The sequence below is a fragment of the Profundibacter sp. genome (genome assembly GCF_965277155.1).
GTDB lineage: Bacteria > Pseudomonadota > Alphaproteobacteria > Rhodobacterales > Rhodobacteraceae > Profundibacter.
Genome location: NZ_CBDIBV010000011.1, coordinates 279595 through 393085 on the forward strand (window position 1 = coordinate 279595; position 113491 = coordinate 393085).

Annotated in this window: 111 protein-coding genes, 1 tRNA gene and 4 pseudogenes (2 of these 116 running past the window's edge); 48 read left to right on the forward strand and 68 right to left on the reverse strand. The window is 57.5% G+C overall.

Going from position 1 to position 113491, the window contains the following annotated elements; all coding sequences use genetic code 11:
* Positions 1-949, forward strand: the 3' portion of a protein-coding gene (locus tag ACQY4M_RS13950; protein ID WP_428539227.1) for an IS5 family transposase. 95 nt of this gene lie to the left of the window's left edge; the window shows 949 of its 1044 coding nt (coding positions 96-1044); its start codon lies beyond the left edge, outside the window; the stop codon is at positions 947-949.
* Positions 950-1147: 198 nt separating this feature from the next.
* Here ACQY4M_RS13950 and ACQY4M_RS13955 read toward each other — a convergent pair whose 3' ends face one another.
* From ACQY4M_RS13955 to ACQY4M_RS14000, 10 genes are all read right to left on the reverse strand, one after another.
* Positions 1148-1474: a DUF3775 domain-containing protein gene (locus tag ACQY4M_RS13955; protein ID WP_428545215.1), complete on the reverse strand. Its 327-nt coding sequence runs from the start codon at positions 1472-1474 to the stop codon at positions 1148-1150.
* Between the two features lie 150 nt (positions 1475-1624).
* Positions 1625-2779 (reverse strand): DNA recombination protein RmuC, encoded by a 1155-nt coding sequence (locus ACQY4M_RS13960; RefSeq protein WP_428545631.1) that lies wholly within the window; start codon positions 2777-2779, stop codon positions 1625-1627.
* Positions 2780-2805: 26 nt separating this feature from the next.
* Complete coding sequence (gene mutL, locus ACQY4M_RS13965; RefSeq protein ID WP_428545218.1) at positions 2806-4641, reverse strand: DNA mismatch repair endonuclease MutL; 1836 nt, start codon at positions 4639-4641, stop codon at positions 2806-2808.
* A gap of 127 nt (positions 4642-4768) precedes the next feature.
* On the reverse strand, positions 4769-6082 hold the full coding sequence (locus ACQY4M_RS13970; protein ID WP_428545221.1) for a M16 family metallopeptidase: 1314 nt from the start codon (positions 6080-6082) through the stop codon (positions 4769-4771).
* Positions 6079-7434 (reverse strand): M16 family metallopeptidase, encoded by a 1356-nt coding sequence (locus tag ACQY4M_RS13975; protein WP_428545224.1) that lies wholly within the window; start codon positions 7432-7434, stop codon positions 6079-6081. The genes ACQY4M_RS13970 and ACQY4M_RS13975 overlap by 4 nt, the downstream gene beginning before the upstream one ends.
* 87 nt (positions 7435-7521) lie before the next feature.
* A complete protein-coding gene (locus tag ACQY4M_RS13980; RefSeq protein WP_428545227.1) occupies positions 7522-8073 on the reverse strand; it encodes a DUF3035 domain-containing protein in 552 nt (183 codons plus the stop codon).
* Positions 8074-8125: 52 nt separating this feature from the next.
* Complete coding sequence (gene lspA, locus ACQY4M_RS13985; RefSeq protein WP_428545634.1) at positions 8126-8584, reverse strand: signal peptidase II; 459 nt, start codon at positions 8582-8584, stop codon at positions 8126-8128.
* A gap of 13 nt (positions 8585-8597) precedes the next feature.
* A complete protein-coding gene (gene purH / locus ACQY4M_RS13990) occupies positions 8598-10187 on the reverse strand; it encodes a bifunctional phosphoribosylaminoimidazolecarboxamide formyltransferase/IMP cyclohydrolase (RefSeq protein WP_428545230.1) in 1590 nt (529 codons plus the stop codon).
* A gap of 23 nt (positions 10188-10210) precedes the next feature.
* A complete protein-coding gene (locus ACQY4M_RS13995) occupies positions 10211-11905 on the reverse strand; it encodes a heparinase II/III family protein (protein WP_428545637.1) in 1695 nt (564 codons plus the stop codon).
* Between the two features lie 120 nt (positions 11906-12025).
* Positions 12026-12898, reverse strand: coding sequence for an SDR family oxidoreductase (locus tag ACQY4M_RS14000; protein WP_428545233.1), 873 nt, complete (start codon positions 12896-12898; stop codon positions 12026-12028).
* Positions 12899-13015: 117 nt separating this feature from the next.
* Here ACQY4M_RS14000 and paaA point away from each other — a divergent pair, with 117 nt between their 5' ends.
* From paaA to ACQY4M_RS14025, 5 genes are all read left to right on the forward strand, one after another.
* Positions 13016-13996, forward strand: coding sequence for a 1,2-phenylacetyl-CoA epoxidase subunit PaaA (paaA, locus tag ACQY4M_RS14005; RefSeq protein ID WP_428545236.1), 981 nt, complete (start codon positions 13016-13018; stop codon positions 13994-13996).
* 78 nt (positions 13997-14074) lie between these two features.
* A complete protein-coding gene (gene paaB / locus ACQY4M_RS14010) occupies positions 14075-14359 on the forward strand; it encodes a 1,2-phenylacetyl-CoA epoxidase subunit PaaB (RefSeq protein ID WP_428545239.1) in 285 nt (94 codons plus the stop codon).
* Positions 14359-15084 (forward strand): 1,2-phenylacetyl-CoA epoxidase subunit PaaC, encoded by a 726-nt coding sequence (paaC, locus tag ACQY4M_RS14015; RefSeq protein ID WP_428545242.1) that lies wholly within the window; start codon positions 14359-14361, stop codon positions 15082-15084. The genes paaB and paaC overlap by 1 nt, the downstream gene beginning before the upstream one ends.
* The gene (gene paaD / locus ACQY4M_RS14020; RefSeq protein ID WP_428545245.1) at positions 15081-15557 is read left to right on the forward strand and encodes a 1,2-phenylacetyl-CoA epoxidase subunit PaaD; all 477 of its coding nucleotides are present in this window, start codon (positions 15081-15083) and stop codon (positions 15555-15557) included. Before paaC ends, paaD begins: the two co-directional genes overlap by 4 nt.
* A 12-nt stretch (positions 15558-15569) precedes the next feature.
* Positions 15570-16619 carry a 2Fe-2S iron-sulfur cluster-binding protein gene (locus ACQY4M_RS14025; RefSeq protein ID WP_428545248.1) on the forward strand — a complete coding sequence of 350 codons (1050 nt, stop codon included), beginning with the start codon at positions 15570-15572 and terminating at the stop codon, positions 16617-16619.
* A gap of 8 nt (positions 16620-16627) precedes the next feature.
* Here the strand turns inward: ACQY4M_RS14025 and ACQY4M_RS14030 are convergent, their stop codons facing one another.
* From ACQY4M_RS14030 to ACQY4M_RS14040, 3 genes are read right to left on the reverse strand one after another with little or no spacing between them, the layout of a single operon-like run.
* Positions 16628-17098, reverse strand: a complete 471-nt coding sequence (locus ACQY4M_RS14030; protein WP_428545251.1) for an L-2-amino-thiazoline-4-carboxylic acid hydrolase — start codon at positions 17096-17098, stop codon at positions 16628-16630.
* A gap of 13 nt (positions 17099-17111) precedes the next feature.
* Positions 17112-18416, reverse strand: a complete 1305-nt coding sequence (locus ACQY4M_RS14035) for an NAD(P)/FAD-dependent oxidoreductase (protein ID WP_428545254.1) — start codon at positions 18414-18416, stop codon at positions 17112-17114.
* A 2-nt stretch (positions 18417-18418) separates the two neighbouring features.
* A complete protein-coding gene (locus tag ACQY4M_RS14040; RefSeq protein ID WP_428545257.1) occupies positions 18419-18889 on the reverse strand; it encodes an Lrp/AsnC family transcriptional regulator in 471 nt (156 codons plus the stop codon).
* 125 nt (positions 18890-19014) lie between these two features.
* Here ACQY4M_RS14040 and ald point away from each other — a divergent pair, with 125 nt between their 5' ends.
* Positions 19015-20130 (forward strand): alanine dehydrogenase, encoded by a 1116-nt coding sequence (ald, locus tag ACQY4M_RS14045; RefSeq protein ID WP_428545260.1) that lies wholly within the window; start codon positions 19015-19017, stop codon positions 20128-20130.
* A gap of 57 nt (positions 20131-20187) precedes the next feature.
* Here the strand turns inward: ald and mscL are convergent, their stop codons facing one another.
* The gene (mscL, locus tag ACQY4M_RS14050; protein ID WP_428545263.1) at positions 20188-20568 is read right to left on the reverse strand and encodes a large conductance mechanosensitive channel protein MscL; all 381 of its coding nucleotides are present in this window, start codon (positions 20566-20568) and stop codon (positions 20188-20190) included.
* Positions 20569-20751: 183 nt separating this feature from the next.
* Between mscL and ACQY4M_RS14055 the strand changes: the two genes are divergently transcribed.
* Positions 20752-21453, forward strand: a complete 702-nt coding sequence (locus tag ACQY4M_RS14055) for a glutathione S-transferase family protein (RefSeq protein ID WP_428545266.1) — start codon at positions 20752-20754, stop codon at positions 21451-21453.
* A gap of 79 nt (positions 21454-21532) precedes the next feature.
* Here the strand turns inward: ACQY4M_RS14055 and ACQY4M_RS14060 are convergent.
* The 9 genes and pseudogenes from ACQY4M_RS14060 to pyk form a co-directional block, all read right to left on the reverse strand.
* Positions 21533-23137, reverse strand: a pseudogene (locus ACQY4M_RS14060) (GMC family oxidoreductase).
* Positions 23138-23147: 10 nt separating this feature from the next.
* Complete coding sequence (locus ACQY4M_RS14065) at positions 23148-23591, reverse strand: YtoQ family protein (protein ID WP_428545269.1); 444 nt, start codon at positions 23589-23591, stop codon at positions 23148-23150.
* A gap of 104 nt (positions 23592-23695) precedes the next feature.
* On the reverse strand, positions 23696-26098 hold the full coding sequence (gene pheT / locus ACQY4M_RS14070) for a phenylalanine--tRNA ligase subunit beta (RefSeq protein ID WP_428545272.1): 2403 nt from the start codon (positions 26096-26098) through the stop codon (positions 23696-23698).
* On the reverse strand, positions 26095-26535 hold the full coding sequence (locus ACQY4M_RS14075; RefSeq protein WP_428545275.1) for an ASCH domain-containing protein: 441 nt from the start codon (positions 26533-26535) through the stop codon (positions 26095-26097). The genes pheT and ACQY4M_RS14075 overlap by 4 nt, the downstream gene beginning before the upstream one ends.
* Positions 26532-27605, reverse strand: a complete 1074-nt coding sequence (pheS, locus tag ACQY4M_RS14080) for a phenylalanine--tRNA ligase subunit alpha (protein WP_428545278.1) — start codon at positions 27603-27605, stop codon at positions 26532-26534. The genes ACQY4M_RS14075 and pheS overlap by 4 nt, the downstream gene beginning before the upstream one ends.
* 120 nt (positions 27606-27725) lie before the next feature.
* The gene (gene rplT, locus ACQY4M_RS14085; RefSeq protein WP_428545281.1) at positions 27726-28085 is read right to left on the reverse strand and encodes a 50S ribosomal protein L20; all 360 of its coding nucleotides are present in this window, start codon (positions 28083-28085) and stop codon (positions 27726-27728) included.
* Between the two features lie 14 nt (positions 28086-28099).
* Positions 28100-28300, reverse strand: a complete 201-nt coding sequence (gene rpmI / locus ACQY4M_RS14090) for a 50S ribosomal protein L35 (RefSeq protein WP_428545284.1) — start codon at positions 28298-28300, stop codon at positions 28100-28102.
* A gap of 130 nt (positions 28301-28430) precedes the next feature.
* Positions 28431-28655, reverse strand: a complete 225-nt coding sequence (locus tag ACQY4M_RS14095) for a hypothetical protein (RefSeq protein WP_428545287.1) — start codon at positions 28653-28655, stop codon at positions 28431-28433.
* A 36-nt stretch (positions 28656-28691) separates the two neighbouring features.
* Positions 28692-30137, reverse strand: coding sequence for a pyruvate kinase (gene pyk / locus ACQY4M_RS14100; RefSeq protein WP_428545290.1), 1446 nt, complete (start codon positions 30135-30137; stop codon positions 28692-28694).
* 135 nt (positions 30138-30272) lie between these two features.
* On the opposite strand from pyk, the gene ACQY4M_RS14105 reads away from it, so the two are divergent.
* From ACQY4M_RS14105 to ACQY4M_RS14120, 4 genes are read left to right on the forward strand one after another with little or no spacing between them, the layout of a single operon-like run.
* Positions 30273-31013: an N-formylglutamate amidohydrolase gene (locus ACQY4M_RS14105; protein WP_428545293.1), complete on the forward strand. Its 741-nt coding sequence runs from the start codon at positions 30273-30275 to the stop codon at positions 31011-31013.
* 9 nt (positions 31014-31022) lie between these two features.
* Positions 31023-31376 carry a 5-carboxymethyl-2-hydroxymuconate Delta-isomerase gene (locus ACQY4M_RS14110; RefSeq protein WP_428545296.1) on the forward strand — a complete coding sequence of 118 codons (354 nt, stop codon included), beginning with the start codon at positions 31023-31025 and terminating at the stop codon, positions 31374-31376.
* Between the two features lie 2 nt (positions 31377-31378).
* On the forward strand, positions 31379-31693 hold the full coding sequence (locus ACQY4M_RS14115) for a DUF1244 domain-containing protein (RefSeq protein ID WP_428545299.1): 315 nt from the start codon (positions 31379-31381) through the stop codon (positions 31691-31693).
* Between the two features lie 12 nt (positions 31694-31705).
* On the forward strand, positions 31706-32116 hold the full coding sequence (locus ACQY4M_RS14120; RefSeq protein ID WP_428545301.1) for a lipocalin family protein: 411 nt from the start codon (positions 31706-31708) through the stop codon (positions 32114-32116).
* A gap of 296 nt (positions 32117-32412) precedes the next feature.
* Here the strand turns inward: ACQY4M_RS14120 and ACQY4M_RS14125 are convergent, their stop codons facing one another.
* The 3 genes from ACQY4M_RS14125 to dgcN are packed head-to-tail and all read right to left on the reverse strand — an operon-like array spanning position 32413 to position 35284.
* A complete protein-coding gene (locus tag ACQY4M_RS14125; RefSeq protein ID WP_428545304.1) occupies positions 32413-33276 on the reverse strand; it encodes a D-amino-acid transaminase in 864 nt (287 codons plus the stop codon).
* Positions 33277-33291: 15 nt separating this feature from the next.
* Positions 33292-34257 (reverse strand): N-acetyl-D-Glu racemase DgcA, encoded by a 966-nt coding sequence (dgcA, locus tag ACQY4M_RS14130; protein WP_428545307.1) that lies wholly within the window; start codon positions 34255-34257, stop codon positions 33292-33294.
* A 25-nt stretch (positions 34258-34282) separates the two neighbouring features.
* Positions 34283-35284, reverse strand: coding sequence for an N-acetyltransferase DgcN (gene dgcN / locus ACQY4M_RS14135; protein ID WP_428545310.1), 1002 nt, complete (start codon positions 35282-35284; stop codon positions 34283-34285).
* A 275-nt stretch (positions 35285-35559) separates the two neighbouring features.
* Here dgcN and ACQY4M_RS14140 point away from each other — a divergent pair, with 275 nt between their 5' ends.
* On the forward strand, positions 35560-36516 hold the full coding sequence (locus ACQY4M_RS14140) for an L-malyl-CoA/beta-methylmalyl-CoA lyase (protein WP_428545313.1): 957 nt from the start codon (positions 35560-35562) through the stop codon (positions 36514-36516).
* Between the two features lie 85 nt (positions 36517-36601).
* Here the strand turns inward: ACQY4M_RS14140 and ACQY4M_RS14145 are convergent, their stop codons facing one another.
* Positions 36602-37243, reverse strand: coding sequence for a GyrI-like domain-containing protein (locus tag ACQY4M_RS14145; RefSeq protein WP_428545316.1), 642 nt, complete (start codon positions 37241-37243; stop codon positions 36602-36604).
* 2 nt (positions 37244-37245) lie between these two features.
* Entirely contained in the window at positions 37246-38094 is an 849-nt protein-coding gene (locus tag ACQY4M_RS14150) for an AraC family transcriptional regulator (protein WP_428545319.1), read from the reverse strand.
* Between the two features lie 130 nt (positions 38095-38224).
* Between ACQY4M_RS14150 and ACQY4M_RS14155 the strand changes: the two genes are divergently transcribed.
* From ACQY4M_RS14155 to ACQY4M_RS14170, 4 genes are all read left to right on the forward strand, one after another.
* Positions 38225-39187 (forward strand): acetyl-CoA carboxylase carboxyltransferase subunit alpha, encoded by a 963-nt coding sequence (locus tag ACQY4M_RS14155; RefSeq protein ID WP_428545322.1) that lies wholly within the window; start codon positions 38225-38227, stop codon positions 39185-39187.
* A 171-nt stretch (positions 39188-39358) separates the two neighbouring features.
* Positions 39359-40306: a tripartite tricarboxylate transporter substrate binding protein gene (locus ACQY4M_RS14160; protein WP_428545325.1), complete on the forward strand. Its 948-nt coding sequence runs from the start codon at positions 39359-39361 to the stop codon at positions 40304-40306.
* A complete protein-coding gene (locus tag ACQY4M_RS14165; protein ID WP_428545328.1) occupies positions 40306-40749 on the forward strand; it encodes a tripartite tricarboxylate transporter TctB family protein in 444 nt (147 codons plus the stop codon). The genes ACQY4M_RS14160 and ACQY4M_RS14165 overlap by 1 nt, the downstream gene beginning before the upstream one ends.
* A gap of 12 nt (positions 40750-40761) precedes the next feature.
* A complete protein-coding gene (locus ACQY4M_RS14170; RefSeq protein WP_428545331.1) occupies positions 40762-42249 on the forward strand; it encodes a tripartite tricarboxylate transporter permease in 1488 nt (495 codons plus the stop codon).
* A gap of 35 nt (positions 42250-42284) precedes the next feature.
* Here ACQY4M_RS14170 and ACQY4M_RS14175 read toward each other — a convergent pair whose 3' ends face one another.
* Positions 42285-42656 carry a histidine phosphatase family protein gene (locus ACQY4M_RS14175; RefSeq protein WP_428545333.1) on the reverse strand — a complete coding sequence of 124 codons (372 nt, stop codon included), beginning with the start codon at positions 42654-42656 and terminating at the stop codon, positions 42285-42287.
* Between the two features lie 116 nt (positions 42657-42772).
* Here ACQY4M_RS14175 and ACQY4M_RS14180 point away from each other — a divergent pair, with 116 nt between their 5' ends.
* Positions 42773-43999, forward strand: coding sequence for an IS256 family transposase (locus ACQY4M_RS14180; RefSeq protein ID WP_428539582.1), 1227 nt, complete (start codon positions 42773-42775; stop codon positions 43997-43999).
* A gap of 12 nt (positions 44000-44011) precedes the next feature.
* Here ACQY4M_RS14180 and ACQY4M_RS14185 read toward each other — a convergent pair whose 3' ends face one another.
* From ACQY4M_RS14185 to ACQY4M_RS14205, 5 genes are read right to left on the reverse strand one after another with little or no spacing between them, the layout of a single operon-like run.
* Positions 44012-44335: a histidine phosphatase family protein gene (locus tag ACQY4M_RS14185; RefSeq protein WP_428545336.1), complete on the reverse strand. Its 324-nt coding sequence runs from the start codon at positions 44333-44335 to the stop codon at positions 44012-44014.
* Complete coding sequence (locus ACQY4M_RS14190; protein ID WP_428545339.1) at positions 44329-44934, reverse strand: pyridoxamine 5'-phosphate oxidase family protein; 606 nt, start codon at positions 44932-44934, stop codon at positions 44329-44331. The genes ACQY4M_RS14185 and ACQY4M_RS14190 overlap by 7 nt, the downstream gene beginning before the upstream one ends.
* A gap of 3 nt (positions 44935-44937) precedes the next feature.
* Positions 44938-45672 carry a lysophospholipid acyltransferase family protein gene (locus ACQY4M_RS14195; protein WP_428545342.1) on the reverse strand — a complete coding sequence of 245 codons (735 nt, stop codon included), beginning with the start codon at positions 45670-45672 and terminating at the stop codon, positions 44938-44940.
* Entirely contained in the window at positions 45672-46577 is a 906-nt protein-coding gene (locus ACQY4M_RS14200) for a cell division protein FtsX (RefSeq protein WP_428545345.1), read from the reverse strand. The genes ACQY4M_RS14195 and ACQY4M_RS14200 overlap by 1 nt, the downstream gene beginning before the upstream one ends.
* A complete protein-coding gene (locus ACQY4M_RS14205; protein ID WP_428545348.1) occupies positions 46574-47251 on the reverse strand; it encodes a cell division ATP-binding protein FtsE in 678 nt (225 codons plus the stop codon). Before ACQY4M_RS14205 ends, ACQY4M_RS14200 begins: the two co-directional genes overlap by 4 nt.
* A 201-nt stretch (positions 47252-47452) precedes the next feature.
* Between ACQY4M_RS14205 and ACQY4M_RS14210 the strand changes: the two genes are divergently transcribed.
* Positions 47453-48235 (forward strand): hypothetical protein, encoded by a 783-nt coding sequence (locus tag ACQY4M_RS14210; protein WP_428545351.1) that lies wholly within the window; start codon positions 47453-47455, stop codon positions 48233-48235.
* A 6-nt stretch (positions 48236-48241) separates the two neighbouring features.
* Here ACQY4M_RS14210 and ACQY4M_RS14215 read toward each other — a convergent pair whose 3' ends face one another.
* Genes ACQY4M_RS14215 through ACQY4M_RS14230 form a run of 4 tightly spaced genes read right to left on the reverse strand, consistent with a single transcriptional unit; the run spans position 48242 to position 53036 of the window.
* Positions 48242-50824, reverse strand: coding sequence for a TIGR02302 family protein (locus tag ACQY4M_RS14215; protein ID WP_428545354.1), 2583 nt, complete (start codon positions 50822-50824; stop codon positions 48242-48244).
* A gap of 26 nt (positions 50825-50850) precedes the next feature.
* The gene (gene lysA / locus ACQY4M_RS14220; protein ID WP_428545357.1) at positions 50851-52116 is read right to left on the reverse strand and encodes a diaminopimelate decarboxylase; all 1266 of its coding nucleotides are present in this window, start codon (positions 52114-52116) and stop codon (positions 50851-50853) included.
* On the reverse strand, positions 52116-52433 hold the full coding sequence (locus ACQY4M_RS14225; RefSeq protein ID WP_428545360.1) for a DUF2834 domain-containing protein: 318 nt from the start codon (positions 52431-52433) through the stop codon (positions 52116-52118). The genes lysA and ACQY4M_RS14225 overlap by 1 nt, the downstream gene beginning before the upstream one ends.
* Entirely contained in the window at positions 52434-53036 is a 603-nt protein-coding gene (locus tag ACQY4M_RS14230) for a TetR/AcrR family transcriptional regulator (RefSeq protein WP_428545363.1), read from the reverse strand.
* Between the two features lie 106 nt (positions 53037-53142).
* Between ACQY4M_RS14230 and ACQY4M_RS14235 the strand changes: the two genes are divergently transcribed.
* The 3 genes from ACQY4M_RS14235 to ACQY4M_RS14245 are packed head-to-tail and all read left to right on the forward strand — an operon-like array spanning position 53143 to position 54307.
* Positions 53143-53583: a hypothetical protein gene (locus ACQY4M_RS14235; RefSeq protein ID WP_428545366.1), complete on the forward strand. Its 441-nt coding sequence runs from the start codon at positions 53143-53145 to the stop codon at positions 53581-53583.
* A complete protein-coding gene (locus ACQY4M_RS14240; RefSeq protein ID WP_428545369.1) occupies positions 53580-53882 on the forward strand; it encodes a DUF4336 domain-containing protein in 303 nt (100 codons plus the stop codon). The genes ACQY4M_RS14235 and ACQY4M_RS14240 overlap by 4 nt, the downstream gene beginning before the upstream one ends.
* Entirely contained in the window at positions 53882-54307 is a 426-nt protein-coding gene (locus tag ACQY4M_RS14245) for a hypothetical protein (RefSeq protein WP_428545372.1), read from the forward strand. Before ACQY4M_RS14240 ends, ACQY4M_RS14245 begins: the two co-directional genes overlap by 1 nt.
* On the opposite strand, the gene ACQY4M_RS14250 is transcribed toward ACQY4M_RS14245, so the two are convergent.
* Both ACQY4M_RS14250 and argH read right to left on the reverse strand, forming a co-directional pair.
* The gene (locus ACQY4M_RS14250) at positions 54302-54475 is read right to left on the reverse strand and encodes a hypothetical protein (RefSeq protein ID WP_428545375.1); all 174 of its coding nucleotides are present in this window, start codon (positions 54473-54475) and stop codon (positions 54302-54304) included. The two genes, ACQY4M_RS14245 and ACQY4M_RS14250, sit on opposite strands and share 6 nt — an antisense overlap.
* Positions 54472-55878, reverse strand: a complete 1407-nt coding sequence (gene argH / locus ACQY4M_RS14255) for an argininosuccinate lyase (RefSeq protein WP_428545378.1) — start codon at positions 55876-55878, stop codon at positions 54472-54474. The genes ACQY4M_RS14250 and argH overlap by 4 nt, the downstream gene beginning before the upstream one ends.
* A 22-nt stretch (positions 55879-55900) precedes the next feature.
* Here argH and ACQY4M_RS14260 point away from each other — a divergent pair, with 22 nt between their 5' ends.
* Entirely contained in the window at positions 55901-56518 is a 618-nt protein-coding gene (locus tag ACQY4M_RS14260; protein ID WP_428545381.1) for a TlpA disulfide reductase family protein, read from the forward strand.
* Here ACQY4M_RS14260 and ACQY4M_RS14265 read toward each other — a convergent pair.
* Positions 56515-57087, reverse strand: a complete 573-nt coding sequence (locus tag ACQY4M_RS14265; protein ID WP_428545384.1) for a DNA-3-methyladenine glycosylase I — start codon at positions 57085-57087, stop codon at positions 56515-56517. The genes ACQY4M_RS14260 and ACQY4M_RS14265 overlap by 4 nt on opposite strands.
* A 128-nt stretch (positions 57088-57215) precedes the next feature.
* Between ACQY4M_RS14265 and ACQY4M_RS14270 the strand changes: the two genes are divergently transcribed.
* The 5 genes from ACQY4M_RS14270 (at position 57216) to yddG (ending at position 62281) form a co-directional block, all read left to right on the forward strand.
* Positions 57216-58055, forward strand: a complete 840-nt coding sequence (locus tag ACQY4M_RS14270) for an EAL domain-containing protein (protein WP_428545387.1) — start codon at positions 57216-57218, stop codon at positions 58053-58055.
* A gap of 115 nt (positions 58056-58170) precedes the next feature.
* Complete coding sequence (locus ACQY4M_RS14275) at positions 58171-59349, forward strand: acetyl-CoA C-acetyltransferase (RefSeq protein ID WP_428545390.1); 1179 nt, start codon at positions 58171-58173, stop codon at positions 59347-59349.
* A 79-nt stretch (positions 59350-59428) separates the two neighbouring features.
* Positions 59429-60151: a beta-ketoacyl-ACP reductase gene (locus ACQY4M_RS14280; protein ID WP_428545393.1), complete on the forward strand. Its 723-nt coding sequence runs from the start codon at positions 59429-59431 to the stop codon at positions 60149-60151.
* A gap of 283 nt (positions 60152-60434) precedes the next feature.
* Complete coding sequence (gcvA, locus tag ACQY4M_RS14285; protein ID WP_428545396.1) at positions 60435-61379, forward strand: transcriptional regulator GcvA; 945 nt, start codon at positions 60435-60437, stop codon at positions 61377-61379.
* Complete coding sequence (gene yddG, locus ACQY4M_RS14290; protein ID WP_428545399.1) at positions 61376-62281, forward strand: aromatic amino acid exporter YddG; 906 nt, start codon at positions 61376-61378, stop codon at positions 62279-62281. Before gcvA ends, yddG begins: the two co-directional genes overlap by 4 nt.
* Here the strand turns inward: yddG and ACQY4M_RS14295 are convergent.
* A complete protein-coding gene (locus ACQY4M_RS14295) occupies positions 62250-62414 on the reverse strand; it encodes a YdcH family protein (RefSeq protein WP_428545402.1) in 165 nt (54 codons plus the stop codon). The genes yddG and ACQY4M_RS14295 overlap by 32 nt on opposite strands.
* 157 nt (positions 62415-62571) lie before the next feature.
* On the opposite strand from ACQY4M_RS14295, the gene ACQY4M_RS14300 reads away from it, so the two are divergent.
* On the forward strand, positions 62572-63798 hold the full coding sequence (locus tag ACQY4M_RS14300) for an IS256 family transposase (RefSeq protein ID WP_428539582.1): 1227 nt from the start codon (positions 62572-62574) through the stop codon (positions 63796-63798).
* 139 nt (positions 63799-63937) lie between these two features.
* On the opposite strand, the gene ACQY4M_RS14305 is transcribed toward ACQY4M_RS14300, so the two are convergent.
* Together ACQY4M_RS14305 and ACQY4M_RS14310 are read right to left on the reverse strand one after the other, a co-directional pair.
* Positions 63938-64705: a tRNA1(Val) (adenine(37)-N6)-methyltransferase gene (locus ACQY4M_RS14305; protein WP_428545405.1), complete on the reverse strand. Its 768-nt coding sequence runs from the start codon at positions 64703-64705 to the stop codon at positions 63938-63940.
* Positions 64705-64926, reverse strand: coding sequence for a DUF2007 domain-containing protein (locus tag ACQY4M_RS14310; RefSeq protein ID WP_428545408.1), 222 nt, complete (start codon positions 64924-64926; stop codon positions 64705-64707). The genes ACQY4M_RS14305 and ACQY4M_RS14310 overlap by 1 nt, the downstream gene beginning before the upstream one ends.
* Before the next feature lie 53 nt (positions 64927-64979).
* Here ACQY4M_RS14310 and ACQY4M_RS14315 point away from each other — a divergent pair, with 53 nt between their 5' ends.
* Positions 64980-65978: a polyprenyl synthetase family protein gene (locus ACQY4M_RS14315; RefSeq protein WP_428545411.1), complete on the forward strand. Its 999-nt coding sequence runs from the start codon at positions 64980-64982 to the stop codon at positions 65976-65978.
* Positions 65979-66019: 41 nt separating this feature from the next.
* On the opposite strand, the gene ACQY4M_RS14320 is transcribed toward ACQY4M_RS14315, so the two are convergent.
* The 3 genes from ACQY4M_RS14320 to ACQY4M_RS14330 form a co-directional block, all read right to left on the reverse strand.
* On the reverse strand, positions 66020-66856 hold the full coding sequence (locus ACQY4M_RS14320; protein WP_428545640.1) for a 4-(cytidine 5'-diphospho)-2-C-methyl-D-erythritol kinase: 837 nt from the start codon (positions 66854-66856) through the stop codon (positions 66020-66022).
* The gene (locus tag ACQY4M_RS14325) at positions 66849-68483 is read right to left on the reverse strand and encodes a tetratricopeptide repeat protein (RefSeq protein WP_428545414.1); all 1635 of its coding nucleotides are present in this window, start codon (positions 68481-68483) and stop codon (positions 66849-66851) included. The genes ACQY4M_RS14320 and ACQY4M_RS14325 overlap by 8 nt, the downstream gene beginning before the upstream one ends.
* Positions 68484-68666: 183 nt before the next feature.
* A complete protein-coding gene (locus ACQY4M_RS14330; protein ID WP_428545417.1) occupies positions 68667-70319 on the reverse strand; it encodes a 4Fe-4S dicluster domain-containing protein in 1653 nt (550 codons plus the stop codon).
* A gap of 297 nt (positions 70320-70616) precedes the next feature.
* On the opposite strand from ACQY4M_RS14330, the gene greA reads away from it, so the two are divergent.
* From greA to ACQY4M_RS14350, 4 genes and pseudogenes are all read left to right on the forward strand, one after another.
* Positions 70617-71087 carry a transcription elongation factor GreA gene (gene greA / locus ACQY4M_RS14335; RefSeq protein WP_428545420.1) on the forward strand — a complete coding sequence of 157 codons (471 nt, stop codon included), beginning with the start codon at positions 70617-70619 and terminating at the stop codon, positions 71085-71087.
* A 28-nt stretch (positions 71088-71115) separates the two neighbouring features.
* Entirely contained in the window at positions 71116-71937 is an 822-nt protein-coding gene (locus tag ACQY4M_RS14340) for a hypothetical protein (RefSeq protein WP_428545423.1), read from the forward strand.
* 71 nt (positions 71938-72008) lie between these two features.
* Positions 72009-73259: an IS256 family transposase gene (locus tag ACQY4M_RS14345; RefSeq protein ID WP_428539230.1), complete on the forward strand. Its 1251-nt coding sequence runs from the start codon at positions 72009-72011 to the stop codon at positions 73257-73259.
* A 30-nt stretch (positions 73260-73289) separates the two neighbouring features.
* A pseudogene (locus ACQY4M_RS14350) lies at positions 73290-73526 on the forward strand (hypothetical protein); the annotation flags it as partial.
* A 186-nt stretch (positions 73527-73712) separates the two neighbouring features.
* Here the strand turns inward: ACQY4M_RS14350 and ACQY4M_RS14355 are convergent.
* The 7 genes from ACQY4M_RS14355 to ACQY4M_RS14385 all read right to left on the reverse strand — a co-directional run bounded on the left by ACQY4M_RS14355 (position 73713) and on the right by ACQY4M_RS14385 (position 83752).
* Complete coding sequence (locus ACQY4M_RS14355) at positions 73713-74396, reverse strand: SH3 domain-containing protein (RefSeq protein WP_428545426.1); 684 nt, start codon at positions 74394-74396, stop codon at positions 73713-73715.
* Between the two features lie 170 nt (positions 74397-74566).
* The gene (gene gltB, locus ACQY4M_RS14360) at positions 74567-79099 is read right to left on the reverse strand and encodes a glutamate synthase large subunit (protein WP_428545429.1); all 4533 of its coding nucleotides are present in this window, start codon (positions 79097-79099) and stop codon (positions 74567-74569) included.
* Positions 79089-79811 (reverse strand): hypothetical protein, encoded by a 723-nt coding sequence (locus ACQY4M_RS14365; protein ID WP_428545432.1) that lies wholly within the window; start codon positions 79809-79811, stop codon positions 79089-79091. The genes gltB and ACQY4M_RS14365 overlap by 11 nt, the downstream gene beginning before the upstream one ends.
* Entirely contained in the window at positions 79808-80236 is a 429-nt protein-coding gene (locus tag ACQY4M_RS14370; RefSeq protein WP_428545435.1) for a GFA family protein, read from the reverse strand. Before ACQY4M_RS14370 ends, ACQY4M_RS14365 begins: the two co-directional genes overlap by 4 nt.
* A gap of 112 nt (positions 80237-80348) precedes the next feature.
* The gene (locus tag ACQY4M_RS14375) at positions 80349-81782 is read right to left on the reverse strand and encodes an NAD(P)-dependent oxidoreductase (protein WP_428545438.1); all 1434 of its coding nucleotides are present in this window, start codon (positions 81780-81782) and stop codon (positions 80349-80351) included.
* A gap of 158 nt (positions 81783-81940) precedes the next feature.
* A complete protein-coding gene (locus ACQY4M_RS14380) occupies positions 81941-82747 on the reverse strand; it encodes an undecaprenyl-diphosphate phosphatase (RefSeq protein ID WP_428545441.1) in 807 nt (268 codons plus the stop codon).
* A gap of 18 nt (positions 82748-82765) precedes the next feature.
* A complete protein-coding gene (locus ACQY4M_RS14385) occupies positions 82766-83752 on the reverse strand; it encodes a complex I NDUFA9 subunit family protein (protein ID WP_428545444.1) in 987 nt (328 codons plus the stop codon).
* Between the two features lie 139 nt (positions 83753-83891).
* Here ACQY4M_RS14385 and ACQY4M_RS14390 point away from each other — a divergent pair.
* The 3 genes and pseudogenes from ACQY4M_RS14390 to ACQY4M_RS14400 all read left to right on the forward strand — a co-directional run bounded on the left by ACQY4M_RS14390 (position 83892) and on the right by ACQY4M_RS14400 (position 84799).
* A tRNA-Leu gene (locus ACQY4M_RS14390) sits at positions 83892-83977 on the forward strand.
* A gap of 277 nt (positions 83978-84254) precedes the next feature.
* A pseudogene (locus ACQY4M_RS14395) lies at positions 84255-84458 on the forward strand (Arm DNA-binding domain-containing protein); the annotation flags it as partial.
* 35 nt (positions 84459-84493) lie between these two features.
* Positions 84494-84799 (forward strand): enoyl-CoA hydratase-related protein, encoded by a 306-nt coding sequence (locus ACQY4M_RS14400; RefSeq protein ID WP_428545447.1) that lies wholly within the window; start codon positions 84494-84496, stop codon positions 84797-84799.
* Here ACQY4M_RS14400 and ACQY4M_RS14405 read toward each other — a convergent pair.
* On the reverse strand, positions 84777-85544 hold the full coding sequence (locus tag ACQY4M_RS14405) for an arylesterase (protein ID WP_428545450.1): 768 nt from the start codon (positions 85542-85544) through the stop codon (positions 84777-84779). The genes ACQY4M_RS14400 and ACQY4M_RS14405 overlap by 23 nt on opposite strands.
* On the opposite strand from ACQY4M_RS14405, the gene ACQY4M_RS14410 reads away from it, so the two are divergent.
* Both ACQY4M_RS14410 and ACQY4M_RS14415 read left to right on the forward strand, forming a co-directional pair.
* Positions 85462-86097 (forward strand): ABC transporter ATP-binding protein, encoded by a 636-nt coding sequence (locus ACQY4M_RS14410; protein WP_428545453.1) that lies wholly within the window; start codon positions 85462-85464, stop codon positions 86095-86097. The genes ACQY4M_RS14405 and ACQY4M_RS14410 overlap by 83 nt on opposite strands.
* Positions 86094-88124: an ABC transporter permease gene (locus ACQY4M_RS14415; protein WP_428545456.1), complete on the forward strand. Its 2031-nt coding sequence runs from the start codon at positions 86094-86096 to the stop codon at positions 88122-88124. The genes ACQY4M_RS14410 and ACQY4M_RS14415 overlap by 4 nt, the downstream gene beginning before the upstream one ends.
* A gap of 37 nt (positions 88125-88161) precedes the next feature.
* Here the strand turns inward: ACQY4M_RS14415 and ACQY4M_RS14420 are convergent, their stop codons facing one another.
* From ACQY4M_RS14420 to ACQY4M_RS14465, 10 genes and pseudogenes are all read right to left on the reverse strand, one after another.
* The gene (locus tag ACQY4M_RS14420) at positions 88162-89388 is read right to left on the reverse strand and encodes an IS256 family transposase (RefSeq protein ID WP_428539582.1); all 1227 of its coding nucleotides are present in this window, start codon (positions 89386-89388) and stop codon (positions 88162-88164) included.
* A 603-nt stretch (positions 89389-89991) separates the two neighbouring features.
* On the reverse strand, positions 89992-91035 hold the full coding sequence (locus ACQY4M_RS14425; RefSeq protein WP_428539227.1) for an IS5 family transposase: 1044 nt from the start codon (positions 91033-91035) through the stop codon (positions 89992-89994).
* A gap of 140 nt (positions 91036-91175) precedes the next feature.
* Positions 91176-91913, reverse strand: coding sequence for an SDR family NAD(P)-dependent oxidoreductase (locus ACQY4M_RS14430; protein WP_428545459.1), 738 nt, complete (start codon positions 91911-91913; stop codon positions 91176-91178).
* Positions 91910-93223, reverse strand: a complete 1314-nt coding sequence (locus ACQY4M_RS14435; protein ID WP_428545462.1) for an FAD-binding protein — start codon at positions 93221-93223, stop codon at positions 91910-91912. The genes ACQY4M_RS14430 and ACQY4M_RS14435 overlap by 4 nt, the downstream gene beginning before the upstream one ends.
* Complete coding sequence (locus ACQY4M_RS14440; RefSeq protein WP_428545465.1) at positions 93204-94211, reverse strand: lysylphosphatidylglycerol synthase transmembrane domain-containing protein; 1008 nt, start codon at positions 94209-94211, stop codon at positions 93204-93206. The genes ACQY4M_RS14435 and ACQY4M_RS14440 overlap by 20 nt, the downstream gene beginning before the upstream one ends.
* A gap of 157 nt (positions 94212-94368) precedes the next feature.
* On the reverse strand, positions 94369-94995 hold the full coding sequence (locus ACQY4M_RS14445) for a 3-oxoacid CoA-transferase subunit B (RefSeq protein WP_428545468.1): 627 nt from the start codon (positions 94993-94995) through the stop codon (positions 94369-94371).
* Positions 94996-94997: 2 nt separating this feature from the next.
* Positions 94998-95246: a hypothetical protein gene (locus ACQY4M_RS14450; RefSeq protein WP_428545471.1), complete on the reverse strand. Its 249-nt coding sequence runs from the start codon at positions 95244-95246 to the stop codon at positions 94998-95000.
* 9 nt (positions 95247-95255) lie between these two features.
* On the reverse strand, positions 95256-95951 hold the full coding sequence (locus ACQY4M_RS14455; RefSeq protein ID WP_428545474.1) for a CoA transferase subunit A: 696 nt from the start codon (positions 95949-95951) through the stop codon (positions 95256-95258).
* A gap of 143 nt (positions 95952-96094) precedes the next feature.
* On the reverse strand, positions 96095-98698 hold the full coding sequence (gene topA, locus ACQY4M_RS14460) for a type I DNA topoisomerase (RefSeq protein WP_428545477.1): 2604 nt from the start codon (positions 98696-98698) through the stop codon (positions 96095-96097).
* A 188-nt stretch (positions 98699-98886) separates the two neighbouring features.
* A pseudogene (locus ACQY4M_RS14465) lies at positions 98887-99306 on the reverse strand (DNA-processing protein DprA); the annotation flags it as partial.
* Between the two features lie 94 nt (positions 99307-99400).
* On the opposite strand from ACQY4M_RS14465, the gene ACQY4M_RS14470 reads away from it, so the two are divergent.
* Positions 99401-100651: an IS256 family transposase gene (locus ACQY4M_RS14470; protein WP_428545480.1), complete on the forward strand. Its 1251-nt coding sequence runs from the start codon at positions 99401-99403 to the stop codon at positions 100649-100651.
* 358 nt (positions 100652-101009) lie between these two features.
* Here the strand turns inward: ACQY4M_RS14470 and ACQY4M_RS14475 are convergent, their stop codons facing one another.
* Positions 101010-102668, reverse strand: a complete 1659-nt coding sequence (locus tag ACQY4M_RS14475) for an NAD+ synthase (RefSeq protein ID WP_428545483.1) — start codon at positions 102666-102668, stop codon at positions 101010-101012.
* A gap of 141 nt (positions 102669-102809) precedes the next feature.
* Between ACQY4M_RS14475 and ACQY4M_RS14480 the strand changes: the two genes are divergently transcribed.
* The 3 genes from ACQY4M_RS14480 to ACQY4M_RS14490 all read left to right on the forward strand — a co-directional run bounded on the left by ACQY4M_RS14480 (position 102810) and on the right by ACQY4M_RS14490 (position 105709).
* Positions 102810-103943 carry a 2-isopropylmalate synthase gene (locus tag ACQY4M_RS14480; protein ID WP_428545486.1) on the forward strand — a complete coding sequence of 378 codons (1134 nt, stop codon included), beginning with the start codon at positions 102810-102812 and terminating at the stop codon, positions 103941-103943.
* 88 nt (positions 103944-104031) lie between these two features.
* Positions 104032-105282 (forward strand): IS256 family transposase, encoded by a 1251-nt coding sequence (locus tag ACQY4M_RS14485; protein ID WP_428539230.1) that lies wholly within the window; start codon positions 104032-104034, stop codon positions 105280-105282.
* A gap of 112 nt (positions 105283-105394) precedes the next feature.
* Positions 105395-105709: a DUF4453 domain-containing protein gene (locus tag ACQY4M_RS14490; protein WP_428545643.1), complete on the forward strand. Its 315-nt coding sequence runs from the start codon at positions 105395-105397 to the stop codon at positions 105707-105709.
* 42 nt (positions 105710-105751) lie between these two features.
* Here ACQY4M_RS14490 and ACQY4M_RS14495 read toward each other — a convergent pair whose 3' ends face one another.
* Both ACQY4M_RS14495 and ACQY4M_RS14500 read right to left on the reverse strand, forming a co-directional pair.
* A complete protein-coding gene (locus ACQY4M_RS14495; protein WP_428545489.1) occupies positions 105752-107158 on the reverse strand; it encodes an NAD(P)/FAD-dependent oxidoreductase in 1407 nt (468 codons plus the stop codon).
* 65 nt (positions 107159-107223) lie between these two features.
* The gene (locus ACQY4M_RS14500; RefSeq protein WP_428539227.1) at positions 107224-108267 is read right to left on the reverse strand and encodes an IS5 family transposase; all 1044 of its coding nucleotides are present in this window, start codon (positions 108265-108267) and stop codon (positions 107224-107226) included.
* A 384-nt stretch (positions 108268-108651) separates the two neighbouring features.
* On the opposite strand from ACQY4M_RS14500, the gene ACQY4M_RS14505 reads away from it, so the two are divergent.
* From ACQY4M_RS14505 to mrdA, 5 genes are all read left to right on the forward strand, one after another.
* Positions 108652-110199 (forward strand): 2-isopropylmalate synthase, encoded by a 1548-nt coding sequence (locus tag ACQY4M_RS14505; protein ID WP_428545492.1) that lies wholly within the window; start codon positions 108652-108654, stop codon positions 110197-110199.
* Between the two features lie 288 nt (positions 110200-110487).
* Positions 110488-111525 carry a rod shape-determining protein gene (locus ACQY4M_RS14510; RefSeq protein ID WP_428545495.1) on the forward strand — a complete coding sequence of 346 codons (1038 nt, stop codon included), beginning with the start codon at positions 110488-110490 and terminating at the stop codon, positions 111523-111525.
* Positions 111526-111551: 26 nt separating this feature from the next.
* A complete protein-coding gene (mreC, locus tag ACQY4M_RS14515; RefSeq protein WP_428545498.1) occupies positions 111552-112460 on the forward strand; it encodes a rod shape-determining protein MreC in 909 nt (302 codons plus the stop codon).
* 109 nt (positions 112461-112569) lie between these two features.
* The gene (locus tag ACQY4M_RS14520; protein ID WP_428545501.1) at positions 112570-112992 is read left to right on the forward strand and encodes a rod shape-determining protein MreD; all 423 of its coding nucleotides are present in this window, start codon (positions 112570-112572) and stop codon (positions 112990-112992) included.
* Positions 112989-113491, forward strand: partial view of a penicillin-binding protein 2 gene (gene mrdA / locus ACQY4M_RS14525; protein ID WP_428545504.1) — the start only. It continues 1417 nt past the right edge of the window; 503 of the gene's 1920 nt are visible here — the first part of the coding sequence; the start codon lies at positions 112989-112991; the stop codon falls past the right edge of the window. Before ACQY4M_RS14520 ends, mrdA begins: the two co-directional genes overlap by 4 nt.

Here is a 113491-nt window from a genome sequence, read left to right on the forward strand (position 1 = left end):
CGAGGATTACCGGGACGAGCTGAAGGCCATATGGCGCACGCCGCCCGAACAGCGCAAATCCAACGCTGGCCGCCCGCCTTGGGATGAGGTGCTGATATTCAAGACGATGGTTTTGCAGCAGCTCTACAACCTCTCTGACGATCAGATCGAGTATCAGATCCGCGACCGCCTGTCGTTCATGCGGTTTCTCGGCCTTGGCATTGAAGACAGCGTACCTGACGCCAAGACCATCTGGGCCTACCGTGAAAGGCTGGCCGGGGCCGGGAAGATGAAGGAGCTGTTTGACAAGTTCGATGCCTTTCTGCGCGAAAAGGGCTATCTGGCGATGGGCGGGCAGATTGTTGATGCGAGCATCGTTCCGGCGCCGCGCCAGCACAACAAAAGGGACGAGAACGAGAAAATCAAGGCGGGCGAAACGCCTGAAGAGTGGGAGGAAAAACCCCACAAGAAGCGCCAGAAGGACGTGGATGCGCGCTGGACGAAGAAGCACGGCAAGAGCTATTACGGCTACAAGAACCACATCAATGTCGACCGGCGGCACAAATTCATCCGCGCTTATGATGTCACCGATGCCGCCGTGCATGACAGCCAGGCGCTTGCCGGTCTGATTGATGCGAGCAACACCTCATCGGACCTGTGGGCCGACAGCGCCTATCGCTCGCAAAAGATCGAAAGCGAGCTGGAAGAGCGGGGGCTTCACAGCCATATCCATCACAAGGGCAGGCGCGGCAAGCCGCTTGGCGAGCGCCAGCAAAAGGCCAACCGGAGGCGCTCGAAAGTGCGGGTCCGGGTCGAGCATGTATTCGCTTTTCAGGAGCGCTCCATGGGCGGCAAGCTGATCCGCTCCATCGGCCTGAAGCGGGCGCGATTTCGCATCGGGATGATGAACCTGGTCTACAACATGAAGCGCTTCGTCCAGTTCGAATGCGGCCTGGCGGCGCCGGGATAAGGGTTCATGGGGTGAGGTGTGCCTGAAATACCCAAAACCGGCTTGAAACCGGTGAAAATGGGTTTATGATCCGAAGCAATCAGGCGGGACAGGCGAAAAACCGTCCACCCCGCCGCGAAGAAGGCGAAAACGGGAATTTACAGAGGTTCCCTACAGACCTAGCGCAAAGCAGATGCGATTGCTGTAGCCGCTTTCCCCCTACAAGAACCCGTCTTCAACCTCTTCCACCGAATAGCCCAGCGCCTCTAGCCCGTCTTCCAGATAGTCGGGCAACAGCGGGATGGCCAGCAGGTAGGATTCGGTCGGGCTTCTGGCTTCGACCTTGGCGGTATGGATCGCTTCTTCCAGTTCTGCGGCCTCAAAGGTTTCGCGCCCGATCCACATCACTGCCACCAATGATGCTTGTTCGTCGCGGTTCATATCGGCGATATACTGCTTCAGGGATGCGTCAAACGCCGCCTTGCCATCGCGTTCACGGGCGCGGACAATGACACGGGCAATTTTATTGGTGCTGATCTGAAGCATCTGTATTCCTAACTTACGAGTCGTATGACAGTTTGCCCGAAAATCGGTTGTGGTCAAAGCTTAAAGCGACCAAACGATCAACCCATTTGCCCGCCGGCACCGACGGGCGGCGCCCGACCCTCCCCACGGGAGGGCGCTGCCCTTAACGCATTATTCGGTAGGTTTCACAATCGGCACCACTTTCGGCACATCCCCGTCCGTTTCCGGCGCCAGTTCCTCGAAATCGAAATTGTCCAGTCGTGCGGCGCGTTTGCCCGCCCGTTCTGCCGCAATACCGATGCCGTCCAGATCGGCGCGCGCCTGATTGAAATGGGTGTCCAGCTTGCCGACCCGCTCGACCACCATTTCCACATCGCGGTGCAACTGGCGCAGGGTTTTGCGGATCGCGCCCGCCTGTTCGCGCATCCGCGCGTCTTTCAGGATGGCGCGCATAGTGTTCAGCGTGGCCATGCAGGTGGTTGGCGAAACGATCCACACCCGCGCATCGAACCCCTCGCGCACCAGTTCGGGGAAATTGGCGTGGAGTTCGGCATAAACGGCCTCGGACGGCAGGAACATCAGCGCCCCGTCTGCGGTTTCCCCCTCCAGAATATACTTCTCGGAGATCGCCTTGATATGCGCCTTGACCGAAATGCGCATCTTTTTCGCGGCCTCATTTGCCTCCCAATCGTTGCTGGCGTTGCGCAGGGCCTCGTAGGCTTCCAGCGGGAATTTGCTGTCGACCACAATCGGGCCGGGCGGGTTGGGCAGGTCAATCAGGCAATCGGCGCGCTTGCCGTTGCTTAAGGTGAACTGCATCTTGTAGCTGTCCTTTGGCAGGGCCTTGGACACGATATCGTTCAACTGTATTTCCCCGAAAGCCCCGCGGGTTTGCTTGTTCGACAGGATGTCTTGCAGGCTCAGCACGTCGCCCGACAGTTTCTCGATATTTTCCTGCGCCTTGTCGATCGTCATCAACCGTTCTTGCAATTCCGTCAGGCTGCGGGTGGTTTTCACCGACGATCCGTATAGCGATTCCTGCATGTTGGCCTGCACCTCGGCCAGACGCTGTTCCAGCGTGTTCATCAACTGCGCCTGCGCAACGGTTTGCGTTTGGCTGACAGTTTGCAGGCCACCGGCCAGTTGCGATTGCCCGTCGGTCAGCGCCTGCACCCGTTGGCCCAGAAACCCCATCTGCTGCCCCAGTGGTTCGATCATTTTCACCGACCGGCCCGCGCGGCGCACCACCATGATCAGCAGGATGAACAGCAGCAAAACAGCCGCACCCCCTGCCACCGCAACATACAGCCACAGGTCGGCAAACATATCGTTCAAATCCCCAATTCCCGGCATCAGCGTCCAAACAGCCTTTCGATATCTTTCAGTTTCAGTTCCACATAGGTGGGCCGCCCATGGTTGCATTGGCCCGAATGGGGTGTGGCCTCCATTTCGCGCAGCAGGGCGTTCATTTCATCGGCCTGCATCCGGCGACCCGAGCGGATCGAACCGTGACAGGCCACGCTGCTCAACACTGCCTCGAGCCGTGCCTGCACCGTCAGGCTGTCGCCCAGATCGGCCAGTTCGTCCAGAATATCGAGGATCATTCCCTTGGCGTTCACATTGCCCAGAATCGCGGGCGTTTCGCGCACCGCAATCGCGCCCGCACCAAAGGGTTCAACCACCAGCCCCAGCCGCGCCAGATCATCCGACATTTCCAGCAGGCGCGCTGCGTCCCCTTCGGACAGCTCCACAATCTCGGGGATCAGCAAGGCCTGCGAGGCCACACCGTTGTCAGCCAACTGGGCCTTCAGTTTCTCGTAAACCAGCCGTTCATGGGCGGCGTGCTGATCGACGATCACCATGCCATCTTTGGTCTGGGCGATGATGTAATTCTCATGCACCTGCGCCCTTGCCGCACCCAGCGGCAGGTCGGTTGGCGCATCTTCTTCGATTGGCGGCTCGAACCGTGCAGATGGCACGGCGGCCTCGGCAAAGCCCGGCGTTTCCGGCGCGGGGGCCTGCATTTGATAGGCCGTGTTCAACGCCCCCTGCGAAGGACGATCCATCTGGTAAACGCGCCCCGTGGGTTCCGGCCGAAACGCGCCCAACGTGGCCCCCGCAACCGTTGTTGACGCCCGATGCCCCGCCTCGGCCAGCGCATGGCGCAGGGCCGAAACGATCAACCCGCGCGCGGTGCCCGGGTCGCGAAACCGGACCTCGGATTTGGCCGGGTGGACGTTGACATCTACGCGGTGCGGATCGCACTCCAGAAACAGCACAGCCGCCGGATGCCGGCCCCGCGACAGAAAATCGAAATAGGCCCCGCGCAGCGCCCCGATCAACAGTTTGTCACGCACAGGGCGGCCGTTGACGTAGAGGTATTGCATCACGGCTGATCCGCGCGAAAAGGTGGGCAAGGCGGCGTAGCCTGTCAGGGCTATTCCTTCGCGCTCGGCCTCGATCTTTAGTGCGTTTTCGGCAAATTCAGCACCCAACACCTGCCGCAACCGCCCGTGCAGCGCATCGAACAGATCACCGGTTTGCGCATCGGCGCGAAAGGTCAATCGCCCCTCGCCACCACCCGACACATCGCGCAGGGTAAAGCTGACGAAAGGTTCCGCCATTGCCAGCCGTTTCACCACATCACCAATCGCCTGAACCTCGGCCCGATCGGTGCGCAAGAATTTCAGGCGGGCGGGCGTGGCATAGAACAGATCGCGCAGTTCGACCACTGTGCCGTTGTTAATTGCCGCCGGTTTCACCGGCTCCATCTTGCCACCCGCAACGCGGATCATCGCGCCCGCTTCACCAGCCACCCGCGAGGTAATAGTCAAGCGCCCGACGGCACCCAGCGATGGCAGCGCCTCGCCACGGAACCCGAAGGTGTGGATATTCAACAGATCCGAGCCGTCAATCTTGCTGGTGGCATGGCGCGACAGGGCCAGCGGCAGATCCTCCGCTGCAATGCCATACCCATCATCCACCACTCGGATCAGCGTTTTTCCACCGTCGGCATAGGATACATCAATCCGTCTGGCCCCAGCATCCAATGCGTTTTCGATCAGTTCTTTCACCGCCGAGGCCGGACGTTCCACCACTTCACCCGCCGCAATGCGGTTGATCGCAGCGTCATCCAGTTGCCGGATAACAGGGCGTTTTTCGCCTATATGGGGGGTAGAAGCGGGCATACCACAATAATTAGCATACCCGCCCCCGATTCGACCACAGGGGTTTATGGTTAACCGGATAAACCGGCGCCCCGAAATTTTGCAAAGATTTCGTCCTGTTTTCTTTCAAAGATAACAGTTCCGCCCCTTATTGTGTGCTTTCCAGCCCTTCCGGCTGTCCGACCACGACAAAATGCAGATCATCAGGTCGCACCAGACGTTTGGCCACACGGGCCACATCATCGAGCGTCACTGCATTTATCCTGTCATTTCGGGTGGCAATATAATCAATCGGCAGATCATCCATCTGCATCCCGACCAGAATATTGGCAATCGGCCCGTTGCCGTCAAACCGCAGCGGATAGGCGCCGGTCAGATAGGTCTTGGCCCCTTCCAGTTCCTCGGCTGTAACACCGTTTTCGGCCATCTTGACCCACTCGCCCTTGATCACCTGCACCGCCTGCGCCACGCGATCGTTGGCCGAGGCCACGCGCCCCATATACAGCGCTGCGTAGTCCTTCGGAAGAAGATAGCTGTAAACGCCATAGGTCAGACCACGCTTTTCGCGCACTTCTTCCATCAGGCGCGATTGTCGGCCACTTCCACCCAGAATGGTGTTCATGATATAAGCCGCAAAGAAATCGGGATCATGGCGTTCAATCCCTTCCTGCCCGAATGTCACCACCGATTGCGGTGTGTCAAACGGCACTACCGTCTTTCCGCCCTTTAACAGGAACGGCGCCTTTTCAGGCATCTTGGCCCCGTCCGCGGGCAAGTCGTCCAGCAGATCATCCAGCAGTTTGCCCAGTTCCTCGGGCGTGATGTCGCCCACCGCGCCCACATACAAACGGTCCCGCGCCATCACCGCATCCTTGGCCGCAAGCAGATCGTCGCGGGTCAGGGCCGCAACGGATTCAAGCGTGCCGTTGATTGATGTCGCATAGGGGTGATCGCCAAAGGCCAACCGGTCAAAGGTGCGGCCGGAAATCTTGTCGGGGTCTGTTGCCGCCGACTGGATCGCCGAAACCACCTGCGCCTTTACCCGTGCGATTGCGTCATCATCAAAGCGGGGTTCCTGCAAGGCTGTGCGTAACAGCGCCATAGCCTCATCACGGTTTTCGGTCAGAAACTGCGCCGAGACCGACATCGCATCGTCCCCCACATCAAAGCCGAAACTGGCAGCCAGCCCTTCGGTAGCTGCGGCAAATTGGCGTGCGTCCTTGTCGGCAGCGCCCTCTTCCAGCAGACCGACCATCAGATTGATCGCCCCGCGTTTGCCTTCGGGGTCCAGACTGGCCCCGCCTTTAAAGCGGATTTCAAGGGCAGTGAACGGGATCGAGTGTTCCTCGACCAGCCAGGCGGTGATCCCACCAGGCGAGGTCACTTCCTGAATTTTGACTTCGGCCTGTGCGACCACCGAAAATGTCAGCAGCGCGATGAACGCCAGATAAATCCGTTTCATTGCGTCACCTCTGCCTTGGTCATTTTCTGTGCGGCCGGATTGGTCAGCCACGATGTGACCGCCTGACGTTTGTCCTGCAACAGTTTTGCGGCCTCTATCACTTCTTCGGGTGTCACATCCTGCAACACCTGCGGCCATGCCTTCACATCCTCCAGCGTCAGACCCGATGTCAGCGCAGCCCCATAATCATTGGCCATCGCCTGCACGTCGTCGCGCTGGTAAATCAGATCGGCTTTGATCTGCATCTTGATCCGCGCGAATTGGTCCATATCCACGCCTTCCGCGATGAATTCGGCCACGGCCTTGTCCAGCGCTGCTTCGCCATCAGCCAAGGACACGCCATCGCTGGGCACGATCACCAGCCCGAAGGTGGTTTTATCCAGCGACATCCCGTCGTAAAACGCCGATGTATAAATTGCCTTTTGCGTTTCAAATTGCAGTTTGCGCCCCAGAAACGAAGTCTGCCCGTTTCCGCCCAGCAATTCGGACAACATGGTCAGTGCCGCAGCCTGTTTCTGATCACCCGGATTGCGTTCCGGTGCCAGATAGGTGCGGATCACATAGGGCTGGGAAACCCGCGGGTCGACATAGGTTAGGCGGCGTTCGGCCAGTTGCGGCGGCTCTTCGGTACGGTGGCGCGGTGCCAGCCCTTTGGTCGGGGCCAGCGGGCCGTAATGCTTTTTGGCCAGTTCCAGAACATTGGCGGGATCCACATCGCCCGCGACCACCAGAATGGCGTTGTTGGGGGCGTAGTAGCGGCGGTAATAGGTCAACACATCTTCAAGCGCCAGTTTTTCAACCTCGTGCTTCCAGCCAATGGTGGGCGTGCCATAAGGGTGGTTCAGATACTGCGCCGCGCGGCGTTGTTCGCCAAACAGGGCGTCAGGGTTGTTTTCCACCCGCATGTTGCGCTCTTCCAGAATGACATCGCGTTCGGTGGCGATATCATCCACTGTCAGGCGCAAATCGCGCATCCGGTCGGATTCCATCTTCATCATCAGATCCAGACGATCCGCCGCAACCCGCTGATAGTAGGCGGTGTAATCCTGCGTGGTGAATGCGTTGTCCGAACCACCATTGGCGGCTACGGTATCGGACAATTCGCCGGCCTTCATATCATCAGTGGCCTTGAACAACAGGTGTTCCAGAAAATGCGCCACGCCGGACACACCGGGTGTTTCATCGGCCGCGCCGGCCCGATACCAGACCATATGCACAACCACAGTCGCGCGGTGATCCTCGATCACCACCACATCCATACCGTTGTCCAAAGTGAAATTGCTGATCTCTTGCGCCCAAAGCGGGCGGATCAATAGCGTCAGGGCCACAAGGGCCAGACCGGGAATGCGCATTAGGGTCTCCGATGTAATTCGTGTTGGGTTAATCTATGCACCCTTGCGCCCACCACAAGCCCTGCTAGCGGTTTTGTGAGCACATACCTACTGGAATAGTTTTGGATCGGGCGGGGCCGAAGGTGTGCGAACGCCAAGACGCCGGAACCGCTCCAATTCACGGTGCTGATCCAGCGAAACCTTGCGATAGGCTTTTAGATAGACATTGATGTTGAACCAGCGTTCAAACACGCGCCCTTTGTGGTCACGGCGGAATGCAAGGTCTTCGGCGGCAAGTGTCCGACGAATATTTTGATTCACCCCGAATCGACGGGCGTGGTTTACCAGCCCCCCGTCCCCACGTCCGATATTGTTTGGGCCCGTTGTCGCCACCCGCGCAAGGTTGCCACCCAACGCAGCCACGGCATCGGCCTTGGGCGTTGGATCGGTCAGGTTGGTACCGCCCGGTGTTGGCGCGGGCAATTCAGCGTCAAAATCAGGGGATTCCAGCGGTTTTCCCGGCAGAATAGTAAACTCGTCCGGTCCCGACGTATTCGAGCGGATATGCATCAACTGCGGATCCTTGTTCCGCCCGCCACAAGCCGACAGCGCCAGAACGGCGATCAAAGCAATGGCGGTAAAACCACGGGCCTTTGGCATTGATGTCTCCTTCACCTCTTATAGCGCTGTTTAACCGATCCAATCGGCGCCGTCACCTAGTCTTCTTTTCTCCAGCGAAAAAGATCAACCCAAATGCGCCCGCAAATACCGCTATATCGGAAATATTGAATGAAAACGGGTTTTCAAAGCCGCAACAGGACATATTCAGGAAATCCGCCACTGCCCCGTACAGAATCCGGTCCAGCACATTCCCCAAAGCACCACCAATCAGCAAACCTGCAGCCAGATAAGCCAATCGCCCATGCTTTTCCCGCTTCATCCAAAAAATTACCCACGCACAAATCGCCAATGCCAGCGCAATCAGCACCCAGCGGCTGGTGTTCAAAAGGCCAAAATTGATCCCCTGGTTCCACGCCATGCGAAAATTCAGAAAGGGGGGCAAGACATCAATCTCGCCCCGCTCGCGCAAGTTCAGGAAATGTACCACAAGGTATTTTGATGCCTGATCCAGCATAAACGTCCAGAAACCGGCCCAAAAGGTCAGCCGCATTAAATAATCCTTCCTAATGCCTGAAGTGGCGCATACCGGTAAAGACCATGGCCAAACCGGCATCATTCGCCGCTTTGATCACCTCGTCATCACGCATTGATCCGCCCGGTTGGATAACCGCTGTTGCGCCAGCCTCGGCAGCACTTAGCAACCCGTCTGCAAAGGGGAAAAACGCATCCGATGCCACGACAGAACCCACAGTCAGCGGCTGGTCCAGCCCCAGAACCTCGGCCATGTCCTGTGCTTTGCGGGCTGCAATACGGGTGCTGTCAACGCGGCTCATCTGGCCTGCACCAATGCCAACGGTTGCCCCGTCCTTGACGTATATTATGGCGTTGGATTTGACGTGTTTGGCCACCCGCCATGCAAACATAAGATCGGCCAGTTCGGCGTCTGTAGGCTTGCGTTTTGTCACAACCTTCAGATCGGCCAGTGCGATATGGCCGTTGTCCTTGTCCTGCACCAGCATCCCGCCGGACACTTGCCGGTAGGTCAGTGCGGCCGCGCGCGGATCGGGTAGTGCGTCAACAGTCAGCATGCGCAGGTTCTTCTTCTTGGCGAAAATCTCCATTGCATCGGCATCGGCACCGGGTGCGATTACAACTTCGGTAAAGATTTTGGAAATTTCCTCGGCGGTGGCCCCATCCAGCCGCTGGTTCAGTGCAATGATGCCGCCAAAGGGGGAAACATTATCGCAGTTGAACGCAGCGCGGTAAGCCTCGACCATCGTTTTGCCACGGGCCACTCCGCAGGGATTGGCATGTTTGATGATGGCGCAGGCGGGGCCGTCCGCCGCATCAATTTCCGCCACCAGTTCGATCGCCGCATCGGTGTCGTTGATGTTGTTATAGGACAACTCTTTGCCCTGATGCTGAACCGCTGTTGCCACACCGGGCCGGTTGCTGCCGTCCAGATAGAACGACGCCGACTGATGCGGGTTCTCGCCATAGCGCAGTTTCTGGGCGATGGTGCCAGCAAAGGCACGGCGGCGCGGGGTGTCCAGACCGATGGCATCGGCCATCCATGTCGAAACAGCCGCGTCATAAGCCGCGGTGCGCGCATAGGCGATTTGGGCGCGGCGTTTGCGGAATTTCGGGCAGGTTGCGCCGTTGTGCTTGCCCATATCGCCCAGCAGTTTTTCGTAATCCTCGACATCAACAATGGTGGTGACAAAGGCGTGGTTCTTGGCGGCGGCACGGATCATCGCGGGGCCGCCGATGTCGATGTTTTCAATGCAGGTGTCATAATCGGCACCTTTGGCCACGGTTTCCTCGAACGGGTACAGATTGACCACCAGCAGGTCGATCCCCGCTATGCCGTGTTCCTTCATCGCTGCCAGATGATCATCATTATCGCGCAGGGCCAGCAGACCGCCATGCACATTCGGGTGCAGGGTTTTCACCCGTCCATCCATCATTTCCGGAAAGCCGGTTACATCGGCCACATCCGTCACCGTCAGCCCCGCATCGCGCAGCGCCTTGGCAGACCCGCCGGTGGACAATAATTCGACGCCAAAGTCGGCAAGCGCGCGACCCAGTTCAATTAGGCCGGTTTTGTCCGATACGGACAAAAGGGCGCGGCGGATTGGCAGGTTGTTGGTCATTCAGTTTCCCCATTCGGTGCTGTTTACAGAATATCAATGTCATCGCGCGCCAGATCGCGCAGGCTGTCGGGTGTGTCCTGGGCCTTGGCCAGAGTCCAGTGCACGCGGCTCTCGTAACCGATTGCGCGGGAAGTTAAAACAATCTGTTTTGCCGCGCGGGGTTTCAGCCGGTTCTTTTCCATATAAATGCTGTTATCCAGCGATAATTGTGCCTTGCCGTCATGGCGGAAGACCCAGACTTCGCCACTCTTCAGCGCCAGCGACACAGCCGCCCCGCTCAAATCCAGCGAGGCATCCACATCGGGGTGCAGATAAAACCGGATGGTAAAGGGGATACCTTGCAGCTTTACCGCATTCAGCGCCGCATCAAACCGGCGTTTGTCGGCCTTCGAGGGGGCCAGCAACGCATCCTCGCCGTTCAATGCGCGCCCGTCCACGGTCAGCTCCAGCCGGCGCCCCTGTATCAAACCATGGCTGGCCTGATACCCGTCATGGCCGGCCTCAAGACTGATCAGATTGCTATTGCTCGTCAGCTTTGATTCAACTTCTTTCGGGGTGCGCACCAGCACTTCCTGCTCTTCACCCCTTCGTTTGCCCAGTTGGGATGATGAAACCCCCTCAAGCCCCAGAACCGAATGCGACGGTGTTGCACGACCAGCGCGTTGCCAGTCCGCGCCAAAAGAAATGCCGGAGCCGCAATTCACGATCAGCGGCCGACGCCCCGAGGTCAGTTCGAAGGCAAGTGTCGAGGCATGGGCACGCACCGAATCCGCGCCCTGCGGCGGGCGCGAGGCATCCACAATCACACTGGTGCGCCCGCCTTTCAGCCGGGCATAGCCCATTGACAACCCATCCTCGCGCGTGCTGCGCACCCCGCTGGCGGCAAGGGCATGGTCCAGCCAGCCTTCGGTGCCGCGCCCACCACCGTGGAACCGTGCCAACCCGCCGTCGCTGTGGCGCAACACCCGCAATGTCGGGGCGATCCGCTCAATCGCGGCCAGATGATCCTTTTGCGTCACCCACCCTGCTTCGCTAAGGGCCGCGGCGGCCCAGATCAGCAGGGTAAAGACCTCCAGCAATTCTTCGGGGTTGCGGGTCGGAATGCCGCCTTCGTCATCTATCTGCTCACGACATTCCTTGGCCAGTGCCTTGAGTGCCGGTTTTACATGTTCTTCCATGCCCGATAGCGCCAGACCGGCGTAGATCAAGCCCGTCAGCGCCTCAAACCGCGGCAGCCCCGAGGACGCCACTTTCCAGCGTTTGCTAAGAAAAATCGTCTGTTGGGCAAGGGATTGGAAATACAGCCCGCTGGCCGCACTGTCCTGTCCGTTCAGGATGAACAGCGCATGGTTGATCCAGCGGATCAGCCGTCGCCCGGTCAGATCAGGCGTCCAGCCGATACCCCGTCCACGCCCATAGCGTTTGATCCATTCAAACACCCAGTCCTGTGCCGCCTTGCGCGCGGGTAAATCCCCGACTGCGGCCAGATCATCCAGCCAACGAAACCCGTGCAGCTCTTCTTTGAATTCCGGCGAGGGGGGCGTTATATCCCACAGATCCGTTTTCTTGTCGGTGATCAGATAGCCCGCAAACTGGTAATTCCCCGCCACTAACTGGCGCCCGCGTGCAAATGATCCGATGGTGCGCGGTTCAGGTTGCGAGGTAAATCCGGTGGCCGCCCGCGCCCGTGCACTGCGCCGCGCATGAAAGCGGTTCATCCAGCGGGTGCATCGCGCGGAAAAATCAGTCTGTTTGGCCACGACCTGCTTCGCCTTCTTGCGGGGACGTTGGAGTGACAAGTTTGCTCGGTCACACCATAGGCCGCTGATTCGCAAATGTCACCGAAGAATTCGGCCTTCTGCCTGCAACAGCGCCTGTAAACCCTCGCGATAGCTCGCATAGCGCAGCGTGACGCCCAGCTCATCCTTGATCCGGTCATTATGCACCGACTTTGACTCGGCATAGAAACTGCGCGCCATTGGTGCCATTTCTGCGGCCTCGAAATCTTCTTTTGGCGGCGCCGGCAGGCCCAGCAATTCAGCCGCATAGGCAATCACATCCTGCGGCGGCGCGGGGTTATCATCGCAGACGTTATATATGCGGCCCGGGTCGGGGTGATTGATCGAGGCCAGTAGGACCTGCGCGATATCCTCGACATGAATACGCGAAAACAGCTGGTTCTTTTTGACGATCCGCCGCGCGGTGCCCCGGCGCACCTTGGCAAAGGGGCCACGTCCGGGACCATAGATGCCGGCAAGGCGGAAAATATGCAGCGGCAATCCGGTTTCAGCTGCCAGCGCCTGCCATGCGGCTTCGGCTTTGACCCGCAACTGCCCGCGTTTGGTGGCAGGGGTCAGGGGGGTGTCTTCATCCACCCATGCGCCATCGTGATTGCCGTAAACGCCGATGGTGGACAGGTAGCCGACCCACTCCAGATTGGGCGCATTGGCAATGTCATCGCGCAAGGCCTTCAGCACGGGATCGCCCGCATCATCCGGTGCGGTTGAAATCAGTAGATGCGTGGCCTGTGCCAGTGCGTCCGACATGTCCGAGCCGGGCCAAAGCAGCGCCTCGGTCCCCTGTCCGGAAATCGCGGGCAGGTTTTCAGCATCCCGTGTGGTGCCAATCACGCGCCAGCCAAGGGGAATCAGCACACGCCCCAGCGCCTGCGCCGAATAGCCGTGTCCAAAGGAAAGCAGAGTGTTTTTCATAGGCGAAACTATTCGTGAAACCTTGCTAAGTGCAAGTTTTCTATATGTTACAAAAATTCAATTGACAGATTGCTTTTGTAACATATTGTCGCAGCCAGAAACAACAGGACGGCGAACATGTATTCACAAGGATTGATCGGGGCGGACAGCCGCACCGAGGAAACAGATGAATTTCTGGCTGCTTTTCAGGCGCGCATTGATGCCGAGGAAAAGATCGAGCCGACCGATGCGATGCCCGAAGGGTACCGCCGCACGCTGATCCGCCAGATCGGCCAGCACGCCCATTCCGAAATCGTCGGCATGTTGCCCGAAGGCAACTGGATCACCCGCGCGCCCAGTCTGAAACGCAAGCTGGCGCTGCTGGCCAAGGTGCAGGACGAGGGCGGACATGGTCTGTATCTGTATTCCGCCGCCGAAACGCTGGGTGTAACGCGCGAGCAGATGACCGAGGAATTGCACGCGGGCAAGGCCAAGTATTCGTCGATCTTTAACTATCCTGCCCTTAGCTGGGCGGATATGGGCGCGATCGGCTGGCTGGTCGATGGGGCGGCAATTATGAATCAGGTGGCGCTGTGCCGCTGTTCCTATGGCCCCTACGCCCGCGCAATGATCCGCGTTTGTGCCGAGGAAAGTTTCCACCAGCGGCAGGGGTATGAAATCATGTTGACCCTGTGCAATGGAACCAAGGAACAAAAGGAAATGGCGCAGGATGCGCTGAACCGGTTCTGGTGGCCCGCGCTGATGATGTTTGGCCCGCATGATGGCGACAGCGCCCATTCGGAACAGTCGATGAAGTGGAAGATCAAGCGGTTTTCCAATGACGCGCTGCGCGAGAAATTCATCAACGCCACCGTGCCGCAAGCCGAATTTCTGGGGCTAACCGTGCCCGACCCCGATCTGAAATGGAACGAAGAAAAGGGCAGTTACGAGCATGGCGACATCGACTGGGACGAATTCTGGCGCGTGGTCAAAGGCGACGGGGTGATGAACCGCGAACGTGTGCAGATGCGCAAGGATGCGTGGGAAGATGGCGCGTGGGTTCGGGAAGCGGCCTTGGCGCATGCGGAAAAACGGGCGGCCAAAGTCGCCGCCGAATAAGGGTTAAGGGCAGGAGCGGGGGTTTCACACCCCCGCACCCCCGTGGGATATTTCTGGAACGATAATAAGGATGGATTGATGGGTGATGTGACACCACTTTGGGAAGTATTTATCCGGCCGCGCAACGGGCTGGCGCATAAACATGTGGGCAGCCTGCATGCGGCGGACGAGGCTTTGGCATTAAGTGCGGCGCGCGATGTCTATACGCGTCGCGAGGAAGGGACCTCGATCTGGGTGGTTCGCTCCGACGCAATTGCGGCGTCCGATCCGGCGCGGGCAGGCGAAAATTTTGACCCAGCCGAGGATAAGATTTACCGCCATCCAACGTTTTATAAAATCCCTGACGATGTGGGGCATATGTGATGGCGCTGTATCGGGCTTTGATCGAACTGGCAGATGATCATCTGGTGCTGGGGCACCGGTTGTCGGAATGGTGCGGCCATGCGCCAATGCTGGAGGAGGATCTGGCGCTGTCCAACTTTGCACTGGATCTGATCGGCACGGCGCGCGCGCTATATGCTTATGCCGCCGAGGTCGAGGGCAAAGGGCGCAGCGAAGATGATCTGGCCTATCTGCGCAATGAACGGGAATATATGAACTGCCTACTGGTCGAGCGCCCGAATGGCGATTTCGCCCATACCATGCTGCGGGAATTCTATTTTGCGGCCTTTATGGAACCGTTCTGGCAGGCGGCTCTTACGTCATCCGACAGCGTGATTGCCGGTATTGCGGGCAAGGCGGTGAAAGAGATGGCCTATCACCTGCGCCACGCGGGCGAATGGATTGTGCGGATGGGCGATGGCACCGAGGAAAGTGCAGCGCGGATGCAGGCGGCGGTTGTTGATCTGCACCCCTATTGGGAAGAGCTGTTTTCCGGCGGGGACTGCGATGTGTTGCCGGATCGGGCGGCAATCCGCCCTGCGTGGGAAGCCAGCGTAAAGGCCGTGTTTGCCGAGGCAAATCTGGACTGGCCCGAGCCGGTTTATGGACAAACCGGCGGGCGTGACGGGATGCATTCCGAAGTGCTGGGGCGTATGCTGTCGGACATGCAGTATTTGCAGTGCGCCCACCCCGGGGCGACGTGGTGACGGCGACCAAAGCATGGGATGTGGCGGCAGCGGTGCCGGATCCGGAACTGCCCTGCGTGACGGTGGCCGAACTGGGCATCCTGCGCGAGGTGGTGATGGAGGGAGATGTGGCCGTGGCGCGGGTCAGCCCGACCTATTCGGGCTGCCCAGCGGTGCAGTTTATCGAGGAAGCGATTGCCGACGCCCTGCGCGATGCGGGATTCAAGCCGCGCATTGAACGGGTGATCAGCCCGCCGTGGACCACCGACTGGATCAGCGACGAGGGGTGCGAAAAGCTGCGCGCGTTCGGCATTGCCCCGCCGCAAAAGGCCAGCAATTCCAAGCGGGCATTGTTTGGCGAAACCGTTGTGACCTGCCCGCGTTGCGGCGCGACGGATACAGAAAGACTAAGCGAATTCGGCTCGACCCCTTGCAAGGCGCATTACCGTTGCAAAACGTGTCAGGAGCCGTTTGACTATTTCAAATGCATCTAAGGAGAGTTGCACATGGCGTTTCATGAATTGGTGATTTCCGGTGTCCGGCAAGAGGGTGCGGATGCGGTGGCTCTGGAGTTCGCGATGCCGCAGGAACTGGTCTCGGAATTCGCCTATGTACCGGGGCAATATCTGACCTTGCGGACGGATATTGACGGGCAGGATGTGCGGCGGTCCTACTCGATCGCCTCGGCACCGGATGCGCCTTTGTGCGTCGGCGTGAGGCAGGTCGACGACGGGCTGTTTTCGACCTATGCGCAGGGTCTGAAGGCGGGGGATACCGTGCAGGTGATGCCACCGGAAGGGCGGTTTATGTTACAGGATCAGCAGGATATTTTACTGATCGCGGCAGGCTCCGGTATTACGCCGATGGTTTCGATTGCCAATGCAGCGCTGGTCAAGGGTGTGCGGGTGACACTGGTTTACGGCAATCGCGATTTCAAACATGTGATGTTTCGCAGCGAGCTTGAGGCGCTGAAGGATCAATATATGGGGCGCTTTACCCTGATCCATATCCTGAGCCGCGAGGAGCAGGATATACCGCTGCTGAATGGCCGGATCACCGGCGACAAGATCGAGCGTATGGCCAAGGCGGGCGCGATTGATCTGGGGGCAGCTGACGGGGTATTCCTGTGTGGTCCGGGCGAGATGATTACGGATGTTTCCGCCGTGCTGTCCGATTTGGGGGTGGCGGAAAATATCATCCATTCCGAACGCTTTACGCCGGATGGAGAGGCGCCGCGCAAACGGTCTAAGGCTGCGCAAGCCGTGGCCGAAAGCGGGGTCGAGGTCGAGGTTATTCTGGATGGTAGCCGCAAGAAATTCCGCGTCGAGGAAGGTGATGAAAATATCGTCGCGGCAGCGGCGCGGCAGGGGTTGGAGCTGCCCTATTCCTGCAAGGGCGGGATGTGTTGCACCTGCCGTTGCAGGGTGACCGAAGGATCAGCCGAAATGGCGGTGAATTATGCGCTGGAGCCGTGGGAACTTGAGGCCGGATTTACGCTGGCCTGCCAGACGCGGCCGACGTCCGAAAAGCTGGTTCTGGATTTTGACGCCGCATAAACGCAGGTTCAGGATTTCAAGCGGTACCGGAAATCGCAGTGATCCGCGCCTTCCATAATGGTCTGGGTGCGGGTCAGATCGATGTTGTCAGAAAACCCGATACAGAAACTGCCATCGCGATTGCAGGACAACAGGTGGCCAATTTCACCCAGCCCCATGTCGCGATACATGCGGGCGTATTCGCAGCGGGTGATATTGTAATCCAATGCGGTGTCGGTTTCCTGCAGGTAGGTCCGCTCAAGCGCGTTGTCCATGTCCCACAGATGGTGGTTGGCGGCCAGGTCGGCCAGCGTGGGTTCATGATCGTATTTCGCCTTGAATTCGCGGCCCTGCGTGATGGCGGAATTGGCCACCGATATGCGGATGATTTCCTGTGCTTCCTCTTTGCCGTGGCGTTCTTTCAGAACCGCATAGATTTCGCCGATAATCTCGGCCTCGATCCGGCGTTTTTCGATCATGGGCATGGGTTTGTCAGTCATCGTTTTGATCCTTTCAAAGGCGCGGCGGACGGATGTCGCGATAGCGGTATTTGACAAGCGCCGCAGGGGCAACATGTTTGCCGATGGCATGAAACGGAATTTGGCGCGGGGCAGTGAAGGGGATGGCAAGGTCATCCTGTCCGGCTCCCGTTAAGGCATTGGCCAATTCAATCCCCAACGGGATGGTCAGGGCAAGGCCGCGCCCGTTGTAGCCGGTAAAGCTGATATAGTTCGGTCCTAATTCATGAAAGCGCGGGAAAAAGTCGGTGGTGATGCCAACGTAGCCGCACCAGATGTGGCTGAAACGGGCATCGGGCATTTGCGGGAAAGTATCGGCAAGCCGTTTGGCGATATGTTTGCGCAGCCGCGCATGGGCGTTGGTTTTAAGCATCAGGGAACTGCCGGTGATCAGGCGGTTGCGGGCGTCCTTGCGAAAGAAATGCAGATCGCCCCGCGTGTCGGATATGGCCGGATTGGTGGGAAGGATGCTGGCGTTTTGTTCTTCGGTCAGCGGTTCGGTTGCCATTTGCCACGATGTGATCGGCACAAAGGAACGGCGGATTTTCGGGGCAAGCTGCGCGGCCAACGCACCGGTATAGGCATTGGTGGCCAGCAGGACAGCACCGGCGACAATCGTAGCGTCCGGCGTTTTCACAAGCCAGTTCTGGCAGGCACGCTTGACATCCTGAACGGGGGTATTTTCGTAAATCGTCACACCCGCCTTTTCGCAAACATCCGCCATTCCACGGGTGAACATCAAAGGGTTGATATGCCCGCCGGTGGGGTTGAACATGCCGCCGAACCAGCGGGGCGAGCCGATCAATTCGCGGGCCTGATCACGATCCAGCAAGGTTGCCGGTGCGCCGCGTTTTGCCCAAGCGGTGACGCGGGATTGCGACAGGCGCATGTGGGCTGCGGAATGGGCGGGCTGAAACCAACCGGTCTGGTTGGCCTCGCAATCTATGTTTTCGCTACGGATCAGGTTGAACAATGTATCAGCGCTATTTTTTAACAGGTGGACAAAGCGTTCCCCCACCTCGCCATATTCGCGTCCAATTCGGTCGGGCTCGGCCGCGGATAGGATCGGGATCACCTGCCCATTGTTACGCCCTGAACCGCCATAGCCGATTGTGCGCCCCTCAAGCAAAGCGACCTGATGGCCGCCACGTGCCAAATGCAGGGCGGCGGACAGGCCGGTCAACCCGCCGCCGATCACCACGATGTCGGATTTGGCAGGCTCGGTGAGTGCCGACGAAGGCTTTCGCGGCGGGCTGGTGGTTTCCCAGATCGATTGGGCTGGTTGTTCGGCGGGTTGCATGGCTATACCGGCAAGGCTGTGGTTTTGAACACGGTGCGCAGCGCAAAGGAGGATTGCATCTGCGCCACCCCGGGCAAGCGCGCCAGATATCGGCGGTGGATGCGGGCGAAATCCTCGGTATCCTGCGCCACCACTTTCAACAGGTAATCGGCGGTGCCCGCCATCAGGTGACATTCCAGCACATCGGGGATTTTAGCAACTTCGCGCTCGAATGCCTCCAATACTTCGTCGGCCTGACCGGACAGGGTGATTTCCACAAACACGGTCGAGGGGCGCCCCAGTTTGCGCGGGTCCAGCAGCGCAACATAGTCCTTAATAAAACCGTCCGTTTCCAGCCGCTGCACCCGACGATGGCAGGCCGAGGGCGACAGGTTCACCTTTTCCGACAGATCCGCATTCGACATCCGCCCGCGTTTTTGCAGGGCGACAAGGATGCGACGATCTATACTGTCCAGTTCCGATATTACGCTCATTTCTTTCACCTATTTGGCCAATAACGGGATAACCTTGCGCAGTTAGCGCTATTCCCACCCGTTCTTTTCAAAGCAATTGCGTGCAAAGGTCAATAGCTTGCGCATATAGGCAAGGAGGAAATGCCATGATTATCGGATGTCCGAAAGAGATCAAACCACAAGAATTCCGCGTCGGGATGACGCCGATTGCCGCCGGTGAAGCCGTGGCGCACGGCCATAAGACTGTGATTGAAACACAGGCCGGTGTCGGAGCGGGATTTAGCGATGACGACTATATCGCGGCGGGGGCAGAAATTATCGGCACCGCAGCCGAGGTGTTCAAGACCGCCGATATGATCGTCAAGGTAAAGGAACCGCAGGCGGTTGAACGCAAGATGTTGCGCGAGGGTCAAGTGCTGTTCACCTATCTGCATCTTGCCCCAGATCCCGAGCAGACCAAAGACCTGCTGGCCAGCGGTTGCACCGCGATTGCCTATGAAACCGTGACCGACGCCAACGGTGGCCTGCCGCTGCTAGCACCGATGTCCGAAGTGGCGGGCAAGCTGGCACCGCAAGTGGGCGCGTGGACCCTGCAAAAGGCCAATGGCGGGCGCGGTGTGCTGATGGGCGGTGTGCCTGGTGTCGGACCTGCCCGCGTGGTTGTAATCGGCGGCGGGGTGGTTGGCACCCATGCGGCACGGGTTGCGGCAGGCATGGGCGCGGATGTGACCGTGCTGGACCGCTCGCTATCACGGCTGCGCTATCTGGACGATGTGTTCGGACGCGATTTCAAAACCAGCTATGCCTCGGTCGGCAACACGAAAGAGCTGGTCTATGCTGCTGATATGGTGGTTGGCGCAGTGCTGATCCCCGGTGCCGCCGCCCCCAAACTGGTCAGCCGTGCGGACCTTTCGCATATGAAGCCCGGTGCGGCGCTGGTGGATGTGGCGATCGATCAGGGCGGGTGTTTTGAGACTTCGCACGCCACCACTCACCAAGACCCGATTTACGAGGTCGACGGTATCATGCATTATTGCGTGGCCAACATGCCCGGCGCGGTGGCCCGCACCTCGACCATCGCATTGGGCAATGCCACGATGCCCTTCATGCTGGCGCTGGCCGACAAGGGTTGGAAACAGGCCTGCGCGGATGATCCGCATCTGCTGGCCGGGCTGAATGTCCATGCGGGGCAGTTGACCTATTACGCGGTTGGTGAAGCCCTGGGAATTGACGTGATTTCACCATCGTTGCTGATTAAATAACGAAAAAGGCCCGCCGGAATCTTCGGCGGGCCTTTCATTGTTCGCAGTTTTGAAAACCTACTTTTTCAGCGAATCCCGGATTTCCATCAGGATGTCCAGTTCGCTCGGCCCCGGATCAGCTGCGGGCGCCTCTTCTTCTTTTTTCTTGGTTTTGTTCATGGCTTTGACCAACAGGAACACCACGAAAGCGATAATCACAAAGTTGATGATCGCCATGATGAATTTGCCATAAGCAAATACAGCCCCGTCTTCACCTTCGCTTAATTGAATACCCATGTTCGAAAAATCTATTCCGCCCATAAACAGGCTGATGATCGGGTTGATCAAATCCGATACCAGTGATCCGACGATTGCGGTGAATGCAGCACCGATGATAATGCCAACGGCCATATCCATGACGTTGCCTTTGGCGATGAAGTCTTTGAACTCTTTAAGCATGATTGCGTCCCATTTTCCCAGTTCGTTTATGCGCGTTTCATTTTTCTATTGCGCGCGTGCGCACAGGCACATTTTTCTATTGCGCGCGTGCGCACAGGCAATAGCATGAAAATCAACCATTCGGTAACTTTTTATCGGGGAAAAAAGGCTTATGTCTCCCCTGAACCATAACGGAGCATCCCCATGACCGATCTGTCTGATTTCATGATCGCCAAACGCTGGCCCCCGAAAAACCCCGATGTTATCCAGTATTACGGCCTACCGACCCCTAATGGCGTCAAGGTTTCCATCATGCTGGAAGAGCTGGGGCTGCCCTACGAGGCACATAAGGTCGATTTTGCCGATGGCGACCAGTTTACGCCGGAATTCCTGTCGCTGAATCCGAATAACAAAATCCCCGCGATCATTGACCCGGACGGACCGGACGGCAAACCGATGCCGCTGTTTGAATCCGGAGCGATCCTGATCTATCTGGCCGAGAAGACCGGCAAACTGATGCCAAAGGATCCGGTGGGGCGCTATCAGGTCATCCAATGGCTGATGTTCCAGATGGGCGGCATCGGGCCGATGTTCGGGCAGCTTGGATATTTCACCTTCTTTGCTGGCAAGGAGATCGAAGACCCCCGCCCCGCCAAACGCTATATCGAAGAAAGCGCACGTCTGCTGGAAGTGCTGGATGGACAGCTTGAGGGGCGCGATTGGGTTTGCGGTGAATATTCCATCGCCGATATTGCAATTGCACCCTGGCTGCGGATTGTCCGCGACCATTACAAGGCGGGCGATCTGGTGGACTGGGACGATCTGGATAATGTGCCGGCCTATCTGGACCGGTTTCTGGAACGTCCGGCAGTTTACAAAGGCCTGCGCCAGCCGCCGCGCGACTGATTTCACAGCAGCCCCGGACCTGATCCGAGGCCTGTTCCCGAAAATCCGGCAGGTCCCGCATCAGATGCGGGGCAGCGGACTACCTGCCCCGCCGGATCATATCTGCCGCTTTTTCCGCAATCATGATGGTGGGCGCATTGGTATTGCCGCCCACCAGCCGCGGCATGACCGAGGCATCTACCACCCGCAAACCGGCCACCCCGCGCACCTGCAGGTCCGGGTCAACCACCGCCATATCATCCCGCCCCATCCGGCAGGTGCCGACGGGGTGGTAAATCGTATCCGCCCGCGTCCTGATGTCGGCCTCGTACCCCGCATCGGTTCCATCCACCGGATAGAGCCGCTTGCCCCGCCACGGCGTCAGAGGTTCGGCCTTTAGCAGATCATCCATAATCCGCGCGCCGCGCACCAGTGCCTGCAAATCAGCAGGGTCCGACAGGAACGCCGGGTCAATCCGTGGCGGGCTGGCGGGGTTGGCATCGGACAGCCCGACCCGTCCCCGACTTTGTGGCCGCAGCACACAGACATGACAACTGAACCCGTGCGCCAGATGGATTTTGCGCATGTGCTGGTCCACAATCCCGACCACGAAATGCAGTTGCAAATCCGGTCGCCCCTGCGCCGGATCAGAGCGGATGAACGCCCCACCCTCGGCAAAGGGGGTGGTGAACATCCCTTCGCCCGACTTGCGCCATTTCAGCCCTGCGCGGGCCAGTTGCGTCAGGCCGATCGGGTTCAGGCCGATCACATCCCGCCGTTTCGATTTATAGGAAATAATGTAATCCAGATGGTCCTGCAGGTTTTGCCCCACACCAGGCAATTCCTGCACCACGCTGACCCCGTGCGCCTGCAATTCATCCACCGGCCCAATCCCCGACAGCATCAATAGTTTTGGCGAGCCAAAAGCCCCCGCCGACAGGATCACTTCACGCCGCGCCTTTGCCAGATGATCTGCCCCCTTGCGCCGGTAGGCAACCCCGGTGGCCCACCCGTCCTTGATCACAATCTGCGACACCTCGGCCCGGGTGATCACCGTCAGGTTCTTGCGCCCAAGCACCGGATGCAAATAGGCCGCCGCCGCCGAACAGCGTTCGCCCTTATGCGACCCGTCCGGGTATTGCGTCACCTGATACAGGCCCACGCCCTCTTACCGCGCACCATTGAAATCGTCATTGCGGCGGATTTGCTGTGCCTCAGCCGCCTCGATAAACGCCTGCGAAATCCCCAGCGGCGCGTTCTGGTCCATCACTTTCAGTGGCCCGTCGTGACCACTCAGATCACCGCCCCCGCGTGCATTGCCCTCGGCCCGTTTGAAATAGGGCAGCACTTCGGACCAGCCCCAGCCATCACAGCCCAGATCGGCCCATTCATCATAATCCTTGGGATGCCCACGCACATACAACATCGCGTTGATCGCGCTGGACCCGCCCAGCGCGCGCCCGCGCGGCTGAAACCCGCGCCGCCCGTTCAGGCTCGCCTGCGGCACCGTGTGAAACGCCCAGTTGTTAATCTTTGGCGGCCCGGATACCATCGCCGCCACAAGCGCGGGCGCACGGATAAAGATGTCCTTGCCCGCCCCGCCGGATTCCAGCAGGCAAACCGAAACATCCGCATCCTCGCTTAGACGTGCCGCTAGAACACAGCCCGCCGAGCCACCGCCGATAATGATATAGTCAAAGGTCATAAGACCCAGCTTAGGGCAGTTCACCCGTCAACACATAGCGCAAAATCTGCACTACTTGTGCCGGTTCCTCGGCCACAGCCAAAGCCGCCGCGTTCACCTCTTTCAGCGCGTGCTGGTGGTCCGGCCCGTGCAATACGATCAGGGACTTGCCCAGCGCCGCCGCATAGCCCGCATCAAAGGCCGCGTTCCATTGTTTGTATTTATCACCAAAGCGCACCACCACGACATCGGCATCCGCAATCCCCTTGCGGGTGCGGATCGCGTTCAGCTTGGCGCCTTTGTGGTCATGCCAGAACTTGTCAGGCTCGGCCCCCAGAATGGTCACCCCGCAATCATCCGAAGCCTCGTGATCTGTCACCGGTGCGGAAAATTCCACATCCAGCCCTTTGGCGCCATCAATAATCTGCTCGCGCCAGTCTGTGTGGATTTCACCTGACAAGTAAACTTTCAGCATATTTGTTTCCTTCCAAATGGCCCAAATATCCGCGCCGCAGGCACCCCGAGGCCCCTTCACGGGGCCGAGACATAAAGCGGCCCCGTGAAGGGGCCACCATTTAGCTACCCGCGTAAAACGCCACCGGTTGCCTTGGCCACCTTGGCAATCACCTTTTCGGACACAGCCGCGATATCTTCTTCCGTCAGTGTCTTTTCAACCGGTTGCAAGCGCACCGAAATCGCCAGCGATTTCTTGCCCTCGCCCAGCGATCCACCGATGAATTCGTCAAACACCTGCACGGATTCAATCAGTTTGACATCCGCACTGGCCGCCGCATTCACCAGCTTCAGGGCCTCTACCCCTTCATCCACCACAAAGGCGAAATCCCGTTCAACCGCCTGCAAATCCCGCAAGGCAAGCGCTGGACGGGTGGCGGATTTGTTACGCGGGAAGGGGGGTTCTTCAAGGAACACGGTAAAGCCCACCGCAGGCCCCTTCACATCCATTGCCGCCAGCACCTTGGGGTGCAGTTCGCCGAAAGTCGCCATCACCTTTTTCGGCCCCAGACAGATGTTGCCCGACCGCCCCGGATGCCACCAGTCCGGTGACCCCCGCAGGATTTGCGCCTTGGCGGGGGCTTTGATGGCGGACAAAACCGCCTCGGCATCGGCCTTGGCGTCATAGACATCCACGGCACGGCGTTCCCCATGCACATCCTTGGGGCCGGTGTGGCCGATCAGAATGCCGGTGGCCAGCAGATGCTGCTCGCCCGGCTCGCCACCGCTAAAGGCGGGGCCAACCTCGAACAGGGCCATATCGGCGAAACCGCGGGCCTGATTGCGGGCGGCAGCCTGCAACAGACCGGGCAGCAGATCGGGGCGCATGTGGCTCATTTCCGATGAAATCGGGTTGTCCAGCATGGTCGCGTCATCGCCGCCGCCGAACAATCCGGCACTGGCCTGATCAATAAAGGAATAGGTCACGCATTCATTATAGCCCAGCGCCGCAATCGTGCGCCGTGCCATACCCTCGCGCAGTTGCATCGGTGTCAAAATGGGTCGCGCTACGCCTTCGTGGTCGCGCGCCATCGGTTTGCCTTCCAGCTTGGACAGGGACGCAACCCGCGCCACTTCCTCGACCAGATCGGCAGACCCTTGCACATCGGGCCGCCAACTGGGCACCTGCGCCATGTCCTTGTTATCCAGAACAAAGCCAAGCGCCGTCAGCGTTTCCCGTTGGGTTTCCGGTGCGATCTCCATCCCGACCAGCGATTGCACGCGGTCGGTATCCAGTTGATAGGCACGCGATACATCCGGCACTTCGCCCGCCTGCACCACCTCGGATGCTTCGCCACCGCAAAGGTCAAGGATCATCTGCGTGGCCAGTTCCAGCGCAGGTGCGTTGAACAGCGGATCAATCCCGCGTTCATTGCGATAGCGGGCGTCCGAATTGATTTTCAGCGCGCGGCCGGTTTTGGCAATCTCGATCGCATCCCAAAAGGCGGCCTCCAGAAAGACATTCACGGTGTCGCCGGTCACACCTGTTTCCAGCCCGCCCATGATACCGCCGATGCTTTCAATGCCGTTGTCATCGGAAATCACCACCATGCCGTCAGAAAACGTATATTCCTTTTCATCCAGCCCGATCAGGGTCTCGCCACCCTTGGCGCGATGCACCCGCAAGTTGCCCGAAACCTTGTCGGCATCGAACACGTGCAGCGGGCGGTTGGCGTCGATGGTAAAGAAATTGGTGATGTCCACCAGCGCCGAAATGGGGCGCAATCCGATCGCCCGCAAGCGTTGTTGCAACCATTCAGGGCTGGGGCCGTTTTTCACCCCTTTGATCAGGCGGCCCATGAACACTTCGCACCCGTTGGTGCTTGCATCTTCGTCAATCGTCACCTTGATCGGGCTTTCAAAGGTGCCATTGACCTGCGCCGTTTTCGCCGGTTTCAACGTGCCCAACCCGCGCGCCGCCAGATCGCGGGCAATGCCGCGCACGCCCAGCGCATCGGGGCGGTTCGGGGTAATGGCAATATCGATCACAGGGTCCACTTTGGCGGGGTCGTTTTCGGCCAGCCAATCGACGAATTTCTGGCCCACCTCGCCCGAAGGCAATTCGATGATGCCATCGTGTTCGTCCGACAGCTCTAGTTCCTTTTCCGAGGCCATCATCCCGTGGGATTCGATGCCGCGGATTTTGCCAACCTTGATGGTCAGATCAAGACCCAGAATATACATGCCCGGCTTGCACACCACCACAGTGATGCCTTCACGGGCATTCGGCGCACCACAGATGATCTGCTTCATACCCTCATCCGTTTCCACCTCGCATACGCGCAGACGGTCGGCATCGGGATGCTTTTCGGCCTTTTTCACATAGCCAAGAGTGAAATCAGACAAAGCATCGGCGGGGTTGATCACTTCTTCCACCTCCAGCCCAAGATCGGTGAGGGCATAGAGAATTTCATCGAGGCTGGCCGATGTTTCCAGATGGTCTTTTAGCCAAGAGAGAGTGAATTTCATTTTGTTTCCTCGTCCGGGTCAATTTCACTGCCGATCAAATTCTCGACCACTTCAAAAAATTCAAACACCAGCGGCATGTCGGGGGTGAACCCGCCGTTTCGCTTGAAATGCGTCTCGCGGGCCTTGCGCCATTCGGCCAGTGTTTCATGTTCGCCTTCGGCCAGCGCCATGCGCTCGGTGACCTTGTCAAACGGCAGGGTTTTGACCGAAGTGGTTTTGATCACCACCGCCGGTGTGCCGTCCCAGTTGGCAATGATATCGCAACGCCCGACCTTGGGCATCGAGGCCTCGTCACCACCAAATTCCGCCAGCGCCGCACATTCCGCGTGCTTGGTCTTGGCCCGCACCAATGCGATCAGAGCGGCGGATGTTTCAGCGTCTTCACCCAAGGTGAATGTGCCCGCGCCGGGGTATGTGTCTTGGAGGTCTATGATCACCGCGACAACCCACCGTGCAGCGTCGGCACATCCAGTGCGCCAAATCCGTAGTGCCGCAACCACCTCAAATCGCTGTCAAAGAACGCCCGCAAATCCGGTATGCCGTATTTCAGCATCGCGATCCGGTCGATGCCCATGCCAAAGGCAAAGCCCTGCCATTTGTCGGGATCAATACCACCGGCCTGCAACACCTTGGGGTGCATCATGCCCGAGCCAAGAACTTCCATCCAGCCATCGCCCTCGCCAATGCGCAACTGGCCGTCGACCCATGAACACTGGATGTCGACCTCGGCCGATGGTTCCGTGAACGGGAAGTGCGAGGCGCGGAAACGGGTTTTGATGCCGTCGATTTCGAAAAACGCGGCAAAGAATTCTTCCAGTACCCATTTCAGGTTGGCCAAGGAAATATCCTTGCCAATCGCCATGCCCTCGACCTGATGGAACATCGGCGTGTGGGTCTGGTCATAGTCGCTACGATAAACGCGTCCCGGTGCAATCACGCGGATCGGGGCACCGGTTTTCTCCATCGCGCGGATTTGCAAGGGGGATGTGTGGGTGCGCAATACATGCGGCGGGCGGTTGTCGCCCTCGGCACGGTTCATATAGAAGGTGTCGAATTCCTGACGGGCCGGATGGTGTGGCGGGATGTTCAGCGCGTCGAAATTATACCAGTCATTTTCGATCTGCGGCCCCTCGGCCACCTTGAACCCCATATCGGCGAAAATGGCGGATACTTCCTCGGTCACTTGTGACACCGGATGGATGGTGCCACGGGGACGGGTGCGCGATGGCAGCGTTACGTCCAGCCATTCGCTGCGCAGGCGTTCGTCCAGCGCGGCATCGGCCAAAGCGGCCTTTTTGGCGGCGATGGCCGAGTTGATCTCGTCCTTGAGCGCATTCAGCTTGGGACCGGCCACCTGCCGTTCCTCGGGCGTCATTTTGCCCAGCTCGCGCATTTTCAGCGAAACCTCGCCTTTCTTGCCCACAGCGGCAACGCGCAGATCCTCGAGCGCGGATTCATCCGCAACATTGGCAATGGCGTCGATATATTTCTGTCGTAGCGCGTCCATCAGACATTCCTTCGTTTGGTCACAGCCCTGCTAACACAAAGCGCAGGCAAAGAAAAAGCCGCGAAACCCGAAAAAAGGGCCGCGGCTTGTTCAAATTCATTCCCCGTGAAGGGGGCAGTTTTACGCGAGCGCGGCCTGGGCCTTTTCAACGATCGCTGTAAAGGCAGCCGGCTCGTTCACGGCCAGATCGGCCAGAACCTTGCGGTCAACTTCGATGCCCGCTTTGGACAGGCCGTTGATGAAACGCGAATATGTCAGCGCTTCGTCGTGGCTGCGCACGGCGGCGTTGATCCGCTGAATCCACAGGGCGCGGAAATTGCGTTTCCGCTGCTTGCGGTCACGTGTTGCGTATTGGTTCGCCTTGTCCACAGCCTGTGTTGCTGTTTTGAACAGGTTCTTACGGCGACCTTTAAAGCCTTTGGCGGCTTTGATGACTTTCTTGTGGCGGGCTTGGGTCGTTGGACCTGAAGTAACTCTCATTGTTCAAACCCTCCTTAGCGGCTGTATGGCATCATCGACTTGATGATTTTCTCATCAGGAGCCGACAGCGTGGTTGTGCCGCGCGCGTTGCGCAGGAATTTGTTTGTGCGCTTGATCATGCCGTGGCGTTTGCCGGCCTGACCTGCTTTGACACGGCCCTTGGCCGTGACCTTGAACCGCTTTTTGCAGCTCGATTTCGTCTTCATTTTAGGCATTTCCGTCTCCTTCTTGGGCGGTTAAAAACGCGACTCGGCATGCCTTACCAGCCGGTCGCGCGGTATCAAGATGCGCCGTATAGGCCGCTTAGGGCCATATGACAAGAGAAAAACGCGTCAGTTGCGGTGCTTAGTTGGTATATTTTCCAATCACACGGGCAAAGGCCTGAGGAATCTCCTGAAAGCTATATCCACTGGGCTTTTGCAGAATGGCGATCATGATCATTCCGCCACCAATCATCACCATGATCGACGCAATCCGCGGCGACCGGCGATCGATAAATGAACTGACAATCGACGGTATGGCCAGACCGCAAACGATCAGGCCAATTACCAGAAATAGATCCGCATTCATCAATAACCCTCCAGAGCACACACTGTAAGGAAGGTATTATTCCTGTTCAGAACGGAAAATCAACCTTTCTTCGCAGGGCGCAACCCTGAGGATATTGGTGGTTCCGGGCACATTGAAGGGCACACCGGCCGTGACGACAATCTGGTCCTTTTCCGTTGCCAACCCCGAGGAGCGGGCGGCGCGGGCGGCGCTGACCACAGCCATTTTGAAGCGGTCTACATCACCAGAGAAATAGCAATTCACCCCCCAGCTCAGGCATAGGCGCCGCGCGGTACCGGTAAGCGGGGTCAGCGCAATAATCGGCACGCTGGGGCGTTCGCGGGCGGTCAACAGGGCGGTTGTGCCTGATTGGGTAAAGCAGCAAATTGCCTTGATATCGGTGGTTTCGGCAATTTCACGGGCTGCAGCAACGATACTGTCGGCCACCGTGCTGCGTTTCAATTTGCGCGAGGCTTCGATCACATCGCGATAGATCGGATCGCTTTCAACCTCGATTGCGACGTTGTTCATGGTTGTTACAGCTTCGATCGGGAACCGGCCAGCGGCTGACTCAGCCGACAGCATTATGGCGTCTGTGCCCTCGTAAATCGCTGTCGCCACATCCGACACCTCAGCGCGGGTGGGGACCGGGCTGTCGATCATGCTTTCCAGCATCTGTGTGGCCACGATCACCGGTTTACCGGCAGCGCGGCAGCCACGGATCAGTTTCTTCTGGATCGGTGGTACATTCTGCACCGGCAGTTCCACGCCCAGATCACCACGGGCCACCATGATGCCATCCGATACGTCCAGAATATCCTTGAACGCCGTCACGGCCGCGGGTTTTTCGATCTTCGACAGAATCGCTGCGCGGCCCTGCGCCAATTCGCGTGCTTCGGTCACATCTTCGGGGCGCTGTACAAATGATAGTGCCAGCCAATCCACACCCAACTGGCAGACAAATTCCAGATCCTTGCGGTCCTTTTTCGATAGCGCCGCCAGAGGCAACACCACGTCTGGCACATTCACCCCTTTGCGGTTTGAAATCGTACCCCCGACAATGACGGTGCAATCTGCATAATCTTCACCACATTCCTTCACCTTCATTTCAATCTTGCCATCATCCACCAACAGGGTCGCGCCGGGTTTTAGCGCCGCAAAAATCTCGGGGTGGGGCAAACGCACGCGGTGGTTTTCGCCGGGTGCCTTATCCAGATCGAACCGGAAATCCTGCCCGTCCTCCAGTTCTGCCGCCTTGTTGGCGAATGTACCACAGCGCAGTTTTGGCCCCTGCAAATCGGCCAGAATGGCGATCGGGCGATCCAGATCTTTTTCGATCTTGCGGATAATCCGGTGGCGTTCGCGGATTTCCTCGTGCTCGCCATGGCTCATGTTCAGGCGGAACACATCGGCGCCGGCCTCGAACAGGGCGCGGATTGTGTCATAGTCATTGGATGCCGGCCCCAGAGTGGCCACGATTTTAACATTGCGCAGGCGCTTCATACTGCCTCGTTCCTTGTCTTGTTCATCATTTACTGGTGGGCCACGGGATATATGCCGCAAAAACCGCGCCGATACAACTGGCGCTTTGCCAGCCTTGCCATTATGTGGTGTAAATTAGAACAAGCGAACAAGAACATGACATACCATCCCTATCACATCATCGGGGCCGACCGCCCCGCCCGCTGGCTGATTACGGCTGACCATGCCGCCAATACCGTGCCTGACGAGGTGAACGGTGGCAGCCTTGGCCTGCCAGCAGAAGAAATGGCCCGCCACATCGCCTTTGATCCGGGGTCGGCAGGGGTGACATACGCGCTGGCCGAACTGCTGGACGCGCCCGCGATTCTGTCGAATTTCTCGCGTCTTGTGATTGACCCAAACAGGGGCGAGGACGATCCAACCCTGATCATGAAACTGTATGACGGCACCATCATTCCGGCCAACCGGCATGTGGATGCGGTGGAACGTGAACGCCGCCTGAACGCCTATTACCGGCCCTATCATGCGGCGCTGGGGGAATTGGCAGGGCGGCGCGACGACACGCTTTATGTGGCGATCCACAGCTATACCCCGCAGTTGAACGGCTACCCCAAACGCCCGTGGCACATCGGGGTTCTATATGCCGATGACACCCGCCTGTCCGCCCCGCTGGTCGAACAGTTGCGGCAGAAACCGGACCTGTGTGTTGGTGAAAACGAACCCTACGGCGGGCACCTGATCGGCGATTCCGTGGACCGACATGCGATTGCCCACGGACGCCCCAATGTTTTGATCGAAATCCGCAATGACCTGATCAAAACCGATGAACAACAGGTCGCATGGGCCAAACGGCTTGCGCCGGTGCTGGAACAGGTGCTTACTGACAGCGGGCTATAGGAGGTTGTCATGCCACATATCATCATTGAATACGCCGGACATCTGGATGAAACCCACTGTCTGACCGGTGTGTGCCAAACCCTGTTTGATGCCGCCGCCGCGTCCGGTGTGTTTCCTGACGTTTCCGCCATCAAGGTGCGTGCCATCCCCGCCCCATTCTTTCGCATCGGTACCGAGCCGCAAAGCTTTGCCCATGTCACCATCCGCCTGCTGGCCGGTCGCGACGAGGCCACCAAGGCCGAGCTGACCCGCAGCATATTGGCCGCACTTGATCAGGTCCTGCCCGATGTTGGCAGCCTGTCGGTGGACATCAAGAATATCGACACCGCCACCTACGCCAAACGCACCTTGAAGGAAAACTGAGTATGGACGACCAGACCCGCATCGAAATCGAAGCCGCAGCCTTTCGCCGCCTGCAACAGCACCTGATGCAGGACCGCAAGGATGTGCAGAATATCGACATGATGAATCTGGCCGGTTTCTGCCGCAACTGCCTGTCGCGCTGGTATCAGGAAGCCGCGTCTGAGCGCGGGGTGGAAATGACCAAAGACGAGGCGCGCGAGATCTATTACGGGATGCCCTATTCCGAGTGGAAAGCGAAATACCAGACCGAGGCCGACCCCGAAAAGCAGGCCGCCTTCAAGGTGGCTTTTGCCGAAAATGTGGGCAAGACCGACTAACAAGGATATCCCATGTTCAAACCCCTGCTGATTGCTGCCTTTCTGGCCGTTCCACTTGCGGCTTGCGTTCCCGATACCGGCCCAACACCGCCACCTGTCGAAACACAATTGAGCAAAGAGGCCAAGTATTTCGTTGGCCCCTGGGTCGAGGTTTTATTGGGCGGCAGTGGATCAGGGTTTGAACTGATGGCAGACGGCACGGCCAAGGCGATTGACGATCCGCAAACCATCTATTCCTATTGGCGTTTTGCGGATGGCAGATTGTATCTGACCACCGCCAAAACCGTCGGCAACGCGATCAAGGACACGGAAACCGGCCACCGCGTGGAAATCATCGACGAAACCAGTTTTCGCCTATTCACCAAAGGCAGCGATTGGCCACGGGTTTATCACTACAACAATGCCGATGTGAAACTGCAGTAAAGCATCACGAGGGAAATCGCGGTCACGATATGTGCAGTGTAGCCGCAACCAATGAACATAAGAAACAAGGACAGCACCCGACCCTGGGTGGGCGCATGCACCGGTTTTGAATAACCCTACCTCAAACTTAGCCCTGTACTAATGCTTGATCACCACGATGCAAAAGCGCCCTCCCGTGGGGAGTGAAGAAGGATCGTGGCCCCTGTGGGGCCGCGAAAGCCTGATGAACGGGCGCTGTCCGGCTTCGCCGTACGAGAACAATTGGCGATGTTCAGGTCCAGCTTTATAAAACGGTATTAAATCGCCGCCTTCAGGCTCTCTTCCAGATAAATCTCGCGCAGGCGGGTCGCCACCGGACCCGGCGTGCCATCGCCCAGTTTCGCACCGTCCACTTCGACCACCGGCATCACAAATGTGCTGGCCGAGGTGATAAAGGCCTCGTCCGCGCCTTGGGCTTCTTCAATGGTAAAGCTACGCTCCTCGACCTCCATCTGCGCCTCTTTGGCGAACCTCAGAACCGCCTTGCGGGTGATGCCGTGCAGGATGTCGTTGGACAGTTCGCGGGTGATAATCTTACCGCCCTTGACGATATAGGCGTTGTTCGATGTGCCCTCGGTCACTTTGCCGTCCTCGACCAGCCATGCGTCATCGGCGCCGGCGGCTTTGGCCATCATTTTACCCATCGACGGATACAGCAGTTGCACGGTTTTGATGTCGCGGCGGCCCCAGCGCTGATCCTCGATCGATATCACCTTGATGCCCTTTTTCGCCACCGGATTATCCGCCAACCCCGGCTTGTTCTGGGTGAACAGCACGATAGTGGACGGCACCTTGGCAGGATCGGGGAATACGAAATCGCGATCATCCGGCGCGCCACGGGTAATTTGCAGGTAAATCATGCCATCAACGATGTCGTTCAACCGCACCAGTTCACGATGCACCTCAAGCAGATCATCCATGCTGATCGGGCTGGCCATGTCCAATTCGTTCAAGGACCGTTCCAACCGCACCGCGTGGCCTTCAAAATCAATCAGCTTGCCATCCAGCACGCTGGTCACCTCGTAAACGCCATCGGCCATCAAAAAGCCGCGGTCAAAGATCGAAACCTTTGCCTCGCCCTCGGGCATGTATTCGCCATTCAGATATACAGTTCTGCTCATCGGTTTCTCTCCTGTTCAGCCCCAGAGTCTCGCACTGGGCGGATGCACACCTGCATCATCGAATTTCAAAGGCTCGTCGCGGTCTTCGGCCAGCAACAGCGGCCCGTCAAGGTCTGTATAGGCCACGCCCTGCGCGATCAAGGTGGCAGGGGCCATCGCCAGCGATGATCCCACCATGCAACCGACCATCACGCCATAGCCTTCGGCCTCGGCCGCGTTGCGCAAGGCTATCGCCTCGGTCAACCCGCCGGTTTTGTCCAGCTTGATGTTGACGATATCGTATTTGCCCTTCAGCGCGGGCAGGCTGGCGCGGTCATGGCAGGCCTCGTCGGCGCAAACGGGAACGGGGCGGTTCATACCGATCAGGGCGTCGTCATCGCCAGCAGGCAGCGGTTGTTCCACCAGCCCGACCCCAAGGCGCAGCAGATGCGGGGCAAGGTCGGCGTAAACCTCGGCAGACCAGCCCTCGTTCGCGTCGATGATGATGCGGGATTTCGGGGCACCGGCGCGCACGGCTTCAAGACGGGGCATGTCGTCGGGTGTGCCCAGCTTGATCTTCAGCAGGGGGCGAAAAGCGTTCTTGGCCGCCTGTTCCCGCATCTTTTCCGGCGTGTCCAGCGACAGTGTGTAGGCGGTGATTTCCGGTTTCGGGGCGAGCAGACCGGCCAGTTCCCAAACCCGTTTACCAGTCTGTTTCGCCTCCAGATCCCACAGGGCGCAATCGACCGCGTTGCGCGCAGCACCGGGGGACAAAGCATCCTGCAACTCTGCGCGGGTGATATCGGCAGGCAAACCATCGATTTCGGCCGTCACACTGTCCAGTGTTTCGTCATAGCGGGCATAGGGCACACATTCGCCCCAGCCGGTCACACCATCGCGTGTGATGCGGATGGTCAGCACCTTGGCCTCGGTTCTTGAACCGCGCGAGATGGTGAAGACCTGCGCCAGTTTGAACACGTCAGGGGTGACAGTTATCGTCATTGTAAACCTCCGTTTGGCGGGTAGCCTACAATGCTTCCAGCGCATCTACCAGTCGGCCAGCACCCTGTCGGAACGGATCAACAGTCGGAACCCCCATGCGTTTTTCGACTTCTTCCAGGTAGGACAGCGCCTGATCCTCGTCAAAATGCTGGGTGTTCACCGAAATACCGGCCACCTGACATTTCGGGTTCACCACGCGGGCCAGCGGCAGGGCAGTATCGCGCAGTTGCTCCAGCGTGGGCAGGGAATAATCCGGCAGGCCGCGCATATGGGTGCGGGTCGGCTCGTGCGCCAGAATCAGCGCGTCGGGCTGGCCACCGTGAATCAGCGCCATTGTCACACCGGAATATGAGGCGTGGAACAGGCTGCCCTGCCCCTCGATATGATCCCAGTGGTCGTCGTCATTGTCGGGCGTCAGATATTCCACCGATCCGGCCATGAAATCGGCAATCACCGCATCCAGCGGCACCCCGTGGCCGGTGATCAGAATGCCGGTCTGCCCTGTTGCGCGGAATGTCGACTTCATGCCGCGTTTGTTCATCTCGGCATCCATCGACAACGCCGTATACATCTTGCCCACCGAACAATCGGTGCCCACCGCCAGCACCCGCTTGCCACAGCGTTTCTTGCCGTTGGCAATAGGATAGCCCACCGAGGGCACCCGCACATCATGCAGCGTTGCGCCATAGGTCTGCGCCGCCGCCACCAGCGGACCTTCATCGCGCAACAGGTTGTGCAACCCGCTGGCAATATCCATTTCCAGCTCCAGCGCCCGCACCATCACATCGCGCCAACTGTCGGAAATATGGCCACCGCGGTTGGCCACACCGATCACCATGGTTTTCACACCGGCCGCCTTGGCCTCTTCCAGTGTCATATCGGTCAGGCCAAGGTCAGCGCCACAGCCCTCCATCCGGAACTGGCCCAGCGCGTTTTGCGGGCGCCAGTCCTTGATCCCTTGGGCCACTTTGGCCGCCAATTGGTCCGGCGCATCGCCGAGAAAAAGAAGATACGGTGTTTCGATCATGATTCTGCCCCTGAAAAATTCCTTGGGGATAATGCGGGATCATCTGCGGAAATGGGTTGCAATAAGCACCAACTGCAGGATTATTTTTCGAATTATCAACGAATAATAACATCTTTGAGCGAAGATAATTCTATCCAATAGCTAAACGGCCAAGATTCCTCCGCCCAATGCCCCACCTCGCAATCATACAGCATTTTCCCGCCTTGCAGGCGGCCACGCACTATAATATCAAAACCGCAACGCAATCCGAAACATCATTATGCACAGGTCCCATCATGAGCTTTCGCCTTCAACCCGCCGCCCCTGCCCGTCCCAACCGCTGCCAATTGTTCGGCCCCGGCTCGCGCGTGGCTTTGTTTGAAAAGATGGCCGCCTCGGCTGCCGATGTGATCAACCTGGATCTGGAAGACAGCGTTGCGCCGTCAGACAAGGACAGTGCACGCCAGAACGTGATACAGGCCATTGGCGATGTCGACTGGGGCAACAAAACCCTCAGCGTGCGGATCAACGGGCTGGATACACCTTACTGGTATCGCGATGTGGTGGACCTGCTGGAACAGGCGGACGAACGACTGGACCAGATCATGATCCCCAAGGTGGGCTGTGCCGCCGATATCTACGCCGTGGATGCATTGGTCACCGCGATTGAAACCGCCAAAGGGCGCAGCAAAAAGATCAGCTTTGAAGTGATTATCGAGAGCGCCGCCGGCATTGCCCATGTCGAGGAAATCGCCGCCGCCTCGCCCCGCTTGCAAGCGATGAGCCTTGGCGCTGCCGATTTCGCCGCCAGCATGGGGATGCAGACCACCGGCATCGGCGGCACGCAGGAAAACTATTACATGGCGCACGAGGGTGCGAAATACTGGTCCGATCCGTGGCACTGGGCACAGGCCGCCATCGTCGCGGCCTGTCGCACCCACGGCGTGTTGCCGGTGGACGGCCCGTTCGGGGATTTTTCGGATGACGAAGGGTTTATCGCACAGGCAAAACGATCCGCCACTCTGGGCATGGTCGGCAAATGGGCGATTCACCCGAAACAAATCGCGCTGGCAAACGAAGTCTTTACCCCCTCCGAAGAGCAGGTAAAGGAAGCCCGCGAAATTCTGGCGGCAATGGAACAGGCCAAAGCCAACGGCGAAGGCGCCACTGTCTATAAGGGTCGCCTTGTCGATATCGCCAGCATCAAACAGGCCGAAGTCATCGTTCGCCAATCGGAAATGATCAACGGCTGACCCTTTCCAAATGGCTTAAATATCCTCGCCGAAGGCATCCCGAGGCCCCGTCACGGGGCCGAGATACAAAGCGCCGCGCAGCGGCTCATTTTGGCAAGGATACCGGCTGGCGCAGGATGGTTTTCAACTTGTCCGGCGCAACCTTGCGCGGATCGCCCAGATAAACCTCGTGATGCAGCCCGCACGGCTCATATCCATTTTCAAGGATGAACCGCTTGTGCATCTCCTCCAACACCGGCCCCTCCGCATCATAGGGGCCAACATGCAACACCTGCACCGCCAGCCCTTCATGAAACCGCCCCAGACGCACCGCGCGTAGGGTTTCCTCATTCGTCGGGGCGTCTTTCTTCTTGGTATTTTTGGCAACAACATTCTCCAGAACCTCGGCCAAATCCTCTGACCCGACCCAATCGGGCTGCCGGATCATCATCCGCGATTTCCAGCTATCCTTGTCGCGCGAGGTAAAACTGCCCATGTCATCGGCCCACCACAACCCCTCCAGCGGCGGCACCACATGATCAACCCCGCGGGGTTTACCGTAAAACTTCACCCCGTAGCTTAGACCATAGAGTGCAGCAACCGCCCGACCATAGAATGGGGCCGTATTCGGGTCCCCCGCACCATCAATCATCAGGAAATTCATCTCCGGCACATCAACCAGATCAAACCGCCCTACCTTGCCGGAATACAGCGCCTTGTCCTGCTTTTTGAAATCTGTTTTCAGCATTTTCAGCCCTTTGTTTCCTTTAGCGGCACGCAAATATCCGTCAGCAAATCGTCCGGCGCGGTATCCATCGGATCGTTCAGATAAACCTCGAAACTGGGTGCATCGCGGAATTCCTCGCCCGAATTGGGCAACCATTCCCCATACATATATTCATACGCCGCATTCAGCCCCGCATATGGCCCCTTATAGTGCATCACGGCCATCCGCCCGTCCGGCACCAGAACATCCTGCAAGTTTTCGGGCATTTCGAAATCATCCCCCACGATCACGCCCGCATGGCTGTTCAAATCCTGCGCCGGAACCGTGGTCGGATCATCATAGTAGATCCCCAACATCCCTTGCGCCTGCGGCCACAGATTGCGCGCGGTGAAAATGCCGGCAACCTTCTGAAACGCATTACCAATTTCCAGATAGGGGCCTTTATGCGCCAGCGCGGCCAGACGACGGGGCGGGGCAGTGATTATTTCAACGGGAAACACGGGGTATTCTCCTTTTCTAAGCTGCAGAAACGGTGATGTCAGATCACCGCGTTTACGGAACTTGCCGGGGGACATGCCAAACACTTCGCCAAAGGCGCGGGTGAAACTTTGCGCCGATGGATAACCGCTTTTCTTTGCCACTTCGGCCACCGGATCATCCGTCTGCACCAGCCAGCATGCCGCCCGATGCAGCCGGATACGCCGCGTGGCCTGCGCGCAGGTTTCGCCGGTCATCGCGTGAAAGACACGGTGCCAGTGAAAGCGGCTCATCGCGGCCACATCCGCCAGCCTGTCCAGCGACAAATCACCCGCCGGATTGGCATGGATATATTCCAGCACCCGCATCAGACGTTTTTCATATGAACCGGCCATAAGGCCCCCTTATCAATTCCTGAAATCACCCTGCCACGGGTGGATTTAACAAATCTTGCCATATTGCCCCCGTTGCAAATCCCGTCCCGCATCGTCATATATCACAACAACATGAATTTCGGAGAGACCCATGGCAAACTACCTCGAATTTGAAAAACCTCTGGCAGAGATCGAAAGCAAAGCCGAAGAGCTTCGCGCCATGGGTCGCGCCAACGAGGAAATGGATGTCGCGGAAGAGGCCAAGGCGCTGGATAAAAAAGCCGCCGACCTGCTGAAAGATCTTTACAAAGACCTGACCCCGTGGCGCAAATGTCAGGTGGCCCGCCACCCTGACCGACCCCATTGCAAGGATTACATCGAAGCCCTGTTCACCGAATACACTCCGCTGGCCGGCGATCGCAACTTTGCCGACGACCACGCTGTGATGGGTGGTTTGGGCCGACTGGGCGACACGCCTGTGATGGTGATCGGACTGGAAAAGGGGTTCGACACCAAAACCCGGATCGAGCGCAATTTCGGCATGGCCCGCCCCGAAGGTTACCGCAAGGCGATCCGCCTGATGGAACTGGCCGACAAATTCGGCCTGCCGATCATCACGCTGGTCGACACCCCCGGTGCCTATCCCGGCAAAGGTGCCGAAGAACGCGGCCAATCCGAGGCCATCGCACGCTCCACCGAGAAATGTCTGCAAGTTAAAGTGCCGCTGATATCGGTGATCATCGGCGAAGGCGGCTCGGGTGGGGCTGTGGCACTGGCCACGGCCAACCGTTTGCTGATGCTGGAACATTCGGTCTATTCGGTGATCAGCCCCGAAGGCTGTGCCTCGATCCTGTGGAAAGACGCCGAAAAAATGCGCGAAGCCGCCGAGGCCCTGCGCCTGACCGCACAGGATCTGAACCAGTTGGGTGTGGTTGATGTGATCGTCAAGGAACCCGTAGGCGGCGCACAACGCGACCGCACCGCAGCAATTGAAGGGGTCGGCAAAGCGCTGAAGGCGACGTTGAAAGAGCTGGCAAAGAAAAAGCCGAATGCACTGGTCAAGGACCGCCGCCAGAAATTCCTGTCGATCGGATCCAAGGGCTTGGCAGCATAAAGCCTACTTTCTTTGTAACATTATTAACATAATCGCCGATCAAAGTAATAGGCGGTATCCAACCTCTATTGTTATGGTCATCTCTACATTGAACAGGCCACAGATTCTGTGGTCGAACAAAGGGGAGCTGAATATCGTAAAAACTCCCCTTATAAAAATGGGAGAGAATGGATGCTTAGAAAATCAATTTTTGCCGGCGTTGTAATGGCTCTGGGGCTGACGGCAGGCGCGGCCATTGCCGAATATCCTGAAAAATCAATCACAATCGTTGTCCCGTCCAAGGCTGGCGGATCAACTGATCGTACTGCTCGCCTGTTCACGGAGCTTGCCGAAAAGAACTATGATGGCTTTGAATTTGTTATCAAAAACGTTCCCGGCTCGGGTGGCCAAAAGGGTTTTGAAACCATTGCGCGCGCAAATCCGGATGGCTACACAATCGGCCTTGTCTTCACACCGCAACTGGTAGCACATATTGTTTCCGGTCGCGCAAAGTATACGCTCGACAGTTTCCACATCATGGGCAACACAGCACAGGATCCGGCCATCGTGGTTGTCCCGAAAGACAGCGCGATTACCGACATGGCCAGCCTGGCCGAAGCGGCCAAGGCCAATTCCCTGACCGTAGCCGTAAATGGTATCGGCTCGGACGATTTCCTTGCAGCCAAAGCCTTTGAAGCAGCAACCGGTGTTGAATTCAATCTGCTGCCCACCAAAGGGTCAACCGAACAAAAAGCGGCGATCCTTGGTGGTCATGTGGATGCGGCATTCATGAACCTTTCGCAGATGATCAAACAACACAAGGCCGGGGATGCGCGGATCATCGCCCTGCTGACAGAAGAACGTGACGAACATCTGCCGGACATGTACACAGCCAAGGAACAGGGCATCACCGTATTGATGCGCGCCACCCGTGGTTTTGTTGCCCCCGCCGGTATTGATACCGCTGTGCAGGACCAGTTGGATAAAATGCTGACCGAAGTCATGGCCAGCGATGAATTCATTGCCAATGCCAAAACCGGCTCGATCTTTCTGCTGCCAATGAGCGGGGCCGACTATCTGTCCTACCTGCAATCATTGCAGGCGGAAACCCAGTCTGTTTACGACAAAGCGCCCTGGTAATGACCAAGAAAACCGTTGACCGCGCCGTACTGGTGCTGCTCATCGTAATGGCTGTGCTGCTATATTTCAGCACAGCCTATTACAAAGGCATCGCGATAAAAACATCTGCCAAATATGTGCAGTTTTTGTCGGTATTTATTGGCGGGTTGTCCGTTGTCCAGTTGGGCCATAGCCTGCTGAAAGACCGCAGCCATGACAAGCTTGTCCTGACCGGTCATTTGCCACGTTTTCTTGGCCTGCTGATTGCCCTGATCATCTTTGCGCTGGTGTTCGAGCCTTTGGGCTTTTTCATTCCGGCGGCGGTGTTTATTCCGGTTGTGTCCTACATGCTGGGATATCGAAACCTGGTAACGATCGGGCTAACGACCGTTGGCGTGCTGGGCTTTGTCTATTTGGTGTTTATCCAACTTCTGTCGGTCAATTTGCCCGGCATCAATTTCTAACGGGGACTGGGAATGTTTGAATATCTGGCAATTGTTTTTTCCGGCCCCGCCCTGCTGACCATTGCAATCGGCACCATTGCCGGTGTTGCAATCGGCGGTATGCCCGGTCTGACAGCCACAATGGCTGTGGGCCTGTTAGTGCCGTTTACCTATACGATGGACCCAACAATGGGCCTGATGCTGTTGGGCGGGATTTACTGTGGCGCCATGTATGGCGGCTCGATCCCTGCTATATTGCTGAATACACCTGGCACACCTGCGGCGGTTGCCACCGCCATCGAGGGCTACCCGATGAGCCGAAAGGGCAAAGCGGGTCTGGCATTGAAGGTTTCGGTGATTGCATCCTTCACGGGCGGGATGTTTTCAATCCTGATCCTGTTGCTGTTCGCCCCTGTGTTGGCGCGACAGGCGCTGGCCTTTGGTCCGGCGGAAACCTTTTTACTGGCGCTGATGGGGTTGGCCGGGATCATTTCGATTGCCGACGAAAACTCGTCCCTGCTAAAGGCACTGATCGCGGGCCTGCTGGGCATGATCATTGCCGTTATCGGCACCGACGATATGTCAGGCAGCCAACGCTATACGATGGGGCTTGTAGAATTGGTCGACGGGGTCAATTTCATGCCAGCCCTGATTGGTCTGTTTTCGATGATCCAGATGCTGGAACTGGCCGGTATGCAGCATCACACCGTCGATACGTCAGCCCTTCATAAAAAGCAGAAAAGCGAACCGATGCCAAAAGGGATCGGCAAGCACATTGCGCTTGGGTCAGGAACCGGCACCGTGATTGGGATTTTGCCGGGCGAAGGGGCAACCATTGCCGCCTTTATTTCCTACAACCTGTCCAAACGCATTTCCAAAACCAAAGAGCTGTTTGGCAAGGGCAATCCCGAAGGCATTGCCGCCGCTGAATCCGGCAACAACGGGTGCGTTGGTGGCTCGCTTGTTCCCACATTGACGTTGGGTATTCCAGGGAATTCGGTGGCCGCGGCCCTGATGGGCGCCTTTATTATTCACGGGATGATCCCGGGGCCGGACCTGTTTACCGAATATGCCGACCGGACCTATCCGTTCATCATCTCGATGTTTGTGGCCAACGGGGTGTTCCTGCTGGTGGGACTGTTTTTCGCGCCTTATCTGGCCCGCATTGCCCTGATCCCGCCCGCCATAATGGTGCCGGTGGTCAGTGCCTTTGCGGTGCTTGGTTCTTATGCGCTGAACAACTCGGTGTTCGATGTCTATCTGATGATTGCCTTTGCGCTGGGTGGGCTGGTGATTAAAAAGCTGGGCTATTCACTCGAGGCCCTGATCCTTGGATTGATCCTTGGGCCGATTGCCGAAGGGGGCTTTACCCAGGGCATGATCATCGGTCACGGCTCGCCTATGATCTTCTTTCACAGCAATATCGCCAAGGTGATGTGGGTGATCATTCTGGCCCTGCTGATCCCGCCGCTTTATTCCTATTACAAAATGTTGCGTGGCGCCAAATCGCAAGCTGAATAAGCAAACCAAGGGGCGCAAAACATGCGCCCCTTTCGCTATCCATATGTCCGCGCGTGTTCTCTGTCCGGCCGCTCCAGATGCGGAACCGCGCCGAATTGTGTCAGTTGCAATTCGCCCCCGACCATTTCAAACTTGTGCACCGAAGTGTTCATCACCCGCAAAAACAGCTTGGTCTTTTTCACCATATCCAGCCCCAGCGCAATCGCTGACAGCGTAGCAATCACGCCGGTTGATGTCACCAGAACCGTGCGCCCGTCCTGCCCCGCCGCGTTGTGCAGCGCACCCATGATCCGGCTGCAAAAGGCATCATAGGTTTCCAGATCACCATTCATCCCGCCCTGCCGCCAGACATCCAGAACCTGCGGCACATGCTGGGCAAAACTTTGAATGTCATTGGGGATGTCCACCCCGTGACTGGACTTCAGGTAGTGTCGCGAGTTTGGTGGAAATTCGAGGACGGCGTAATCTCCGGGTGCATCGAAGCCACCCAACCGGCGGCTGGAACCGCCAAGGAGATCACGCCATGACAAAGAATACAGCAACATCGACATCCGCGCTACTGGCCAATGAAGCAGGCTATGACCCGATTGAAGACCGGCTGCGCCAGAACATCCGCGCGACGATCGAGGCGGTTTTCGAAGAGGAGCTGGAGCAGTTTCTGGGCCGTTGCCGGTATGGCCGCAGCGGCGGGGCAAAGGCCGGATACCGCCACGGGCATCGCGAGCGGCAACTGGTCGGAACATTTGGAACCGAAACGGTGCGCGTGCCGCGTGCGCGGATCACAGGCGAGGCCGGCAAGGCCAGAGAATGGCGCTCGAAGGCATTGCCCCGCTACCAGCGGCTGACGAAGAAGGCCGAGGCGCTGATCGCTGCTGTCTACCTTTCGGGCACCAACACACGGCGGGTAAAACGCGCCCTGTTCGGCCTGTTTCAGGGGGCGGTCAGCAAGGATGTGGTGAGCCGCGCCTGGCGCAAGGTGAAGGTGGACTGGCAGGCGTGGTGCGCCCGCAGCCTTGCGGATGAAGACATCGTGCGGCTGATCCTGGACGGCACCGTGATCAAAACGCGGATTGACAGGAAGGCCACCAATATCTCGGTTCTGGCCGCGATTGGCGTGCGCCGGGATGGGCAGAAGGTCTTGTTATCACTGATGAACATGGGCGGCGAAAGCACCTCCGCCTGGCGTCAGTTCATCAACGATCTGGATGCGCGCGGGTTGAAACGGCCCGAATTTGTCATCGTGGACGGGGCACCGGGACTTGAGGTCGCTCTCATTGCCCTCTGGGGTGAAGATCTGCCGATCCAGAGGTGCACGGTGCACAAGCACCGCAACCTTCTGGCCAAGGCACCCAAGCGTATGCATGATGAGTTGACAGAAGATTACCGCGACATGATCTACGCCAAAACACCCGAGGAAATCGCCACCCGCCGCAAGGCATTTCTGCGAAAATGGCGGCTGAAATGCAAGGCCGTCGCTGACAGCTTGGAAGAAGCAGGAGATAAGCTTTTCACCTTCACGCGTCTGCCACAAGGCCAGTGGAAATCGGCCAGAACGACAAATGCGATCGAACGCCTGAACGAGGAATTCCGCCGCCGCATCAAGACCCAGACCGTGCTGCCATGCGCCGAGACCGTGCCGATGCTGCTTTGGGCTCTGATGGCCTCGGGGCAGATCGTCATGCGAAAGGTCGATGGCTGGGAAACGCTCGCTCAGCCCGTCGCCGACGCAACCCTTGACCAAGCCGCCTGACCGGCGCATAACTCAACCCGCTCGGAGGTGCCTGAAATCAATTTCCACCACTTTCGAGACACAACCGGACTTCAGGCTGGCGGCCAGACCGAAATAGTCCAATTCGTTCAACCGCGCGTCAATACTGTGATGCACGCCCAGCGCCATTCCTTCTGCTGTCTGTATTTGCCGTTTCATATCGCCGGAAATAACCCGATCAAACGGCACCCCGCCCCGCAGGGTTTCGCCCAACCACTGCGCCTGTTGATGGCCAAGGTCGCTTAAGCTGTCATAACTTGCCTCGTCCTGCGCGCCCGTCTGGGCCTGCCCGTGGCGGATCAGGGTCAGTTCTACCACAGTGTTTCCTTTGCACGCGCAACCCAGTTTTGGTCATAGGTTGCGCCGTCAAATTCGCCGGACGTCATTTCCTTCAACATATCGCCCACAGTCGGCAGCCCTTCGGACAAATCGCCGTCACGCCACAGCCCGGCCCGCATCACGGCGCGGGCGCATTGGGAATAGATTTCGGCAATCTTGATGATGATCACCGAGCGCGGTAACTTGCCGTCTTTTTCAAACCGCGCGCACATGTCGGCGTCCGTGGTGATCCGCGCATGGCCATTTACCCGCACCACATTGTCGGACCCGGCCACCATAAACATCAGCGCGATGCGATCATCCGCCACCAGATTGCGCAGGGTATCCATGCGGTTGTTGCCGCGCCAATCGGGCAGGGCCAGCGTGTGTTCGTCCAGTTCTCGCACCACCGGCCCTTCGTCACCACGGGGTGAACCGTCAACACCGTCCGGCCCCACGGTCGAGATCACACAAAACCGGCTGCGCAGGATCCATGCACGGTAGGTGGGTGTCATCCGGTGGGCCACCTTGACCAATGCGGCCTCGGCCGGTTGTCCGTAAATGGCTTCCAGTTCCGCAATCGATTTGACATATTCCATGCGCTATCCTTTTGGCTGAAATCCTGCTTCGGCCATCAAACGGTCCGAGTTTCCTTCGATCACCTGTTCCAGTTCGGCCATGAATTCATCACGCGGTTTGCCTGCCTTGATGCGCGGCAGATATTCCAGCACCGCGACACCGGGTTTGCGATAAACCCCGCGTTTGGGCCAGAACACCCCGACGTTCGTCGCTGCCGGAACGCAATCCTGTCCGGTCTGTTCATACAGCAGACCCGTGCCGATCTTGTAAGGGGCCTTGACCCCCGGTGCGATGCGGGTGCCTTGCGGATAGATCACCAGCTGCCCTTTTGCGATTTTGCCGCTTTTTACATCCGCCATCATCTTGGAAATTGCCCGCCCGCGATCCCCGCGTTTGACGGGGACATTGCCCATTCGGGTGCCGAAAAAATGGAAAATCGGCATCATATGCAATTCGCGCTTGATGATAAAACGCGGGTTGGTGGCTGTGCTGACAATCAGGATCACATCCAGAAATGACTGGTGTTTTGAGGCAATCAGACATTCATCAGTCGGGATTTCCCCGCGCACCTCGGTCTTCAGACCCACCATCCAGCCCAGCGTCCAGCGGCAATAGTTGGCATAGGCCTTGATAAAGGCGAAAACGGCCTTGTAGGTGAAAAAGGCAAACGGCAGGTAAACCAGCGCCATAATCGGCATCATGATATACATCTGGATGCTGAACAGCAGGCTGCGTAGCCACTGGATTGCATATCTCATCAGGTTAGCTCCTTCAATCTGCGCAAAGCCGCCGTGCGGGTGGCCCAGAAAGCCACCAAAGCCGCCAAAGGCGGTATGACAAAGGGCAACAGCCAATGCCACCCCTGAAAGCCAAGCCCTGTCAGGAAACCACCCGCTTCCGAAGCACTGGGCAAGAAGGCAACCGCAACCATCCCCGCCACTACACCGATCAAGGCGCCGGACAATGCCCGCAAGGTAAAGCGGCGCACAAAGGCGCGGGCAATATAGGCGTCATGTGCGCCGACCAGACGCAAAACGCTGATCACTTGCGCATTCGCCGAAAGCGCCGCGTTGGCGGCCAGCGTTATCATCGCGCCCGTGGCCAAGGCAATCAGCAGGATTGACAACAACCCCAGAAACCGCAACCGGTCTGCCGCCTTGATCAGGGGTTTGCGCCATCGGGTATGGTCATCCAGCACCGCCCCCGGCGCTTCGGCAGACAGGCGCAGGCGCAGCCCGTCAGAATCATAGCCTGATGAATCCTCAATCACCTCGATCAATTGCGGCACCGGTAGGGTATCAATCGGCAGGTCGGGGCCGAACCATGGCTCCAGCAGTTTGCGCTGTTCTTCTGGTGAAAGCGCCTTGGCACTGGCAACGCCTGATGTGGTGCGCAATACCTTAAGGGCGGCCTGTGTCTGGGCGTCCATCTGCCCCGCCGGTGCCGATATTCGCACAGTTGACGACCGCGCCAGTTCGGACGCCCAGCGATCCGCCAAACGCCCTGTCGCCAGCGACAAAGCCAACGCGAAAACCGCAAGAAAAGCCATTGCAGCAGAGGTAAACAAAGTCAGCGTGGCCGTGTACCCGCTGGGCGGCACTACTTTGTCTGCCTGCCGGTCGCCTTTGACCAGCGCGATCAACTTCGGGACATTTAGTTTCACAAATCTGCCCCCGCCAGTTGCAACTGCCTGTTGCTGATCCGTAACACCCGCGCATTCACCTGCGACTTGGCCGTGCGGATCAAATTCAGATCATGGGTGGCAATCATAATGGTTTTGCCCATCTTGTTTAGCTCAACCAGTAACGATATCAAACGCTTGGACATTTCCCAGTCTACATTTCCCGTTGGCTCGTCCGCCAAAACCACATCCGGTGACATGATAACCGCACGGGCCAGCGCGGCACGCTGCCTTTCCCCGCCTGACAATTCCGCAGGTAATGCATCTGCCCGGTCCCCCAGACCAACCCATGATAACAGATCATCCAGATTGGCCTCTTCCGCGCTAGTATCACGCCCAGAAACCCTTAAAGGCAAGGCCACATTGGCCGAAATCGGCAAATGGTCCAGAAACCGGCAATCCTGATGCACCACCCCGATGCGCTGTCGGTTGCGGGCGATTTCATCGCGTCCCATTGTCGCAACATCCTGTCCGAAAACCTGCACCCGACCCGAAGTCGCAGCCAGTTCCATATAACACAATTTCAGAAATGTAGATTTCCCTGCGCCGGATGGCCCCGTCAGAAAATGGAACGATCCAGGGGCCAGTTTAAGCGAAATACCCGACAACAGCTCACCGCCGCCGTAATTATAGGCCACATTTTGTAGCTCGATCACATACTGCCCTTTCTTTACGAATTGGAGACAGTTGTGCATAAGAATGGAAAATGTTTCAATGGTAACAACGATCAAAAAGATTGATCTTCGCCAATCCATTGATACAACGTAATAGTTAACAGATTATCGAAAACTTAACTTGCAGTGAATGTGGGGACAAACATGCGGTTAATATGCCCAAATTGCGATGCGCAATACGAGGTGGACGATAGCGTCATCCCAAGTGAAGGGCGTGATGTTCAGTGCTCCAGCTGTGGCCATACATGGTTCCAGAAATCGGCAGCCCAGTTGGAGGCCGATGGCGAAACGCCCGTGGACGCCCCAAAACAGGATGCGGAGCAGGAAACAGACGCAACGCCGGAAACGACAGACGAGGTTGATACCGAAGCCGCTGAAACAAGCAAAACAACCGATGAATCCGGCAAGGATGCAAGCGAAGAACAACCGGCCCCCCGCAAGACTGATGAATCCGTTTTGGGCATCCTTCGGGAAGAAGCCGCACGAGAAGCCGCCGCAAGAGAGAAAGACGCCAAGGGCACGCAAGACCCCAAGCCAAAAGCCGGACTGGATCTGTCCAAAACCTCTAGCGATACCCCTCCCGATGTTTCCATAGCTTCCGCAAAGCCGCACCCTGATAGCCAGCCCGCAGAAAGCGGTAGCTCTGCCCATCGTGACCGGCTGCCAGATATTGATGAAATCAACTCGACTCTGCGCGCAGCTACAGATTCGCTTGACGAATCCGCCGAGGAGGACGAGGCACAGCCAAGTGGGCGGCGCGGTTTCAGGCTGGGCTTTTCTCTGGTTTTGATCCTGGCAACGCTGGGGTTGCTGGCCTATATATTTGCCCCCGATATTGTCCAAAGGTTCCCTGAAAGCGAACCCTATATGACAAACTATGTCGAACAGGTGAATAACTTGCGGGACTGGCTGGACCAGATGATGAAAGCTGCAACGGATAAAATGTCAGGGACCGCCAGCAACTAACCGGCCCTAATATTTGTCCAGCAGCCGTTTCAGATAGTCCAGCTCAATAGCCGGACGGTCTCTTTCGCCTGAACGGCGGCGCAATTCCTTCAGCAATTCCTGCGCGCGGCGGCGCACATCCCCGTTTAGCAACATATCGCCCTGAGTTGCGGAGGAGCCGCGGCCATTGCTGTCGCGCCCCAGCGGGTCACGTCCGTTGGCCTGATCGCGTGATTGCGCCTGCCCTTGCTGACTGCCGTCCTGTTGACGGTTTTGCGCCAGTGCATCGCCCAGATTGCGCATCCCTTCGCGCAGGGCTTCCAGTGCCTCGGCCTGATTGTCCAGTGCTTCGGCCATTTGACCGTCCCGCAGCGCTTGTTCAGCCCCGTCCATCGCACGACCGGCGCGTTCCAGCGCTTCTCGGGCGGCGTCGCCTTCGGGGGTGCCAGCCCCGGGCAGGCCATTTTCCTGACGACGCAATTCATCCCGCAAGGCCTGTTGACGGTCCGCAAGACTTTCGCCCTGCCCTTTGCCGCCGCCCTCTTGGCCGGTCTGGCCTTCGCCTCCACCTTGCCCTTGATCGCCTTGCCCTGTGTGGCTGCGCCCCTCGCCTTGCCCGCCGGATTCGCCACGGTTCTGACCGCTTTCACCGCGGTTAGCATTGGGGTTGAACTGTTCCTGCAAATCGCGGAATGCCTCGTCCGACAGCCCTTGCTGGTTGCGCAGGGTATCTTTCAGATCGTCCATCGACTGCTGGCCCGGGGTGCGCTCGCCCTGACCGTTCTGGTTTTCGGCCATTTGCAGGTTTTCCATCATCTCGTTCATGCGCTGCATCAGGTCGGCGGCTTCTTCCATCCGCCCTTCTTCCATCAGTTCCTGAATCCGGTCCATCAGGGCCTGCAATTCTTCCTGCGTAAACTCGAAGGTTTCGCCATTCTGTGCCTGCTGTTCACCCTGCTCGCCATTCTGGCGCTGCTGTTCGGCCAGTTGGCGCATGTAATCCTTGGTGGCGTCGCGCAATTCCTGCATCAGGTCTTCGATTTCCTCCTTGCTGGCACCGTTTTTCATCGCCTCGGCCAGCCGTTCCTGTGCGCGGTGCAGCCGTTCCTTGGCATCCGCCAATGACCCATCTTCAAAGATCAGCGCAATATCCCACAGCGCCGCCGCGATTTCGTCTTGCACTTCGGGCGTCATGCCAAAAGCAACTGCCGCCTCGAGTCGCCGGATTGCCACCCGCAACATCAGATAGGCGCTGTCATTGCGAACGAACCCTTCGGGCCGGTGCGTCACCGCCCGCAACACTTGTGCCACCCGCGTGCCATTATCTCGTGACCACAACAAATCACGGCGCTGTTCGATCACCGCGCGGGCCAAGGGTGCAAAAAAGCGGCGGCCGGGCATCAGCATATGCATGGTTTCGGATTGGCCGGTTTGGCCCAAGGCATCCTCAACCGTCAGGGTCAGTGTAACTGGCAAACCCGACCACGGATGTTCGGACAGGTCCTCCACCAGTTCTTCGGTGAATTCGGCGCGGCTGCCGGTGATAGGCAGCGGCAGATCAAGGACAACAGGGTCGCGTTCTTCGGGGTCAACGGCCAGCCCGTAGCGGCGTTCAACCGTTTCCATATCCAGCCGGAATTCCGCAGTGCCCCGCACCACGGCATAGTCGTCACTGGCAGCAAAGGGTTGCTTCATCACACCCCGCGCCTCGCGTTTCAATTCACCGTCAAAGCGTACCGAGGGCGGCAGATCGGGCAGCAGGGTGATCTGCCATTCGGCCCCGCCCTGCCCGTCAATCGCCAGCACTCCGTCCCGCGTTACGGTCATTTCCCGGGAAACAGCGGCGGTATCTTCTGTAGTTTCACCCGATACGGTTTCGCGCACAGTCAACGCCCCGATCTTGCCATACAGGCGCACCGTGATGCGCGACCCTTTGGGCACGCTTAAATCACCTTGCGGCAAATCGTTCAGATACAGGCTCGGCTTGCCGGTATAGGCGGGGGGCTCGACCCAGCCTTCCCAGCTTGGCCCGGCAGCCAAGGCCGTTCCGCCCGAACCTGTGGCGATATCTGCCACACTCTGCACACGGTTCAATGAGCCAAACAGTAGCGCCACCAGCAAGGCCAGCACCGCCACATAGCGCAGCGCATAGGGGTCTTTTGCGGAAACGCGCAGGTCGGCGGGGGCGGGTTTGGCCCCCTTGGCCCGCGCCGCCATCCGCGCGACATGGGCATTCCAGACCGCCTGTGAGGCCGCATCATCGGCACCGATTGCCTGCGTATCGGTCAGCGCCGTGATCGGGCGGCCGGGCAAGGTTGCATCCAGCCGCTCGCGCGCTTCAATTTCTGTTGGCCAATGAAACCGCCGCAGCCCGTAAACCAGCGTCCACACAGCCGCCAGCCCAAATACGGCCACCGTGGCCATCGCCAGTTTCGGCGGGGTGAAATCCTGCATTCCCAGCATCACCAGCGCAACCGCCAACATCAGCACAGCCCACAATGGCCAGAATGCTTTGGTTGCGCGTTCGGCAAACATACCCGCACGGGTCAGGCGCAGGGGCCATACCAACCCTTTCAGGGCATTGTCTTTTGAGGTGCGATTGTCGCTCATACCGATCCTTTATCGGCCCTGAAAGGTCAGAGCCATTCCGGTATGGTATCGCGGTTTATCATATCTTCCAAGGTCGGGCGGGGCCGGATGACAGCGAATTGATGCCCATCGACCAGAACTTCGGGGATCATCGGGCGGGAATTATATTCCGAAGCCATCACCGCGCCATAAGCACCGGCCGAACGAAACGCCACCAGATCACCGGCCTGTTGTGGCGTCAGGTTGCGTTGTTTGGCGAACGTATCACCGCTTTCACAAACAGGGCCAACGATGTCGTAGGGGGCTTGCTCCACCCCCGCTTCGGCCTCGGCCACCGGCACGATATCATGGTGTGCTTCGTACATCGCGGGGCGGATCAGATCATTCATGGCGGCGTCCACGATCAGGAACTGGCGATCCTCGCCCTGTTTCACATAGATGACTTCTGCCACCAGAATTCCGGCGTTGCCGGCGATAAGGCGGCCGGGTTCGATTTCGATCTCGCAGTCCAGATCACCCAGCACGTCCTTGACCATGGCGCCATATTCCATCGGCAAGGGCGGTGCGTCATTAGAGCGCTCGTAGGGGATACCCAGACCGCCGCCCAGATCAAGGCGGCGGATGTTGTGGCCTTCGGCACGCAATTGTTTTGTCAGGTCGGCCATCTTTTCGTAAGCGGCGCGGTAGGGGTCAAGCTGCGTCAGCTGACTGCCGATGTGAACGTCGATGCCGATCACATCCAGCCCCTTCATTGCGGCCGCTTGGGCATAAACCGTTGAAGCCCGCGAGATCGGGATGCCGAATTTGTTTTCCGATTTGCCAGTGGCAATCTTGGCATGGGTTTTGGCGTCAACATCGGGGTTTACCCGAATTGCAATCGGCGCGACCATATCCAGTGACAAGGCCACTTCGTTCAGGGCAATCATTTCAGGTTCGGATTCAACATTGAACTGCCGAATGCCGCCTTCCAGCGCCATGCGCATTTCATCCCGCGTTTTGCCAACGCCGGAAAACACGATACGCTCACTAGGCACACCAGCGGCCTTTGCGCGGGCATATTCCCCGCCCGAAACCACATCCATACCCGCGCCCATATCGGCCATCAGTTTCAACACAGCCTGATTGGAATTGGCTTTCATCGCATAGCAAACCAGATGGTCTGTCCCTTCCAGTGCCTCGTCAAACAGCCGAAAATGGCGGCGCAAAGTAGCAGCGGAATAGAGGTAGAACGGTGTCCCCACCTGTGCAGCGATTTCGGGGATTGCAACGTCTTCGGCATGAAGAATGCCGTTTTGATACAGAAAGTAGTCCATCAGTCGGTCGGCCCTGTGCGTAAGTATAGAAAAAGCGGCAAGCCGCAGGACACACCGATAAGGAAAGTTGCGGGAATGGCAAGCAGCGGAAGGCGGTTATTTCGCGGCAATGTGTCCGCCAGAACCCAGATCGTTAGCACAATGGCGGAAATCACCAGATCCCAGAACAGGCCCGTGGCCGCCGCGTTTTGCTGCCATGCGGTGATCAGCCCGCCGATGGACAGGCCGTTTTCCATGATCCACGGGGCAAGATAACTCATCGGTAATAGCGCCCCGAGGGTTGCCAGCAGCAAATATGTTATGCGCAGTTTAGACATTCACACTTCCCTGTTTTCCAGCCCGCGACGGATCATATCCAGCGTTGTTTCCATCATGGCACGGTATCGTGCATCCCCCAGTCCGAACATCGCCCGATGCGTCACCATCCCGTCGATCAGCGCGGCGATACTGCGCCCTGTTGCCTCTGGATCAATGTCGCTTCGCACCTCTCCCGTCCGGATCATATGTTCCAGTTGCTGCGTGTTATGCGCCCCGACACGCTCGAAAAAACCGGCAACTTCGGCGACCACCTCGTCCGAGCCGAAGCTGGGACCAAGCACTTCGAAAAACATCCTTGTCTCAACCCGTGTTTCTTCCGAGGCATCCAGCGCTATTCTTAATTGTGTCATGTAGCCATCAAGTGTCCGAACCTCGCGCTGGGGCATTATCTGTTGTTCGATCCCCTGAAAAATCCATTTTACCAGTGCCGTGGTCAGCTGATCCTTGCTTTTGAAATACAGATAAAGCGTGCCCTTGGCCAAACCTGCCGCTTTGGCGATGTCGCTCATCTTGGCGGCATGGAACCCTTGGGTGGCATAGCACTGCATCGCGGCTTCCATGATCCGCACCCGCATTGCATCTTTGTCAACAATCTTTGGCATGCCCCATGTTTAAAAAGGTTTCAGACGCAGAACAAGATATAAATGACTTGACGGTCATTTTAAATCCGCCTATTTATGACCCATCGGTCATTTATAGGATTCTAAAATGTCTTCTGCTTCGTATGACACCCATCAGCGCCAATCGGGATGGCCCGATGACACCCGTCCGTATTTTCGCCCTGCCGGCAAACTGTTGCTGGCCCTGGTGCTCACCTTCATCACCCTTGTGCCCGGCGGCCCGGTCGAAACCCGCGATTTTTCCGGCCTTGGCGGGCCGGTGTTCTGGGGCTTCAACGTGTTTCTGGTTTTGCTGGGAATTGGGGCAGTTGCCTCGGCCATCGGCCTGCTGCGTGACAGCAAAACGGCCGCCATCGGCGGAATCATTGCCGGTTGGGGATATACCTTTGTGGTCTTGCTTGATCTGGGGCATGTGTTTCCCGCCACCCCTGATCCGATCCCGTTATTGCTGGGATTAATCGAAATACTGGATGCGATTTTGGCGGCTTATGTCATTATGCTGTGCCATCGCGGATTGGGGCAAATATGACAAAGCCGTATGCCCCCCTGAACACCCTGAAACCTGTCGCCGATAATATCTGGATTGTCGATGGGCCGGCGATCAAATTCTATGGCGTCGGGTTTTCCACCCGCATGACCGTTGTGCGGCTGGAAAACGGTGATATCTGGCTGCACTCCCCCACCAAAATCTGCGACAGCCTGCGGGAAGAAGTGGCCGCCCTCGGCCCCGTCTGTCACCTGATTGCCCCCAACTGGATTCACTATGCCTATATCGCCGAATGGCAAAAATCCTTTCCCAAGGCCCGTGCCTATGCTGCCCCGGTGTGATGAAACGGGCCAGAAAACACGGGATGACCCTGCGCTTTGACGAGGATCTGACCCAGATCCCGCCCGCCGCATGGGCAGGCCAGATCGAACAGATGATTGTTGAAGGCAGCAAGATTCACCGCGAGGCGGTGTTCTTTCACAAGGCCTCGAAAACCCTGATCCTGACCGATCTGATTGAAAACTTTGAGCCGGACAAGCTGGGCTGGTTCCTGCGTATCCTGACCAAATGGGGCCGCATTCAAGACCCCGACGGCCAGATGCCGCGTGACATGCGCATGACCTTTTCAAAACATCGCGAGTTGCTGCGCACCGAGGTCGAAAAGATGATCGGCTGGGGGCCGGAACACATTATTCTGGCGCATGGGCGCTGGTATGACAAAAATGGTGTGGCGGAACTGAAACGGGCGTTTCGCTGGGTGTTATAGCCCGATACTGACGTTTATCGGCCCGACATGTGTGCCCACAGAAACCGAAGGATGCACCCCGCTGGGCGTCACCGCTACACCGGCATTCACAGACGGGCGCACCGGTTCACCATCCGCGCCACAGGCGGCCAGCACCGCCAAAGCGATCATTGCTAAAACTGCTCTCATTTCAACGCCTCTTTCCAGCGGGCGATCTGCTTGCGCACTTCGCTTGGGGCCGTGCCGCCGTAACTGGTTCGGCTGGCGACCGAATTGTGCACGCCCAGCACATCAAACACACCCGCGTTGATGTTTTTATGTACGCCTTGCATATCATCCAGCGACAGGTCGGGCAAATCACAGCCCTTGCCCTCGGCCAGCGCCACCAGCGTGCCGGTTACATGGTGCGCCTCGCGAAACGGCATCCCCAGTTCGCGCACCAGCCAGTCGGCCAGATCGGTAGCAGTGGAAAAGCCTGTGGCCGCCGCGCGCTCCAACTCTTCGACATTTGCGTTCATATCGCTGACCATGCCGGTCATCGCGGCCAGTGCCAGCATCAGGCTGTCGGCGGCATCAAACACCTGTTCCTTGTCTTCCTGCATGTCCTTGGAATAGGTCAGCGGCAGGCCCTTCATCACCGTGAACAGCCCGACCATCGCCCCCATAATTCGCCCGATCTTGGCACGGATCAGTTCCGCCGCATCGGGGTTTTTCTTTTGCGGCATGATGCTTGATCCGGTGGAAAACCGGTCCGACAATTGCACAAATCGAAACTGAGCCGAGGACCAGATCACCAATTCTTCTGAAAACCGCGACAGGTGCATTGCAGTTATCGAACATGCGGCCAGATACTCCAACGCAAAATCCCGATCCGCTACAGCGTCCAGCGAATTAGGGGCTGGCGCGTCAAAGCCCAGCGCCTGTGCCGTCATATGCCGGTCAATCGGAAAGGACGTGCCCGCCAGCGCCGCCGCGCCCAAGGGTGACAGGTTCATGCGTTTGCGTGCATCGGCAAAGCGGCTCATATCGCGGCCGAACATTTCCACATAGGCCATCATGTGATGGCCCCAAGTGACCGGCTGGGCCACTTGCAAATGGGTGAAACCGGGCATCACCCAATCCGCACCTGCCTCGGCCTGCGTTAACAGCGCCTTCATTAGTGCCTGCAATCCGGTGATCGCCGCATCTGTCTGGTCGCGCACCCACATGCGAAAATCCAGCGCCACCTGATCGTTGCGCGACCGGGCGGTGTGCAGCCGCCCCGCCGGCTCGCCAATCAGATCCTTCAGGCGGGATTCCACGTTCATATGGATATCCTCGAGCGCCGTTGAAAATTCAAACGTGCCGCTTTCGATCTCTGACAATACCGTGAGAAGCCCTTCCCTTATCGCCGCTGCATCCGTATCAGTGATGATACCCGTCGCCGCCAACATCGCGGCATGGGCACGCGAGCCTTCGATGTCCTGCTTGGCCATCCGCTGATCGAACCCGATCGAGGCATTGATCGCCTCCATGATCGCGTCCGGCCCTGCGGCAAACCGACCACCCCACATGGTGTTGGCTTTTGCGTTATCTTTGCTAGTTTCGGTCATCATCGGCACCCGGAGAATTGATATGCAGTTACGTTCAGCCATCCTATATGCGGCAATCGCTGCTGGTGCAATCTATGCGGTCAGCAATATTGAGGCCGTCAAAGGCGTGCTGGGCCTGCAACCGGCCCCTGAAGAGGTGACCCAAAGCACCGGCCTGAGCGGCCCGCACCCGCTGGCCGAAGGGCTGATGCTGAAACTGGCGTTCCATGAAACGGCCAAGCCTGCCATCACCACACCCTTTACCGATGCAGACGGCAAGGAACACACACTGGCCGAATACAAAGGCAAATATGTGCTGGTGAACATCTGGGCCACATGGTGCCCGCCGTGCCGCAAGGAAATGCCATCGCTGGACCGGCTCCAGAAACAAATGGGCAGCGATAATTTCAAAGTCGTCACCATCGCTACTGGCCGCAATACCGTTCCAGCAATCAAGAAATTCTTTGCCACCGCTGGTGTTACCAGCCTGCCGATCCTGCTGGACCCCAAACAAACGCTTGCCCACAGCATGGGCGTTCTGGGCCTGCCTGTTTCGGTGATCCTGAACCCCGAGGGTCAGGAAATCGCCCGACTGACCGGCGGTGCGGAATGGGATACCGACAGCACATTCGCCATCATCCAGTCGCTGATCAGCCCTTAACGGGCCAGCTTTGCCACTCTGTCATGGCAAGGGCAGCCGATCTCGTGGTCATTCACCATACCCACCGCCTGCATAAAAGCATAAACAATCGTCGGGCCGCAAAACCGGAATCCGGCCTTTTTCAAATCCTTCGATATCTGCACCGACAGGGGCGTTTGTGCCGGAACCTCGGCCATCGTTTCGTACCGGTTCTGGATCGGCTTGCCATCCACATAGTTCCACAGGAACGTATCAAACCCTTCGCGCTCCTCGATCGCTTGCCATGCTTTTGCATTCCCAATCGTCGCCTCGATCTTGCCGCGATGGCGTACGATGCCTGCATCCTGCAGTAACCTTTCCACATCCTCATCGCCCCATCCGGCAATCACATCAGGATCGAATCCCGCAAACGCCGTGCGAAAATTGTCGCGCTTCTTCAGGATGGTGATCCAGCTAAGGCCGGCCTGAAACCCGTCCAGTATCAGTTTCTCCCACAAGGCGCGGCTGTCATACTCGGGGACACCCCATTCATCATCATGATAGGAAATATAAATCTGCTGTTCTCCAGCCCATGCACATCTATTTCCCATATTTTTTCCTGTTTCCCATTAGTTACGTTACATTCATGCATTTTAGTACAATTAGAACAAAATGTGAATCTTTACTTGTTGTTAGGCGCTATGGCCCCATTGTGTCCCTGCACGTGACGGAGAATCAAATGCCTTCAAACACCAATCCTACAAATCCAGATACAGCGGCAAGACTGGACAACCCGCTGGATTTCGCCACGCGCGAGCGCGACAAGGATACCATCCAGATGGTTCGCGCTGCCTTGCAGCGCAAACAGGTGATGCTGGCCTATCAACCTGTCGTTAGTGCCGTTACCCCCAATACACCCGCGTTTTACGAAGGGTTGATCCGTGTGTTGGACGATACCGGCCGCATTATACCCGCTCGTGACTTTATTGAAGTGGTGGAAACCGATGAAATGGGGCGGGTACTGGATTGCCACGCTTTGGAACTGGGGCTTGAAGCATTGGCACAAGAACCCACATTACGCCTGTCCATAAATATGTCCGCCCGTTCAATCGGCTATCCAAGGTGGATGCAGATTTTGAATTATGGAATCTCTCAGGATGAGACCATCGCAGAACGGCTCATTCTGGAAATTACCGAATCCTCGGCCATGCTGATGCCCGACATCGTCACAGCCTTCATGCGCGATTTGCAAGCATTGGGTATTTCTTTTGCACTGGATGATTTCGGCGCGGGATATACGGCCTTTCGATTCATCAAGAATTTCTACTTTGATATCGTAAAAATTGATGGCCAGTTCATCCGCAACATTCAGGATGATACGGATAATCAGGTACTGACACAGGCACTGGTTTCAATTGCAGAACAGTTCGAAATGTTCACCGTCGCTGAATGTGTCGAAACCGCAGAAGATGCCGAATTTCTTCGGAAAATTGGTGTTTATTGCCTGCAAGGGTACCACTTCGGGGCTCCGACGATAACACCACCATGGCATGTCGCGGATCAGGAAAGACGCGCATAATTCAAATATACACACCTATTGCCGCATTGCATCAAATCTCCTAACACTGGGCACAACACGGGGGGCACGGCAGGTCTGGCCTCTAAAAAAAATTCCAGCAAAGAGGACAGTCAAAATGACAAATATCGTAATTGCATCCGCATCCCGAACCGCTGTAGGCAGTTTCCTTGGTTCCTTCGCCAATACACCCGCACATGATCTGGGCGCTACAGTTCTGGAAGCCATCGTCGAACGCGCGGGTATAGAAAAAGGCGAGGTTTCGGAAACCATCCTCGGGCAGGTTCTGACGGCGGGTCAGGGGCAAAACCCGGCCCGTCAGGCCCACATCAACGCCGGCCTGCCAATCGAATCCGCCGCCTGGGGCATCAATCAGGTTTGCGGTTCCGGCCTTCGGGCTGTGGCATTGGGCGCGCAGCAAATCAGGTTGGGTGACGCCGAAATTGTGGCCGCTGGCGGGCAGGAAAACATGTCGCTTTCCCCCCATGTCGCCAACCTGCGCAAAGGTCAGAAAATGGGGGACATGCAATATATCGACAGCATGATCCGCGACGGGTTGTGGGATGCCTTCAACGGCTACCATATGGGCCAGACCGCCGAAAATGTTGCCAACAAGTGGCAGATCAGCCGTGAAATGCAGGATGAATTCGCGGTCGCCAGCCAGAACAAGGCCGAAGCAGCGCAAAAAGCGGGCAAGTTCGCTGATGAAATCACACCTTTCACCGTGAAAACCCGCAAAGGCGAAACCGTGGTTGATTCGGATGAGTACATTCGCCACGGCGCCACAATGGAAGCAATGCAAAAACTGCGCCCCGCCTTTGTGCGTGAAAACGGTACTGTCACAGCCGCCAATGCCAGCGGCATCAACGATGGTGCAGCCGCCGTTTTGCTGATGTCCGCCGACAACGCCGATAAGCGCGGCATCACTCCGATGGCACGCATTGCGTCATACGCCACTGTCGGTGTTGACCCCTCGATTATGGGTGTTGGCCCGATCGGTGCCAGCCGCAAAGCCCTTGAAATTGCAGGCTGGAAACCCGAGGACCTCGATCTGGTCGAAGCGAACGAAGCCTTTGCCGCACAGGCCTGCGCCGTCAACAAAGACATGGGCTGGGATCCCGAAATCGTCAACGTCAACGGCGGCGCAATTGCCATCGGCCACCCCATCGGGGCCTCGGGCTGTCGCATCCTGAACACCCTGCTGTTTGAAATGGTCCGCCGCGACGCCAAAAAAGGTTTGGCAACTTTGTGCATCGGCGGCGGAATGGGTGTTGCGCTCTGCGTCGAACGCGGGTAAAGGAAATCCATCACGCAAGAATGTTGCGTGATGGATCAACCTAGCGCAACTTGATTGCGCGCCCGATTTGGAGACGAACATGACCAGAGTTGCCCTTGTTACTGGCGGCACGCGCGGAATCGGCGCCGCCATTTCCATTGCTTTGCAGGATGCCGGATACAAAGTCGCGGCCACATACGCGGGCAATGACGCTGCCGCCGCGACCTTCACCAAGGACACGGGAATCCCCACCTACAAATGGTCTGTGGCAGATTACGATGCCTGCGTCGCCGGTATCGCCCAGGTCGAATCCGATCTGGGTTCGGTGGAAATTCTGGTCAACAACGCCGGTATCACACGCGATGGCATGTTCCACAAAATGACCCGCGAGCAATGGCAAGAGGTGATGGACACCAACCTGAACGGTGTATTCAACATGACCCACCCGGTCTGGAACGGAATGCGTGATCGTAATTTCGGACGCGTGATCAACATCAGTTCGATCAACGGCCAAAAGGGGCAGATGGGGCAGGCGAATTATTCCGCCGCCAAGGCTGGCGACATCGGCTTTACCAAGGCTTTGGCGCAGGAAGGTGCGTTCAAAGGCATCACCGTGAACACCATCTGCCCGGGCTATATCGGCACTGAAATGGTTATGGCCGTGCCGGAAAAGGTGCGCGACAGCATCATCGCGCAAATCCCTGTGGGCCGCTTGGGCGAGGCCGACGAAATAGCCCGCTGCGTCACCTTTCTGGCCTCGGATGACTCCGGTTTCATCACCGGTTCAACCTTGACAGCCAATGGCGGGCAGTATCTGACTTAGGAACAGTCGGGGCAACGCTGCGCTGGCGCTGCCCCTTTTTCCAATGCCGTAACGACCTTTGGACGAGCGGCAGAGGAACCCTTGGAAATCACCCGTCAAAACGCGCGGCTGCGCTCTTTGCGACCTTTGGAAACCAGTTCCTTGATTTTCGGATCAGACGTGATCATCAGCATTGCAACCTCCTGACGGGATAGTTTCATTTAACTTGCTTTAATGTGACACCTCAAAAGAAACCTTACAAACGAGTCTTTTCAGAGCATCAGATAAGATTTACTTAACTGGTATGAGCACCCGCCTACCCCCGTTAACCGCCCTGCGCGCCTTTGAGGCTGCGGCACGCCACATGAGCTTTGCCGCAGCGGCGGATGAATTGAACGTCACCCCCGCCGCGCTGAGCTTTCAGATCAAATCGCTGGAAGAACATCTTGGCCAACCCGTGTTCCGCCGCCTGAACCGCGCTGTGGAACTAACCAAAGCAGGCCGCCTTTTGGCCCCTGCCACCAGCGAAGGCTTTGCCACATTGAACGCCGCGTGGAAAAATGTGCAGCGCTTAACAGATTCGCAGACGCTGACCATCACCGCCGGCCCGGCATTCACAGCCAAATGGCTAGCGCCCCGCATGTATGATTTCGCCCAAAGTCACCCCGACATCGAATTGCGCTTTGCCGCCACCCTGCGCCTGATCGATTTTGACCGTGACGAGGTGGATGTGGCGATCCGGTTTGGCGAAGGACCGGACGACGGGCTGTATAGCAAAGACATTATCTATGAGTGGATGACACCGATGATGTCGCCCGAAATGGCCAAAGTGATCCGCACGCCTAAGGATTTACGCAATGCCACCTTGCTGCATCAGGATGATTTCACCTTTATCAAACAGTCCTCGAATTGGAACACATGGTTTCATGAACAGGGTTTGGGGCCTCCGCCCGAAGGGGGGCCGCGGTTTTCACAATCCGACCACGCCAATGATGCAGCCATCGCCGGAACTGGCGTGGTACTGGGTCGCTATTCGCTGACCGAACGGGCGTTACGGGATAACCAGTTGGTCGCGCCCTTCCCGCTGGCCATCGCGGTGACTGCGCGCTACCGTATCGTTTGCCCTGAAGGGGCCGAGAACCGGCCGCACATCAAAGCCTTTATCGAATGGGTTTTGAAAGAGGTCGCCGCCATGCACAAATGCCGCGAACCCCGCCGGTTTGTCGACCAAAAGGATATCAAACTATGACCCGGACCCGCGCCACCCAAATCGGATTTATCGCGGTGCTGCTGTGGTCTCTGCTGGCATTGCTGACTGTCGGCACCGCCCCCGTGCCACCCTTCCAGCTGACCGCGATTTGCTTCGCTATTGGTGGCACAATCGGGTTGATCTGGAATGCGGCCTCCGGCGGGTTGAGCCGCCTACGCCGGATCAACTGGCGCGTTTACGCTTTTGGCACGGCGGGGCTGTTTGGTTATCACTTCCTGTATTTTTCCGCCCTGCGCTTGGCACCTGCTGCCGAGGCCGGTCTGATCGCCTATCTATGGCCGCTGTTGATCGTGCTGTTTTCAGGCTTGTTGCCGGGGGAACATTTGCACAAGAACCACATTATCGGAGCGATCATCAGCTTTGCCGGGGCGGCGTTGATCGTTCTGAATGGTGGCGAAGGGTTTCAGGCCGATGCCTTCACCGGCTACGGGCTGGCCCTGCTTTGCGCCCTGACGTGGGCCGGTTATTCGGTATTGTCACGCCGTCTGGGCGACATCCCGACCAATAGCGTTGCCATCTTTTGCCTGTTGACCGCCGCCCTGTCCACGCTGGCGCATCTGGCGCTGGAAACCACTGTCTGGCCTGCCACCACGCTGGGATGGGGCGCAATCGTGGCGCTTGGCATCGGCCCTGTCGGGCTGGCATTTTACGTCTGGGACATCGGCGTCAAGCAAGGCAACATCCAGTTACTGGGCGTCGTATCCTATGCGGCCCCGTTGCTGTCAACGCTGGTGCTGGTGATTGCGGGTATAGCAAAACCCACTTGGGCGCTGCTGTTGGCAGCCCTTTTGATCACTTTCGGTGCAGCCTTGGCGGCGCGCGCCAAAGCCACGGTGTCAGACAATCCTGCTACGAGGAGAGACGCGAAAACTCTTCCTTAAGTCGCAGTTTCTGTTTCTTGAGATCGACGATATACAGGGCGTCTGTGCCCGGGTTGCGCTGTTCCTGCTCAACCATTTCCGAGAGATTTTGATGTTTTTTGCGGAGTTCGTTTAGGTGTGAACTCATGGTCATAAGTCGTTCTCCCTTGTTTTGTTTTTACACATATACAGTCCATCATAGATGTGGCTGCGGTAGTGTCGCGAGTTTGGTGGAAATTCGAGGACGGCGTAATCTCCGGGTGCATCGAAGCCACCCAACCGGCGGCTGGAACCGCCAAGGAGATCACGCCATGACAAAGAATACAGCAACATCGACATCCGCGCTACTGGCCAATGAAGCAGGCTATGACCCGATTGAAGACCGGCTGCGCCAGAACATCCGCGCGACGATCGAGGCGGTTTTCGAAGAGGAGCTGGAGCAGTTTCTGGGCCGTTGCCGGTATGGCCGCAGCGGCGGGGCAAAGGCCGGATACCGCCACGGGCATCGCGAGCGGCAACTGGTCGGAACATTTGGAACCGAAACGGTGCGCGTGCCGCGTGCGCGGATCACAGGCGAGGCCGGCAAGGCCAGAGAATGGCGCTCGAAGGCATTGCCCCGCTACCAGCGGCTGACGAAGAAGGCCGAGGCGCTGATCGCTGCTGTCTACCTTTCGGGCACCAACACACGGCGGGTAAAACGCGCCCTGTTCGGCCTGTTTCAGGGGGCGGTCAGCAAGGATGTGGTGAGCCGCGCCTGGCGCAAGGTGAAGGTGGACTGGCAGGCGTGGTGCGCCCGCAGCCTTGCGGATGAAGACATCGTGCGGCTGATCCTGGACGGCACCGTGATCAAAACGCGGATTGACAGGAAGGCCACCAATATCTCGGTTCTGGCCGCGATTGGCGTGCGCCGGGATGGGCAGAAGGTCTTGTTATCACTGATGAACATGGGCGGCGAAAGCACCTCCGCCTGGCGTCAGTTCATCAACGATCTGGATGCGCGCGGGTTGAAACGGCCCGAATTTGTCATCGTGGACGGGGCACCGGGACTTGAGGTCGCTCTCATTGCCCTCTGGGGTGAAGATCTGCCGATCCAGAGGTGCACGGTGCACAAGCACCGCAACCTTCTGGCCAAGGCACCCAAGCGTATGCATGATGAGTTGACAGAAGATTACCGCGACATGATCTACGCCAAAACACCCGAGGAAATCGCCACCCGCCGCAAGGCATTTCTGCGAAAATGGCGGCTGAAATGCAAGGCCGTCGCTGACAGCTTGGAAGAAGCAGGAGATAAGCTTTTCACCTTCACGCGTCTGCCACAAGGCCAGTGGAAATCGGCCAGAACGACAAATGCGATCGAACGCCTGAACGAGGAATTCCGCCGCCGCATCAAGACCCAGACCGTGCTGCCATGCGCCGAGACCGTGCCGATGCTGCTTTGGGCTCTGATGGCCTCGGGGCAGATCGTCATGCGAAAGGTCGATGGCTGGGAAACGCTCGCTCAGCCCGTCGCCGACGCAACCCTTGACCAAGCCGCCTGACCGGCGCATAACTCAACCCGCTCGGAGGTGCCTGAAATCAATTTCCACCACTTTCGAGACACAACCGTGGCTGCATGTCACGAAAACAAGAACACCCCCACCCGTATCCCTAGAAAACATTGGAAAACTTTATATTCCCTTAACGCGATTCTAACACCAAAGCGTCCCCGTTGCGCAAAACCGCGCGAATTTCCGGGGTGTAACTTTCCCTGTCACCATCATGTACCGCCCCTTCGTGCATCACCGCAGGGGCCAATAACCGGAACGCAGCGCGCCCGCCTTTTCGGGCTTGCAAAATCACCAGATGTGCAGGGCGGCCAACGCGCGGAGCCAGGGGCAGAACCCGAATACTGCCCAGCCGGTCATCCAGCGCCCCCAGCAGCGCAGGCAGGCGCTCGGCATCCTGAATAACAGTCAGGTGCCCCTTTGGTTTCAACCGCCGCGTTGCCGCGTCAATCCAGTCAGCCAGCGGCGTTGCCTCGCCCAGTGCGGTTTCGCGACCAGCATCTGTGGCCGCTGTGCCGCAATTCCGCAGATAATAAGGCGGGTTGGCAATCACATGGTCATAATTACATTGTAATACTGCATCCGGCAGGGCACGCAGGTTGGCGCACTGCACCGCCATCTTATGCCCGTTTTCACCCGCGTTACGCTGCGCCAATTCGGCATAGTCCGGCTGCACCTCGACCCCCGTCAGATCCAGCCCCGAAACCCTCGCCGACAGGCACAGGCTGGCCACACCCACGCCACAGCCCAGTTCCAATACGCTGTCCCCGGCGATTGCCGGAACCGTGGCCGCCAAAAGTACCGGATCAACGCCCGCGTGATAGCCTGTTTTAGGCTGCCATATGTGCAACTTCCCGTCCAGAAACCGGTCATGGGTCAGGTCGGTTTCAGCAAACCCCATCAGCCGCGCCCCTCGCATTCAATCCCGTTGTCCCGCATGATCGCCCGTGCCTGAAACAGATCGGCCTGCCGCACCATCAGGCGGCGCGGCAATATGCCAATGCCCCCTTCCAGCACGCTCATATTTACGTCCATTTCAAAGCAGTCTATACCCTCGCCATCAAGAAGGGCCTTGGCAAAGGCAATGGCGGTGATGTCATTGGTACGCAAAAGTTCTTTCATATAGCGACATAAGGGCAAATCTGCGGGTTTGTCGAGTAACGGACAAGAGAGTTATGGGCCTGGACCACGCAGCAGACAAACCGCATGAACGCCTAAGCGCGCATCTGGCCGCAGAAATGGCGCAGGTGAATGACCTGATCTGCACCCGCATGGCCTCGGAACACGCCCCGCGTATCCCCGAAGTCACAGCGCATCTGGTCGAGGCCGGCGGCAAACGCCTGCGCCCGATGCTGACACTGGCGGCGGCAAAATTGTGTGGCTACGATGGCCCCTTTCACATCCATCTGGCCGCCACGGTCGAATTCATCCACACCGCCACCCTGCTGCACGATGATGTAGTGGACGAAAGCAACCAGCGGCGCGGACGGCCCACCGCCAACCTGCTGTGGGATAACAAATCCAGCGTGCTGGTAGGCGATTACCTGTTTTCGCGCAGTTTCCAGTTGATGGTGGAAACCGGATCATTGACGGTTCTGGATATCCTTGCCAATGCCTCGGCCACCATTGCCGAAGGCGAGGTGCTGCAACTGACCGCTGCCCAGGATCTGGCCACCTCGGAAGATGTTTACCTGCAGGTGGTGCGCGGCAAAACGGCAGCGCTGTTTTCGGCGGCCTGCAAGGTGGGCGGGGTGATTGCAGGCGCGGATGAAACCGTGACAGCGGCGCTTTATGCTTATGGTGACGCACTGGGGATCAGCTTCCAGATTGTTGACGACCTGCTGGATTTCGCAGGTACTGAGGCAATTGGAAAGAACATCGGCGACGATTTCCGCGAACGCAAACTAACGCTGCCGCTGATCAAGGCGATAGCCAAAGCAGATGCCGAGGAACGGGCATTCTGGGTGCGCACGATTGAAAAGGGCAAACAGCAAGAGGGTGATCTGGAATTTGCGCTTAAACTGCTGCACAAACACGGCGCGCTGGATGATACACGCGATGTGGCACTGGAATGGGCCGAGAAGGCCAAGGCGGCGCTGGATAAACTACCGGATGACCCGATCCGCGGCATGCTGCGCGATATTGCCGATTATGTGGTTGCGCGGGTAAATTAAGGACGGCCAAGGGTTTTCCAAAAAACCTTGCGAAAAATCTTTCAAAGATTTTTTCTGCCCAGTCGCGTATTTCGAACCCACCAGTCAGGGTGTTGCGCTGAAATTACTTGTGCCGCATCTTTGGCACTTTGTTCATCCCCGAAAAGGGCAAAACAGGTTGCCCCCGACCCCGACATGCGGGTCAACAATTGCCCCTTCAAACGCCGCAACGCCGCCAGAACCTCGGCCACCCTGGGCTGATCCTCTATCGCCGCCCCCTCTAGATCATTGCGTTGATCCGCCAGCCAACCAGCCAGATTCCGTACCGTTTCAAACACCGGTATATCCTCCGGCATCGGCGCATTATCCTTGTATTGCAATCTTTTGAAAACCTCGGGCGTTGATACCCCGACGCGCGGGTTGACCAGAACCGCCCAGACATCAGGCAAGCCATCCACATCCGCCAATTCTTCGCCAATCCCCGACATACGTGCGGAATGGCCCCGCAGGCACACCGGCACATCGGCCCCCAGTGACAATACATCAGCGGGCACACCCACACCACGCAACTGCGCAGCCGCCTGCAAAGCTGCCGCCGCATCCGCCGTGCCGCCGCCTATTCCGGCGGCTGTTGGCAGGTGTTTTTCCAGCGCAAACGCCACATCCTCCACGCCCAAAAACCGTGCGGCTTGCAGTATGGAATTGCTCTCCCCCTCGGGCACTCCGCCTGCCTCGGGGCCAGTCACAGCCAGCGTCAGGCCCCTGCCCTCTGTCGCTGTCACCACATCGCCAACATCGGCAAACACCACCAGACTATCCAGCAGATGATACCCGTCCGCCCGCTGGCCCGTCACATGTAGCGTCAGATTGATCTTGGCCGGGGCAAATGCCCTAATCACCATTGGCCGCAACCGGAATCGGATCTGCACCCTCTTCTTCCAGCACCTTGTCCAGCCCCACTTCCAGCTTGCGCCGGATGCGGGTCACCTCTTTGGGTTCCGGTTCGTAAGACAGCGCACGGCGCCACTGGAACCGCGCCTCAAGCTTGCGACCGACGGCCCACAGCGCATCGCCCAGATGATCGGTGACAATCGGGTCAACCGGTGTCAGTTCTGCCGCGCGTTGCATGTATTTCATCGCATCATCATATTTCCCCAACCGGAACAGCGCCCATCCCAAGGAATCCGTGATGTAGCCATCATTCGGCTGCGCCAGAACCGCGCGCTGGATCATTTTCAGCGCCTCGTCCAGCTTGATATTATGTTCCAGCAGCGAATAGCCCAGATAGTTCAGAACCTGCGGCTGGTTCGGGTTCAGTTCCAGCGCCAGGCGAAAATCGGCCTCGGCCTTGTCCCAGTCATCAATCCTCTCGCGGCTGATGCCACGGGCGTAATACAAAAACCAGTCATCCGGCGTTGGCTTGCCTGACAGTTCAACAGCACGATCATAAGCTGCGGCAGCTTCTTCATAGCGTTTTTGCTGACGATAGGCATCGCCCAGAGCGGAATGGACCGACGGCAGGTTGCCGTGGCTTTTGGTCAGTTGCTGCAACACCTCGAGAGCGGCTTCTTCCTTGCCTGCCTTGCGCATTGATGCGGCACGGCCCTGTTCGGCGGCGAAAAATGACGGGTCATCGCGCGGCACGCGGTTATAGGTATCTGTCGCCAGATCGTAACGTTCCAGCTTTTCCAGCATACCGGCACTTAACAGGATGGCATCAATATGGTCCGGGTTCAGTTGTTCGGCCATGCGGCTGTAAATCAGCGTATAACCATCATCGGTTTCGCCTTTCAGCGCCGATGCCACAGAAAAGAAAACCCCGGCCATGCCTTCATTGGCATTATGCACCATTGAAAACGGCACTTTTTCTCCGGCTTTCAGGGCCTCACGCAACTGTGCAACCCGCGGGTCCGGCTCGTCTCCAAAGACCTTGGATAGAATTTCCAACCCGTCTTCATTCCGGCCCAGTTGGCTCAGAATTTCGACATGTGCCAAAACACCGCCAACGGTAATGCGCACTGGTCCACTAGCATCCCCGGCAAATATTTTCTCTGCTTCTTCAAAATCCCCGATCGAGGCCAGCGCCAGAGCCTTGTGATACAGTCCGAAACTGCGCATCCCCTTGCCTTGGGAAACCTCGTCAAAACCGGCCATCGCCGCCGGCTTGTTGCCTTTGGCGATCTCGGCCCAGGCCGCGATCAAACCGTCAACCAGCGGCCCTACGGTTTCGCCTTTGTCCAGCTTGGCAAGCAATCCGTCATAGTCCTCGGCCTTGGCCAGGGCGACCACCAGAACCATTCGCGAAATCTGGCTGACAATCCCGTCGGATTCCATCTTGCGGGCAACCGGGATCGCACGGCCAAAATCCCCCAGCCCGACAAATGACACCATTGCGTTTTCCAAAAGCGCCGGATTTGAAGGGTCACTTAGCAATGCTTTGGTGTAATATTCCGACCCCGCCTTATAATCGCTCATATAACTTGCATGGCGGGCGGCCAGATAATCACCGGCCGAGGGCTCGGCCATAGCGGAATGCCCCGAGAAAACAGCGGCAAAGCCCAATGTAAGGGCGGCGAATGGAGTGTTTGGCTTAACGGGCACGGCGGGTCATACCTTTGTTGGGGACGTTTGTCCGCTAAAGGTAGTCGCTTGCACCATGCAAATCAATGCGGGGCGCGGAATTCTGCGCCCCGAATTCTGACAAATCCGTTACATATTGGGATAATTCGGCCCATCACCGCCCTGCGGACAGGTCCAGGTGATGTTCTGGCTGGGATCCTTGATGTCGCAGGTTTTACAATGCACACAGTTCTGGAAGTTGATCTGGAAACGCGGCTCTTTGCCTTCTTCCTCGATCACCTCGTACACACCGGCAGGGCAATAGCGTTGCGGCGGTTCGGCGTATTTCGGCAGATTCACCTTGATCGGGATATCCGGGTCAGCCAGTTTCAGGTGGCAGGGTTGATTTTCTTCGTGGTTCGTAAAGGAAAAACTGACGCTGGTCAGACGGTCAAATGACAGTGTGCCATCCGGTTTCGGATAGTCAATCGGTTTGAAATTAGCCGCTTCGCCAGTCGCGGCAGCATCCGATTTCCCGTGCTTCCAGGTGCCCAGCGGGTTCCAGCCGGTCAGATTGGCCACCCACATATCGAACCCGCCCAGCATCAGGGACGGTATCATCCCCAGCTTGGACCAGATCGGTTTCACGTTGCGCACCCGCTTCAGATCCTTGGCAATCGGACCAGACCGCAGATTGTCATTATAGGCGGTCAGCTCGTCGCCCGAACGACCCGCCTTGATCGCTTCATACGCGGCCTCGGCGGCGGCTTTGCCTGACAGCATGGCGTTGTGGTTACCCTTGATCCGCGGCACATTCACCAGCCCTGCGGAACAGCCCAGCAACGCCCCGCCGGGGAAGGAAACCTTGGGGATCGACTGCCAGCCGCCTTCGGTAATGGCGCGGGCACCATAAGCCACCCGTTTCCCGCCTTTCAGCAGTTCCGCCACCATCGGGTGATGTTTGAAACGCTGGAATTCGTTATAGGGCGAGATATAGGGGTTTTTATAGTTCAGATGCACCACAAACCCGATGAAAACCTGATTGTTATCAATATGATAAATGAACGACCCACCACCAGCATTGCGCCCCAGAGGCCAGCCCATCGTATGGGTCACAGTGCCTTCGCGGTGTTTGTCTGGATCGATCTCCCAGATTTCTTTCATACCAAGGCCGAATTTTGCATGGTCGCAATCCGCATCCAGCCCGTATTTGGCGATCACCTGTTTTGACAGACTGCCACGCACGCCCTCGGACAGGAACACATATTTGCCGTTCAGGATCATCCCCGGCTCGTAAGCATCCGACGGGGTGCCATCGGCATTCTTGCCGAATTCACCCGCGACCACGCCCTTGACCTCGCCACCCTCACCAAACACCAGTTCGGAACAGGACATGCCGGGGAAAATTTCAACGCCCAGCGCTTCGGCCTGTTCCGCCATCCAGCGGCAGACATTGGCCATGGAAACGATGTAACAGCCGTGATTGCTTAACAATGGCGGCATTGGCGTGGTGGGGATACGGATTTTGCCCGCTTCGCCCAACATATAGAAGTTGTCCTTCTTCACCGGCACAGTGATCGGCGCACCCTTGTCTTTCCAGTCGGGAATCAGCGCATCCAGCCCGGCCGTATCCAGAACGGCACCGGACAGGATATGCGCGCCCACTTCCGAGCCTTTTTCCAGCACGACAACGTTCAGATCTTCGTCCAGTTGTTTCAGCCGGATCGCCGCCGACAGGCCCGCAGGCCCCGCACCCACGATCACCACATCATAATCCATCGCTTCGCGTTCAATCTCGGCCATGTCAAATCCACCTTTTCTGGCTGCCGCGCAACATTGTTGCGCGCGATCCCGTTAGATAGTTAGGTATCCGAAGCCACCAGTGCGGGTCAATTGAAACACAGCGTTATTCCATAGCATTTGGGCGAAAATCCCGCCTTGCCATCATCATGGGCCATACATATCTATAACTGTGACAATTCTCCGCCAAACACCGGCCCATTCGTGTATTTTCCTTGCAATCGCACCCGTGGTCGGTTTCTTTGCATAAACGGCCATAATTAGCGCCCACATCGGCGCATAAAGCAGCTAAAGAGTAAAATGGAAAAAATACCACTGACCCGCGCGGGCTTTGACGCGCTTGATAAAGAACTGAAAATCCTCAAGTCCGAGGAACGCCCCGCCGTGATCCGCGCGATTGCCGAGGCGCGGGAACATGGCGACCTGTCGGAAAATGCCGAATACCACGCGGCCCGCGAAAAACAGAGCTTTATCGAGGGGCGCGTTAAAGAGCTTGAGGGGATCCTGTCGCTGGCCGATGTGATCGACCCGGCCAGCCTGTCCGGCACGATCAAATTCGGTGCCACCGTCACATTGGTTGACGAGGACACGGACGAAGAAAAAACCTATCAGATCGTTGGTGAACCTGAAGCAAATATCGAAAAGGGAATGCTGAACCTGAAATCCCCGCTGTCCCGCGCCCTGATCGGCAAAGAAGAAGGTGACAGCGTCGAAGTGAAAACGCCGGGTGGTGAAAAAAGCTACGAAATCCTGAATATTGCCTATAAATAGCAATTAACAAGGGGGGCTGTCCGGGCAAATGAACCAGAATACCGATGACAAGCCCATTGATCTGGGCATTTTCAACAGTCGCGGGCGGGGCGGTATTACCTCGGCCGAGATCATAGCCATTGTGCTGTCGGTGCTGTGGATTGCCGGGGTTGTTTTGTTCTTTACCTTTGCCCCTAAAGGCGAGGCAGGCGTCACATTGGATCCTATGGTTTTCGTGATGAAATTTCTGGCGATTTTCCTGCCCATTGCCGTGATCTGGGTTGGTGCACTTGCGGCGCGCTCGGCCCGCGTCATGCGCGAGGAATCATCACGGCTTCAGGCCTCGATCGACGCAATGCGCCATACCTATCTGGAGCAAACCCATGCGGGGTATACAGCTGTCCAGCCTTCGGTCGAAAAGAAACTGGAAGAAATCGCCGCTACTGCCAAACAAACAGAAACAGCGATTGCCACCTTTACCTCGGCCCGTGGCAATCCAGAAGAACAACCATCGGACAAACCCGCCATCCCCAACGGCACGGTGCAAGACGGGGATGAACAAACCAGTCTTGCCCTTGGCACCACCGCCGAAGATATGGCCCCACCTGTCAGCGTGAACGATTTTGTCCGGGCCTTGAATTTCCCGGATGATCCGGACGACCGCGAAGGTTTCGCCGCCCTGCGCCGCGCGCTGAAAGACCGCCATGTCGCCCGTCTGATCCAGTCAGCACAGGACGTGCTGACCCTGTTATCACAGGAGGGCATTTATATGGATGATCTGAAACCGGAACATTCGCGCCCCGAAATCTGGCGCAGTTTTGCACAAGGCGAACGCGGCCGCAGCATTGGAGTAATGCCCGAAAGTTGGTGATGGGGTGATTGGGTGGCATATCATGGCGGTGTTGACGCGCCGCGATTCTCAGAGAGAAAAGGATATGCCACATGGAAGACGATACTATTTTGGAGTTTACCGATCCAGCCGGAATTTCACCTGATCCGCTGACGGATATCTTGCGCAAAGGCGCGCGGGATCTGTTGGCACAGGCGGTCGAGGCCGAGGTTTGTGATCTGATGGCGCAACACGCGCATTTGAGGGATTCGGCCGGTCGCCAGCGCCTTGTTCGCCACGGATACCTGCCGGAGCGCGAGGTGATGACGGGGATCGGCCCTGTCCCGGTGAATGTGCCTCGGGTGCGTGATCGTGGCACGGGGGCGGAGAAGATCAGGTTCACCTCGACGCTTCTGCCGCCGTATCTGCGCCGGGCAAAGTCGGTCGAGGAGTTGTTGCCCTGGCTCTATCTCAAAGGTATTTCCACGGGTGATTTCGGCGAAGCACTGGCGGCCCTTCTGGGGCCTGATGCGGGTGGTTTGACATCGAGCACGATTTCGCGCCTGAAGGCGGAGTGGTGGGCAGAATACGAGCGTTGGAACCGGCGTGACCTGTCGGCCAAACGCTATGTGTATTTCTGGGCCGACGGGGTTTATTTCAAGCCGCGCACGGATGCTGACAAGCAATGCATGCTGGTGATCATCGGCGCGGACGAGTGGGGTAACAAGGATGTTCTGGGCCTCGTGGACGGGTATCGAGAAAGCAGCCAGAGCTGGCGTGAACTGCTGCTGGACTTGCAACGTCGTGGCCTCAGAAAAGCCCCTGATCTGGCCGTTGGTGATGGCGCGCTCGGCTTCTGGAACGCCTTGCGGGAGGTGTTCGGTGAGACCCGGGAGCAGCGCTGCTGGGTGCATAAAACCGGCAACGTCCTGAATGCCATGCCGAAGTCGCTGCAAGCCAAAGCCAAGGGCCATCTACAGGACATCTGGATGGCCGAGAACAAACGGGACGCCGAGGCCGCGTTCAATTTCTTCATCGAAGCCTATGGCGTGAAATACGAGCGTGCCGTGGGGAAGCTGACCAAGGACCGGGACGTGCTGCTGACCTTCTACGACTTCCCTGCCGAGCACTGGAAACACATCCGCACATCCAACCCCATCGAAAGCATATTTGCCACCGTGCGGCACCGAACGAAGAAGACCAAAGGCTGCCTCGGGCGCAAGACCGCCTTGGCAATGACCTTCCGCCTGATGATGTCGGCAAAGAAGAAATGGCGTAAACTCGACGGCGCATTCCGATTGCCGGAAATCATCGAAGGGGTTGAATTTAAGGACGGGATCAAGCAGGAAAAACATGCCGCCTGATTACTGCGTCACCAACTTTTGGGCATAGCTCGCAGCATTGCCCCGCTGGGCGGTGTGCATGACCGTTCCAGCCTTGCACTGACTTCGGGCCGGATGCGGCAGGATCCTATATTCCGTGATGCCGTGCACCATTTTCTGCGACAGTTCGACAAAACCTTTGTCGAATTCGAACCCAACGCCTCGGATCAGGACATCGTCTCCCTGTCCAACACCCGCACCGCGCGGGCCTTTATGCTGCTGGGGCGTGTAACGGGAACGTTCGATTAAAGCACTTCGGATTTTCTTTGAAACAGGACTTCAGCTTGATCCTCGAGGCAACGTTTGCAACAACAAACGCATTTCAAGGATCAAGGTGATCCAGAGATTAAGTTGAAATCACCTATATTCTGCCGACTTAAAAACCAAAGCCCCTGCCAAAGGGCAGGGGCTTTCCTTATTCAAAACGTTTACCTGTTACGGTGTAACAACGCGGTGGCTGGGACCGTCACGGTTTTCACGGCGCACCTGTTCGCGGCGCGAGCCCGTGACGCATACAACGTCACCGGAATAGGCCTCGCGCCAGACATATCCGACTTTGCAGGTGTTCGGACCATAAGGTCCGGTCGGATTAACCCTTGATCCTGCAATCGAGTTCTCACGCGCCGCTTTCGAACGCCGATCCGGCCGTACACACACATGATCGCCAGGAATAGCATCGCGCCAGACATATCCGGATTTGCAGGTATCCGGTCCATAAGGCAATTCCGGCTCTGCTGGTGCTGGGTCGGATGAACGGCCTGCTATCACACCGCCAATAATGGCGCCAATAATCGCCGCTGCGGCGGCGTCATCTGAACTGCTGTGCCCTGTGCCACCACTGGCCTCGCTGCGCCCTTCAACAGCAATCAGATACCGCCCACTGACCCAGCCATCCGGCCCCGGATGCTGGATGTGGCACCAGTTTCCGCGACATTCGGTAATTTCAACCGTTTCGCCACCGTACAGCGCATCCACCTTGCCATAGCTGACCCCCGGTCCCGAGCGCACGTTCACCGCCGATTTGGCCGTGGCCTCAACTGCCAACACCGCCGATGCTGAAATTGCCAGGCCAACTGTGGCCGCGATAACCCCTGAAACAACTTTTGATAAATTTGACATGGTAATTCTCCAAAATGTGGCGCGTTCCGCCAAGTAAATTGCGTCTGCCCCTAGAACACGCCCAATTGTGAAGCCTCACAAGTCATGGATTCCTTACCCAACGTCAAAGCCCACCTTTGCACTATGGAAAAGGTGGGCTTTGACGTTGATTTACAATAGGTTACGTTAGATCAAGCTGTCTCCTGACTTTCCTCCACCTCTAATGGATGTGGCAAGTTATTCAGCATTTCTTTCGGACAAACCTGCACAAACCGTCCCAGCGACTTATCCCAGTGATGCAGAATATCACGCGCCTTGTGACTGCCGGTTTCCGCCAAATGGCGCTCGATCAATCCCTTCAGTTCGGCCTCCCAATGGGGCACCGTCACCGGACAAGTCACCAGCGTTTCGCGGTTCATCAGCTCTTGCGCCAAGCCGTCTGGATCATAGACATAGGCCATGCCACCGGTCATGCCCGCGCCAAAGTTCGCGCCGATCCGGCCCAGAACAACGGCCACACCGCCGGTCATATATTCGCAGCCACAAGTGCCGCAGCCCTCGACCACCACCTTGGCGCCCGAGTTGCGCACGGCAAACCGTTCGCCCGCGCGTCCGGCAGCAAACAGATAGCCATCAGTCGCGCCGTACAGCACCGTGTTGCCGATAATAGCATTGTCCGATGCCACCAGCGGGCTGATCATTGGCGGACGCACCACAATCGTGCCGCCCGACAGACCCTTGCCGACATAATCATTCGCATCCCCCGCCACTTCCAGCTTTAGCCCAGGTGCCGCGAAGGCCCCAAGCGACTGACCGGCAGACCCGGTCAGCTTCACTGTCAGGTGATCCGGTTGCAGCGAATTGCGCATGCCGAAGTTGCGCACGATATGGCTGGATGTCCGCGTGCCAATGGTGCGCTGGGTATTCTGCACCGCATATTGCAGCTGCATCTTTTCGCCATCATTCAGGAACCGCGCGGCATCCTTGACGATCTCGGCATCCAGTGTATCGGGCACCTCGTTGCGCGGTTTGTAGCGGTCATATTTGATGCCCTGCCCCGCATCCACCGCAATCAGCAGCGGGTTCAGGTCCAGATCATCCAGATGGGCCGAGCCACGGCTGACCTGCGACAACAGATCGGCCCGTCCGATCACCTCGTCCAGCGACCGCGCGCCGATCGACGCCAGAATTTCCCGCACTTCCTGCGCATAGAAGGTAATCAGGTTCACCACCTTATCCGCCGTGCCGGTGAACTTGGCCCGCAGGCGTTCATCCTGTGTACAGACGCCAACGGGGCAGGTGTTACTCTGACATTGACGCACCATGATGCAACCCATCGAAATCAGCGCAGCAGTGCCGATGCCGTATTCCTCGGCCCCCATCATCGCCGCCATCACAATGTCGCGGCCTGTGCGAAGGCCCCCGTCAGTGCGCAATGTCACCCGTTCGCGCAGGTTGTTCATTGCCAACACCTGATGTGCCTCGGTCAGGCCCATTTCCCACGGAAGGCCAGCATATTTGATGCTGGTCGCGGGGCTGGCACCGGTGCCGCCATTATGTCCGGAAATCAGGATCACATCGGCCTTGGCCTTGACCACGCCGGCAGCAATCGTGCCAACACCGGAACTGGCCACCAGTTTCACCGTCACCTTGGCGCGCGGATTGATCTGTTTCAGGTCGTAAATCAACTGTGCCAAATCCTCGATGCTGTAAATATCGTGGTGCGGCGGCGGGGAAATCAGCGTGACACCTTTGGTCGAAAGACGAAGGCGTGCAATCAGATCGGTAACCTTCATGCCCGGCAATTGCCCACCCTCACCGGGTTTCGCACCCTGTGCCACCTTGATCTCCAGTTCCTCACACTGGTTCAGATATTCCGCTGTCACACCAAACCGGCCCGAGGCCACCTGCTTGATCTTTGCCGACGGATTATCGCCATTGGGTTCCGGCACGAAATGCGCCGGATCCTCGCCGCCCTCGCCGCTGTCGGATTTCGCGCCGATCCGGTTCATCGCCACATTCAACAGCTTGTGTGCCTCGGGGCTAAGCGCGCCCAGCGACATGCCCGGCGTGACGAACCGCTTGCGGATCGCGGTAATGCTCTCGACCTCTTCGATCGGGATGGCGTTGCCCAGCGGTTTGAAATCCATCAGATCACGCAGGTTGATCGGTGGATTGGCTTGCATCGCCTTGGAATAGCGCATCCATAATTCGAACGACGCCTTGTCACAAGCCGACTGCATCAGATGCATATTGTTGGCCGTCCACGCATGGGTTTCCCCCGTGCGACGCGCCTTGTAGAAACCGCCAATCGGCAGCACATCCTGCCCGCCGCGCCAACCCAGCGCGTGCACCTTGCCCAGCTTGCGCTGGATGCCGTGCAGACCGATGCCGGAAATGCGGCTGGTCATGCCGGGGAAATATTCGGCCACCATCGCGCGCGACAGGCCCACAGCCTCGAAGTTCAACCCGCCGCGATAGGACGAAATCACGCTGATCCCCATCTTGGCCATGATTTTCAGCAACCCCGCGTCAATTGCCGCCCGATACCGCGCAACAGCCTCGGTCAGGGTGCAGTCCAGCAGGCCCCGCTCGATCCGGTCGGCCAGCGAATCCTCGGCCAGATAGGCGTTGACCACGATCGCGCCACAGCCAATCAGCACGGCGAAATAATGCGGATCAATACATTCGGCCGAGCGCACGTTGATCGAACAGAAAGTGCGCAAGCCCTTGCGCGTCAACCACGAATGCACGGCACTGGTTGCCAAAATCATCGGCATCGGCACGCGGTCCTCGTTCTGCTCTTCATCCGTCAGAACGATATGGCCGGAACCGGAACGCACCGCATCCTCGGCCTCGCTTCTGATCCGCGTCAGGGCTTCTTGCAAAGCACCTTCGCCCGCGTCCGCATCATAGGAACAGTCAATCGCCACCACGGAATCGCCCAGATGCTCCAGCAGTTTGGCAAATTGCGCATTGCCCACAAAGGGGCTTTCCAGCACCAGAATTTCGGTCTGGCTGCTGCTTTCATCCAGCACGTTCTTCAGGTTGCCGAAACGGGTTTTCAGGCTCATCACCCGATATTCGCGCAAGCTGTCGATCGGCGGGTTTGTCACCTGCGAAAAATTCTGCCGGAAGAAATGGCTTAGCGGGCGATAGCGTTCGGACAACACAGCCGAGGGCGTGTCATCCCCCATGCTGGCCAGAACCTCTTTGCCATCCTCGGCCATCGGCGCCAGAATCTGCTCCAGCTCCTCGACCGAATAGCCCGCCGCGATCTGGCGTTTGCGCAGTTCGCTGCCCGTAAAAATCGACGCCTCGGAGATCCCGTCCAGCGTATCTTCCAGATCGACAATCTTGCCAACCCAATCCCCAAACGGCTGGCTGGCCGCCAGCATATCCTTCAGTTCGCGGTCCTTGAACAGTTTGCCTTCCTTCATATCAACAGCAATCATCTGCCCCGGCCCCAGCGCGCCCTTGCGCACCACGGTGGCTTCATCCGTTGGCACCATTCCGGCCTCGGACCCCGCCATCAACAGACCATCGCCCGTCACCACATAACGCATGGGCCGCAATCCGTTGCGATCCAGTCCCGCGCAAACCCAGCGCCCGTCGGTCATCGCCAGCGCAGCGGGGCCGTCCCACGGCTCCATCACCGAGTTGCAGTAGGAATACATATCGCGCCACGGTTCGGGCAGTTCCACCGCCCGCTTGCTCCAGCTTTCGGGCACCATCATGGTTTTCGCCATCGGCGCGTTGCGTCCGGCCCGCACCAGCACCTCGAACACCGAATCCAGTGCCGCACTGTCGCTGGACCCGCCTGAAATGATCGGCTTGATATCCTCGGCCAGTTCGCCGAACGCCGACGATGCCATGCGTATTTCATGGCTTTTCATCCAGTTCACATTGCCCTTCAGCGTGTTGATCTCGCCGTTATGGGCCAACATGCGGAACGGCTGGGCCAACCACCATTGCGGGAAGGTGTTGGTGGAATAGCGCTGGTGATACAGCGCAAAGGCGCTTTCGAACCGCGCGTCCATCAGATCGGGGTAAAACTCGGCCACCTGCTCGGCCAGCATCATACCTTTGTAAATCACCGACCGGCACGACAGCGAACACAAATACAGCCCGCTGATATGTGCCTCGACCGCCGCCTTTTCGATCCGGCGGCGGATTACATACAGCTCGCGCTCGAACGTGTCCTCGTCCACACCCTTGCAATTCGAGATCAAAATCTGCTCGATTTCAGGGCGGGTGGCGTTGGCCTTTTCGCCCAGACAGCCCACATTCACCGGCACCTGACGCCAGCCGTAAATGTGATAGCCCATGCGCAAAACCTCGGTTTCCACGATGGTCCGGCAATGTTCCTGTGCGCCGAAATCCTCGCGGGGCAGGAATACCTGACCCACGGCCACCAATTCATCCATCCGCGGCTTGTGGCCTGTGCGCTCGATCTGATCATAGAAAAACTTGACCGGAATCTGCACATGTATTCCGGCCCCGTCGCCGGTCTTACCATCGGCATCCACAGCCCCGCGATGCCAGACGGCCTTGAGCGCGGCAATGCCGTTTTCCACCACCTTGCGGCTTGCCTTGCCGTCCACCGACACAACCAGCCCAACCCCGCAGGACGAATGTTCCTCGGCCTCGGAATACATACCGTTTTCAGCCAGCCATTCGCGCTGGTCCTGTTGTTCCCTGGCCCAGTTCACATCATAGTTCATCGTGTCTCTCCTTTTCGGTGGCCAAAGGCACTTGCAGCCCCGACATCATCTCGTCACACCCGAATTCCGGCTTGTCCGCCAGAAATCCGGGTTCGCCCGGCTCGCTGAACAGCATCGGCTTTTCGTCATAGTGATAGGTTTCGCCGCCAACCTCTTCGGTTTCGCGGCCCTGAAAAAACAAACGGAATTTCGGGCTGACATACTGATTGCCATAGGTGCGGGATATTTGCCCGTCCAACCCGCTTTCCACTGTAAACTCGAATTCCGTTACCAGCAAATCCTCGCCATCAATTCGCACCTTTGTACCGGTCAGCTTGTCATAGCCGGTGATGTGTTCGGTCGCTATAGGCTTGCTGTCGCGCAGCACGGATTGCTCGAAATCAAAATCATCCCGCCCTTTTTCAAACAGCTCTGTCATAGAATTGGGGTCGGCCTCGGGCTGACGCAATGTCCGCTTATAATCGCTGGGCAAGGGCGAATTTTCCAACCAGCGGAATTCCCGATCCAGATGCTGTAAATAGCTGGGTCCATCAGCATCAATCGTCAGCGCCCAGTGGTTCCCGTCAGGTTCGCCTTCACAGGTCCAGTGATGTTCTACCTTGCAACTGCTCATCTGCACCGTCAGATAGGCGGTGCAACCCTTGGGCGGGGTGAAGCTGCCGGCGGTAGCGGTGAAAGGGATAGCCGCAAATATCGCAATCACCCACTTCATTCCGCCACCCCGAACAATGCCAAGGTTGCCGCCGTATCCAGCTGCTCCCGCTCTCCTTCAAACGCTACGCAATCGGGTTTTGTGTCCGTAAAAATCTCGCGGGTCATGGTCAGGTCGGATGTATCATCCAGCAGACCAATCGGCATGTGGTAGGTGCCGGAATGTGGCCCCTCGGCCGTCACCTGATACCACAGGCCGGACCCGCATTTTCCGCACCACGCCCGTTCGGCCCAGTCCGAGGATTGATAGCGATTGATGTTTTCCTTGCCTTCAAAGCGGATCGTATCCGCCGGAACCGCCAGTCCCAACAGCGCCGATCCCGCCCAGCGTTGACACATCTTGCAATGACAGGTTCCGAATTGCGGATTCAGATCGCGGATCGTGAAACGCACGGCACCGCATAGGCATTGTCCTGTTCTGTCCATCTCATCCTCCAATATCCGTCAGCCCTGCTGACCCGTCATCATTTTCGATCCTGACGTTATGCCATACGCAAACCATACGCAGGGCAGACGTGTTCCAGACCGTCGTTTTCGCCTATTCCGCCGCCACGCTGGCCGCTTCATTCAGATAGTTCAAAATCGAATCTGCCGCCTCGCGCCCGTCCGCAATTGCCCACACCACCAGCGAGGCCCCGCGCACGATGTCGCCCACGGCAAACACCCCGTCGATGGCAGTTTCATGGGTTTTGAAATCGGCCTTGATGGTGCCCCAACGGGTCACTTCCAGCGCGCCTTCGTCCCACAATGTTGGCAGGTCCTCGGGTGAAAAGCCCAGTGCCATAACCACCAGATCAGCCGGTTCGGTATAATCCGCGCCTTCAATCACTTCGGGGCTTTGCCGCCCCGTTGCGTCCGGCGCCCCAAGGCGCATTTTCTGCACTTTCACACCCTCAACCGGATCCCCGACAAAGCCGTTGGGCGCGGTTTGCCAGACGAATTCCACGCCTTCCTCTTCGGCATTCTGAACCTCGCGCATACTGCCAGGCATGTTCTTTTTATCACGCCGGTACAGACACTTGACAGATTTTGCCCCTTGACGGATCGCGGTGCGTAAACAGTCCATCGCGGTATCACCTCCACCGATCACGATCACCCGTTTGCCTTCAGCATTCAGTTCGCCGCTTTCATATTCCGGCACCTCGTCACCAAAGCCAACGCGATTGCTGGCCGTCAGATAATCAATCGCCCGCACCACACCTTGCGCACCCACACCGGGGGCCTGCAAATCGCGGGACTTATATACACCGGTGGCAATCAGCACCGCGTCATGCTGGCCGCTAATGGCCTGAAATGTCAAATCTTCTCCTACATTGCAGTTCAGCACAAACTGAACGCCCGCGGCCTCGAGCTGTTGAATCCGGCGCATCACCACCTCTTTTTCCAGCTTGAACCCCGGAATGCCATAGGTCAGCAAACCGCCCGCGCGGTCATAACGATCATAAACCGTCACATGAACCCCTGCCTGCCTCAGCCGATCAGCAGCCGCCAAACCACCGGGGCCAGCGCCGATAATGCCAACAGATTCAACACGTTCCGCATGAGGCAGGTTCGGTTTGACCCAACCATTTTCCCACGCCGTATCGGTAATGTATTTTTCAACCGCCCCGATCGTCACCGTTCCATGACCCGAATTTTCGATCACACAATTGCCTTCGCACAACCGGTCCTGCGGACAAATGCGGCCACATATTTCGGGGAAAGTATTGGTCGCCTGACTGATTTGATATGCCTCTTGCAACCGCCCTTCGGCCGTCATCAGCAACCAGTCGGGAATGTTATTGTGCAGCGGGCAATGCGATTGGCAAAAGGGCACACCACACTGGCTGCAGCGGCTGGCCTGCTCGGCCGCTTTGGCCTTGGCGAATTCGGCATAGATTTCATCAAAGTCGTGATTGCGCACACCGGCATCCCGCTTTTGCGGCATATCCCGTTTCACATCAACAAATTTCAACATCGGTTGCTTGGCCACAGTCCAGACTCCATCTTTTTCCTGCCACCCCTCATAAAGGGAGCATCCGGAAAAGAAAAGTCATAACTAGTGACCTAATATTAACTTTTTGCGGATTTCAACACCGCCCATCGGGCTATTAGTTAATTAATTAGTAAGTATTGCTTACCTATTTTTATTTACCCAACAAAAACAAGCCCCAACAGCGCCGCGCCGCCTACAATAATTCGCCACCAGCCAAACAAGGCATAGCCATTTTTACTGACATATCCCAGCAACCACTTAACCACAAAAACGGCCGTAACAAAGGCCGCAACAAAACCGATGGCGATTTCATTCAGCGCGCCAGCATCCAGAACATCACGATTCTTGTATAGATCATAGGCAAAGGCGCCTGCCATTGTCGGCATCGACAAAAAGAATGAAAACTCAGCCGCCGCACGCTTGTCAGCCCCCATCAACAGCGACGCCACAATCGTTGATCCCGATCGCGAAACCCCTGGAATCATCGCCAGAGTTTGTGCAAAGCCGATTGCCAGCGACATGCCCAGAGGAAAGCGCATCGCATCATGATACCGCGGGGTCAATTTCAGACGGTCCACCCATACCAGGATTATCCCGCCCAGAATCAGCATAATTGCAATCAGCATGGGCGTTTCAAACAACACTTCTTTGATAAAATCATGCGCCAATACGCCAATCCCCACCGCAGGCATAAACGCAATCAGGATCGACATGATAAACCGGCGCGATTGTGGATCATTTGGTGCAGTGCGAAACACATGCCACAGCTTGCCCGAATAGATCGTCAGGATCGCCAGAACCGACCCCAGCTGGATCACCACCTCGAAAGTTTTGCCCGCCGATTCAAACCCCAGAAAATGGCCCGCCAACAATAGGTGGCCGGTCGAGGATACCGGCAGGAATTCGGTCAACCCTTCCAGCACCCCCAGAAACAATGAAACCAGCGTGGTGCTGTCAGTCATAGGAACCTCTTAAATGGACTAGGCTTTGCGAAGCTTCTTGGCTGATTCCTTGATCGAGGCATATTCGCCCGATGGGCGGAACCGCCACAGGTATTCCGGTGCAACAGCCTCGAATGGTGTCGGCTTGATCCCCAGATCCGCCAGCCCGCGCGCCCCTTCGGACACCACGTTGTTATGTTTCAACAACCGCACCTGATCACGCGACAGGATCGTGTTGGGAATCAGCCCCCCTGAAACCGCCTGCATCATATCAAAACCAAAGTCCATGACAGACCCGACCCAGAACGGCAGATTCACCACCAAACGGCGGCGCTGGATTTCTTTCAGCATAAAATGGATCAGCCCCTTTAACGTATCCACTTCCGGTCCGCCCAATTCATAGACACCTGTGGGCACAGCGCCAGTCAGGGCAACTTCGGTAGCCGCGGCAACATCATCGACATAAACCGGCTGAAACAGTGTATTGCCACCCACCACCGGCAGAACCATCGAAAATGTTGTCATCTTGGCAAACCGGTTAAAGAACTGGTCCTCGACCCCAAACACCACAGACGGGCGCAGGATGGTTGCATCGGGGAAATAGGTTTTGACGCTCTGCTCGCCCAAACCTTTGGTGCGGGCATAGTTGCTATCACTGTCCACATCTGCCGCAATCGACGACAGATGCACCAGCCGCTTGACACCCGCAAGCGATGCCAGTCGCGCGACCCGCTCGGCCCCCTCGTGGTGAACCGCGTCAAACTTGTTCTTGCCCAGATTGTTCAGAATCCCTACGCAGTTCACCACCGCGTCCGCACCACGCATCGCATGCCGCACCGAGGCGTCATCGCGAATGTTGCATAATTCCGGCTCGACCTGCCCGACCACACCGTAGGTCTGCACGAACAATGCCTCGTTAGGACGACGCACCGCGACACGCACACGCCAGCCCGCTTTGGCCATCCGCCGCGCAATGTATCGTCCGACAAAACCGGACCCGCCGTATATGGTGACAAGTTTGGACATGGTGAAACCTCCGATCAATTGTTGTTTTCTCAATAGCTTTTTAAGGGCCGGGGGACAAGCCAAGATGATGCAGCGAAAAAATACTGTTTCTCCCGTTGACACCCCCCCCGAGTCCCTATAATTCGCCCCTACGACACCTGCCCAGGTGGCGGAATGGTAGACGCGCTAGCTTCAGGTGCTAGTGTCCTTACGGGCGTGGAGGTTCAAGTCCTCTCCTGGGCACCAAAAAATCTTCTCATACATGCTCATATCAGCCCAAAATCAATTGTATTTCAGTGATTTATCTATAATCGCGGCCCCATAGCTGAATATACAATACCCCCATTTCACAGCTATTTGGGGGTATCGGTAGGGGTAATACCCCCAAATGCAATTGTCCGAATTTAGATCAACAAAAGCAAAAAGCCGGGAAAAATCCTGTAAACTGGCCGATGGTAGTGGACTGTTTTCGCTTGCGAGACCCAACGGATCAAAACTCTGGCAGCAGTAATACCGGCACCTTGGGAAAGAGCGATTGTTGTCACATGGGAAATATCCCGATGTCACACTCGCCCAAGCACGCCAAAAGCTTCATGATGTGCGTGCTCTCTTGGCTGATAGAAAGGATTCCGTGTCCAAGAAGAATCTTGACCGGATACATTCGGACACCTGCGCAGGCTGGATGTTGACGGAACTGTTGCATGACATCGCCGGATCAATGGGGTAGGTATTTGCCGGTTTTCGTGATGATCCGGTTTGCGTGTGACCATCATTACAGGGGCGGGCGACAAAGCCCTTTGCCCCGGCCGGGATTTGAAAGCCGAAGCTGACGGGGATGCGGTGGATGGCATTGCCTGCAGTTGTGGGCTTGTGCTGTTGTTTTCTTGTGATTTGATCGTGGTGGCGGATCACACCAGTTTTGCCCTGTCGGAAACCCGGACTGGCACAATTACCGGTGTCGCATCACCAAATCGTTCAATTTATTGCTTGCGGGCAAGCAATATCAACGATTGCACCACAGGACCGATCACTTCAACGATTTTCCCTACACCGGATGCATTGGGGTGAATACCATCTGCTTGCATGTATTTTTGTGCCGGAATTGTAGCGGACCCTTCAAACAGCGGAGCAAAAAATCTGCTACAAACAGAGCCCCGAAATCTTTGGCCAGTTCGGGGTACATTGCGTTAAACCGGGCTTTGTAATCTGATCCAAAATTTCCTGGTGCTGGCATACCGACCAACATCACAGGCAATTCGTGATTATTGGCAACGTTCAGGATTGCAGCGATGTTCGCGCGGCTTGTTGCGGGGTCAATGCCACGTAAAATGTCGTTGCCGCCCAGGATTACAATCAGCCCCTGCACATCCGGGGTTAGTGTCCAGTCAATGCGAGATAAACCGCCTGCCGTTGTGTCCCCTGACACGCCAGCGTTCAGGATGCGCACATCTTCACCTTGTGCTTTCAACCAGTTTTCCAACTGAGGCACAAAACCGTCTTTGCGCGGCAATCCATAGCCTTGGGTCAGACTGTCACCAAGAGCAGCAATAACAACAGGTTCCGCTACCATTGCCGATGGGAGGCATAGGAAGAATATAGCCAGCAGCAACTTGAAGCGGCGCCCACATGCCCCATATACAAAGGCAGCACTTTCATAAAGAATGGCGGCTATGTCCGAGACAATCCTTACCCTAAAAGACGTCCAGCTTAGCCTTTCAGCCAATGCTGGTGTGGTTGAAATTCTACACGATATATCGTTGGACGTTGCCCGCGGTGAAACGCTGGGTTTGGTTGGGCCATCGGGGTCTGGCAAATCGTCTCTCCTGATGTTGATGGGTGGTCTGGAACAGGCCACGGCTGGCGAGGTGCGCGCGCTTGGCCAGAACCTGACCGATATGAACGAGGACGCGCTTGCCCGCTTTCGTCGTAATCATATGGGCATAGTATTTCAATCTTTCCACCTTATTCCAACAATGACCGCGCTGGAAAATGTCGCCACCCCGCTGGAACTGGCGGGGGTTGTGGATGCGTTTGAGCGGGCCGAAGCCGAATTGAATGCATTGGGCTTGGGCGCAAGGATTGACCATTACCCGTCGCAAATGTCGGGTGGCGAGCAACAGCGGGTTGCACTGGCGCGCGCCTCGGCCACGCGCCCTGAAATATTACTGGCGGATGAACCAACCGGCAATCTGGACGAAACCACAGGCGCATCGATCATCGACGCCATGCTGGGATTGCGCGAGCAATACGGTACGACAATTATACTGGTCACACATGCCGCTGATCTAGCTGCACGCTGCGACCGGATTGTGCGGCTTCGCAACGGGCGTATTGATTCCGAAACCCGCCAACAGGCAGCCGAGTGAGCCTGTCGATTGCCACACGCATCGCGCGGCGCGAATTGCGCGGCGGATTGCAGGGGTTTCGCATATTTCTGACATGTCTGTTGTTGGGGGTCGGCGCGATTGCAGCCGTTGGCACGGTGCGTGTCAGCATTGAACAGGGGTTACAACAAGAGGGCGCAACGATACTGGGCGGGGACGCCGAGGTTTCCTTTACCCACCGATCAGCGGGCGACGAGGAACAGGCGTGGCTGGCGAACACAGCAAATGCCCTATCCGAAATCATCGACTTTCGCTCGATGGTGGTGGTCCAGCGGGGCGAGACGATTGAAACCGGTCTGACACAGGTCAAAGCCGTTGATAATGCATACCCTTTATATGGCGCGATCGTTTTGAAACCGGATATCCCGCTGGGCCAAGCACTGGCCGTAAAAGACGCACTACCCGGTGCGGTGATACAACAGATCCTGATTGACCGGTTGGGCCTGACGATTGGCGACCGGTTCCGGTTGGGCGAACAAGAATTTCGCCTTACAGCGGCGTTGATCCGCGAACCTGACAGTGCCGGCAGCGGCTTTGGCCTGGGTCCACGCACCATTGTTGCAACGACAGCGTTGGCACAATCCGGCCTGATCCAACCTGGATCCTTGTTCAAAGTGCATTACCGGATGTTACTGGCGCAAAACGCCAATCTGGATCAGCTGAAATCCCAAGCCGAGGAGCAGTTCAGCACCCGTGGCCTGCGTTGGCGTGACAGCCGCAACGGTGCCCCCGGTATCCAGCTGTTTGTCGAGCGGATCGCCTCGTTTCTGGTCATCGTCGGCCTTGCCGGTCTGGCCGTTGGCGGGGTTGGGGTTTCGGCGGCGGTGCGCTCGTATCTCGGGGGTAAAACCGCCACCATTGCCACGCTCAAAACGCTTGGTGCAGACGGGCGTACCATATTTCAGGTCTATATGATCCAGATCGGGGTATTGACCATTCTGGGGGTCGGTCTGGGGGTGGCGTTCGGGGCGTTGGTGCCACTGGCTTTCTCTCCGCTTATCTCGGCGGCGTTGCCGATCCCTACCGATTTCACCCTGCATATTCAGCCGCTGTTTCAGGCTGCGGTTTACGGGTTTCTAACGGCGATCCTGTTCACCCTGTGGCCACTGGCCAAGGCCCGTGATATCCGCGCGGCCAGCCTGTTTCGTGACGCGGCTGGCCGTGTCAATGCATGGCCCCGTCGCCGGTATGTCTTAATAACGGGGCTGGTTTTGGCATCGCTGATTGGCGTTATCACAGGATTTTCCGAAATTCCAAAATTGGCACTTTGGGCAACAGGCGGGATTGTTGCAGCCCTATTGCTGTTGATGCTGGCCGCATTGGGCCTACGCAGACTAGCAGGCTGGATGGGGCGCTCGAAATGGGTGCGCGGCAAGCCTGCTTTGCGTCTTGCGTTTGGCGCAATCGGTGGCCCTGGCAGCGAAGCCGTGCCGGTGGTGCTGTCACTGGGTCTGGGCCTGACTGTGCTGGCCGCCATCGGCCAGATCGACACCAACCTGCGCAATGCAATCGCCCGCGATCTGCCTGCGATTGCGCCTGCCTATTTCTTTATCGATATCCAGAAGGATCAGCTGGAACCATTCCTGACCCTTGCGCGCTCTAACGCTGGCGTTACCCAAGTGGACGCTGCCCCAATGCTGCGCGGCGTGATCACCCGCATCAATGATATTCCCGCCGCAGAGGTCGCAGGAGACCACTGGGTGATCAGAGGAGATCGCGGCATTACCTATGCCGAGAACCCGCCGAAGAACTCTCGTATCACGCAGGGCGAATGGTGGCCCGCCGATTACACCGGCCCGCCCCTGATCAGTTTTGCCGAGGAAGAAGCAAACGAAATCGGCCTGAAAATCGGCGACATGTTAACGGTGAATATCCTTGGCCGTGATATCACCGCCCGCATTGCCAATTTACGCGCTGTGGATTTTTCTGACGCCAGTATCAATTTTGTGGTCACGATGAATCCTGCCGCACTGGCTGGTGGGTTGTATCTCGAAAGTGGTGGAAATTGATTTCAGGCACCTCCGAGCGGGTTGAGTTATGCGCCGGTCAGGCGGCTTGGTCAAGGGTTGCGTCGGCGACGGGCTGAGCGAGCGTTTCCCAGCCATCGACCTTTCGCATGACGATCTGCCCCGAGGCCATCAGAGCCCAAAGCAGCATCGGCACGGTCTCGGCGCATGGCAGCACGGTCTGGGTCTTGATGCGGCGGCGGAATTCCTCGTTCAGGCGTTCGATCGCATTTGTCGTTCTGGCCGATTTCCACTGGCCTTGTGGCAGACGCGTGAAGGTGAAAAGCTTATCTCCTGCTTCTTCCAAGCTGTCAGCGACGGCCTTGCATTTCAGCCGCCATTTTCGCAGAAATGCCTTGCGGCGGGTGGCGATTTCCTCGGGTGTTTTGGCGTAGATCATGTCGCGGTAATCTTCTGTCAACTCATCATGCATACGCTTGGGTGCCTTGGCCAGAAGGTTGCGGTGCTTGTGCACCGTGCACCTCTGGATCGGCAGATCTTCACCCCAGAGGGCAATGAGAGCGACCTCAAGTCCCGGTGCCCCGTCCACGATGACAAATTCGGGCCGTTTCAACCCGCGCGCATCCAGATCGTTGATGAACTGACGCCAGGCGGAGGTGCTTTCGCCGCCCATGTTCATCAGTGATAACAAGACCTTCTGCCCATCCCGGCGCACGCCAATCGCGGCCAGAACCGAGATATTGGTGGCCTTCCTGTCAATCCGCGTTTTGATCACGGTGCCGTCCAGGATCAGCCGCACGATGTCTTCATCCGCAAGGCTGCGGGCGCACCACGCCTGCCAGTCCACCTTCACCTTGCGCCAGGCGCGGCTCACCACATCCTTGCTGACCGCCCCCTGAAACAGGCCGAACAGGGCGCGTTTTACCCGCCGTGTGTTGGTGCCCGAAAGGTAGACAGCAGCGATCAGCGCCTCGGCCTTCTTCGTCAGCCGCTGGTAGCGGGGCAATGCCTTCGAGCGCCATTCTCTGGCCTTGCCGGCCTCGCCTGTGATCCGCGCACGCGGCACGCGCACCGTTTCGGTTCCAAATGTTCCGACCAGTTGCCGCTCGCGATGCCCGTGGCGGTATCCGGCCTTTGCCCCGCCGCTGCGGCCATACCGGCAACGGCCCAGAAACTGCTCCAGCTCCTCTTCGAAAACCGCCTCGATCGTCGCGCGGATGTTCTGGCGCAGCCGGTCTTCAATCGGGTCATAGCCTGCTTCATTGGCCAGTAGCGCGGATGTCGATGTTGCTGTATTCTTTGTCATGGCGTGATCTCCTTGGCGGTTCCAGCCGCCGGTTGGGTGGCTTCGATGCACCCGGAGATTACGCCGTCCTCGAATTTCCACCAAACTCGCGACACTACCTGTCCAATTTTTCGGGACCACTTCACCACACCGATCCGGCGGACAGTCTCCCCTAGCAACACAACCGCATAGTTCACCCCTGACGGCGGCGACAGCCACGTAGGCGGCAGCTCGTCCTGTCCCAAAATAAGGGGCAACCTCCGAGGAAATCCTGCTCTACCCGCATCCTAATGTTCGGATCAGCCACAAGGCGGGGGGTCCGGCGGCGGGGGCGGCGACTTATCTGCACACGGACCAGCTCGGCTCGGTGCGGGTGATGACGGGGGCGGATGGGGCTTCGGACAAGGCCCAGAACCCGGGAAACATATTCGCATATATTGTTGCGTTACCGGGTTTGCTACGATTAGACTAAAGGGAACCTCTGTAAATTCCCGTTTTCGCCTTCTTCGCGGCGGGGTGGACGGTTTTTCGCCTGTCCCGCCTGATTGCTTCGGATCATAAACCCATTTTCACCGGTTTCAAGCCGGTTTTGGGTATTTCAGGCACACCTCACCCCATGAACCCTTATCCCGGCGCCGCCAGGCCGCATTCGAACTGGACGAAGCGCTTCATGTTGTAGACCAGGTTCATCATCCCGATGCGAAATCGCGCCCGCTTCAGGCCGATGGAGCGGATCAGCTTGCCGCCCATGGAGCGCTCCTGAAAAGCGAATACATGCTCGACCCGGACCCGCACTTTCGAGCGCCTCCGGTTGGCCTTTTGCTGGCGCTCGCCAAGCGGCTTGCCGCGCCTGCCCTTGTGATGGATATGGCTGTGAAGCCCCCGCTCTTCCAGCTCGCTTTCGATCTTTTGCGAGCGATAGGCGCTGTCGGCCCACAGGTCCGATGAGGTGTTGCTCGCATCAATCAGACCGGCAAGCGCCTGGCTGTCATGCACGGCGGCATCGGTGACATCATAAGCGCGGATGAATTTGTGCCGCCGGTCGACATTGATGTGGTTCTTGTAGCCGTAATAGCTCTTGCCGTGCTTCTTCGTCCAGCGCGCATCCACGTCCTTCTGGCGCTTCTTGTGGGGTTTTTCCTCCCACTCTTCAGGCGTTTCGCCCGCCTTGATTTTCTCGTTCTCGTCCCTTTTGTTGTGCTGGCGCGGCGCCGGAACGATGCTCGCATCAACAATCTGCCCGCCCATCGCCAGATAGCCCTTTTCGCGCAGAAAGGCATCGAACTTGTCAAACAGCTCCTTCATCTTCCCGGCCCCGGCCAGCCTTTCACGGTAGGCCCAGATGGTCTTGGCGTCAGGTACGCTGTCTTCAATGCCAAGGCCGAGAAACCGCATGAACGACAGGCGGTCGCGGATCTGATACTCGATCTGATCGTCAGAGAGGTTGTAGAGCTGCTGCAAAACCATCGTCTTGAATATCAGCACCTCATCCCAAGGCGGGCGGCCAGCGTTGGATTTGCGCTGTTCGGGCGGCGTGCGCCATATGGCCTTCAGCTCGTCCCGGTAATCCTCGAACGGCACCATGTCGTTGAGCAACACCAGCGGATCACCAGATTTGTCCAGTCCCGCGTATCGGCTGGAAAGATCAAAAAATCCCATCTGACCCATGACAAAACCCCGTCGGTCGAATCATTTTCATCCTGATGACGATTCTACCCCGTCAGGCCGGATTTTGGGGGATTTTTAGAGGTTCCCCCTATTACCGTTCTTCAAATATCCCCGCCGGAGGCATAGAATCTCTTTGGGGCCTAGATCGACATCTTCTTGAAGATGAATTCGGGAATAGAGCGGATAATCAGCATGATATAGCGCCAGAAAAACGGCGTGTAGATCACGTTTCGCTTTTTATCCACGGCCTTCAGAATATCCGCCGCCACCTTTTCGGGTGTGGCGACCAGAAACATCCCCTCGATCCCCCAGGTCATGCCGGTATCGACAAACCCCGGTTTCACCGTCACCACATGGCCACCAGCCCGCGTCAGACGGTTGCGCAGACCGGATAGATAAGTGGCAAACCCCGCCTTGGCCGCGCCGTAAACATAATTGCCGATCCGCCCGCGGTCCCCCGCGACGGATCCCACACCAACCGCGCAGCCCCCGCCGCGCGCTTCCATTTCCGGCGCAATCCCTTGCAGGAATTCCGCAGGCCCCGTGAAGCTGTCCTTCACCACACCTTCGATCAGCGACGGGTCAGCGTCGATATCCTCTTGCGGCGGCATCGAGCCAACGAATACGGCGACATTGATCATCCCGTCCTCGCGTAAGGCCCGCTTGTAGATCGGCGTAAAACTCTCGCGTTTGCGGGCGTCAAACTTGACCGCTTCGGCCACTGGCGCGCCGCGTTGGGCACAATCGGCCGCACTGCGTTTCAGATCGTCCATGTCGCGACCGGCCAGCAACACCCCGTCGCCCCGTTCCGCCACGGCCCGCGCAAACGCCTTGGCCATTGATGATGTGGCCCCCAATATGATCCAGGTCTCGCTCATGATTTGCTCCTCAGATCCAGTCGGCGGATGATGTCGGTGGTGTAATGCCCGTCAGGATCGGCTTTTTGCACCTCGGCCAGAAAATCGGCAAATTCGGGATACATCGGTTTCACCTGCGCCCCCGTGGCAATCGAATCCTTGGCCAGGTAAATCCGCCCGCCTGCGGCCTGGGCCATGTCGATCAGCGACTGGATCAAATCCTCGGCGCCAGAGCGGTTCGGGAAATCAACCGCCAGCGTGTAGCCTTCCATCGGGAACGACATATAGCCACCGCGCCCATCGCCCATGCGTTTCAAAACAGCCAAAGGTGAGGCAAGGCCGGAATTGGCAATTATCTCAAGCATCTCGCGCAGGGCGTCGGCCTGTGCAATCGGCACCACACATTGAAACTGGTGAAAGCCGCGCTTGCCATAAAGACGGTTCCAGTCATGGATCGCATCCAGCGGGAAAAAGAATTCGGAAATCGGTTTCACCGTGGTGCGCCCTGATTTGGGCACGCGGCTGTAGTAAAGTTTGTTGAACAGCCGCACCACAAGTTTGGACAGGGCAAACCCCGGCGCATTGAACGGGATCGAGCGCGATTTCTTCGGCTTAGGCACCAGCCCCGCGCCGGTTTCGCCCTCTTCCAGAATACCGCGCCCCAGATCATCGCCCTTGGCCGTGGCGTCAATCCAGCCCACCGTATAAGTGGCTTTGGAGCCGTCAAGCGCCTCTAGAAATTCGTCCCAGCCCTCGATCCGGCGTTCGGTCACCATCATCACATCGCCCTTGCAGGGGATCATCTGCAATTTGGCGCTGGCGATCACACCGGTCTGGCCCAAACCGCCAACGGTCGCCTTGAACAGGCCCGCGCTACGTTTGGGGCTGATCACCTGTTTCTTGTCGCCGTTCAGCAGGGTTATGCTGACCACATGCTGACCGAAACTGCCGATGCCATGGTGGTTTTTACCATGCACATCATTGGCAATACAGCCTGCAACAGTAGCAAATCCCGTGCCGGGCATTACAGCAGGCAGCCAGCCTTGGGGCGCAAACAGGCGGGCAAGCTCGCCGATCTGACAGCCGCCTTCCACCTCGATCACGCCGGTTTTGGCATCAAATGACAGAACCCGATCCATCCGCGTCATGTCTATCGCGCGGCCGCCGTCGTTCAGGCAGGTATCGCCATACGAGCGGCACATGCCGATTGCGGGTGATGGGTCTTCGGCGATAAAGGCCTCAAGCGTCGATTCGCGTTCGGGGCGGGCCAGTTGCCCCGTTGCCCTGTGAACCCGGCCCCAGCCGGTATAATCAGCGGTTTTCCAGCGCATGTTGTGTCCTTACAGAAATACGTTCGGCAAACGGGAAAATAAGCAGCCCGATGCCGATGGCGAACCACAGGGTTGTGATCCGGATGATTGCGGTGGCGGGCAGGCTGATTTCCAGCGGCACGCCTTCCATATGCAGCAGGGCGACCATCGCCGCCTCGGCCCCGCCAACCCCGCCGGGTGAACCCGTGGCGCCACCGGCAAGTGTTGCGAATACGAAAATGCCAACGGCGGACCACAGGCCCACATCTGCCCCCAGCCAACCCAGTAGCAGATAAAAGGAATATCCCTCGGCCAGCCATCCGGCCAATCCAAGCGCCAGTGCGGCCAGCATTACGGGGGCGTTTGAAAACTGTTTCAGGGAACGGGCCGCCATGCGCACGCGACCAAACAGGCGCGGCCAGCGGCCTGTGGCCTTATACATATAAGTCACCAGACGGGTCAGCAGGGCGGGGCGTGTGGCGATGATGGCGACGATGATCGACACCACCACAACCGGCACAGCCCCCGCAATGCCGCGGGTGGACATTGACAATGCCACCCCCAGAATGACCGCAATCGCCGCAAGGTCCGAGGCCCGATCCATCAGCACCAGCGGTGCTGTCCGTTCCACTGCCCAACCGGTTTCGCGTTTCAGCCAGCGCATCCGCACCAGTTCCCCCACACGGCCCGGCGTGACGCTCATCGCGAACCCGCCCAGAAAATGGCGCATATCCTGCAACAATCCGGTGGGCAGGCCCAACCGGCGAGCAAACATATGCCAGCGCAATCCGCGTAGCAGGTAGTTCAGCAGCGACAGGCCGAACAAAATCGCGATATAGGATAGCGAAAGCTTGGCCAGTTGCGCGCGGGTTTCTTCCCAGCCCGTCGCGGCAGCCATACCGAGCAGCCCCACCAGCATCAGCGCGAACAACCCGCCCAGAATCAGCACATCCTTCCAGCGCCGCGCGGGGCGGGGCAGGGGGACTGGTTCGGGGGTTGTGCGTGTCATATCCATTAACCGCGATCTAGGCTTTAATTGGGGCGAGAATATGAAGCTGTTTCGCAAAAGGGAACAATGCTGTGGCGGTTTTGTGATAAAGTGACCCTGAAAGCGCGAAAAGCCCCGCAATTGCAGCGGGGCTTTGGTTTTTCAGGTAAATATCGGCTTATACCAGCGTTGCTTCGGTCGCGGCTTCTATCTGTTCCTGCGTAACTTCGGGGGCCAGCTCGACCACCTTCAATCCGCCTTCGACCACATCCAGCACGCCCAGATTGGTGATGATCCGGTCCACCACGCCCTTGCCGGTCAGCGGCAGGGTGCATTCCTTTAACAACTTGCTGACACCGTGTTTGTTGGTGTGGTCCATCACCACCACCACACGGCCCACACCCGCCACCAGATCCATCGCGCCGCCCATGCCTTTGACCAGCTTGCCGGGGATCATCCAGTTGGCCAGATCACCGTTTTCGGCGACTTCCATCGCGCCCAGAATTGCCATGGCAATTTTGCCGCCACGAATCATGGCAAAGCTTTCGGCGCTGTCGAAATAGGCGGTTTGTGGCAGTTCGGTGATGGTCTGCTTGCCGGCGTTTATCAGATCGGGGTCGATTTCATCCTCGGTGGGGAAAGGCCCCATGCCCAACATACCGTTTTCAGATTGCAGGGTCACTTCGATCCCGTCCGGGATATAGTTGGACACAAGCGTCGGGATGCCGATGCCAAGGTTCACATACCAGCCATCCTGCAGTTCCTGTGCTGCGCGGGCAGCCATTTGATTGCGGTCCCATGCCATGTTCAGGTCTCCTCCCGATCATCTAGTTCGAAAACAATATCATTGATTGCCATCTCGATTTCGCCCAGCTTGTGCATCATCATCATGGACTTTGCCGTTTCAATGACCATCGCGTTATGGGCCGAGGAAACCTCGTTGGGGAAATGCGCATCAACCAATTTTCGGGCCTCGATAATCCAGTCATAAAACTGTGATGGAATGTCGTTACGGCGCTTTATGTGGGCTTCGCTTGGTTGGTTTTCTTTGCTCATCCTGCCCTCCTATGCTTCGCGAATTGTGCGTTGCTCGATGCGTTTTTCATGGTCACCCTGAATAATGCGGTGAACATAAATGCCGGGCATATGGATCAGGTCGGGGTCAAGGCTGCCCACCGGTACAATTTCCTCGACCTCGGCCACACAGATTTTGCCGCATTTACCAGCGGGGACGTTGAAATTGCGCGCGGTTTTGCGGAAAATCAGGTTGCCGGTTTCATCGGCTTTCCATGCCTTGATGATTGACAGATCGGCGACAATCCTGCGTTCCAGAATATAGGTTTCGCCGTCGAAATCCTTGTGCTCCTTACCCTCGGCAATCACCGTGCCCACACCGGTTTTGGTGTAAAATCCGGGGATTCCGGCGCCACCGGCGCGCATCCGTTCGGCCAAAGTGCCCTGCGGGTTGAATTCCAGCTCTAACTCGCCGCTTAGATACTGGCGCATGAATTCGGCGTTTTCCCCAACGTAGGAGGACATCATCTTTTTGACCTGCTTGGTTTGCAACAAAATACCGATACCGAAATCGTCCACACCAGCGTTATTGGATGCAAATGTCAGATTCTTGACGCCTGCGTCCTTGATGGCATTCAGCAGCAATTCCGGAATACCGCACAGGCCAAACCCGCCAGCCGCGATGAACATTCCGTCCTTTAGCAAACCATCCAGCGCCTCGGCAGCGGATGCGTAAATCTTGTTCATGAATGGACCCCCGATATTTGTGTCACTTGCAACGATGTGTGACGGGGGACGGGGCAAGAGTCAATCTGGGTGATGGCGGGAAAACCGGTTTTGCGCCGCTTCACAAAAAAGAAGCCCCGGAACATGTCCGGGGCGTCATGGCATTAACTCTTTTTGGCAGCAGGATTTTTCTTGGCCGCGGGCTTCTTTTTCGCTGCCGGTTTCTTCTTGGCCGCTGCCTTTTTCTTCGGTGCCGCCTTCTTGCGCCCACCCTTTTTCGCGGCCTTTGCGGTGATCAGTTCTACCGCCATGTCCATGGTTACATCTGCCGGTTCCACGTCCTTTGGCAGGGTCGCGTTGACCTTGGCCCATTTCACATATGGCCCGTAACGCCCGTCCATCACGTTGACGGGGCCGCCTTCGGAGGGGTGTTCGCCCAGTTCTTTCAAAGGCTTGGCTGCGGTGCGCCCGCGTCCGCCGCCCTTGGCTTTTTTCTCGGCCAGCACTTCGACTGCGCGATTCATGCCGATAGTGAACACCTCTTCCACATCGGGAATGTTGGCATAGAGTCTTTGTTCCTTGCCATCCTCGTCCACCGTGGTGTGCAACACATAAGGCCCGTAACGGCCAATGTTGGTTTCCACCTTGCCACCATCGGGGTGGGCACCCACAAAACGCGGCAGGCTTAGCAATGTCAGTGCCTTTTCCAGCGTCATATCCTCGGCTGACCAGCCCTTGGGCAGGCTGGCGCGTGGCGGTTTTTTGTTGTCCTCGGTGACTTCGCCGCGCTGCACATAGGGGCCGAACCGGCCCGAGCGAAGCGAGATTTCATCCTCGCCATCCATGCCTAGAACACGATCGCCATTTTCACCATTTTCCCCGCCCAGCGGACGGGTATAGCGACATTCGGGATAGTTGCCACAGCCAACAAAACCGCCACTACGCGAGGTTTTCAAATGCAGTTTGCCTTCACCACACAGCGGGCAGATGCGCGGATCGGACCCGTCTTCGCGCGGCGGATACAGCACCGGCGCCAATGCTTCGTCCAGCTTGTCCAGCACCTCGGAAATGCGCAATTCGCTGGTTTCGGCTATCGCGGCGGAAAAATCTTTCCAGAACCGGTCCAGCACGTTTTTATAATTGCGGTTGCCGGCGGAAACGTCGTCCAGTTCCTCTTCCAGATTTGCGGTAAATTCATAGCCGACATATTTGCGGAAGAAATTCAGCAGGAAAACCGTCACCATCCGCCCCTTGTCCTCGGGGAACAGGCGGTTCTTTTCCTTGCGAACGTATTCGCGGTCCTGAATCGTGGTGATGACGGACGCATAGGTTGACGGGCGACCGATGCCCAGCTCTTCCATGCGCTTGACCAGGGTTGCCTCGGTGAAGCGGGGCGGGGGTTGGGTGAAATGTTGCTCGGGGGTGACTGAAGATTTGTCAACCGCGTCGCCCTCGGAAACCTGCGGCAGACGCTTGTCGTCGTCATCCACCACCGTATCATCGCGGCCCTCTTCATAGACGCGCATAAACCCATCAAACAAAACCACCTGACCGGTGGCACGCAAAACGACCTGCCCGTCATCGCTGCCCACATCAACGGTTGTGCGCTCAAGGCTGGCCTGTTCCATCTGGCTGGCCAGCGTGCGTTTCCAGACCAGATCATACAGCTTGCGCTGATCCGCCTCCAGCCGCGCCAGTTTGCCCGCGTCCACCGACATATCGGTCGGGCGGATACATTCGTGGGCCTCTTGCGCGTTCTTGGCCTTGTTCTTGTAGATGCGCGGTTTGGCGGGGACATAATCCTTGCCATAGCGGGTTTCGATTTCGGCGCGGGCGGCGGTTACGGCCTCGGGGGCCATGTCGATGCCGTCGGTCCGCATATAGGTGATGTAACCGGCTTCATACAGGCGCTGGGCAGTGCTCATCGTCTGGCGCGCACCAAAGCCGAATTTGCGCGAGGCCTCTTGTTGCAGGGTCGAGGTCATAAAGGGGGCAGACGGATTGCGGTTGGCCGGTTTTGCATCGACCTTCTGTACCGTCAGATCGCGACTGTTCACCGCCTGCACGGCCAATTCGGCGGCTGTGCTGTTTTCCAGATCGAATTTGTCCAGTTTTGAGCCGGCCAAATGGGTTAGCCGTGCCTCGAAGGCCTGCCCGCGCGGGGTGGTCAGGGCGGCTTTGACGCTCCAGTATTCGCGGGCCTTGAAGGCCTCGATCTCCATCTCGCGCTCGACAATCAGGCGCAGGCAGACCGATTGCACCCGTCCGGCCGATTTCGCGCCGGGCAGTTTGCGCCACAAAACCGGCGACAGGTTGAACCCCACCAGATAATCCAGCGCGCGGCGGGCAAGGTAGGCCTCGACCAGCGGCATATCCACCTGACGCGGGTTTTTCATCGCCTCGGTCACGGCAGACTTGGTGATGGCGTTGAACACCACGCGGGAAACGGGGGTGTCTTTCTTGATCGATTTGCGCTTGCGCAGCGCTTCTTCCAGATGCCAGCTGATTGCTTCCCCTTCGCGATCAGGGTCGGTTGCGAGGATCAGTTCGTTGTCATCTTTCAGGGCGTCGGCGATGGCTTTGACATGCTTTCGGGAATCATATCCGATTTCCCACTTCATCGCGAAATCGTGTTCCGTATCGACCGATCCGTCCTTTGGCGGCAGATCGCGAACGTGCCCATACGAGGCCAGAACGGTATAGTCATCCCCCAAGTATTTATTGATGGTTTTGGCTTTGGCAGGGGACTCGACAACGACGACGGGCATGAAATTCCTCTCGACTCAGAAACAGAGCTAATGGCGGCGCAAAAGAGGGGGGATCGGATCAAATGTCAATGGGGGATGGAATTTGTTCTTGATACAGACCGGCCTGAACCCCTTCCAAATGGTCCAAATATCCCCGCCGGAGGCATCAAAGTTATTGGCAGCGTCTTTGGGTTTAACAGGTCCTGACCCTAATTCGCGAGCGACAATAATCCGCCAGGCGCGCGGATGATTTTGCCGTCCAGTTCAAGGTTCAGCAATTCAGGCGCCACCTTTTGGCTGGGCAATTCCAGATCACGGATCAACTGGTCTTCGGCCACGGGGCTGGGGCCAAGCCGTGAAAGGATCTCGCTATGCAATTTCGAGGTATCCGTTAGGCTGCGTTCGGGCTTGGGGGGCTGTTTCGGTGTTGGCGCCGGTTGGGCGGCCTGTTCTTTGCCGATCGCTTCGATCACATCTTCGGCGGATCGCACCAGCGTTGCCCCGTCCCGCAGCAATGCGTTGCAGCCAAAGGCGCGGGCATCGAACGGATGCCCCGGCACCGCCAGCACCTCGCGCCCCTGATCCAGCGCGTTTCTGGCGGTGATCAGACTGCCGGATCGTGCGGCAGCGAGTAATGCCCGAAAGTTGGTGATGGGGTGATTGGGTGGCATATCATGGCGGTGTTGACGCGCCGCGATTCTCAGAGAGAAAAGGATATGCCACATGGAAGACGATACTATTTTGGAGTTTACCGATCCAGCCGGAATTTCACCTGATCCGCTGACGGATATCTTGCGCAAAGGCGCGCGGGATCTGTTGGCACAGGCGGTCGAGGCCGAGGTTTGTGATCTGATGGCGCAACACGCGCATTTGAGGGATTCGGCCGGTCGCCAGCGCCTTGTTCGCCACGGATACCTGCCGGAGCGCGAGGTGATGACGGGGATCGGCCCTGTCCCGGTGAATGTGCCTCGGGTGCGTGATCGTGGCACGGGGGCGGAGAAGATCAGGTTCACCTCGACGCTTCTGCCGCCGTATCTGCGCCGGGCAAAGTCGGTCGAGGAGTTGTTGCCCTGGCTCTATCTCAAAGGTATTTCCACGGGTGATTTCGGCGAAGCACTGGCGGCCCTTCTGGGGCCTGATGCGGGTGGTTTGACATCGAGCACGATTTCGCGCCTGAAGGCGGAGTGGTGGGCAGAATACGAGCGTTGGAACCGGCGTGACCTGTCGGCCAAACGCTATGTGTATTTCTGGGCCGACGGGGTTTATTTCAAGCCGCGCACGGATGCTGACAAGCAATGCATGCTGGTGATCATCGGCGCGGACGAGTGGGGTAACAAGGATGTTCTGGGCCTCGTGGACGGGTATCGAGAAAGCAGCCAGAGCTGGCGTGAACTGCTGCTGGACTTGCAACGTCGTGGCCTCAGAAAAGCCCCTGATCTGGCCGTTGGTGATGGCGCGCTCGGCTTCTGGAACGCCTTGCGGGAGGTGTTCGGTGAGACCCGGGAGCAGCGCTGCTGGGTGCATAAAACCGGCAACGTCCTGAATGCCATGCCGAAGTCGCTGCAAGCCAAAGCCAAGTGTCATCTACAGGACATCTGGATGGCCGAGAACAAACGGGACGCCGAGGCCGCGTTCAATTTCTTCATCGAAGCCTATGGCGTGAAATACGAGCGTGCCGTGGGGAAGCTGACCAAGGACCGGGACGTGCTGCTGACCTTCTACGACTTCCCTGCCGAGCACTGGAAACACATCCGCACATCCAACCCCATCGAAAGCATATTTGCCACCGTGCGGCACCGAACGAAGAAGACCAAAGGCTGCCTCGGGCGCAAGACCGCCTTGGCAATGACCTTCCGCCTGATGATGTCGGCAAAGAAGAAATGGCGTAAACTCGACGGCGCATTCCGATTGCCGGAAATCATCGAAGGGGTTGAATTTAAGGACGGGATCAAGCAGGAAAAACATGCCGCCTGATTACTGCGTCACCAACTTTTGGGCATAGCTCCAAAATAGAAGGGAAGCCCCCAAATGGATTTCGCTATTAATCCGCCCAGGCAATACAGAATATATACAGTTACTATTGTCGTGAAAGATATCACGAAAGGAATTGTAAACGGCTTTGCATCTGGTAATTTTCCAATTGTCATAATGTAACCAGATTATAGCATTTCTGCTAAAAATTGAATTGCGCCCTGCCAATGAACGCCATTTCTACGCAATCGCGGCCTTGTTGGCAATATATGGTTTATTTGACAGGTACGCCAAGGCAAATAGGATGGCTTGCTCTATGCTGCCTTGTGGTTTTGTAGCGCAGATGAAAACCGGAAATTGATCATGTGGGATCCCGCCAGCGGTTCACAATCGGATAGCGCCGGTCCAGCCAGAAAGATCGCATGGTCAGGCGCGGGCCCGGGGCGGACTGGAAGCGTTTGTATTCGCTGATATATAGCAGATGTTCGACCTTCTTCACCACAGCACGATCAAACCCTTCGGCGACCAGCCCGGCGACCGATTTTTCGTCATCCACCAGACCCGTCAGGATCGCATCCAGCACGTCATAGGGGGGCAGGCTGTCATCATCGCGCTGGCCCTCGCGCAGTTCGGCACTGGGGGGCTTGTCGATTACACGCGGCGGGATTACTTCGCCAGCCGGTCCTGCCATCCAGTCGCGGTGGTTGGCATTGCGCCAGCGGCAGGTTTCAAACACGCGGGTTTTATACATGTCTTTCAGAGAGTTATATCCGCCCGCCATATCACCATAGATGGTGGCATAACCCACAGCCACCTCGGATTTGTTCCCCGTGGTCAGCAGCATTTCCCCGAATTTGTTGGACAAGGCCATCAGCAATAATCCCCGAAGGCGGGACTGGATGTTTTCTTCGGTCAATCCTTCTTCGGTGCCCTCGAACAGGGGGGCAAGTGTGTTGGTGATGGCTTGACGCCCTTCGGAAATTGGCACGAAATCATACCGGCAACCCAGATTTTCGGCGATTTCCTGTGCATCGTCCAGTGACGATTGCGAGGTGTATTCCGACGGCAGCATAACACAGCGCACATTTTCCGGCCCCAGGGCATCGGCGGCAATGGCTGCCACAATGGCGCTGTCGATCCCGCCGGACAGACCCAGCAATACCTTTTTGAACCCGGTCTTGCGCATGTAATCGCGCAGGGCTTCGACCATCACGCGATAATCCTGCTCCCACTCATCCGGTTGCGGGGCCAGATCGCCTTTGACCGCGCGCCAGCCGTCGGCCTCGCGGGTGAAATCAACATGTGTCACGACCTCTTCAAAGGGGGGCAGCAGCAGCGCCAGCTCCCCGCCGGGGTTCAACACAAAGGACGCCCCGTCAAACACCTGATCATCCTGCCCGCCAACCATGTTCAGATAGACCAGCGGCAGGTCGTTTTCTGTCACCCGCGCCACCATGATGTTCATGCGCACGTCCAGCTTGTTGCGAAAATAGGGTGAGCCATTGGGGATCAGCAGGATTTCGGCGCCGGTTTCGGTCAGGGTTTCGGCCACGTCCTCGTGCCAGGCGTCCTCGCAAATAGGGGAGCCGATGCGGATATTGTCGATGCTGTAAGGGCCGGCCGGTTCCGCGCTGTCGAACAGGCGTTTTTCGTCAAATACGGTTTCGTTGGGCAGGTGGTGTTTCAACACACGGCGGATGATCTTGCCGCCTTGAAGGATGTAATAGGCGTTATACAGCTTGTCACCGTCTGCATAGGGCCCGCCAATTGCCAGTGTAGGACCATTGGCACAATCCTTGGCAAGTTGTTCGATGTGGCGCATGGCGTCGGCGGTAAAAGCGGGTTTCATCACCAGATCCTGCACCTGATAGCCGGTGATAAACATTTCCGGCAGCGCAACCAGATCGGCGCCAGCTTCGCGCCCCTGTTCCCACGCATCGCGGGCTTTGGCGGCGTTGCCGTCCAAAGCCCCCGCAGTGGGGTTCAATTGGGCAAGGGTCAGGCGGAATTTGTCAGACATGCGTGCATTTCCTTTGTTCACACCGGTTTTATTAGCAGAGTTCTGCCCGAGTGGAAGCCTTGAAGCGCAAAAGACATTGTCAGGGCGGCGGGGCTCTACTAGGTTCCTACACAACAGATATAGGGGGCCGATGTGTTCAAGGTGAAAGCAGCAAAGACGCAAATGCAGGTGGCATTGGTCGGGGTGGCTCTGTCCCTCGGCCTGCCTGGCGCAGGGTACAGCCAGAACACGACCGAGGTTATCACCAAACAGTATGGAGATGGCGGCCTTTATGAAGGAACCTTTCTGGATGGCAAACGGCACGGCACCGGCACTTACCGCCTGCCTAATGGCTATGAATATAGCGGCGAGTGGGTCGAGGGTTATGCCAGTGGTCAGGGAACTGCGAAATTCCAGAATGGATCAATTTACACAGGGTCCTTCGTCAAAGGGAAGCCGGACGGGTTTGGCAAGATCCTGTTTCCCGATGGCAGTAGTTACGAGGGTGACTGGGTAGAGGCGCAGATAACCGGTAACGGGATATGGGTCTATCCCAACGGCGCCCAGTACGAGGGCGGATTTCGCAATGGCCTGCGTCACGGTGAAGGCACGATGAAAAGCCCCAGTGGACTGGTTTATCAGGGCGAATGGGTCAACGGGGTAAAAGAAGGGTTGGCGAAAATTGTCTACCCCGATGGATCGGTTTTTGAAGGAACCATGTCAAAAGGGAACCGCGAGGGTAAAGGCACGCTTAGAACCAAAGACGGGACCAGTTACGATGGTGACTGGAAGGATGACAAATTCGATGGCACCGGAGTTCTGACCCTGCTGGACCGCACGGTTTATTCCGGTGAGTTCAAGGCGAACCAGCGCAATGGCAAAGGGAAAATCACCTATCCAGATGGCTCGGTTTATGAGGGTGATTTCAAGGATGACCAGCGCCACGGGAAAGGCACGTTCACCAGTGCGGACGGGCAGGTTTATACCGGCAGTTGGGTCAATGGCGTGATGCAAGGCAATGGTGAAGAGCATTATCCCGATGGCTCGGTCTATGTAGGCAATTACAAGAACAATCTGCCGAACGGTCAAGGCAAAATGACATATGCCGATGGCGGCATCTATGAAGGCAACTGGCTGGATGGCGTACCAGATGGCAAAGGGGTGGCCCATTATTCCAATGGGTTGGTTTATGAAGGCGATTTCCGTGACGGCACCTTTAACGGGCAAGGCACGCTGACCACACCCGGGAAATACAAATATGTTGGTGGTTGGATAACTGGTGCCCCCAAAGAGTAATGCCCGAAAGTTGGTGATGGGGTGATTGGGTGGCATATCATGGCGGTGTTGACGCGCCGCGATTCTCAGAGAGAAAAGGATATGCCACATGGAAGACGATACTATTTTGGAGTTTACCGATCCAGCCGGAATTTCACCTGATCCGCTGACGGATATCTTGCGCAAAGGCGCGCGGGATCTGTTGGCACAGGCGGTCGAGGCCGAGGTTTGTGATCTGATGGCGCAACACGCGCATTTGAGGGATTCGGCCGGTCGCCAGCGCCTTGTTCGCCACGGATACCTGCCGGAGCGCGAGGTGATGACGGGGATCGGCCCTGTCCCGGTGAATGTGCCTCGGGTGCGTGATCGTGGCACGGGGGCGGAGAAGATCAGGTTCACCTCGACGCTTCTGCCGCCGTATCTGCGCCGGGCAAAGTCGGTCGAGGAGTTGTTGCCCTGGCTCTATCTCAAAGGTATTTCCACGGGTGATTTCGGCGAAGCACTGGCGGCCCTTCTGGGGCCTGATGCGGGTGGTTTGACATCGAGCACGATTTCGCGCCTGAAGGCGGAGTGGTGGGCAGAATACGAGCGTTGGAACCGGCGTGACCTGTCGGCCAAACGCTATGTGTATTTCTGGGCCGACGGGGTTTATTTCAAGCCGCGCACGGATGCTGACAAGCAATGCATGCTGGTGATCATCGGCGCGGACGAGTGGGGTAACAAGGATGTTCTGGGCCTCGTGGACGGGTATCGAGAAAGCAGCCAGAGCTGGCGTGAACTGCTGCTGGACTTGCAACGTCGTGGCCTCAGAAAAGCCCCTGATCTGGCCGTTGGTGATGGCGCGCTCGGCTTCTGGAACGCCTTGCGGGAGGTGTTCGGTGAGACCCGGGAGCAGCGCTGCTGGGTGCATAAAACCGGCAACGTCCTGAATGCCATGCCGAAGTCGCTGCAAGCCAAAGCCAAGGGCCATCTACAGGACATCTGGATGGCCGAGAACAAACGGGACGCCGAGGCCGCGTTCAATTTCTTCATCGAAGCCTATGGCGTGAAATACGAGCGTGCCGTGGGGAAGCTGACCAAGGACCGGGACGTGCTGCTGACCTTCTACGACTTCCCTGCCGAGCACTGGAAACACATCCGCACATCCAACCCCATCGAAAGCATATTTGCCACCGTGCGGCACCGAACGAAGAAGACCAAAGGCTGCCTCGGGCGCAAGACCGCCTTGGCAATGACCTTCCGCCTGATGATGTCGGCAAAGAAGAAATGGCGTAAACTCGACGGCGCATTCCGATTGCCGGAAATCATCGAAGGGGTTGAATTTAAGGACGGGATCAAGCAGGAAAAACATGCCGCCTGATTACTGCGTCACCAACTTTTGGGCATAGCTCTCCGCCGAGGTTTCGGAGCAGATCACCGCGATACGGGAACTGGAGCAGGGCGATCCTGGCGGGTTTTACGATGCATGCCATATCGACACCAGCCAACGAGAGCTTGATTTACCTGCCCTTGAATTGCGCAAGCAACTGGATTTCCAGCCCGTGACGGATGGTGACGTTTCAGTGTGCATTGGATATCGTGATCGGGTGCAAACACTATATTCTGCCCCATGGGAAACGGCCACCAAGACAGGAACCATACGTCAGGGTGACAACGTGATGATGGGGCATCTGGACTGGAACGGTTGGATCTTTGGAACCGTTTGGAGGGGCGACCGGCCCTATGCTGTTGGCTGGTATCATACACCAATAGCGGACGAGAACCAGTGCGAGGGTTTCGCGGGCTAACCGCGCAAAAGAAAACGGGGCCCGCTGTGGGCCCCGCATCTGTTATTTTTGCTGCTTGGTGATTTTCAGCATCTTCATGATGCGTTTTTCATACCAAGGCTCGGAAACGCCTTTTTTGACTTTGCGAATAAAATACCATTCGAACGCCAGTTTGGCCCAATGCACCCAACGCCCGCTGGAGGTCCAGTTTTTGTTGCGCGGCGGGTTCTGCGGCATCGCAAGGAAGGCAAAGCCACGGTTGCCAAAGTCGGCCAGACAAAACGCGTTCCATGTGGCCATTTCCTTGGGGTCCTTGCCCGCAATCACATTGGGGATGTTGTGAGCCGTGGCCGTAACCATGCTTTCAATCATGAAACCGGTTTTCGGAACACCTGTTGGCACCGGCGTTGCAACCGGCGGTGCGATGGCGATACAAACGCCGATGGCAAAGATGTTCTGGTATTTCGGATTGCGCTGGTATTCGTCAACGATGACGAAACCACGCGGATTTACCAGCCCTTCCAGCCCCATCAGGGCCGGAATGCCGCGAAAGGCGGGCAGCATCATTGCATACCCGAATTCTTCTTCGTGCTTTTCCTTTTCCGAACCGTCTTCGTTCACTTCGGTGAAATGCACTTTGCCTTCTTCAAATTTGTCGACCTTACAGTTGGTCACCCATTTGATGTCGCGATCTCGCAGCGCGCTTTCCAGCATCCCTTTGGTATCGCCAACGCCGCCCAGACCAAGGTGGCCGATGTAGGGTTCCGAGGTGACAAATGTCATCGGAACCTTGTGGCGGATTTTACGGCGGCGCAGATCGGTTTCGATGGTCAGCAGATATTCGTAAGCCGGGCCAAAGCAGGACGCGCCCTGAACAGCGCCAACAACGATCGGACCGGGGTTGGCGCAGAAGGCATCCCAGTTGTTACCGGAAATTTCCGCATGCTCCACATGACAGACCGAGGCTGTGTGTGCGTCGGGACCAAAGCCTTCGATTTCATCAAATGCCAGATCTGGACCGGTGGCGATCACCAGATAATCATAGGTAACTTCGCGGCCGCTATCCAAAACAATCTTGTTTTCATCGGGGTGCAGCTTCTTTGCGCCATCACAGATAAATTCGATTCCCCGTTTCGACATGACGGGTTCCAGTTCGACGATCAGCTCTTCTTTTTTACGCCAACCAACACCTGCCCACGGATTGGATGGTGTGAACTGAAAGTACGATTTATTGGAAATAACCGTTATTTTATCGCTTTTCGCAAGCGTTTCGCGCAATTCATACGCTTGGATGGCGCCGCCAAGACCGGCCCCCAATACGACGACATGTGTCATTGTTCTCTCCCTGATGACATATTTTTGGTATTCATTCCGATAGTCTATAGGGAACCTCTGTAAATTCCCGTTTTCGCCTTCTTCGCGGCGGGGTGGACGGTTTTTCGCCTGTCCCGCCTGATTGCTTCGGATCATAAACCCATTTTCACCGGTTTCAAGCCGGTTTTGGGTATTTCAGGCACACCTCACCCCATGAACCCTTATCCCGGCGCCGCCAGGCCGCATTCGAACTGGACGAAGCGCTTCATGTTGTAGACCAGGTTCATCATCCCGATGCGAAATCGCGCCCGCTTCAGGCCGATGGAGCGGATCAGCTTGCCGCCCATGGAGCGCTCCTGAAAAGCGAATACATGCTCGACCCGGACCCGCACTTTCGAGCGCCTCCGGTTGGCCTTTTGCTGGCGCTCGCCAAGCGGCTTGCCGCGCCTGCCCTTGTGATGGATATGGCTGTGAAGCCCCCGCTCTTCCAGCTCGCTTTCGATCTTTTGCGAGCGATAGGCGCTGTCGGCCCACAGGTCCGATGAGGTGTTGCTCGCATCAATCAGACCGGCAAGCGCCTGGCTGTCATGCACGGCGGCATCGGTGACATCATAAGCGCGGATGAATTTGTGCCGCCGGTCGACATTGATGTGGTTCTTGTAGCCGTAATAGCTCTTGCCGTGCTTCTTCGTCCAGCGCGCATCCACGTCCTTCTGGCGCTTCTTGTGGGGTTTTTCCTCCCACTCTTCAGGCGTTTCGCCCGCCTTGATTTTCTCGTTCTCGTCCCTTTTGTTGTGCTGGCGCGGCGCCGGAACGATGCTCGCATCAACAATCTGCCCGCCCATCGCCAGATAGCCCTTTTCGCGCAGAAAGGCATCGAACTTGTCAAACAGCTCCTTCATCTTCCCGGCCCCGGCCAGCCTTTCACGGTAGGCCCAGATGGTCTTGGCGTCAGGTACGCTGTCTTCAATGCCAAGGCCGAGAAACCGCATGAACGACAGGCGGTCGCGGATCTGATACTCGATCTGATCGTCAGAGAGGTTGTAGAGCTGCTGCAAAACCATCGTCTTGAATATCAGCACCTCATCCCAAGGCGGGCGGCCAGCGTTGGATTTGCGCTGTTCGGGCGGCGTGCGCCATATGGCCTTCAGCTCGTCCCGGTAATCCTCGAACGGCACCATGTCGTTGAGCAACACCAGCGGATCACCAGATTTGTCCAGTCCCGCGTATCGGCTGGAAAGATCAAAAAATCCCATCTGACCCATGACAAAACCCCGTCGGTCGAATCATTTTCATCCTGATGACGATTCTACCCCGTCAGGCCGGATTTTGGGGGATTTTTAGAGGTTCCCTATATAGAAAAACGCAATTACATTCAATATTCCCAATGTATCGCGTAACATTATGTCGCGACCTAAAATTTACAGCCCGCCCCTTTTCTTTTTAACCCCCCCCTCCTATAGTCGCGGCGTGATGATGACATTTGGACATATCCTTGTTGATACCGCGGCCCGCACGCTTGGCCTGCTCCTGTCGTCGATCCTACTTCTTAGCCGCCTCTGAGCGTGCCGATATGGCGCGACCGCTCAGAGGGGATAATCGCGCCACTGCACCTTTAGGCTAAGACACTGAACACGAAAGTTTCCAAAATGACCGATACATCAACGCAAGACCGCGTAATCATCTTTGACACCACTTTACGCGACGGCGAACAATCCCCCGGCGCCACCATGACCCATGATGAAAAGCTGGAAATCGCATCCCTGCTGGACGAAATGGGCGTGGATGTGATCGAGGCGGGTTTCCCGATCGCCTCCGAGGGCGATTTTGCCGCCGTGTCCGAGATTTCCAAGAACAGCAAAAATTCGGTGATCTGCGGGCTGGCCCGCGCCAAGGTCGGCGATATAGACCGCTGCTGGGAGGCGGTGAAATTTGCCGCCCAACCGCGCATCCATACCTTTATCGGCACATCCCCCCAGCACCGCGCCATTCCCGATCTGGACATGGACGAAATGGCCGATGTGATCCACCAGACCGTGACCCACGCGCGCAACCTTTGTGACAATATCCAGTGGTCGCCGATGGACGCCACACGGACCGAAGACGATTACCTGTGCCGCGTGGTGGAAATTGCCATCAAGGCGGGTGCAACCACCATCAATATCCCCGATACCGTCGGCTATACCGCCCCCGCCGAAAGCGCCAAGATCATCCGCATGCTGCTGGAACGGGTGCCCGGTGCCGATGAAATTATTTTTGCCACCCATTGCCACAATGACCTGGGCATGGCCACGGCCAACGCGCTGGCCGCTGTGGACGCAGGCGCGCGGCAGATCGAATGCACCATCAACGGTCTGGGTGAACGTGCCGGCAACACCGCGCTGGAAGAAGTGGTGATGGCCATGCGCGTGCGCAATGACATCATGCCGTACCAGACCGGTATCGACACCACGAAAATTATGAACCTGTCGCGCATGGTCGCAACCGTGTCCGGTTTTGCGGTGCAATACAACAAGGCCATCGTCGGCAAGAACGCCTTTGCCCATGAAAGCGGCATCCATCAGGACGGGATGCTGAAATCGGCCGATACCTTCGAAATCATGCGGCCCTCGGATGTGGGCCTGTCGGAAACCAATCTGGTGATGGGCAAACATTCGGGGCGCGCTGCGTTGCGCTCGAAACTGGCCGATCTGGGGTATGAATTGGCCGACAACCAGTTGAAGGATGTGTTCGTGCGCTTCAAGGCGCTGGCAGATCGCAAGAAGGAAATCTTCGAGGATGATCTGATCGCCCTGATGCGCGACACCGCTTCGGATGCTGAACATGACACGATCCAGTTGAATCATCTGCGCGTGGTCTGTGGCACTTCCGGGCCGCAGACAGCGGAAATGACGCTGGAAATAGAAGGCGAAGATTGCACCACCACAGCCACGGGTGACGGCCCAGTGGATGCGGCGTTCAACGCGGTAAAGGAACTGTTCCCGCATGATGCGCGCCTTCAGCTATATCAGGTCCATGCCGTGACCGAAGGCACTGATGCGCAGGCGACCGTTTCAGTGCGGATGGAAGAAGATGGCAAAATTGCTGTCGGACAATCTGCCGATACAGATACAGTTGTTGCCTCGGTTCGGGCCTATATCAATGCGCTGAAAAAATTGTTGGTACGTCGCGAAAAGACAAAACCAGCAGACGCTTAGGCCTTTGCGACAAAATTAATTTCGCACCTTTGGCGGGGAAATTGGGTTTGTAATATTCCAACATTCCCAACAGATTTATTCCCCGCCAAAGCCTGACAGTTTCATATTTCCGACTTTCCCGTCGTTTTTCATGCCCACCAGATCAGGGCAAATATCCGCAGGCAAAGCAAAAAGGCGCTGACATATGTCCGCGCCCCCTTTACCCCCCCTGCGCCTCCCGCCTATAAGAAAATCCGCCCTGATGTCAGAATCGCAGGGTGATCGGTGTATCAAACGGAAAGCAAACGCATGGCTGGTTTTTCAGGACTGTTTTCGTCCGACATGGCAATTGATCTGGGCACGGCGAACACGCTGGTCTATGTCAAAGGCAAAGGCATCATTTTGAACGAACCTTCGGTGGTTGCCTATCACGTCAAGGACGGCGTGAAAAAGGTGTTGGCCGTGGGTGAAGATGCCAAGCTGATGCTGGGCCGCACGCCGGGCAGTATCGAAGCCATCCGCCCGATGCGCGAAGGGGTGATTGCCGACTTCGATACAGCCGAAGAAATGATCAAGCATTTCATCCGCAAGGTCCACAAGCGCACCACCTTTTCCAAACCCAAGATCATCGTCTGCGTACCCCATGGCGCGACACCGGTTGAAAAACGCGCCATCCGCCAGTCGGTCTTGTCTGCCGGTGCACGACGCGCCGGTCTGATTGCCGAACCGATTGCCGCGGCGATTGGCGCCGGTATGCCGATCACTGACCCGACCGGCAACATGGTTGTCGACATCGGCGGTGGCACCACCGAGGTGGCCGTGCTGTCACTGGGCGACATTGTTTATGCCCGTTCCGTGCGGGTCGGGGGCGACCGGATGGACGAAGCCATCATCAGTTATCTGCGTCGCCAGCATAACCTGCTGATCGGCGAAACCACAGCCGAGCGGATCAAGACAAGTATCGGCACAGCGCGGATGCCTGATGACGGGCGGGGGGCCTCGATGCACATTCGCGGGCGTGATCTGTTGAACGGTGTTCCCAAGGAAACCGAGGTCAATCAGGCCCAGATCGCCGAAGCATTGGCCGAACCCGTGCAACAGATTTGCGAAGCGGTGATGACGGCACTTGAAGCCACACCACCCGATCTGGCCGCCGATATCGTTGACCGTGGCGTGATGCTGACCGGCGGCGGTGCGTTGTTGGGCGATCTTGACCTGGCGCTGCGTGAACAGACCGGGCTGGCGATCTCGATTGCCGATGAATCGCTGAATTGTGTGGCATTGGGCACCGGCAAGGCGCTTGAATATGAAAAGCAGCTACGCCATGTAATTGACTACGACAGCTAGGCCATATCCGGCCACGGGAGCGTCCCTTGGCGAAAGACCGAAACACCCATGCACATTATGCCCGCCCGATCAGGCGTATTCTGGTCGGGCTGTTGGTGTTTGTGCTGATGGCCCTGTTCCTGTTGTGGCGGATTGACAGCCCGCGTGTGGAACGGTTCCGGGCGGCCATCGTCGACCGGTTCGTGCCGAATTTCGAATGGGCACTGGTGCCGGTTACGGCAGCGGCGGGCATGATCGAGAATTTTCGCTCCTACAACAAGATTTACGAACAAAATCAGGAATTGCGCCGCGAATTGCAACGCCTGAAATCGTGGAAAGAAGCGGCGGTTCAACTGGAGCAGCAAAACGCCAAACTGCTGGCGCTGAATTCGGTGCGTCTGGATCCGAAGCTGACATCGGTTTCCGGCGTGGTGCTGGCCGACAGCGGGTCGCCCTTTCGCCAGTCGGTTCTGCTGAATGTCGGATCGCGGGACGGGGTCAAGGATGGTTGGGCCACGATGGATGGTCTGGGGCTGGTCGGGCGCATTTCGGGGGTTGGCAACAATACCGCGCGGGTAATCCTGCTGACTGATGCCAACAGCCGGATACCCGTGACGATCCAGCCATCAGGGCAAAGGTCGCTTTTGGTTGGCGACAATTTCGCACGGCCATTGATCGAATTTCTGGAAAAACCGGAACTGGTGCGTCCCGGTGACAGGGTGGTGACCTCGGGCGATGGCGGGGTGTTTCCGGCCGGTTTGCTGGTGGGCGAAGTGACCAAAGATCTGGATCGGCGGTTAAGAGTGCGGTTGGCTGCCGACTACGAGCGGTTGGATTTTCTGCGGGTATTACGCAGCCGCAATGTCGAGATTATCAAAGATCCCGGCGCTTTGCTGATTGGCGAGCGGTCAGCGCCACAGATCCCGGTGCCAGAGGAGGGGGCGAGTGATGGTTGATCCGGCCCTTAGTCGAAAATGGGCATACTGGACATTGTTTCTGGTTCTTTCGGGGCTGATATTTTTCATGCGCCTGATCCCGTTGCAAACCACCCCGTCAAACTGGGCAATGCCCGATTTGCTGGTTTGTATGTGCTTTGCATGGGTGCTGCGGCGACCTGATTATACGCCGGTGTTGTTGATAGCCGCAGTCATGCTGTTGGCTGATATGCTGTTTCAGCGCCCGCCCGGATTGATGGCAGCATTGGTTGTGATCGGGACCGAGTTTTTGCGCAGACGCACCCATCTGATGCGCGAACTGCCTTTCCTGTTTGAATGGGCGATGGTGGCAGGTGTTATGGCAGCAATACTTATTGCCTACAGGCTGGTACTGATTATTGTGATGGAGCCACGGCCATCATTCTGGCTGTCGATGACGTTGTTGATTTCGACAATTGCCGCGTATCCGCTGGTTGTGGCCTTTTCCCGCTATGTGCTGGGTGTGCGCAAGATTGCCCCCGGTGAAGTAGATGAATTGGGACACCGGATATGAGACGAAACCCGAAAGATACCATCGAAAGCCAGCGTCGCATCACCCGACGTGCGTTGTTTCTTGGGGCCTCGCAATTGGCATTTGTGGGGGTGCTTGCAGCCAGAATGCGATATTTGCAGGTGGATCAGGCGGATCAATATCGCCTGCTGGCAGATGAAAACCGCATCAATATCCGCCTATTGCCCCCTGCGCGCGGGTTGATTTACGATCGAAACGGTGTGCCTTTGGCGGTGAACAAGCCGCTCTACCGGATCACTATTGTGCGCGAAGATGCGGGTGATGTGAACAATGTCGTGGCACGCCTGAATGCGCTGGTCCCGTTGGACCCCGAAGAAATCGCACGCGCGCTGGATGAAATGAAACGGCGCAGCCCGTTTGTGCCCGTTACACTCGCCGAGCGTCTGACATGGGAAGATATTGCCAAGGTTGCCGTTAACGCACCCGCATTGCCCGGTGTCACACCCGAGGTTGGTCTGTCCCGGGCTTATCCTCTGGCGGA

Coding starts and splice junctions, on each gene's coding strand:
- ACQY4M_RS13955 (WP_428545215.1), bottom strand. CDS start 1,474: ATGCTTCAGATCAGCACCAATAAAATTGCCCGTGTCATTGTCCGCGCC.
- ACQY4M_RS13960 (WP_428545631.1), bottom strand. CDS start 2,779: ATGTTTGCCGACCTGTGGCTGTATGTTGCGGTGGCAGGGGGTGCGGCT.
- mutL (WP_428545218.1), bottom strand. CDS start 4,641: ATGCCCGCTTCTACCCCCCATATAGGCGAAAAACGCCCTGTTATCCGG.
- ACQY4M_RS13970 (WP_428545221.1), bottom strand. CDS start 6,082: ATGAAACGGATTTATCTGGCGTTCATCGCGCTGCTGACATTTTCGGTG.
- ACQY4M_RS13975 (WP_428545224.1), bottom strand. CDS start 7,434: ATGCGCATTCCCGGTCTGGCCCTTGTGGCCCTGACGCTATTGATCCGC.
- ACQY4M_RS13980 (WP_428545227.1), bottom strand. CDS start 8,073: ATGCCAAAGGCCCGTGGTTTTACCGCCATTGCTTTGATCGCCGTTCTG.
- lspA (WP_428545634.1), bottom strand. CDS start 8,584: ATGCGGCTGACCTTTTGGGCCGGTTTCTGGACGTTTATGCTGGATCAG.
- purH (WP_428545230.1), bottom strand. CDS start 10,187: ATGACCAACAACCTGCCAATCCGCCGCGCCCTTTTGTCCGTATCGGAC.
- ACQY4M_RS13995 (WP_428545637.1), bottom strand. CDS start 11,905: ATGAACCGCTTTCATGCGCGGCGCAGTGCACGGGCGCGGGCGGCCACC.
- ACQY4M_RS14000 (WP_428545233.1), bottom strand. CDS start 12,898: ATGAAAAACACTCTGCTTTCCTTTGGACACGGCTATTCGGCGCAGGCG.
- paaA (WP_428545236.1), top strand. CDS start 13,016: ATGTATTCACAAGGATTGATCGGGGCGGACAGCCGCACCGAGGAAACA.
- paaB (WP_428545239.1), top strand. CDS start 14,075: ATGGGTGATGTGACACCACTTTGGGAAGTATTTATCCGGCCGCGCAAC.
- paaC (WP_428545242.1), top strand. CDS start 14,359: ATGGCGCTGTATCGGGCTTTGATCGAACTGGCAGATGATCATCTGGTG.
- ACQY4M_RS14025 (WP_428545248.1), top strand. CDS start 15,570: ATGGCGTTTCATGAATTGGTGATTTCCGGTGTCCGGCAAGAGGGTGCG.
- ACQY4M_RS14030 (WP_428545251.1), bottom strand. CDS start 17,098: ATGACTGACAAACCCATGCCCATGATCGAAAAACGCCGGATCGAGGCC.
- ACQY4M_RS14035 (WP_428545254.1), bottom strand. CDS start 18,416: ATGCAACCCGCCGAACAACCAGCCCAATCGATCTGGGAAACCACCAGC.
- ACQY4M_RS14040 (WP_428545257.1), bottom strand. CDS start 18,889: ATGAGCGTAATATCGGAACTGGACAGTATAGATCGTCGCATCCTTGTC.
- ald (WP_428545260.1), top strand. CDS start 19,015: ATGATTATCGGATGTCCGAAAGAGATCAAACCACAAGAATTCCGCGTC.
- mscL (WP_428545263.1), bottom strand. CDS start 20,568: ATGCTTAAAGAGTTCAAAGACTTCATCGCCAAAGGCAACGTCATGGAT.
- ACQY4M_RS14055 (WP_428545266.1), top strand. CDS start 20,752: ATGACCGATCTGTCTGATTTCATGATCGCCAAACGCTGGCCCCCGAAA.
- ACQY4M_RS14065 (WP_428545269.1), bottom strand. CDS start 23,591: ATGCTGAAAGTTTACTTGTCAGGTGAAATCCACACAGACTGGCGCGAG.
- pheT (WP_428545272.1), bottom strand. CDS start 26,098: ATGAAATTCACTCTCTCTTGGCTAAAAGACCATCTGGAAACATCGGCC.
- pheS (WP_428545278.1), bottom strand. CDS start 27,605: ATGGACGCGCTACGACAGAAATATATCGACGCCATTGCCAATGTTGCG.
- rplT (WP_428545281.1), bottom strand. CDS start 28,085: ATGAGAGTTACTTCAGGTCCAACGACCCAAGCCCGCCACAAGAAAGTC.
- rpmI (WP_428545284.1), bottom strand. CDS start 28,300: ATGCCTAAAATGAAGACGAAATCGAGCTGCAAAAAGCGGTTCAAGGTC.
- ACQY4M_RS14095 (WP_428545287.1), bottom strand. CDS start 28,655: ATGAATGCGGATCTATTTCTGGTAATTGGCCTGATCGTTTGCGGTCTG.
- pyk (WP_428545290.1), bottom strand. CDS start 30,137: ATGAAGCGCCTGCGCAATGTTAAAATCGTGGCCACTCTGGGGCCGGCA.
- ACQY4M_RS14105 (WP_428545293.1), top strand. CDS start 30,273: ATGACATACCATCCCTATCACATCATCGGGGCCGACCGCCCCGCCCGC.
- ACQY4M_RS14110 (WP_428545296.1), top strand. CDS start 31,023: ATGCCACATATCATCATTGAATACGCCGGACATCTGGATGAAACCCAC.
- ACQY4M_RS14115 (WP_428545299.1), top strand. CDS start 31,379: ATGGACGACCAGACCCGCATCGAAATCGAAGCCGCAGCCTTTCGCCGC.
- ACQY4M_RS14120 (WP_428545301.1), top strand. CDS start 31,706: ATGTTCAAACCCCTGCTGATTGCTGCCTTTCTGGCCGTTCCACTTGCG.
- ACQY4M_RS14125 (WP_428545304.1), bottom strand. CDS start 33,276: ATGAGCAGAACTGTATATCTGAATGGCGAATACATGCCCGAGGGCGAG.
- dgcA (WP_428545307.1), bottom strand. CDS start 34,257: ATGACGATAACTGTCACCCCTGACGTGTTCAAACTGGCGCAGGTCTTC.
- dgcN (WP_428545310.1), bottom strand. CDS start 35,284: ATGATCGAAACACCGTATCTTCTTTTTCTCGGCGATGCGCCGGACCAA.
- ACQY4M_RS14140 (WP_428545313.1), top strand. CDS start 35,560: ATGAGCTTTCGCCTTCAACCCGCCGCCCCTGCCCGTCCCAACCGCTGC.
- ACQY4M_RS14145 (WP_428545316.1), bottom strand. CDS start 37,243: ATGCTGAAAACAGATTTCAAAAAGCAGGACAAGGCGCTGTATTCCGGC.
- ACQY4M_RS14150 (WP_428545319.1), bottom strand. CDS start 38,094: ATGGCCGGTTCATATGAAAAACGTCTGATGCGGGTGCTGGAATATATC.
- ACQY4M_RS14155 (WP_428545322.1), top strand. CDS start 38,225: ATGGCAAACTACCTCGAATTTGAAAAACCTCTGGCAGAGATCGAAAGC.
- ACQY4M_RS14160 (WP_428545325.1), top strand. CDS start 39,359: ATGCTTAGAAAATCAATTTTTGCCGGCGTTGTAATGGCTCTGGGGCTG.
- ACQY4M_RS14165 (WP_428545328.1), top strand. CDS start 40,306: ATGACCAAGAAAACCGTTGACCGCGCCGTACTGGTGCTGCTCATCGTA.
- ACQY4M_RS14170 (WP_428545331.1), top strand. CDS start 40,762: ATGTTTGAATATCTGGCAATTGTTTTTTCCGGCCCCGCCCTGCTGACC.
- ACQY4M_RS14180 (WP_428539582.1), top strand. CDS start 42,773: ATGACAAAGAATACAGCAACATCGACATCCGCGCTACTGGCCAATGAA.
- ACQY4M_RS14190 (WP_428545339.1), bottom strand. CDS start 44,934: ATGGAATATGTCAAATCGATTGCGGAACTGGAAGCCATTTACGGACAA.
- ACQY4M_RS14195 (WP_428545342.1), bottom strand. CDS start 45,672: ATGAGATATGCAATCCAGTGGCTACGCAGCCTGCTGTTCAGCATCCAG.
- ACQY4M_RS14215 (WP_428545354.1), bottom strand. CDS start 50,824: ATGAGCGACAATCGCACCTCAAAAGACAATGCCCTGAAAGGGTTGGTA.
- lysA (WP_428545357.1), bottom strand. CDS start 52,116: ATGGACTACTTTCTGTATCAAAACGGCATTCTTCATGCCGAAGACGTT.
- ACQY4M_RS14225 (WP_428545360.1), bottom strand. CDS start 52,433: ATGTCTAAACTGCGCATAACATATTTGCTGCTGGCAACCCTCGGGGCG.
- ACQY4M_RS14230 (WP_428545363.1), bottom strand. CDS start 53,036: ATGCCAAAGATTGTTGACAAAGATGCAATGCGGGTGCGGATCATGGAA.
- ACQY4M_RS14235 (WP_428545366.1), top strand. CDS start 53,143: ATGTCTTCTGCTTCGTATGACACCCATCAGCGCCAATCGGGATGGCCC.
- ACQY4M_RS14240 (WP_428545369.1), top strand. CDS start 53,580: ATGACAAAGCCGTATGCCCCCCTGAACACCCTGAAACCTGTCGCCGAT.
- ACQY4M_RS14245 (WP_428545372.1), top strand. CDS start 53,882: ATGAAACGGGCCAGAAAACACGGGATGACCCTGCGCTTTGACGAGGAT.
- ACQY4M_RS14250 (WP_428545375.1), bottom strand. CDS start 54,475: ATGAGAGCAGTTTTAGCAATGATCGCTTTGGCGGTGCTGGCCGCCTGT.
- argH (WP_428545378.1), bottom strand. CDS start 55,878: ATGACCGAAACTAGCAAAGATAACGCAAAAGCCAACACCATGTGGGGT.
- ACQY4M_RS14260 (WP_428545381.1), top strand. CDS start 55,901: ATGCAGTTACGTTCAGCCATCCTATATGCGGCAATCGCTGCTGGTGCA.
- ACQY4M_RS14265 (WP_428545384.1), bottom strand. CDS start 57,087: ATGGGAAATAGATGTGCATGGGCTGGAGAACAGCAGATTTATATTTCC.
- ACQY4M_RS14270 (WP_428545387.1), top strand. CDS start 57,216: ATGCCTTCAAACACCAATCCTACAAATCCAGATACAGCGGCAAGACTG.
- ACQY4M_RS14275 (WP_428545390.1), top strand. CDS start 58,171: ATGACAAATATCGTAATTGCATCCGCATCCCGAACCGCTGTAGGCAGT.
- ACQY4M_RS14280 (WP_428545393.1), top strand. CDS start 59,429: ATGACCAGAGTTGCCCTTGTTACTGGCGGCACGCGCGGAATCGGCGCC.
- gcvA (WP_428545396.1), top strand. CDS start 60,435: ATGAGCACCCGCCTACCCCCGTTAACCGCCCTGCGCGCCTTTGAGGCT.
- yddG (WP_428545399.1), top strand. CDS start 61,376: ATGACCCGGACCCGCGCCACCCAAATCGGATTTATCGCGGTGCTGCTG.
- ACQY4M_RS14295 (WP_428545402.1), bottom strand. CDS start 62,414: ATGACCATGAGTTCACACCTAAACGAACTCCGCAAAAAACATCAAAAT.
- ACQY4M_RS14300 (WP_428539582.1), top strand. CDS start 62,572: ATGACAAAGAATACAGCAACATCGACATCCGCGCTACTGGCCAATGAA.
- ACQY4M_RS14305 (WP_428545405.1), bottom strand. CDS start 64,705: ATGGGGTTTGCTGAAACCGACCTGACCCATGACCGGTTTCTGGACGGG.
- ACQY4M_RS14310 (WP_428545408.1), bottom strand. CDS start 64,926: ATGAAAGAACTTTTGCGTACCAATGACATCACCGCCATTGCCTTTGCC.
- ACQY4M_RS14315 (WP_428545411.1), top strand. CDS start 64,980: ATGGGCCTGGACCACGCAGCAGACAAACCGCATGAACGCCTAAGCGCG.
- ACQY4M_RS14325 (WP_428545414.1), bottom strand. CDS start 68,483: ATGGCCGAGCCCTCGGCCGGTGATTATCTGGCCGCCCGCCATGCAAGT.
- ACQY4M_RS14330 (WP_428545417.1), bottom strand. CDS start 70,319: ATGGCCGAGATTGAACGCGAAGCGATGGATTATGATGTGGTGATCGTG.
- greA (WP_428545420.1), top strand. CDS start 70,617: ATGGAAAAAATACCACTGACCCGCGCGGGCTTTGACGCGCTTGATAAA.
- ACQY4M_RS14340 (WP_428545423.1), top strand. CDS start 71,116: ATGAACCAGAATACCGATGACAAGCCCATTGATCTGGGCATTTTCAAC.
- ACQY4M_RS14345 (WP_428539230.1), top strand. CDS start 72,009: ATGGAAGACGATACTATTTTGGAGTTTACCGATCCAGCCGGAATTTCA.
- ACQY4M_RS14355 (WP_428545426.1), bottom strand. CDS start 74,396: ATGTCAAATTTATCAAAAGTTGTTTCAGGGGTTATCGCGGCCACAGTT.
- gltB (WP_428545429.1), bottom strand. CDS start 79,099: ATGAACTATGATGTGAACTGGGCCAGGGAACAACAGGACCAGCGCGAA.
- ACQY4M_RS14365 (WP_428545432.1), bottom strand. CDS start 79,811: ATGAAGTGGGTGATTGCGATATTTGCGGCTATCCCTTTCACCGCTACC.
- ACQY4M_RS14370 (WP_428545435.1), bottom strand. CDS start 80,236: ATGGACAGAACAGGACAATGCCTATGCGGTGCCGTGCGTTTCACGATC.
- ACQY4M_RS14380 (WP_428545441.1), bottom strand. CDS start 82,747: ATGACTGACAGCACCACGCTGGTTTCATTGTTTCTGGGGGTGCTGGAA.
- ACQY4M_RS14385 (WP_428545444.1), bottom strand. CDS start 83,752: ATGTCCAAACTTGTCACCATATACGGCGGGTCCGGTTTTGTCGGACGA.
- ACQY4M_RS14420 (WP_428539582.1), bottom strand. CDS start 89,388: ATGACAAAGAATACAGCAACATCGACATCCGCGCTACTGGCCAATGAA.
- ACQY4M_RS14425 (WP_428539227.1), bottom strand. CDS start 91,035: ATGGGTCAGATGGGATTTTTTGATCTTTCCAGCCGATACGCGGGACTG.
- ACQY4M_RS14430 (WP_428545459.1), bottom strand. CDS start 91,913: ATGAGCGAGACCTGGATCATATTGGGGGCCACATCATCAATGGCCAAG.
- ACQY4M_RS14435 (WP_428545462.1), bottom strand. CDS start 93,223: ATGCGCTGGAAAACCGCTGATTATACCGGCTGGGGCCGGGTTCACAGG.
- ACQY4M_RS14440 (WP_428545465.1), bottom strand. CDS start 94,211: ATGACACGCACAACCCCCGAACCAGTCCCCCTGCCCCGCCCCGCGCGG.
- ACQY4M_RS14445 (WP_428545468.1), bottom strand. CDS start 94,995: ATGGCATGGGACCGCAATCAAATGGCTGCCCGCGCAGCACAGGAACTG.
- ACQY4M_RS14450 (WP_428545471.1), bottom strand. CDS start 95,246: ATGAGCAAAGAAAACCAACCAAGCGAAGCCCACATAAAGCGCCGTAAC.
- ACQY4M_RS14455 (WP_428545474.1), bottom strand. CDS start 95,951: ATGAACAAGATTTACGCATCCGCTGCCGAGGCGCTGGATGGTTTGCTA.
- topA (WP_428545477.1), bottom strand. CDS start 98,698: ATGCCCGTCGTCGTTGTCGAGTCCCCTGCCAAAGCCAAAACCATCAAT.
- ACQY4M_RS14470 (WP_428545480.1), top strand. CDS start 99,401: ATGGAAGACGATACTATTTTGGAGTTTACCGATCCAGCCGGAATTTCA.
- ACQY4M_RS14475 (WP_428545483.1), bottom strand. CDS start 102,668: ATGTCTGACAAATTCCGCCTGACCCTTGCCCAATTGAACCCCACTGCG.
- ACQY4M_RS14485 (WP_428539230.1), top strand. CDS start 104,032: ATGGAAGACGATACTATTTTGGAGTTTACCGATCCAGCCGGAATTTCA.
- ACQY4M_RS14495 (WP_428545489.1), bottom strand. CDS start 107,158: ATGATCCGAAGCAATCAGGCGGGACAGGCGAAAAACCGTCCACCCCGC.
- ACQY4M_RS14500 (WP_428539227.1), bottom strand. CDS start 108,267: ATGGGTCAGATGGGATTTTTTGATCTTTCCAGCCGATACGCGGGACTG.
- ACQY4M_RS14505 (WP_428545492.1), top strand. CDS start 108,652: ATGACCGATACATCAACGCAAGACCGCGTAATCATCTTTGACACCACT.
- ACQY4M_RS14510 (WP_428545495.1), top strand. CDS start 110,488: ATGGCTGGTTTTTCAGGACTGTTTTCGTCCGACATGGCAATTGATCTG.
- ACQY4M_RS14520 (WP_428545501.1), top strand. CDS start 112,570: ATGCCCGATTTGCTGGTTTGTATGTGCTTTGCATGGGTGCTGCGGCGA.